Below are 115343 nucleotides of genomic sequence, written 5' to 3'. Positions count from 1 at the left end.
TGGATTAACAATATGATCGATTCCCTGGAAGGCATCATGCTGAAGGTGAAGCTGGCCGCGTCGGATGTATTATCCAGTCAGCATGTGATGAATGAATCGGCAGCCGTAACCGCGAAATCTACCGAACGCGTCAGCCGGAAGATTGGGGATATGATCGGAAGTATCCGTCATCAACTGAAGGATATTGATATGGCTAAACAGTCAGCGGATGAGATGCGGGATACCCTTCGTTTGCTGGAGCTGCAGGCCGCTGAGCAAATAGCAGTAGCTCAGTCCGAGGTAGACCGGATTGGTGATAAAATGCAGCATATCTCCACCAAAGTTGGCGATACGAACGATACGATCAGAAGGTTTATGCATACGGTTGATGAGATCCGCGGCGTGCTGCAGGTGATCGAGGAAATATCCGCACAGACGAATTTGCTGGCACTGAATGCATCAATTGAAGCAGCACGTGTAGGTGAACAAGGACGCGGCTTCGCCGTTGTTGCATCGGAGATCCGTAAACTTGCGGATATGACCCGCCGCTCAACAGAGGAAGTTCATCAAATTACTCATCAGATTTATGAAGAAGCCAAGCAGGCTTATACCTCGATGGACGAAGGGACACAGGTTGTCGAGGAAGGGACAAAGCTGGTAGCTGCAGCAGCCAGCACGCTGCAGACGGCACAAAGCGAGGACAGCCGGAAATCGCAGGTCGTAGACGAAGTCGTCAAGCTGATGGAGCGTATTGCACTCGTAAGTCTGGAGAACGGCAAAGTCTCCTCTGACGTTGAAGGCAAGGTGCAGGAGTTGATCGGGGAAATGGACAGCGTGCGCCAAACCTCGGAAGGTGTAGAGTCCATCACCAAGTTCCTGCAGCAGCTGGTTGGCCAGTTCAAGCTGACTGAATCCAGACTGAGATAGCTAGAGAATGGAAAGGAATGAATTGGAGAACGCCAAAAGGATGCTACTGCATCGTTTTGGCGTTTTTTTTGCTGTGCGGGGGAGGGGCAGGTGAAGGCAGGGGATGACTTAACGATACCGGACATCGTAAGGTTATTTCATAGAGCAGACGTGGCTACAAGCCGAGGATTGTGTTGTCCAATGCGAGGGAGATCACCTGTCGATTCGTCAAAAACCGCGCCATTACTGGCTTGTTCGGATTTTATGGTCATGGAATCGAACAACTCTGTCATAGACTACTGTGGAAGCATTTGTTATAATTGTGAAGAAAATTGACCAAGCGGCTGGTCCGCTTTGACGGAGGTTATGGTGTGGACAATTACGTCAACCAGTATGTCGTCGTGGCTATTTTTATTTTGCTGGGCATCTTACTCCCGGCTGTGGCACTGACCGTCGGAAGACTGCTCAGACCGCATAAACCGAATGATCCGAAGCGAACAACCTACGAGAGCGGCAATGAGCCGGTTGGCGAAGGTCAAGTGCGTTTTAACATTCGGTATTACATGTTTGCACTAATGTTTGTCATCTTTGATGTGGAAACCGTTTTCTTATATCCTTGGGCCGTTGCGTATAATAAGCTCGGCCTTTTTGTGCTAGTTGAGATGTTCATATTTGCGGCAATGCTGTTTATCGGACTCCTCTATGCCTGGAAAAAGAAGGTGCTGAAATGGAATTCAGTTTAGAGTCGATATCGCTGGAAGAGCGCAAGGAATTAGAACGTAATGTATTTATGGGAACACTGGAGCAATTGAAGGCTTGGGCACGGAGCAATTCCCTTTGGCCGCTGACCTTTGGTCTCGCCTGCTGTGCTATTGAAATGATGGGAACCGGAGCCTCCCATTACGATCTCGACCGGTTTGGAGTCATGTTCCGAACCTCTCCGCGCCAGTCCGATGTTATGATTGTAGCGGGTACCGTTACGAAAAAAATGGGTCCGCTGCTGCGTCGTTTATACGACCAGATGCCTGAGCCTAAATGGGTTATTGCGATGGGTTCCTGCGCAACCGCAGGTGGTCCTTACATCAAGTCTTATGCAGTCATGAAGGGTGTCGACCAGATCGTTCCCGTGGATGTGTACATACCAGGCTGTCCGCCTAATCCGGCGGCGTTGATCTACGGCATTAACAAGCTGCAAGAAAAAATCCGTTACGAGGCGAAAACCGGAAAGCGGGTGACGGAGCGATGAGTGAGGAGAAGGACGAAGAGAAGCAGGTTGAAGAGTCGGCGAAAGAGGCTTCAAGTTCAAAGGAAACGCCAGTAGAGTCGCCGACTTCAGAGGCGGATACCGTCGTCTCGGCGGGCAGCGCAACGCTAGAGAAGGCGTCTGCAGCAGCAGGCGACAGCGAGCCATCAGTAGCGAGCGTAGCGGAAGCGGCGACGGATATGGAGCGGGAAGCGAAGCTGAAGGCTGCAGCGGAAGCGCGGGCGGCAAGAGCGGCAGCGAAGGAAGCTGCGAATGCGGAGGGAGCACCGGAAGCGGCGACGGATCCAGAGCGGGAAGCGAAGCTGAAGGCCGCGGCGGAAGCGCGAGCGGCAAGAGCGGCAGCGAAGGAAGCTGCGAATGCAGGCGGCGCGCCAGCGGGAGAAGCGGCGGCGGATCCAGAGCGGGAAGCGAAGCTGAAGGCCGCAGCGGAAGCGCGGGCAGCAAGGGCGGCAGCGAAGGAAGCTGCGAATGCAGGCGGCGCGCCAGCGGGAGAGGCGGCTGAGCCACCTCCACCGCCGCCACCGTCCCCAAAGCAGCCGCAGCTTGATACGGCTGCCCGGTTGATTCGCAGCCTTGTGCATGAGGAAGCGCTGGAGGATGCTTACATCAATGAGATGAATGGGCATATGCCTACTTTCATAGTGAAGAATGAGCATTGGCTTGCTGCGGCTGTACAGCTGAAGCAGCATGAAGAGCTGCATTTTTCCTATCTGCGTAATGTCTCTGGTGTTGATTATGAAACGCATCTGGAGGTTGTCTATCATCTGGTTGATCTGGAAAGCAGGCGTGAGCTGGCTGTGAAGATAAAAGCTGACCGCAGCGCTCCCGTTGTCACTTCCGCGACGCCGGTCTGGGCGACGGCTAATTGGAATGAACGCGAAATTTATGATTTGCTCGGAGTAACTTTCCCGGGCCATCCCGATCTGCGCCGTATTATGATGTCTGACGACTGGGTCGGACACCCTCTGCGTAAAGATTATGAGCCGCTCGATTCGGAGGTGTAGCTGAAGCGTGATTCGTACCGAAGAACTGCTGTTGAATGTCGGTCCTCAACATCCCAGCACGCATGGCGTTTTCCGTATCGTAGTTAAACTGGATGGAGAAGTCATCACGGAAGCAACGCCAGTTATGGGTTATTTGCATCGTGGAACCGAGAAGCTTGCCGAGCAACTGAACTATACGCAGATTATCCCTTATACCGACCGAATGGATTATGTTTCTGCCATGACGAACAATTATGTACTCGTTCATGCCGTGGAGACGATGATGAATCTGGAGATTCCTGAGCGTGCGGAGTTTATGCGCCTCATTGTAATGGAGCTGCAACGAATAGCCAGCCACCTTGTCTGGTGGGGAACTTACCTGCTCGACATTGGTGCGATGAGTCCATTCCTGTATGCTTTCCGCGACCGTGAAATTATTATTAATCTCTTCAACGAGCTCAGCGGCGCAAGATTAACTTACAACTACATGCGTGTCGGCGGGGTAAAGTGGGATGCACCTCCGGGCTGGCTCGATAAAGTACGGGATTTCATCCCATACATGAAAGGCAAGCTGCGGGAGTACGACAAGCTGGTAAGCGGAAACGAGATTTTCCTCGCAAGGATCAAAGGAATTGGCACTTATGATGCGGCAACAGCCATTGATTATGGACTGTCCGGCGCGAACCTTCGTTGTACCGGTGTAGACTGGGATCTGCGTAAGGCGGAGCCGTACAGCTTATATAACCGTTTCGAATTTGATGTACCTCTCGGCAAGAATGGGGACTGCTATGATCGTTATGTTATTCGGCTGGAAGAGATCAGGCAAAGCCTGCGCATCTTAGAGCAAGCGCTTGAGCAAATGCCTTCAGGCGGAGAAACGATGGGGAAAGTACCACGCGCCATTCGTCCTCCGGCAGGAGAAGTGTATGTTCGGATTGAATCACCACGTGGTGAGATTGGCTGCCATATCGTCTCGAAAGGAAAAGCAGAGCCTTACCGTCTGAAATTCCGCAGGCCGTCATTCGTTAATCTGCAGATTCTGCCTAAGCTCCTGGTTGGTGAGACGATGACAAACCTGATTACGATACTCGGCGGCGTCGACATTGTGGTCGGGGAGGTCGATTGCTGATGGGAGCATGGCTGCATGATTCACTCACCTGGAGCGATGCGGTTATTATTTTTCTATGGGCTGTCGTATTCCTGTTCGTTGTACTTGGCTTCGTGACGTATGCCATTTATTTCGAACGGAAGGTTATCGGCTGGATGCAGCTTAGGATCGGCCCAAACCGGGTTGGTCCCTTGGGCATGCTTCAAACGGTAGCGGATATATTCAAACTGCTAATTAAGGAAGACACGATTCCGCGTAAAGCTGACCGCCTCCTATTCGTCCTAGCACCTATTCTCTGCTATGTTCCTGCATTTACGGTATTGGCTGTTATTCCTTATACAGAAAAGCTGTATTTTGCTGATCTGAATGTCGGCCTGCTGTATTATGCGGCACTATCTGGCATCTCGACACTAGCCATCGTTCTTGGCGGCTGGGCATCCAACAATAAGTATGCACTTCTTGGGGGCATGCGCTCTGCCGCACAGATGATCAGCTATGAAGTTCCGCTTGTGATCTCGGTAGTTGGCGTTATACTGCTTAGTGGAAGCCTGAACTTAAGGGATATCGTGGATGCGCAGGCTGGCGGCTGGTTCTGGGATTGGAACTTCCTTCCGCAGATTATTGGTTTTGTTGTCTTTCTCATTGCGGCTGTATCTGAGCTAAATCGTACACCGTTTGACCTGCCAGAGGCGGAGTCGGAGCTGGTTGCCGGTTATCATGTTGAGTACAGCGGTTTCCGCTTTGCGTTCTTCATGCTGTCGGAGTATGTATACGTGTACGCCATCGCAGCGTTAACGACAGTATTGTTCCTTGGAGGCTGGCATGCACCGGCGCCGTTCCTTGATTTTGTACCGGGCATTATCTGGTTCCTGCTCAAATTCGCCTTTATCGTGTTTTTCTTATTTTGGATCAGAGCGACCTTCCCGCGTATTCGCGTCGATCAGCTGATGGGGCTGGGGTGGAAGGTGCTGCTGCCTGTATCGTTATTAAACGTGTTTCTTACGGCGGGGTATCTGGAGCTGTTCGTAAAGTAAGCAATTCTTTAGGGTTATGCTTACGAAGCAAGAATTGCTTCGCAATTCTTTAAGCTAATGCTTACGAAGTAAGAATCATCACGAACAGCCTATTTCAGGCTATTTGTGTGATCATTCTTTAAGCTAATGCTTACGAAGCAAGAATTGCTTCGCAATTCTTTTTAGGAGGACTCGGCCATGAATGGACTTGTGCAAGGGCTTGGCGTGACGCTTAAATCAATGGTATCGAAAAAAGTGACGACTTCTTATCCCGACGAGCCAATTCTTATGCCGGACCGGTTCCGGGGCATTCAACATTTTATTCCCGACCTCTGTATCGTCTGCAACCAGTGCGCAAGAATTTGTCCAACGGACTGTATTACACTGACGGGCAAACCGAATCCCGATCCGACCAAAAAAGTAAAAGTGATTGACACGTTTGATATTAATTTTGAAATTTGCATCTTATGTGATTTATGCACCGAGGTATGTCCGACGGAAGCGATTGTGATGACCAATCATTTCGAGCTGTCAGCCTTCAGCCGGGATGATCTCTTCAAGGATGTACAGTGGCTGACCGATAATAACACGCTTGTACGTCAGGACAATAATAACATCGGAGCTCCTGCGAAAGGAGGCGCCAAATAATTTGTTCAATATTGATTTTAATGGCGAGTTTGCAGCCTTTTTTATCTTCTCGGCAATTATGATCATCGGAGCGGTTCTTATGGTGAGCCTGCAAAAGGTGGTGCATATGGTCATCTCCATGGCAGGGGTGTTCCTTGGCCTTGCTGGGATGTTCGTCCTCCTGGACGCGGAGTTCGTCGCTTTTGTCCAAGTGCTCATCTACGCAGGGGCGGTGTCCATTCTGATGATATTCGGCATTATGATGACGAATCATCAGGCAGTGAAGGCGGATCCAGTAAAGCCGCTCCATGAGACGCTTGCAGCGATTGCGGCGCTTTGTCTGTTCGGAATCTTGTTCTATGCGATCCGGACGACGACTTTCCCAGATATGCAGCCGCTGCAAGGGGTAGAAGATAATACATTTAGTATCGGTGAGTTGTTGTATACAGGTTATGTCGTACCGTTCGAGCTGTTGTCGGTACTGCTGACGGTCGCTTTTATCGGTGCTATCGCACTTGCGAAGAAGGGAGCTGATTAACGATGCTTCCATCCTATCTGACGATGGCAGCGATCCTGTTTTGTATCGGGCTTTATGGAGCGCTCGTGAAACGGAATGCCGTTATTGTCTTGTTATCGATTGAGCTTATGCTGAACGCAGTTAATCTGAATTTGGTCGCCTTTTCAAAATATGGCGTTGTTCCTTCGCTTACCGGCCAAGTGTTTGCTTTGTTTACGATTACGGTCGCCGCTGCGGAAGCCGCGGTTGGAGTAGCTGTGCTGATCGCTCTATTCCGCGCGAGGGGAACAGTCAATATCGATGAATTCGACGAGATGAGGAGGTAATGCACCCGTGGATCACTTTACACAAACGGCTTGGCTGATTCCACTCTTCCCGCTCGCGGCATTCCTCTTATTGACGGCTCTTGGCCGAAGTTATCGGAAAGCAGGCGTGCTGATCGGATCGATTGGCTCGCTTGCTGCGCTTGTGATGTCGCTTCTCGTGTTCTTCGAGAGGCTGGGCTCGGATGCCGTGGATTACAGCAACAGCTTCAAATGGATTGATTTTGGCGACGTGACGTTCCGAATTGGATTCGAAGTAACCAATCTGAACGCTCTAATGCTCGTCATCGTGACGGTTGTCAGTTTTCTGGTGAACGTGTATTCGGCAGGCTATATGAAAAAAGATGAGCGGATTACCGTCTTTTATGGTTATGTGGCGCTCTTTACCTTTGCAATGCTAGGTCTGGTGCTGTCCGATAATATGCTGATCTTCTATATTTTCTGGGAGCTTGTTGGTGTATGTTCCTTCTTACTAGTTGGCTTCTGGTATGCCAAACCTGCAGCCCGGGCAGCTGCGAAAAAAGCCTTTATCGTAACCAGAATTGGCGACGCCGGACTATTGCTAGGCATTATCGTGCTGTTCTGGTATATGCCCGGCCATGCGCTGGATTTCAGCAACATACATAACGTGTTTAATGAAGGGCAGTCTGGTGCGATTACGATGAGCATTACTACCTCGATTGCTCTGCTTCTCTTCATGGGTGTGATCGGCAAATCAGGTCAGTTTCCACTTCATTTGTGGCTGCCGGATGCGATGGAAGGGCCAACGCCTATCAGCGCCTTGATCCATGCAGCAACGATGGTAGCGGCTGGCGTGTTCCTGCTTGCTAGAACGTTTGATATTTTCGAGGCTTCGGCGGCAGCGATGCATACGGTGGCCTACTTCGGCGGATTTACAGCGATATTTGCTGCAACAATCGCTATCGCGCAGAAGGATATAAAGCGAATTCTAGCCTACTCCACAATCAGCCAATTAGGTTACATGGTTATGGCGATGGGACTTGGTTCGATGACAGGAGGCATCTTCCACCTATTCACGCACGCTTTCTTCAAGGCGCTTCTATTCCTTGCAGCAGGCAGCGTCATCCATACGGTTCATACGCAGAACATTCATGAGATGGGCGGCCTTAGCTCCAAGATGCGAGTGACTACATGGACGTTTGCGATAGGTGCCTTATCCTTATCGGGTATTCCACCATTCTCTGGCTTTTGGTCGAAGGATACGATTTTGGCGACTGCTTTGGATGAAAATCCATTCTTGTTCGCCGTTGGATTGGCGGCGGCCTTCTGCACGGCGCTTTATATGTCGAGGTTATTCTTTATCGTATTTACAGGCAAATCCCGCTTACCCCATTCGGTTGAGGTGCGGGAATCCTCTAAGGTCATGACGATTCCACTTCTTGTGCTTGCTGTATTATCGGTTGGTGCCGGGTTTGTCGAGACGCCGTGGAACGGATGGCTTGGCAAATGGCTGACCGGTGGAGCAGAAGAAGCTCATGCCAGCGGGGCAGCGATTGTAGCTTCTATAGCTGTCGGTGTGCTTGGTATTTATATCGGCTGGCTCATGTACGGGAAGAGCAGTATCGAACGCGGCGCGGCTTCGGCACGTATGCCTTGGCTGGCGAATGTGCTGGAGAAGCAGTATTACATTAATGAATTTTATACTGTCGCGATTGTGAAGCCGGTACGTGGTCTGGGCAAAGGGTTAAATGCCGTTGATGAATATGTCATTGGGGGAGCGGTAAGGTTTATTGGCCTTGCGGCAGGAGCGGGCAGTCGGGTGCTGAACAGACTGAATAACGGCCAGACGCAAACTTACGGCTTAACGGCCATGATCGGACTTGTTGTCATTATCGCGGCTATAGTTGGAAGGAGGTTTTGGTAAATGACTGACCTGACCGATCTTCCGATTTTATCGATTATACTGGTTACTCCGCTTATCGGTCTTCTAGTCGTCCTTCTGCTGCCAAAGCATCGTAACCGATGGCTGCAGACGGCTGCCATTATCGCAACACTTATACCACTTGTGCTGTCGTTATGGCTTTATGCCGATTATGACAAGCATCAGGGCGGAAGTGCTTACGAGGAACAGAATGCTTGGGTGGAGGTTCCGCTTAACAAGGAGACACAAGCCTCTAATGGAGTCACCAGCTATACGTTAACGTTCCAATATGATGTTGGCATTGATGGCCTGTCGCTTCCGCTAATTATACTAACAACGCTGATCACCGCAATGGCTGCATTTGCCTCCATTCATGTGAAAAAGCGATGGAAGGCATTTTACGCCTGGTTCCTCCTTCTTGAGACTGGTGTGCTTGGCGTATTTATGGCAAGAGATCTGTTCTTATTTTTTATTTTCTTCGAAATCACGCTTATTGCGATGTACTTCTTGATTGGGATATGGGGCTATTTTAATCGGGAGCGTGCAGCAAATCAGTTCGTCATTTATAACGGTCTTGGCTCCGCTATTATGCTTATTGCTTTTATTCTTCTTGTGAATACGGCAGGCTTCCATATCGACCAGGAAACCTCGTCCTTTGTATACAGCGGCAGTTATGCGGATATCTTCCGCAATCTGGCAGATCCGTCAGCTTGGGTGAATCTTGCTCCCGACCAGGTTGGAGGAATGAATCCATTCCATATGTCGGATACGATGCATACGGTCATTTTTCTGCTGCTTGTGGTGGCATTTGGGATCAAGCTTCCGATTCTGCCGTTCCACACCTGGATGCTGAAGGTCCACAATGAAGCGCATCCGGCGATTGTGATGATACACTCTGGCATCTTGCTGAAAATGGGGGCATACGGCTTGATCCGCTTCGGGATCGTCTTATTCCCTGAACAGGCCAAGGATTGGGCTATTGTATTGGCTTCACTAGGTTTAGCTAATCTGCTGTACGGGGCGCTGGTCGCTTTCCGCCAGACGGAGCTTAAGCTAGTACTCGCTTACTCGTCGATCAGTCATATGGGAATTGTGCTGCTGGGGCTTGCTGCATTTAACGAGATTGGCTTGCAGGGCGCCATTTTCCAGCTAGTATCGCATGGTTTGATCTCGGCATTGCTCTTCTTAATTGTTGGTAGTTTGTATGAGAGAACAAAGACAACGACGTTATCCGAGCTGGGTGGGCTTGCACGATCAATGCCTTTCATCTCGGGGATTCTGCTTGCAGGAGGTCTTGCTTCCTTAGGCTTGCCGGGGATGTCGGGCTTCGTAGGAGAATTTCTCTCTCTGCTGGGGTTGTTTGATACGCAGCCTTGGATTGCCGGATTCTCTGTGCTTGGTGTCATCCTGACAGCTGTTTATATGCTGCGGGCAGCCATGAAGACGACATTTGGCCCTATTGATGAGCGATATCTGGCGGTAAAAGATGCAAGGCTGATTGAAGCTTTACCGATGATCGTACTGCTGGCGTTTATCCTGCTTCTTGGCTGTTTCCCATCCGTACTAACGGATACGCTTCAATACAGCGTTGAAGGCATTTTCAAACCGTTATTTTCGAGTAGGATGGGGGGGTAAGCGATGAACGAATTTATACCGCTGACTTGGCATGATACGCTGTATCTCGCTCCGGAGCTTATCCTGGCCGCCGTGTTTCTTGTTCTGATTGTCACGGACTTACTACTGCCGCAGCGGGTGAACCGATCGATTATTGGCTGGTTGTCGCTGGGAGGCCTGCTGTTATCCTTAGGTTTTGTAATCTGGCGGATGATGGATATGAATCCTTCAGGAGTGTCTGCTGAGGAGGCTGCGCAGGCCGGTCAAGCGATCTCCCTGCTTGGTGCCAGTTATCGGGTAGATGATTACGGCAATCTATTAAAAATTATTTTCCTTATTGGTACGTCCTTGATTGTTCTGATGGCGCTTGGCTCGACGCAGAAGGATGAAGCGGTAACAGATAAAGCCGAGTTTTATTATTTGCTGCTGCCGGCAACGGCAGGTGCTATGATTATGGCTTCCTCCGGCAATTTGGTCACGCTGTATATTGGTCTGGAGCTGCTCAGTATTACAAGCTATGTGCTTGTTGGCTTACGGAAGGGGTCAACCTTGTCGGCAGAGGCGGCATTCAAATATGTCGTGACCGGCGGCATTGCTTCGGCCTTTGTCCTGTTCGGAATGTCTTATCTGTATGGCGTTACCGGCTCGGTCAGCTTGGCCGACTTCCCTTCGGCGCTTCCGCAGGCTTTTACGGATTACAAGGCGCTTGTATACGTCGGCTTCTTCTTCCTGATTGCAGGCTTCGGGATCAAAATCGCCGCTGCACCGTTTCACGCTTGGGCACCAGATGTGTATCAAGGTGCACCAACGCCAATCTCTGCTTTCCTTGCGGTCATCGCGAAAGGAGCTGCGCTGGCAGCGGTATTCCGCTTCTTGTACAGCAGCGCATTTTCCCTGTCAGGTGGCTCTAAGGATCAGGTGGGTGATGATGTCTTTTTCGCCTTACTTGTGATTGCGGCCGCAGCTATGCTGATCGGTACGGTCTCAGCCTTGCGGCAAAAGCAGGCGAAAAGATTGCTCGCATTATCAGGTGTAGCAAACGCAGGTTACTTGCTTGTACCGATTGCGATATCGGTCACGATTATACATAGCAATAACTTCTCGGAGTTTGCTTTCTACCTGGTTGCCTACCTGCTGATGAATGTAGGGGCGTTTGCTGTTGTTACGGTTATTGCACGATCATCGGGACATGAAGAGCTGAAAGGCTTCTCCGGCTTATACTACCGGGCGCCATGGACGGCAGCTGCGATGCTGATCTTCATACTGTCCCTGTCGGGACTGCCGATTACAGGAGGGTTCTTCGGCAAGCTGTTCATCTTGCTGGGAGCAGCAAGTGTGAAGGCTTACTGGTTGGTCGCCATCATGGCTGTCAGTACCGTGATCTCCTATTACTTCTACTTCGGCATCATCCGCCAGATGTTCATGCGGTCAAACGATGACGAAGAAGATGTCGTAACCGTGCCCGCCGTCACAGGAGTGGTTATCTGGATATGTGCTGCAGCAACGGTTGCCCTAGGCATAATGCCAGGGCCAATGATGAAGTGGATCGATACGGTCTTCTCGATCCAAGCCGATTTGTTCGTACGATAAGAGATGAGATAGAGGTTCAGCGGCCAGTGGCCGCTGGGCCTTTTTTGTTTGGCTGGATGGGGGCGGGAACGGGAAACGAGGGAGTATTGGGGAGCATAAGACCCTGAGAGGGTCTTATGAAGGGAAAGTTAGTGAGTGATTGGCGGAATAGAGGACTGGTAGGGTCTTATCAAAGTGAGAGAAGCGTGGAATGTGGGGGAAGCGAGGGAGTATTGGGGAGCATAAGACCCTGAGAGGGTCTTATGAAGGGAAAGTTAGTCGTAGTTCGGCGTGATAGAGGACTGGTAGGGTCTTATCTGGTGAGAGAAGCGTGGACTGAGGGGGAAGCGAGGGAGTATTGGGGAGCATAAGACCCTGAGAGGGTCTTATGAAGGGGAAGTTAGTCGTAGTTCGGCGTGATAGAGGACTGGTAGGGTCTTATCTGGTGAGAGAAGCGTGGACTGAGGGGGATTTGTTGAGGCATAGTGGGGAGGGCTGGTGGAGTAAAGGTCCCTGTAGGACCTTAGGAGAGCGGAAGCAGCTAGGAAGTAGATAGATTGAGAGTTGTTAAGGTTCCTGAGGGACCTTAAGTAGAGTGTGCGAGATGGGAAAGTGGCTGGAACGCGGGTCGTTGAGGGACAGATAAGCAGTACTAGTGATAGAGGTTAGTGCAGTTGATTGGCTGGAGGGAGTTTTGTAGAAAGGCGGGAAATAGCGCTAGTGAAATGGCAATTATCTTTTGGTAGAGACAGGAGAAAGAGGGCTGGAAATCGAATGGTATAAGTAGATAAAGAGAGGCTAGTAAACGGTCCAATAGAAACGTATGGCAAGAGCATACGTATAATTTGAGGCGGAGACAAATATATCGATAAAGGCAGAAACAGATGAGAAAAGTTCCGCTCAGCAGCAAGTTGTTCCCCGCGCTGTTCCTCGCGGGGATTCTCGCCTGCGGGGCGATTGTACCCGCCCCTGCAGGCGCTGCCCCGATGGGGGCCGAAGCGGCGAGCATAGCAGCCGCCACCGCCCCCGCCGGGGCAAACGAGGAGCCGCAAAGCTGGCTCCTCAAATGGCGCGAACCCGCGCAGGCACATGCCCTGCGCGGGACGCGTGTACTCCGCCGCCAGAGCGAGGCGGCGGAGATCTGGCTCGTCCAGCCCGCTGACCGCGGGGCGGACGTTGCCGCATGGGCAGCCCGGCTGCAAAGCGAGCCGGGCGTCGAATATGTGCACCCGAATGAACGGGTGCACATCCTATCATCATCCGCCGAGCCTTACGCGGCGGATGATCCAGAGCTTGCCAAGCAGCGCTACTTGAAGCAGATTGGCGCGCAGGAAGCATGGAAGACCGTGCGGAAGCAGACCGATCTGACGATTGCCATCGTTGATACAGGTATTGATCTCGACCATCCAGATCTGACGCGTAATCTAGTTCCAGGAACGAATCTTGTTCAGCCTAACCAGCCGCCTGACGATGATAACGGCCATGGAACCAGTGTGGCGGGTGTTATCGCGGCTTCCGGCAATAATGGGATAGGCGTAAGCGGCATCGTATGGGAAGCCAAGCTGATGCCGATCAAAGCACTTGATAGCCAAGGTGATGGGACCGAGCGTGATTTGGGCGAGGCGATACTGTATGCCGTCCGTAATGGTGCCCGGATTGTTGTCCTATCGGTGGGGCTTAATCGTTATTCCCCTTACATGCTGGACATTGTGAATTACGCCGAAAGCAAAGGTGTTCTGCTTATTGCTGCTGCGGGTAATGATGGGCTCATACAAGGGGATAAAGCAGCTGTTAAATATCCGGCGGCTTATCCAACTGTACTTGGGGTTGGCGGCGTGAAGGAAGATAATACACCGGATTCCAGGTCCAATCCTGGGCCGGAGGTTGATCTTGCAGCGCCGTGGCATGTGTATACAACCGCCATTGGAGGACGTTACAAGCAGGAAGATGGAACCTCGATGGCCGCTCCTCAGGTTGCGGCAGCGGCTGCTTTAATATGGGCACGGTATCCAAGGCTTGTTCCTTACCAGGTTCGAGAGCTGCTGCGGCAAAGTGCCAAAGACATCGGACCTGCCGGTTTTGATACGAGATCCGGCTACGGCCTGCTGCAAATAGACAAAGCGGTCACTATGACGGCCAAGTCCGATCGGTTCGAGCCAAATGGCTCCCGCACAAGCGCCAAACCGCTCCCGGCAGGCAAGCAGATTTCAGCTTTGCTTGCCGGTGGTAACGATGATGACTGGTACACGTTTGATGCTCCCTACGACGGGACGATAACGATTGATTTTGAGGAGTTATTGCCGGAAGGCTCGTCTGTTCCTCCTATCCGTTTATCGCATTATAGCGGCGACAAGCTGCAGGCATCGACGGAGATGAGGCTTGGCAGCCGGATGGTTGATTTTACAGTGAAAAAGGGTAAGCAAACGATCCTTATTCAATATATGAATAAGGAAAATGATCTAAAGCTTCCGTATCTGATGACGACAATGTTCCGAATGAACCCAGACAGCTACGAGTCGAATGACAAATCCTATGAAGCGTATACTCTTCAGCCGCGCAGCCAGACGATTACGGGCTCCTTTCATCAGTTGGGTGACCGGGATTGGTATACGGTGACGTTCACGCAAGGCGGCACGCTTAGTCTCCGCGTGACGACCAATACGGTGCGGATTGATCCTGAGCTTGCTATTCAACAGGCAGGCCAGGCGTTAATGTCGTATGACGAGGAGCGGGAAGGGACGCCTGAACAGTCGCCAGTTCTTACGGTATCACCGGGTAAGTATTACATTCGTATTCATAATGCGATATCATCAGAGGCTAGTCCCACCATTGGAACATACGCGCTTAAGATGGACTACATTCCGAAATACGTAGATCCGAATGAGCCGAATGATAAATATTACGAGGCACTATCGACAAGCTCAGGCACAGAATATGTGGGGGTAATCGGCAGTGCGAAAGATATGGATTGGTTCCAACTGCGACTAAACGTAACAAGTATCGTGGACATGAATTTGTTTAATGTGCCAACAGGCAAAATGATGAAGCTGGAAGCATACGATAAGAAGCAGAAGTTGATCTTTACTCAGCTGACCGGACAGACCGGGGCGCTGCTAGTGAAGAACAAAGTTTTGCAGCCCGGTGTATATTACATAAAGCTGACGGCTAACAGTGCTTTTGACAAGCAGTATTATCGGCTCAAAATCCAAGCTGACCCGCTAATTGCCGGCTTCCGAGATATTAGCAGCCATTGGTCGAAGGATGCCATTGTAGAGATGAGCAGACTCGGAATTGCGGACGGAACCGGAGATTACAGGTTCGAACCCAATCGTCCGATTACCCGTGCGGAAGCTGTAGCCATGGTGATTAAAGCCTACAAGCCGATTGTTTTTGGCATGCCTGTCGACATTCAATTTAAGGATTTGGATTACGATCACTGGGCGTATGGCGCAATAGCCAAGGCGGTACAGAAGGGGTGGATCAAAGGATTCCCAGATGGCAAGTTCCGTCCGGAACAGCCAGTGACAAGAGCGGAGATGGCGCTGATCGTCGGTAATGCCGACGGCGTGCAGCCGGTTCGGCCGCTAGTTAGTCCATTCCCAGATGTCGGGCGCACCCATTGGGCGGCTCCGATGCTGAATGCTCTTAAGCAGAAGGGATTAATCAGCGGTACGGGGGACAATGGCTTTGAACCAGGCAAAAAAGCGAGCCGCGCTGAGTTTACAACGATTTTATATCGGGTATATAGACAATAGTTACGGCGCGGCCATATTTATGTAGAAGGGAAAGTAAAAGAAGGATGGGTATCGATCAAATGGTGAGTGACGCTCAGAATGCTACCGGCACGTTAGCGTTATTCTCAATTGTAGTTAATTTATTCAGTATTGTGTTCGTCTGGTTTATCCTGCAGGAGATTAAGCTGGATATGTTCTTCAAATTTCCGCGTAGTCCGAAGGCAAGGATGTTTCAGGTTATACTTGCCGTTGTTATAGGACATGGCTTTGCCGGATTTATTCTGGATTATTGGAACTGGACGAAGCTCTTGCGGTATTTTGTCGAATAACATAATCCAAAAAAGTCAACAATGGATACTACAGGACGGTATGAAAATGACACGAGACTACGAATAACTATATACAAAGCCCCGAATTTCGAATTGGGAACATTGCTGGAAGTGCACCTTTCGACAGTGTTTCGGCTTGGGTTTAGAGGTTAAAGTAGTGCTTTATGACGATCTTTCTGGTAATAATTTACCGCTTGTCGATTTGTGTAAATAAATGATAAGATGAAGGTTGGATAAAGCATGAAATTTGTCATTTTCTTATACAAAAATTGGAATTAAAGCTCGGAGAAAATCAGTTCGCGGAGGGAACTATAAGATGACCAAAATTATCGTCCGCGGAGGCCAGCGTCTATCGGGAACGGTCCGTGTCAGCGGTGCAAAAAATGCAGTACTTCCCATTTTGGCGGCCTCATTATTAGCGGCGGAAGGAGACAGCGTCATCTGTGACGTTCCCCTCCTCGACGATGTAATGACCATTCAGAAAGTATTGGCTTCGTTAGGCGCAAAATTGACTTACAACAATGAAACGATGCAGATTTCTGCGGGGATGATTTCCTCCTTTGAGGCTCCTTATGAATTTGTCCGTAAAATGCGTGCATCTTTCCTGGTTATGGGGCCACTTCTCGCAAGAGTTGGCAAGGTCCGTATTTCGCTTCCAGGCGGGTGTGCAATTGGTACAAGACCAATTGATCAGCATTTGAAGGGCTTTGAGGCGATGGGGGCGGAAATTACGCTTGGACATGGCTTCATTGAGGCAAGTACAAAGACGCGTCTTAAAGGTGCGAAGATATATCTGGATGTTGCAAGCGTCGGGGCAACGGAAAATATTATGATGGCTGCCGCTTTGGCGGAAGGTACAACAACGATTGAGAACGCTGCGAAAGAGCCGGAGATTGTTGATTTGGCCAACTACTTAAACGCTATGGGTGCTAAGGTGCGCGGTGCAGGTACGGGCGAGATTCGTATCGAAGGCGTTGACCGTATGCATGGCGTAACGCATAACGTTATTCCTGACCGTGTGGAAGCAGGCACGTTTATGATTGCTGCGGCGATCACGGGCGGAGACGTATTCGTGGAAAATGCGATTGGGGATCATTTGACACCAGTTATTTCGAAGCTGCAAGAGATGGGTGTAGAGGTAATGGAGTCTGATAACGGCATTCGTGTTCGAGCTGCTAAAGCGCTCAAATCGGTGGATGTGAAGACATTGCCGCATCCGGGCTTCCCAACTGATATGCAATCCCAAATGATGGCACTCTTGCTTGTATCAGAAGGAACCTCGGTTGTGACGGAGACGGTATTCGAGAACCGTTTCATGCATGTTGAAGAGTTCCAGAAGATGAACGCTCAGATTAAAGTCGAAGGCCGTTCAGCATTCGTAACGGGCAGCGTACCTCTTGTTGGTGCTAAAGTATGCGCCACCGATCTTCGTGCTGGTGCTGCTCTGATCTGTGCAGGTCTTCGTGCGGATGGCGAAACAGAAGTGTCCGGTATTTACCACGTTGACCGTGGTTATGTGGATATCACGGGCAAGCTTGCTGCTCTTGGTGCGGATATTAGACGTGTTGAACCGGAAGCTCCGGTTGCAGTTGTAGTGGCTGCGGCAGCGCCTGCTGCAGAGCTTGAACCAGTTGGCAGCTTCAAACGTGAGGCTGCTGTATTGAAAGTTCAACCTACTTGGGCGTAACTTAAAGGATTTGATAAAAAGCTGTTTCTTCATTAGAGGAAACAGCTTTTTTGTGCATGTGTTCACTTTCACTAATGTGGGCGAGTTGGATCCATCCTCTCTCCTAAGCCTTTAGGCTTGTTCATGCTGTGTTCATTTTCCCATGATATATTCCTCGGTAGATATGACCGATGGAGGGTGGAGTACAGTCTTATGAAGAAGTGGACATTATGGCTTGGGATAATCATTATTCTTGCTGCCGCCGGTGCGGGCGCGTATTATTACTACTTCATGCGCGATGACAAAGCGACGGCGGAGTCGCCTATTGCTGTTACGGCTAGAGCGATCAAAGGCGATATTAAGACATCGATAAGCGGTACAGGCTCAGTTGAAGCGAATTCAAGGGAAACGGTAACAGCAGGTAAAAGTGGTACAATTGCAACCTTATCCTTCAAGGAAGGCGATAAGGTGAAGAAGGGGCAGGTACTTGCTACCTTTGAGGATAACGCTAATTATGATGATCAGATCGAGTCGATCAACAAAAATATCGAAAAAGTAAAAGGACAAATCGCAGACAAGCAAGAGGAATACAAAAATGCGATTGGCACAGAGAATGAAGAGCAATCCACGAAATCGATCAAAGATGAGATTGATGATCTGCAGTCGAGTATTGATGACTACAATGATCAGCTTCAAGGCATTTATGAGGATCAGGCTAAAGAAGTGAAGCAAGTGGTTGCTTCTATTGATGGCGAAGTGACTACAAGTGATGTGGCTGTAGGTGACGAGGTCCAATCGAATACAACGATTGCTGAGATTGTAGATTACACGCATCTTGAATTTGTTACGAGTATCGACGAGCTCGATATTCCAAATGTGAAGCTGAAGCAAACCGCACAAATTACGCTTAGCGCGATTACGGATCGAACCATTGAAGCAACTGTATCCGATATTGCGAAGGAAGGCACCTCTTCCAATGGCTCGGCGTCATACAGCGTAAGCCTGCTGCTCAATGATATTGACGGCGTAATGGTCGGAATGTCCGGTCAAGCGGATATTACAACACAATCGAGTACTGGTGTGGTTCTTGTACCAGTAAATGCGGTTGTTGAATTCGGCGGTAAGTCGTATGTTCGTGTGCCGGGATCAGGCAGCACAACTGGCGCAGCAAGCGGTACAACGGGTCAACGTAATCAAGGAACACAAGGAACACAAGGAACACAAGGAACACAAGGAACACAAGGGAAAACAGGCAATGAAACGGCTGCAGCTGGCGGCTGGCAAGGCGGAGGCGGCGGACGTTTCCAAGGCAGTGCTGGTGGAGGAACAACCACTGCTGCTGGTGGTCAAGGCGGCGGACGTAATATTGCAGCTGCAGACAGCACGAATCAAGGAGGAACTACACCAGGCGGAGGCGGAGCTGCAGGTACAGCTCCAAGTGGAACAAGCCAAGGCGGAGCAAAGGGCGGAACTGGTCAAGGAGCAGCATCAGGAAGCGCACCAGGCGGTAACGCTCAGGGCAGCAACGGAGCATCTAGCGGACAAAACGGCCAAGGCGGCAGAGGTGGAGCTGGAGCTCAAATGAGAGAAAGCATCACGCTTGGCGGCCAGCTTAAAGAAGTTACCGTTGGTATCAGCAACGAAACCTATGTAGAGATCAAATCGGGTCTTGCAGAAGGAGACTCGGTCCTAATTCCAGTAGCAACAGGTGCGCAGGGAATGGGCAGTTCAGCAACTCAGCAGCAGCAAACGCAGCAATTCGGCGGTTTCGGAGGCGGCGGCTTTGGCGGCAACTTCGGAGGCGGCGGCTTCGGAGCCACCGGTGGCGGTAACGTAAGAACAGGAGCAACTACACGTGCAACTGGCGGCGGTGGTACACGATGACCGGGCAATCCGCGCTGATTGAAATGAAGGATATCGTCAAGTTTTATAAGATGGCCGGGGAGAAAATGACCGTCCTGCATAATGTTTCGCTGACGGTCAACCATGGTGATTTTCTGGCCATCGTTGGTCCGTCCGGCTCCGGCAAATCAACGCTTATGAATATTATCGGCTGTCTCGACGTGCCGAACGAAGGCAGCTATCTGCTGGATGGCAAGGAGATTCGCGGGCAAAGCGATAACAGGCTGACGGAGATGCGCAATAAGAAAATCGGCTTTATTTTCCAAGGGTATCATCTGCTTCCGAGGCTGACTGCACTTGAGAATTGTGAGCTTCCGCTCATCTATCGCGGCCTGTCGGCGAAAGAGCGGCGTGCACGTGCGATGGATGCGTTAGAACGTGTCGGACTAGGTGAGAGAGTTGGTCATCGCCAGAATGAGCTGTCTGGCGGTCAGCAGCAACGTGTAGCGATTGCGCGGGCACTGGCGACAAATCCGCCGCTGCTGCTTGCGGATGAACCAACAGGTGCGCTTGATTCCAAGACCGGAATGGAAGTGCTCAATATGATGGAGGAGCTGAATCGTGCGGGACAGACGATTGTCTTGATTACGCATGATATGGAAGTTGCCCAGCGTGCGAGACGTACGGTTATTATTCGAGATGGGGTGTTAACGGAGCAGCAAAGGAGGGACAGCCATGAAGATTACGCAGGGCCTCATAATGGCGGTCAAGAGCGTCTTATCGAACAAGCTTAGAACCATCCTTTCGATGCTTGGCATTCTGATCGGAGTTGCGACCGTTATAGCACTGGTCTCAATGGGCAAAGCGTCATCTAATGAAGTAGCCAGCCAAGTGTCGACGCTTGGCAGCCCGGATTCGTTGTCCGTTACGATAACGGGGCGGGGGACGGTTACCTCCTTGTCTGTCGATGAAGCGCTGAAGCTTGGCGAGCTGGATAATGTAAGCGGAGTTGCTCCGATTACGAGTACTAGCGGTTATGCGAAGTACGGCCGGACTCAAGTATCCGTTACTGTTGAGGGCATTACGCCGGAGTATGAGGAAGTGAAGGACTTCAGCGTGCAGGATGGCCGCTATATCGCGGCCCCGGATATGAACAACAAGACGAAGGTAGCGCTCATTGGTACGCAGACAGCACAGGATTTGTTTGAGGATGAGAGAGTAGATCCATCGGATGCTGTCGGTCGCAAAATTACGATAAACGGCTATATTTTCACGATAGTAGGTTTGCTGGAATCCAAAGGTGACTCGCTGACGGGGTCAAATGATGAGAAGATTCTGATCCCAATCTCTACTGCGCAGAAAATCTTCCAGGTGAGCGGTGTGACGACAATTAATATGAAGGTAACGGATACGAAGCAAATGAGCTCGGTCGTTACCAATGTGGAAGCCAAGCTCTATGAGAAGTTCCGCGGCAACGAGAATGCCTACCGGGTATTGAATCAGGAAGAAGCGATGAAGACGCTCAATTCCGTGAATGAAACGATGAACAGGCAGTTAATCTATGTAGCAGCGATCTCACTTGTTGTCGGCGGGATCGGGATTATGAACATCATGCTGGTCTCTGTAACGGAGCGTACCCGTGAGATTGGTATACGTAAATCACTAGGAGCGAAGAAGAGAGATATTCTGTTCCAGTTCCTCGTAGAAGCAGTTGTAATCAGTGGTCTCGGTGGGATGCTTGGCATCATAATAGGCAACATAGCCTCCTATATCATAGGTGAGGTGATGAAAACGCCGACAGAGGTGCCTATGAATACGATGCTGCTATCCTTTGGTTTCTCTGCATTCGTAGGTGTCGTATTTGGTTATCTGCCTGCTAATAAAGCGGCAAGCCTGCGGCCGGTTGATGCTCTGCGTCATGACTAAAACAATCGAATATAAGCCGTGCTTTAACTGGGAGACTACGGTTCTATCCTATTAAACGGCCTCATAGAATAATTTCATCAAGGCGAGCTTTAAGAGAGTTCACTCTCTTCTAGCAGCTTATAGATGGAAAGGAGAACTATGAGGTACTTAATAGGCAGACCGAATCGAGCAGCCGGAAGGCTAAGAAGTGGATGGTTAGCCACCACTTGCTGGACAGCCTTCGGAATTGGAATCGTAATGAGTGTTTCCGTGATGCTGGTCACTTCGACGTATCGGAATGTCGGAACCCAGGGGAACGAATCCTATCCATTCCAAGAGGAGAGCAGCGGCGTTACGTCTACTAAAGAGGCGTCTGCCGATGGGTTCGGGCAGGCGCCTTTGCCGTCGCAAGCTGAGAAACCGGCAGCAGCAGGCAGCAAAGAGTCTAATAGTCCGTATATCAATGTTTATTTAACGAAGGAACAACGTACGGAACGGGTGAAGCTAGAAACTTATGTCAGGGGCGTAGTCGCAGGAGAAATGCCGGCTGATTTCGAGCTTGAGGCGTTAAAAGCGCAAGCGATTGCTGCACGGACTTATATAGTAAGGAGACTCGAGCTGGAGGACCATAGCGGCATGCCGGCAACGGCAGCAGCGGCTCAGGCCGATGTCACCGATACGATAGATCATCAAATCTACATTCCAATAGATAAACTTAATGAGCTCTGGCCAAAGGATGAGCGTCAGGCAAAGCTGGCTAAGCTTAATAAAGCAGTAAGCGAGACAAGCGGTGAGATCATCACTTATAGTGGTGAACCGATACAGGCGGTATTTTTCTCAACCAGCAACGGCTATACCGAGAACTCAGAACAATATTTTCAGGAGCAGCTTCCCTATCTGCGCAGCGTTGCAAGTCCATGGGACAAGTCGATCTCTCCCCGCTATCAGGAGACGGTGAAGCTGAAGCTCTCTGAATTTTATGCAAAGCTGGGTCTAAGCAGTAAAAAGAAGCCGGTCATCCGAATACTAGACAAGACCGATGGCAATCGGATCGCCGACATATTGATTGACGGTAAGACATATACCGGACGTGAAGTAAGAGAGAAGTTGGGGCTCGCCTCCTCTCAATTCTCGTGGAAGCTGGATGGTGACTCCATCTCTATCACTACCTTTGGTTATGGGCATGGGGTAGGCATGAGCCAGTGGGGAGCCAACGGGATGGCGGAGGAAGGCAAGAGCGCTGAGCAGATTGTAACCTACTATTATTCCGGTACGAAAGTGGAACAAGCTTCGAAGATTGCATTGAAATAGGTAGCGATAGAGTTTTTCTCAAAAAATAGTAATCCCTCACGTATAAAGCTAGAGGTTCTGGCAACAATGGCTAGTGAGGTGATGTCAAATGAATGAAAATCAAAACAAACCTAAGCAGGATTCTCCTAAAAACGTACTAGGAGAAGTATCTGCCGCCAAGTCTAGCAACGGCTTTAAAAGACTGTTGTCGCGGAAATGGGTAACCCCAGCACTGTTTATGACAGCGGCAGCAATCATCGTAGCCTTAATGTGGATCTATCAGGGTTCGGACGACACCAAAGAAACTTCAGCTACGACAACCGAGCAAACAGATTCCGCTGTAGGCAATGAAGCTGTTAAGCCGGATGATCAAGCGCTTGAAGAAGTAAGAAAAGGCGAGAAGCTGGAATGGCCGGTAGCAAACAAAGATATTCTGGATGAAGTGCTTCCGTACTATGATGCGAATGCAACAAGCGAGCAAAAAGCTCAAGCGGTCATTCAAATCGGCGAGAACACACTCGCACCACATCTTGGTGTAGACTTTGCAGACCCAAGCGACCAGCCATTTGATGTATTGGCTGCCCTTTCCGGTCAAGTAACACGTGTTGAGAAACATCCAACTAACGGTAACGTTGTTGAGATCAGCCATGGCAACGGTCTTGTGACCGTATACCAAAGCCTTAGCGACATCCAAGTAGCTGTAGGCGACGAAGTGAAGCAAGGAACCAAAATCGCAGTAGCAGGCCGTAACGACCTCGAGCGTGATCTTGGCGTCCACCTCCACTTCAGTGTGAAAGAAGACGGCAAGTCGGTTAACCCGGCTTCTATCGTAGGCCAATCGCTTACTGAAGAAAAATAGGACGAAAGTCGCACAGGCAGGGGATAAAACCCCTGCCTGTTTCAGTTTTTTATGAAATTTTTAGGCCAAACACGTAAGTGAGGCTTGACCATAAAGAATATATACCCAGCCCCCTCATATACTGTACCAAACTATCTCGAGTAGGGAGGCGGGAACGTGCATGATTACATCAAAGAACGAACCATTAAAATAGGTCGCTGCATCGTGGAGACAAAGCATACGGTGCGTACGATCGCTAAAGAGTTCGGCGTTTCCAAGAGTACGGTTCACAAGGATTTGACCGAACGATTGCCGGAAATTAACCCCGACCTGGCGGACCAGGTAAAGCACATTCTCGAGTACCACAAATCGATCCGGCACCTGAGGGGAGGAGAAGCGACCAAAATCAAATATAAGAAGACGAGTACGAAGAAGCGCGAGGTACTCGCAGCAGGCAAATCATAAACAATTTTCGAGGAATTCTGCACATAATCAAGAGGAATTTTGTGGTTTTTGGCGAATAATGTACATCAGGATGTCCTATGTCATGGGAACTATTTGTGGACGGGATGATTATATTATTCGTTGGAGGACTAAAGCCGTATGTTAAGCAAGGATATCGGTATCGATCTGGGTACAGCCAATGTATCCATTCATGTAAAAGGGAAGGGCGTCGTTCTTGACGAGCCTTCAGTAGTCGCAATTGAAAGCGATTCGAAACGAGTGCTAGCTGTAGGCGAAGAAGCGCATCGTATGGTCGGGCGTACGCCTGGCAATATCATTGCTATCCGTCCGCTTCGCGATGGTGTTATTGCTGATTTCGAGATTACAGAAATTATGCTTAAAGCTTTTATTGACCGTGTTGAAGGCCGTAAATGGTTCAGCCGTCCACGCATTCTGATCTGTGCTCCTACGAATATTACGTCAGTAGAGCAGAAGGCGATTCGCGAGGCGGCTGAACGGAGCGGTGCGAAGGAAGTATTTCTGGAAGATGAGCCGAAGGCTGCCGCTATTGGGGCTGGAATGGATATATTCCAGCCTAGCGGTAACATGGTTGTGGATATCGGCGGGGGTACGACAGACGTTGCCGTGCTGTCTATGGGCGATGTCGTGACCTCTTCTTCGATTAAAGTCGCGGGGGACAAGTTCGATGCGGCGATTATGAAATATATCAAGGATAAGTACCGCCTTTTGATTGGCGAGCGGACAAGCGAAGAGATTAAGATCAAGATCGGTACCGTATATGCGGAAGGACGGCATGAAGAGATTGATATTCGCGGCCGTGATATGGTGTCGGGCCTGCCGCTTACGCTTACGATCCGTTCCGAGGAAGTGCGTGAAGCGCTCTGGGATCCGGTGATGTCCATTGTTGCAGCTGCTAAGATGGTGCTCGAGCGCACACCGCCTGAATTATCATCTGATATTATCGATCGGGGTGTTATTCTGACTGGCGGAGGCGCACTGCTTGATGGACTGGATGCTCTTCTTGCTGATGAGCTGAAAGTACCTGTTCTTATTGCAGAAGATCCGATGCACTGTGTAGTTAAGGGAACAGGCATTTTGCTTGATAACTTGGACAAGCTCGGCAAAAAAAGCCGGGGTTAGCGATAAAACCTACCTCTAACCGAGGCACTTCATCTTCGGAAGGCTTCGATAGGGGTTTTCATGCGGGTAGGACGCTGTGGGGAGCGTGCCGAGGCATAAATTGGGTCGAAGGTCGCAGGAGGTATCTATAACGGTGGTTGCTGACGTTGCCGATATTATAATAAGAAGAAATTAATGAAACGGCTTCGTAAGCGTACCAGCCGAGGAGGCGCCACATGTTAAGAGGTCTTTATACGGCTGCAGCGGGCTTAACAGCACAGCAGCGCAGACATGATACGATAACGAATAATATTACTAATATTAATACTCCGGGTTATAAACAGACTTATGCGGTCACCCGTTCATTTCCGGAAATGCTGTTGTCCCTGACCGGTGTAGATGAAAAGCAGCAGAAAGAGATCGGGAAGATCAGCACCGGTGTATTCGCCGAAGAAAGCCTTGCGATCCATCTGCAGGGCGACTTGATGCAGACAGGCAAATCATCGGACTTTGCTCTTGTATCGAATATTGAAGTGCCGGGGATGGCCTTTGATGCCTCCGGCAAATCCGTATCGCCAGATGGAGTGGTAACCTTCCAGCCGCAGGCGTTTTTCACTTTGCAGGATGCAGACGGTGAAGTCCGTTATACACGGGGTGGTTCATTCACATTGACATCAGACGGTTTCCTAGTGTCGGGGGATGGCTCGAATGTGCTTGGTACAGATGGTAATCCGATTCAATTCCCGGCAGGTGTGAGCCTTGATGGTTTAACGCTGACGGCTGATCAACGTTTTGTTGATGCGAACACAGGTGCAGATACAGGCAAACAGCTGATGCTTACTCGAATCGATAATCCGAATGAACTGGCTCGCGAAGGAGACGGTAAATTCCGCCTGAATGGTGACGCAACGGGTGCCCAGCAAGTAGTAGCAGGTGATCGTGTAGAGGTGCGCCAAGGTTATGTCGAGCGTTCGAATGTTGACGCCGCACAATCATCGGTAGATTTGATGGCTGCGCTGCGTGCTTATGAAGCGAATCAGAAGGTTATTCAGTTCTACGATGAAAGCTTGGACAAAGCCGTTAACCAAGTAGGCCGTGTATAAAAGCAGGAGGCGCACACTATGAACAGTTCGATGATTAATGCCAGTGTATCGATGAACGCTCTTCAGCAAAAATTGGACATGCTGGCTGATAATATTGCGAATGTGAATACGGTAGGCTATAAACGTAAAGAGGCTACTTTCGAGGATTTGCTGAATAACACGAGTAAGCAGCCCGAAGCGTTCAATCAGCCGGGAAGACTGACTTCACTTAATTTCAACCAGGGCTGGGGCTCAAGGCTGTCAATGATTCAACCGAATCTGCAGCAAGGGACGATTAAGACGACAGACAAGGATACGGATCTTGCAATCGAAGGCGATGCCTTATTAGAAGTAACGGTTAACGCCAATGGCGACCGTGCCTATACGCGCAGCGGTGCGCTGCAGTTGACGGTAGATGCAAACGGTGATACGATTTTGGCAACAGCGGAAGGCTATCCGGTAACGGCGAGCACCGCAGCAGGTGAAGGTCCGCTTGTATTGCCGAATGGTTACAAGCTTCGGGTTAATCCTGACGGTACCGCGCAAGGCGTAGCGAAAGACGGCAGCACCATTGAACTTGGCTCGATTAAGCTGGTTCAAGCGACTCGTCCTTCTGGACTAACACTTGTGGCGGATAATTTATATGAGATTGCCGACGGCATTAATGTAGCAGATGTCCTGCAGAACGTTACGCCAAACGGCGTCAATGGCATTGCGCTTCGTCAAGGCGCCTTGGAGCAGTCAAATGTAAACCTGGGCGATGAAATGACGGATCTGATTAATGTGCAGCGTGCTTACCAGCTGGCAGCAAGAGCATTAACGTCCAGTGATACAATGATGGGGTTAGCCAACAGCCTGCGCAAATAGATAGGGTGAGAGTATGTCGGATGAACGGGCGGTTCTATCGCGGAGCGCGCCAAAAAGTCAGGAAAAACCGCTTGCGGAGGAAAATAGCAAGACCAGCAGCGACAATTCCGAGAAGCAGCAGCGTTCCAAGGGTACGCGAATTACATTGTGGATCCTGCGCAAGAGTATTGTACCGGTCATTATGGTCATCATGCTCATCACCGGCTTATATGTCGGATATGTTGTTGTAGGCAAGCAGCCAGGCAGTGAAGTGTTCCATTGGTCGACCTGGCAGCACATGTACGATCTTGTATTCTCTGATACGTAGAACAAATAATGAAGGGCTGTCTCCAAGTCATCACGGTATAGTGACTATTGGGGCAGCCCTTTTGCCATGTAACGGGTGCTGTTTTCATTTTCATATGGTAGTTGTATAATGATTGGGAACCTTGTGTAGAAGAAATGGATAAAGGTAGAGGGGCGTGCGCGTTTGAATCTGCCGAATTTTTTAACCTCGCTGCGTTTTGCGATGATACCTGTCTACGTCTCGATATTCGCGCAGGGACATATGATTTATGCTTTTTTGGTAGTCGTGACAGCAGGCCTCACAGATATACTCGACGGGTATATTGCCCGGCGCACCGGGCAAGTGACGACGGTTGGCCAGATGCTTGATCCGCTTGCGGATAAGCTGATGTTCATTACCGTTATATTATCGCTTCTTCTGGCGGGCCATATCTCATGGGTCGCAGCGGCAGCGATCTTTTTGCGCGATTTGGGATTGATAGCCGGAGGCATGATTTTTCACTTTAAAGGAAAAAAGACCGTGCCGGCGAATTGGATGGGCAAGCTGACAACTGTGCTGTTTTACGTAGGTATCATGTTTGTGTTTCTTGAAGCACCGTTTGCTGCGAATTATTTGTGGGCTGTAATTGCCTTTTCGTTCCTTACAGCAATTGTGTACATCATCCTGTTCCAGGCACTGAACAAGTCAGGCCCTGGACAGAACAAGACGATCGGACCGGGACAGTAGGCACACAAAGAGGCTTGGCCTGCGGATTTATCGTAATCCGCAGTCAAGCCCCCTTATCTTAACCTTCACAACCTGCAGTTTGCTGAAGGATAATATTAGTTTCAGTAAAGTGAAGCTTTTTTATACCTGCTAACCATCGAAAGGAGATAATAAACATGCTAGATATTAATCAAATTCAAGAAATTATTCCACATCGCCCGCCATTTCTGCTCGTTGACCGCATTACGGAGGTTGAGCCAGGCGTCCGCGCAGTGGGCATCAAAAACGTAACGATGAACGAACCCTATTTTGTTGGACATTTTCCAGGGTATCCGGTTATGCCGGGTGTGCTTATTGTTGAGGCGCTCGCGCAAGTTGGCTCCGTTGCCATGCTAATGGTTGAGGCTAACCGCGGCAAGCTTGGATTTTTTGCAGGGATTGACGGGTTCCGTTTCCGTGGTCAAGTGAAGCCTGGCGACACACTCACGCTTGAAGTGGAAATTACACGTCTGAAAGGGCCAATCGGCAAAGGGAAAGCAACAGCTACAGTGGATGGCAAAGTCGTTGCAGAAGGCGAGCTTATGTTTGCGTTGTCCGAGCGATCTTAATACTGCCTTAATTATCTAATGTAAGAATAGAGAAACACCTAAGCGTAAACGGCTGCGCCGTCCTTAGGAGGAGCAGCATACGTTTCGCGGTGAAATTAAGCACTGTATAGAGAAACCTTATACTTGCTTTAATTTAATAAAAAGGAGTGAAGCTACTTGAATCAAAATGAAAAGGCAATTGAACGTTACCAAGCATGGCTCAATGATCAACTGATTGATGAGGCTACGAAGGAAGAACTTCGCGGTATTGTTGGACAAGAGAAAGAAATTACGGACCGCTTCTATCGCGATCTTGAATTTGGGACAGGTGGTCTCCGTGGTGTTATGGGTGCAGGTACAAACCGTCTTAATGCATATACCGTTGGTAAAGCAACACAAGGGCTCGCGAACTGGCTGCTCACTCGTACGGAAGGTCAGTCATCAGCTGTTATTGCTCATGACTCTCGGAATAACTCCCCTGAGTTTGCTCTTGATTCCGCGCTTGTACTTGCAGCCAATGGGGTGAAGACTTACCTATTCTCGTCGCTCAGACCAACACCACAGCTGTCCTATGCTGTACGTTCGCTTGGCTGCGCTACAGGTATCGTGATTACAGCAAGTCATAACCCGCCGGAGTACAACGGCTATAAGGCTTATGGCTCGGATGGCTGTCAGCTGATTCCAGAGGATGCTGAGCAGGTTATTGCTTCGATTAGCGAAGTGACTGGTTTCGATCAAATTAAGAGAATGAGCCGTGAAGATGCAGAAGCGAAGGGCCTTCTTGTATGGCTTGGAGCAGAGGCAGATGAGCAATACACAGATACGGTAGTTGCACAAAGCCTGAATAAGGAACTGCTGCAAGGTGGGCTTGGAGAAAAGTTTAAAGTTGTCTTTACACCGCTGCATGGCTCTGGTAATTTGCCAGTCCGTGAAGTGCTGCGCAAAGCAGGCTTCAGCAATGTTCATATAGTTTCCGAGCAGGAGGCGCCTGACGGTTATTTCAGCACGGTCAAATCGCCTAACCCGGAAGAACGGGAAGCTTTCACCCTTGCAATTAAGCTTGCGCAAGAGATTGATGCCGACATTATTATGGGTACAGATCCTGACGCAGACCGTATGGGTGCGGTTGTGAAAAACAACAATGGCGAATATGTCGTACTGACAGGCAACCAATCGGGTGCCCTGATGATCGAATACGTGCTTAGTCAATTGAAAGAGCGCGGCCAGCTGCCGGCTAACGGAATCGTGATCAAGACGATCGTTACCAGCGAGATGGGTGCCGATATCGCTCGTTCTTACGGCGTAGCCGTTGAGAATACGTTGACAGGCTTCAAATATATTGGTGAGAAAATGACGGCTTATGAGCAAACAGGCGAGCATACCTTCCTGTTTGGTTATGAAGAGAGCTACGGCTACTTGACCGGTGATTACGCACGTGACAAAGATGCGGTAGTCGCATCGTTATTGATTTGTGAAGCAGCGGCATACTATAGCAGTCAAGGAAAAACGTTGTACGATGTATTGCTTGAGCTATATGCGAAGCATGGCTTCTACTTGGAAGGGCTCGAGTCTCGTACGCTGAAAGGCCTCGACGGCGTACAGCAGATTGCTGGCATTATGAACGACTGGCGCGATAACCCGCCTGTACAATTCAACGGTGTGAAGGTAGAGCGTGTTCTTGACTACCTTGGCGGCCTTGATGGTCTTCGTCCTGAAAATGTATTGAAATATATGCTCGCTGACGGATCATGGTTCTGTCTTCGCCCATCAGGCACAGAACCAAAGATTAAAGTGTATTTCGCTGTTCGCGGACAATCAACAGAAGATGCCGCTGATTCCCTGAACAAGCTGCGTGGAGCAGTTATGGAGCGGGTTGACAGCAAAGCGTAAGTCGGGAGTAAAATCGCAAAAGAGTTGAACGGAGGATTATTGTGCTTCAACGTTGGCAGCAATGGAACCGCAAAGCAAAGCTCTTAGTGTGGATTATTGCAATTATTGGTGTAATCGCCGCACTGCCGCTTGGTATGAATCGAATGGACATGGAAGCGTCCTCCAAGTCGGTAGAGTATATTTTTGACTATCGTGACTTGGTTGACATTTCGGAATATCAAGCCCGTCCGGCGCAGTTTATTGATGAGCAGCTGGACAAAATGAAGGATGTTGGCATTACGACGATGTCGCTGTATGAGAGCTCGCTCAAAGAGCTCTCCGCGTCCGGTCGTCTGAAATATTACAATTCGAAGGATGTAGCGCTTCTTCAAAGCAAGCTGGAGCCTGTGGGACAGAACTTTACCTACATTCTCTTCAGTGGTACGCAAGAGGAAGAGCAGATCGGACCAATTGTCCGCCAGGCACTGGATCGTGCAGGTGCGGTATATCGTCCATGGTCCTTCGATGGCCGCAACGGTCTGGTTGTTGAAATGCCTCTGCAGGAAGTGCTGCTGCAGCCAATGGATTTTGATCCGATGACGCTGAAAGCCTTGCATGACAAAGGGTTTCATATTTTAGCACGCTTCTCTGACCGTGCACTGCCTTATGATGAGGCTTCGGTAGATGCGCAGCTTGCCCGCCTGAAGGAGGTTGGCGTTACCCGCGTATTGTTCGATGGTGGACAAGTGAAGGGTTACAAAGATCAATTTGAGCTCAGAAGCTTGAATTCATTCGCGGAGCTTCTGAATAAATACGGTATGGGGATCGCAACCATTGAGAATTTGAAAAAACCTCAGCTTGGCATAAATAAATTAGCATTTATTACAAACTATAATATTGTACGCCTCTATTCTTTGTCGGCTGATGATGCGATTGCTAAATCGCCAGAGGTGCTGACTGACCGCTTCCTGCTTGCAGCGAAGGACCGTAATATTCGGATGTTCTTCCTGAATGCCAGCGTGCAGACAAGCCAGGAGAAATCCGCTGTTGTCAGCGGCCTCGACAACTTGTACCTGACGATGAAGGGGAAAGACGGCGCCGTGCAAAGACTGACTGATGCCGGCTTTGCGCCAAATTTGGCACAGCCGTTTGATGTGAAGCATCCTTCTTACGCGAAGCCGCTGAAGATGGTTGTAGCTGCAGGTGCGGTTGCTCTGATTGCTTTGCTTATCAATGTATTTATCCCAAGCACGCTGATTCCGGTATTCCTTATCGGATTGATCGGCGGAGCGGGGCTGTTCCAGCTTAATGGTGCCCTAGCCGAGCAGGCGCTGGCGCTTGGTGCTGCAATTAGTGCACCAACTCTAGCCCTTGTCTGGGTAATGAACCGCGTGTACTCACGAACGGATGGCAGCCGCCGAACGGTTGGCGGATCCGACTGGAATGGACGAGCTTCTGCTCCAGGTGAAGGCAAATGGGTATTCGAAGGTCTGACGGTGGGACGCCGCTTTGGTCTTGCTATTACTTGGTTTATTGTTACAGCGCTTATCTCGCTGATGGCCGTACCGTTTGTGTTCGGTCTGCTCAACAATATTACGTACAGCATGGTGCTGCAGCAATTCCGTGGTGTCAGCATGCTGCATTTGGCGCCAATTGGCCTGACAGCTATTTATGTCTTGCTGTACACGGGCAACACGCCGGTTCGCAGATTGCGTAAAGTGGCTAATATGCCGATTACGGTTCTAATGGTTGTGGCGCTTGTGGTTATCGCGGTAGTAGGCATGTACTATCTATCTCGTACAGGCAATGAGGGATCAGCTTCTTCCCTGGAGCTGACATTCCGAAATTGGCTGGAGCAAACGTTTGGTGTTCGTCCGCGGAGCAAGGAATTTATGCTGTCGCATCCGCTGTTATTACTTGGATTATTTCTCGCGCTTCGATATCGTGCAGCGTGGGTACTCATTATAGTTGGATCAATTGGGCAGCTGTCGATGGTCGATACATTCGCCCATATTCATACGCCGCTCTACATTTCGATTATCCGCGTATTCCTTGGTCTTGGCCTTGGCGCGATTATCGGCATCATTTTGATTGGAGTGTGGCTGGTACTGGAAGGGGTATGGCGGAAATGGTCACCGGGACTGATAAAAAAAATCGCCGAATAGTGATCTCCGGTTATTACGGATTTCGCAACAGCGGCGATGAAGCGGTGCTTCGTTCGATCTTGCTCGCATTAGCTGAGCAAGGCGAGGCTGCTGGTGTTACTATTCAGCCGGTTGTATTGTCGGCTGACCCTGCTTGGACAAGCCAGATGTACGGCGTAGAAGCGGTCCGGAGGATGCATCCAAAGGACGTGTGGAACGCGCTCCGTACAAGTGATGGGCTGATCAGCGGCGGCGGAAGCCTGCTGCAGGACGCAACAAGCGCGAAGACGATCCCCTATTACACGGGAGTCATCAAGCTTGCCCAGCTGCTTGGCAAGCCGACGTTTATTTATTCGCAAGGGATCGGCCCAGTGCACCGCCGCTGGATGGATCCGCTCATCCGCGGTGTGATGCGGAAGAGCGCGTATGTGTCCGTGCGGGACGCCGAATCCGCTGAGCTGCTCAAGCGGATTGGTGTACCGCACAGCCGGATCGAGGTAGTACCCGATCCGGTGATGGGGTTGCCGCTGCCGGCTGGCTCGGCAGCAGTGGAGCGGGCGGAAGCCGCCGGTGATGCGGCGGCTTTGCCCGTGGTAGGCGTGTCCTTGCGGCATTGGCGCAAGGACGGGGCCGATCTTGGCCGCGCGGCAGACGCGCTGGCCGAGCTTGCCAGCCGCCGCCCTGTGCGGCTGCGGTTCCTTCCGTTCCATACGCCAGACGATGCGGAAACATCGAAGCTGGTGATGGAACGGCTCGCTGGCAGACTGGCTGGCGGAAGCACAGCCGAGCTGGCTGCTCCAGGCGATGACCCCCAGCAAATGCTGCTGGAGGTAAGCCGCTGTGACGCGTTGTTCGGCATGCGCCTGCACGCGCTGATCTATGCGGCGAACCAGATGGTCCCGATGCTTGGCTTATCGTACGATCCGAAGATCGATCAATTTCTTCACCGGCTTGGGCTCGATGCAATTGGCACAACCGAGGAGCTCGATCCGGCTGCATTCGCGGACAGCGCGGAAGTATTGCTTGATAATCCGGAGGCTTGGAAAAAGAAGCATCGTGAAGCGATCGAACGATTAAGACAACAATCGCAGCAGCCAGCGCAACAAATTGCGCAGTTATTGCGTCAAACCATATCGAGGTGATTTTCACTTGTCGAAACAAGTTCCAACGGTGCCGATTTACGGAATTCCATTCTCCAAGATGAGCATGGACGAAACGGTCAACTACCTAACAGAAGCAATTGAGCATAAGCGCCAGACGCATGTCATTACGGCTAATCCAATTATGATAATGTCGGCGGTAGAGAGCCAAGATTATTACAAGATGATGAGAAAAGCCGAGCTTATCGTACCGGACGGTGCGGGAGTCGTATGGGCGGCCAATTATGTTGGTACGCCGGTGACAGAACGCGTAACGGGCTTTGACCTGTTGCATCGTCTTATGCAAGAGGGCGAAAAACGGAAATGGACAGCTTATTTGCTTGGTACGTCGCAGGAAGTGATTGAAGCGGCGGCAGAGAAATTACAGCTGCAATATCCGCAGGTTCGCATCGTAGGCTACCGCGATGGATATTTTGGCGCTGATCAAGACGCTGAAGTAATCGAAGAAATTCGGCAAGCAGCACCTGATTTACTGTTCGTGGCAAGGGGCGCGGAGACACAGGAGCCTTGGATTGCTAAATATAAGAAGCAGCTCGGCGTACCCTTTATTATGGGAGTTGGAGGAAGCTTCGATATTGTTGCTGGCAAGTTGAAGAGAGCGCCAATGTTGTTCCAGAAGCTGCGTTTGGAGTGGTTTTACCGGTTATTACAGGAGCCGAAACGGCTGCCAAGAATGTTGGTTTTGCCGAAATTCGTCGTGAAAGTGGTTCGTGATAAAGAAAACGTCAAGAAACCACGCTCTACTACGTAATAACCTCCCAAAACCGTTGAAAATACGTGAAAACGGGATTTGGAGTTTCTTCTACTGTCGGAGTATAATTCACTTCGGTAGATAGAAAAAGGGGAGCTGCACAATATGCCAGCAGGCTTACTTTACACATTAGGATTTATCATATCTCTAATAATAGCTTTGGTTATGACACCGCTTGTTAAAAAATTCGCTTTCAAGGTCGGAGCGATCGATAAACCGAACCATCGCAAAGTGCATACACGGATTATGCCACGGATGGGCGGTCTCGGAATTTATCTTGCTTTTGCAATTGGATTCCTGATCCTCATGCCATTCATTCCAGATGGATTGCTGAACCATGAGGGAACCAACCTGATCCGCGCTGTACTGGTTGGCGGTACTATTATTATTCTGATCGGCGCTTTCGATGATCGCTTCGAGCTGTCAGCGAAAGTGAAGCTGGTTGCCCAGATCGCAGCAGCTTGCGTTGTCGTATTCGGCTTCGGGATCAAGATCGACCTGCTGAATGTACCGTTTGGTGCAACAATGCAGCCGATTGAAGCTTGGGTATCCATACCGCTTACGATTTTCTGGATCGTTGGTGTTACGAATGCAATTAACCTGATCGATGGTCTGGACGGACTGGCAGGCGGCGTATCCGCTATCGCGATTGGTACCATTCTTGTGATGGCGATCATCATGGGCAATGTACCGATTATCCTGCTCAGCGTTCTGCTGCTTGGCGGTATTGTTGGATTCTTGTACTTCAACTTCCATCCAGCCAAAATCTTTATGGGTGATTCCGGCTCCTTGTTCTTAGGCTTCTGCCTGGCGATGCTCTCGATGACTAGCTTTAAGCAGATTACGATCGTATCGTTCGTAACACCGCTGCTTATCATTGGTGTGCCGCTGTCGGATACCTTCTTCGCAATCATCCGCCGTTTGGTGAACAAGCGTCCGATCTTTGCACCGGACAAAGGACATTTGCATCATTGCTTGCAAGAGCTTGGCTTCAGCCACCGTCGTACGGTGCTGATTATCTGGGGAGTGGCAGCAGTGTTCGGCGGCTTTGCAATCCTGCAATCCACGGTCGTTCAATCAACCGCTGCAAACTGGATTACTTTCATCGTCATCTGCCTGGTGATCTTCAGCCTGCAGATCGGCGCGGAACTTATCGGTATCGTAGACAAGTCCCGCCGCCCGGTTATTAACTTCTTGAACCGTGTGCTTCGCTCGAAGGTAGACGCGAGAAGCTCGAAATAATAAATCTTATATTAGATCATTAAAAAAGGTTGTTCCGATAGGCAAACGAAAGTTTGCTTTTGGGACAACCTTTTTTTGTTTGATTTCTTAGAAAACGTTCCAATGGACTGCCTTCGGGTTAAATTGGATTTCATCCAACAAAATCGCAGTCTTCGGCGTTACTGACCCGCCTAAGTTGGATTCGATGCAATAAAATGAGCGCTACAGCTCCTAGTAACCTTATTTCAGTAAGATAACGCTGGATGAACTCCAGCCTAGTGGATTTGAAGTCGCATCAAAGGGCGAATTACTGGAGTAAATCCAATGTACGGAGGGAGCTTAATAGCATCATTAATTAAAATTTCTTTATAATTCCAATATGCCGAATATCCTAACATTTTAGGCTTTTCGGACCGATAACAACAATACAGAACTATTCTCATGTCAGGCTATGAATATCCATCATATCCTTGGATCCGAGAACAGCAAGGGAGGAAGCAATAGCGACTCAATTAATCGACCTCTAATTGCAATGTCACCCAGTTGGACTAGTCGATTGTTACTCATTTCAATCATGCAAATTGCCATTACATAAAGGAGGATCATCGTTTTGAAAAAGCTAATATCACTCGTGCTATCACTGGCGCTTCTAATTACGCTGCTGCCGCCATTTAGTGCACCGCACAAAGCTTCTGCTGCAGGTACATACTTTATGTTCAATAAAGAGATGTACACAAGTAAAGACGCACGCATGACTACTGATAAATTCGTAACACTGACAGGTACGATTAATAATGTTGTTGGCAATTCGATAAGCTATAGTGTCTACAATATCAAGAGGAATGACCCGCTTGAGGAACCAGTCAAAAGTATTGAAAACCAGACAGCTAACCTCAGACTGACGGGCAATAATCTCACTGTTACTAACTTGGAGCTGTATCCGGGTTTGAACAAGATTACTTTTAAAGGGATATACGGGACATCTACCATCACTGAATCCATTTATATCGAATATCGCGATAATCCGCTGTTATATGATTTGACTGCGAATATCCGCGGCATTCAATATAGCATTCTGGAGGACGCAACAACGATTCTTCAATCCCCAATGTCGGAAGGTAAAGATAGTGAAGATATCTCGATCAGTGGTGTAGCGCCGAATGCAACGAAGGTTGTTGTTATAATGAATGGCAAGAGCTACGAATATCGGGTTTCCGATTCGGGAGATTACAAGTTTATTGCATCACCACTTAATATCAAGGCGGGTAAGAACATTGTCACGATTCGAGTCTCGAATGACAGTCAGACCATTGAAACTACAAGAGAGCTCGCGTTTTATAACGGCAGTGTTACCTTCTATGATGTGAGTCTGACGGATGGGACAAGCTCTGCTGATCTCGCACAAGGCCCGGACCTCTCCGTTGATACTGATAGTACCGGCCCTCTAACAGTTACAGGCAAAGCAATAGTTCCCGTGCAGCAGGTTTCGGATATTGCTGATATTACATCAAGATTCATATTCACACCTGACGCTCAATTTACGATTACTCCGACGATTACGGTTATCCGAACGACGCCAGATGCTGGAACATATAAATCATCGGACAAATTTATTACAGTTGAGTTCTCGGCGAATCTTGGAATGATCAATTCCTATACTGCAGAGAAAAACTATACGTTTAACTTGAAGGGTTATAACGTCGTAAAGAAGCAGACCGAGCAGTCTGATACGATGTCGTTCAAGCTTCATAATAGTACCAAGCCTTATATTTATGACGTCAATTATTTGAATGGATATACGTCCGATATGAGTACGAAGCCAACGCAGCTTCAGTCTTTGGAAGGCACGGATATCGAGAACGCTAATATTTTTGCGCTGCCTATGGGTGTTGAAGTTCTGATTGGTAACTATTCGAAGTTAAGCAGCCCTTATACCAATATTATGAGCCTCGCGAACTCTGCGGGCACTAGTTTATCGGATGGTTTCCGACAGCTTGGATATGAACAAGTCGTTTACCGCAACGTTAACGGAGTATCTCGCCCGTTCCTTCGTATATTTATGGAGATCTCCAAGATGCCGGCTGCTGGTACGCAGAATCTGTATTTTAAGTTGCAGAACGATAAGGATGGTATGAAACAAGTAGCGGTGAAGCTGCTGTATGGTCCTTTTGCGAAGTACGACAGCATTTATGATGGTTTAATTGTTAAGTATGATACAACTTTGGGCGATGATGCAGGGAGAACCTTTTTACTTAGTCAATTAGGTCAATTTGCAGGTCAGTTTTCCAATGTAGCTAATGAGAGTGACATCGTATTTTCGAAACAGGCCACATCGGCCAAACCTCAAACCGTATATTTCTACTTGAACAATGTTGCAATCGGCTTGACTCAGAATTCATCTTTGTCTCAGTTTAAGATAGATCCAGTCGATGAGGAGCTTGCTTTTAATATTTTGAACAAGACAGGCGAGAATACGATTCGAATCGTATTCAGCACGGCGAAGAACAATTATGAGAATGCGATCAAGTTTAATATCGTACCGACTAATTTACCTGAAATACCTGCACCGAATACGGACGGGATTTATCCGTACAGCATCAGTAGGAATACACCTTTAGCAAATGACCCGAACTTCACCAAGGTATCAAGCTTCTTCTCCACGAAGGAAGCTCAGATGAGAGTGTATGGCACATTTGCCTTTCTTGACCTGGGCGAAAGAGCGGATCTAATCCAATCTAAAATAACCGCTTTGGGTGGGTCGAAGACAAATTACATTTTGCAGATCAGTTCCCCGAATTTCAAGAGCGATATAGAGTGGGATTTGTCCAAGGAATTCACGGTGGTATCTAGCAGCGGGCGAACCGTCGTGAATCCAAGCGCGCTAGGACAAGATAATAAAATACCAAATCTGGATGTATTCTATGATGTGGACGGCAAGTATTTTTACTTCATCTTAGATAATCAGGAAGTTCCGGATGACGGCAGTTCGCAGATTTATTTAATGACCGTATTTAACACCGGCAAGACCGGTCCTCGCGCAACGTATCGTTTGCAGGTGGACCCAATCGCAATTCCTTATACGGTACTTTCGCCAGTGCTGGAAGAGCGGAATCTGAATCAAAATTATGTAGATGTCATTATTACATCGCCTGGCGCGGAAACGATGACTATAAACAAGATCGCCGCTAAGAAAGTAAATTACCTGGATTATTCTAATGATCCGACTAATCCAACACCTATTGAATCTTTCAAGGTGCGTGTAACGGGGTTGAAAGAGAATAAGGAAACAGCTATACCGATTATTATTACGCGAGGTAAGGACAAGATTACCGATACGCTTAAAGTAAACTATCAGCCGGCTAATATTCCAGGGGCTCAGTACACAGAAACGATGGCGACTTCTCACAAAGCTTTTAATGGTAGCCTGTCGCTTACTTTTCCGAAGAATACAAAGTTGATCCGTCCTTCCTATAATTCGACGGCTAGCAATTCTAGTCAGATTTACAGTGGTAATCAGTTGCTGTTCGGTATTGCCAATCCGACTGATGGTATTGTCAATCGTTATGAATATCGGAAACAACCGGCTGATTTCTGGCTCGAGAACCAAACCGGTAGTTACGTTATGAGTAAATATTTCTCGGATCGGTTTATTAAGGTTAGCCCACTGTTCTGGATAGATGGTGGGCAGGCTGATGATGACAGAACGTCTGGTTATGACCCGATTACGACGGGATTAGATCCCTATCCGTATCCATTAGTGCAGGGAGATCCGGACAAGCAATTCTTTTTAAGACGCAATAATAACAAAGAAGTGGTTCCTTCTCAGATTGGCTCGCTTACGTTATCGTATGATCCAAGTGTTGCACAGGGAGCAGGCACGGTTGTTACCGTTTTCCGGTACGATCCTGTAGAAGACTTGTGGGAAAATATTGGCGGAGTAGTCGATGAGAAGAAACATACGATTAAAGTTCCATTCAATAAATTTGGTTATTACGTGGTAAGCAAGCTTACTTACGGTTATAACGATATTAATGATCATCCTTATGCTCGTGAAGCGATGGAAGCGATCTTCTCTAAAGGGGTTATGAACGCTTTCGATCCAACTGGCATTTTTGGAGCTGATCAATATGTAACCCGCGGTGAATTTTCGCGAATGATTGTAAAGGCGCTCAACATTCCTCTTAATTATGCGGGGACGCAGCATTTTAGTGATGTAACCGTGGACACGAATATTAATCCCAAAGCACTCTATGACTATCGCTTCATTGAAACGGCAGCAAGAGCCGGGATCGTCAGAGGCACGCAGCCAAAAAGCTTCCAGCCGGAGTCGAGCTTGACACGTCAGGATGCCACGGTTATTTTGGCTAAGGCACTGAACCTGAAGCTCGAGACGAATGCGGCTAAAGCGAAGGCTGCTCTGGATAAGGCTTTCAAGGACTCCGGAAATACGGATTACTATGCTGTTCCTTCAATTCTAGCGATTCAGAAGAAAGGCTTCATTCAAGGCTCAATGATCGATCCATCGGATAAGAAGGCAGGGTATGTATTCGAGCCTAGAGCGAGACTGTTAAGAAGCGATGCAGCGATCATTATGGCTAAAGTAATGGCAAGCAACAAGACATTACCGGCAATATACGCGAATTAAGGGATAGAGCAGCTTGGCTCTTGGCCGAACTGCTCTATTTTTCTTTCTATTAATATCCAAAGTAAGTTTATCCATGGAAAATCTTTAGCATCGACGAGATTAATAGGCCAAGCTATACTGATTACATACTCCTAGAGAAGGGTAGTAATACATAAACAACCGAATCGAAAAAAAATTCAGATCTTTTTCTGGTCTGAGCGCAACTTTTTGAACTGCTCTGCGTTTAATTACATGACATTGCAAACAGCGAGGCATGTAGTACCTTGGGACTACTATTCTTTCCCGAAGTGGAATGAATTCTCAACTTCCTCTTTACGCTAGGGATAGCCCATTGTATAATGTTAAAGTGGTAGGTCTTCTCTAGTAATATATTTATATGGTTTTTTCGTAGGTTTACGAGTTTCTGCGACATGTTCTTACATAGGGTTGAAGCATGGAAGCAGACATCATTTATATTAAATTATTATTTTAATGCTCTTAACTCGGGGAAGGGGGTGAATCGGCTATGAGAAAAACGAGCAATTCATTATCTACACAAAACTCTCAACAACCGAAGGTATTTAGAGGAGGAGAAAAAAAGGTTATGAAAAAAAGTTTAGTTTCGCTGGCATTGGCCGGCTCCATGCTTTCCGCTTTGGCAGTTCCTGCATTTGCAGCTACTCCATCTGATGTAGTAGGCAAACCTGTTCAAACTGCAGTAGAAGAGCTTACAGCTCTGGGTATTATCAATGGTTATGCTGATGGTACATTCAAACCAGACAACACGATTACTCGTGCTGAATTGGCTAAAGTCGTTATCGTTGCTACTGGCAATCAGAGCGCTGCAAACCTGATGGCTAACACAGCTCCTTCGTTTAAAGACGTTAAAAAAGGTGCTTGGTACACAGGTTACATCAACGCTGCTGCTGCTAAAGGCTTCATCCAAGGTTACAATGGTAACTTCCGTCCAAACGACACAATCAAGTTCGAAGAAGTAACTGCGATCTTGGTTCGTGCATTGGGATACAAAGATAAATACTTGTCCGGTTCGTGGCCGTACAACGTGTTGCTACAAGGCGACGAAGTTGGTTTGTTCGACGGTGTTGAAATGGCAAACGGGACTAACGCTACTCGTGGCGTAGTTGCAGAACTGACTGAGAATTCCCTGGGTGCAAACCTCGTTCAATACAATGCTGACGGTGATCTTTCCAACGTTAAAGTTAAAGACGCTGAACAATTGCTGATCAACAAACTTGGCACAAGCACATCGGAAATTCTTGATGTAACTGCTGTAACCGATGGAAAAATTTCCTTCGTTAGCGGCGATGCGGCTGTTGCTGATAACTTCTTCATCACTGGCGGCAAAAAATTGACTGATCTGATCGGTCATTCCGTAACTGTTCTGAAGAACAAAGACGGTAAGGTTCTTGCTGTAACTGATAATCAAGCATCTACAAAAATTGTTTCCACAACACTTAAAGGCGATCAACTGCTTAATGATGGTACTTTGACTACTAAGGCTTCTACTACAGACTATAAAGTTGCTGATAAAGCACTTCTGTTTGTAAATACAGACCCAACAGACTTCGATACAAAAACTTATACTGATGGTACTGATGTACAACTGCTTCTGAATGCAGCTGGCGATGTTCAAGCAATCCTTGTGACTAAGTGGATTCCTGACGCTCAAATTAGTGACATTGTAGCTTACACTAACTACAGTGTAATTAATAGCTCCGGTGGCTCGTTCAAAGTTGATGCTACTACTTCGGTTACTTTGGATGGCAAAGCTGCTACGCTTGCTGATCTGAAAGCTGACGATATCATTGACGTTATTAAGAATAAAGCTGGCCTGGCTACTAAAGTAGTTGCTACACGTAGTGTTGTAACTGGTAAAGTAGAAGCAACAGGTAAAGTTGGTACTGACTTCACAGTTAAAGTTGGCGGTAAAACTTATGTAGCAGCATTTGATACTGTGACTAAGTTATCGCTTGACTCAGAGTACACACTCTATTTGAACAAAGATAGCAAAGCTATTGCGTACAAAGCGGCTACTGCTGCTGCTGCTACTGACTACTATGTAGTTTACACTGTTGCTACAAAAGGTGCACCAATTCTTATTGACAACCAATTGTCTACAGATGACTACTACAAAATCGTGTACTACTCTTTGAAAGATTCGGCTAAAAAAGTTGCTTACACGAAAGAAACTGCAGTTGTTGGCGCATTGACAGACAACTCGATCGCACAACTTACATTCAAAGATGGTTACGTCACTGAAGTTAAAAACCCTAAACAACTGGCTGATGTTAAGTTGGCAAAAGTAGACTCCATTTCTGGAACTAGAATTACTCTGAAAGATAATGCTGATGCTACAACGACTTACGTGTTGGACGGCAATACAGTATACCTCAAAGTAACTGATAAAGATGCTGATTCCACTGTAGCTACTTTGGCAGCTTCTGATGTTAAAGTTGGTGACTATGTAACAGTTAGCAACGAAGGTGCTACAGCTAAGTTTGTAGTTGTAACTACTCAAGGTTCAGTAGCTGAACTGCCACAAGTTCAAGGCCTGTTTGTAAACCAATCTTCGGTTAATTCTGCTAGTGGTACAGCTTACTATGTTACCCTTAACGTTAACAATGAAGAGAAAACTTTTGAAGTTCAAGCACCAATTGCTGCTGTGAACAAGTACGATGTTGTAACACTTGTTGATAAAGACAGCAAAAATGCATACTATGAGACTACTGGTGTGAGCGTTGCAAACCACAAAACTCTGATTGCAAATGCTCCTACTGTAGATGCATCAGCGAAAACAATTACACTGGCTGGTGTTGGTGGTACTACTTATGTAGTAACTGAAAATACTAAGTTCTACAACATCAATGCTGATGACACTGGTTTGGCAGTTGGCTACTTCAACGATGTACGTGTTGCAGCTGATACAGTATCGGGTAACTACGGTACTGGTAAAGGTCAATACCAATTGGTTATCGTTGATGGTAAGGACACTTATGGAAACAACTTCAAAGAAGCTGGTGTGGTTGTAGTTGTTTATCACAACTAATATTACCCATCAATTCAAGAAAGCTGAGAGCGTGCTCTCAGCTTTCTTTTTTTATATTTTCTAATGACATGTTCACATGTAGTTCATATACATTAGATATAGTTACGAGTATAGGCGGAGCAAACATTTTTAAGATGAGCCGAAACTTATAGGATTCCATTCTCGTCTATTTAAGTAAATCTAATTATACGGAGTGAATGTGACAATGCGGAAAAGCTTTAAACGATCGACTATGCTTGTATCCCTCTTCGTTGCTTTTGTTATGCTACTCAGTGCGATACCAGTGTCTTTCGCTGCATCAACAACGACTTCTTCTGTTAACAAGAAGGTCTATGTAACGAAAGCCTCGTATGTACAACTGACGGATGCTAGTCTAGTCCCGAGTGCAAACGGTGCAACAGCGAGCTTCACCTTTGAATTCTATAATGGTGATAGTTCAGCAATTAATCTCGTAGATTACTGGGCACGCTTGAAGTCTAAAAGTGGATCGAAATACACACTGACTTTGCTAGACAAGGCTAATAAGAAAACGATCAGCCCGAAATCTAGTACAACTCTTACTTTTTATAGTGCAGTAGGTTCTAAAGTTACACTTGATCAGCTCATTCTTAATTTTGTGAAATTCGATTTCTCGGTTTCTGGTTATGAGAAAACAATTGGCTCATTTACTTTCCCATCTGGCTATTCCAATGATATTAAACTGGGTGGCTACAAAACAGTAAAAGTAAGCAGCTCAAATGTTAACATGCGCATTGATCAAAACACGGTATCGAAGACATCGGACTACTACAATGTGAACTTGTCTTTTGTAGCTCGAAATACCAGCCAGTTCGGGGTAGCGATCCCTGAATATAACTACTACTTAAAAACATCTAGCGGCTTGTATAAGTTGAAACTGAAGAACACTTCGGATTCAAACTTGACACTTGAGCCTGCTGTACTTAATTCCATCAGACTAACAGGATCAATTCCAAATACAGTCTCTACATCTGGATGGAAACTCGTTATTACTCAAAAAGTAGGCTCTGCTGATAGCACCCAAGTAGAACTTCCAGTGGCTTCATTCATGGTACCATTCACTCTGGATACGACTCCAGGAACTGCGAAACAAACCTTCACAGATGAGAAAGGTACTTATGAGGTAGAATTGCAATCTGTACAACGCATGCCTTGGGGCAATGACGATAACGTGCTTGCAAAACTATCGATTAAAAATAAAGAGTCTGTCTATCTACCGCTGCCAGAATTAATAGGCACAATTTTGTTAGACGAGAACATTACGATTAATGGTCAGGCCGTTAAGAATACTGGCGATATTGGTTTAGCACCAGGCGCATCAACAACAGTAACCTTTATTGGGAAACTGCCTTACGCGTATAACTGGAAGAAGTTTGAGCTTCAACTGAACGAGAAATCCGGTACAGAAGATCTTCAAGTAGCTGAAGTGACAAAATCGGCTATTACGGCAATTTACTCCGTTGCGTCTGGTAATGTATATACGCAAAAATCAATTGGTTCTGAGATGAGTGTCAAAGTGACGGATACTCGTACTTACCAAGGTGATACAACAGATACCTATGCTGTATTTATGGATGTAACAAATAACCAGACACGTAGTAAAGTAATGCCACAGTGGACTGGATATTTCAAATCAGCTGCAGGTAACTACTATGATGCTACGATTTTGAAAACTGCATCATCTGTAACACCAGGCAATAAGGAACAAATTATTGTCTACACCCAGCTTCCTAGTAATGTGAGCCGTGATGGATTACAACTTCTAATCGGCGAAGCCATTGACGCAAATGGCCTCATTAAAGGTATAACAGGTATCCCAACAGGCTATATCCGCGGTGTATTGTTCGGTATACCTGCAGAGAAGACAGATCTGACGAATAATCGTGAGATTAAGGTAGGTCCTTATAGCATCGATTTCAACTACTTTAATGTATTTGCAGACGGCGATACTTTAGAATTTGACCTTGGAAGTAAGGTTCAGCGTGATTACAGCTATGATGGCTTTACACAATCGAAGCTGACTATGGAGCTAGAATACGAACCTGCGAGTGATGTTCTCTGGTCCCAAGAGATCAATCTCGAAGGTAAATCCGAGAATAGCCTAATATGGAAAGTTGGCGACAACTATAGCTCGTTCAGCAAGAAAATGGAAGATAACTTGTATTGGAGCACTTACACTCTTAACGTCTACGAAACTGTAAACGGCAGCAAGAAAAAGCTATTCTCTAAAGATATTAAATTCTCTTCCCTCATTAACTGGCTTGACGGCGAGCACTAAATAGTACAGAAATAACTGGTTAATCCCATCCAAATCTAGTATCTTATTAAGAGATACTAGATTTGTTTGCGTAAGGTGAAACGGTTATTGCCATCTTCGGTGGCGTGGCGCGTTTCATTCCGAAAAATTCTAAGCGATTATATAAGTTGAAACTTATAAATTCTTAGAATTTAAGAAAGGAGTTAGTCGAAATTGAAGAAGTATGCACTACGGATTGTGTTGGCAGTTGTTCTAGTAGGAGCAGGCCTTATTGCTGGGGTGAACTGGCCGACAACCCTTGAGGCGGAATCAAATGCAACGGTACCCGGCTCTGTAGACGACCCGGTGGTAACGAAGAGCTATGTAGATGAACAAATTGCGAAAGCAGGTTCTGGCACAGGTGGAGGAACAACACAGCCTGAGACAGGTGGTACAAGCGCCAAGTTGGAAGTTGTGGCCGTACCTGCTGGTAAAGTCCTCATTGCTAATGAAGGCACAGAGGTCGTTGTACGTGCAGGCAAAGCCGTTGTCTATAGTACGGATGCGAATGGCATTGCCGATCTGACTGATGGTAAAGACTTAACGAATGGCAAAGCGATCATTGCCAACCATCATATGTTATTCCCGCGTGCGGGACGTGGAGTTACAACAGCTCCAGGCTATACGAAGTCCTTAACCCTGCTTGTTCGAGGCAGCTACGTTATTCAATAAACGAAGGCAATGGATGTTATAGAACATTTTGCCCGGACTGACAATAGGTTATACGCTTCAAACTGCTCGGAAGGACACACAATAAAATCACGTTCCTAATTTATACGGAGGTGTTCTTATTATGAGTCGTTCCAATAAAGTGATTGTCCCAGATTGTAAAGCTGCGCTGAACCAAATGAAGTATGAGATTGCTGCTGAGCTGGGCTTGTTCGCTTCACACGGAGTGAGCACAGGTGCAGACACGGAATTTGGCGATGAGCTAGGCGGGGTAAGCGGCGGAACTCATATTCAATGGAGAGAAGTCACAAGCCGTGATGTTGGTTCGATCGGCGGCAGCATTACACAACGTCTAGTTGCTCAAGCGGAAAAAGTACTAAACGGTTATACGTAAGCTTAAGCCTTTATTAGAAGGCGAAGCATACGTTTTCCGGATGAAATTTAGGCTGAGTAAAGAGCAAAAATATACTCCCTTAAATTTTATCAAATATTGGTAATCGTTGACACCAAGCGACATTTTCGGTATTATACTGTTTTAGAGAGTTGTCTAACAACCTTTTCCTTCGGGGAAAGGTTCATTTTTTGTGTAGAATGTCTGCACTTATTTCATACTAGCTGTAGGAGGTTGATACGGATGTCTGTTAAAGGTCGTCACTTGTTTACATCGGAATCAGTAACAGAAGGCCACCCGGATAAGATTTGTGACCAAATCTCGGATGCTGTTCTGGATGCGTTTCTGGAAGCGGACCCTTACGCTCGCGTAGCTTGCGAAGTTTCGGTTGCAACTGGTCTTGTACTTGTTATTGGAGAAATCAGCTCCCGTGCTGATTATGTCGATATTTCCGCAATTGCTCGTCGTACAATTAAAGAAATTGGTTATACGCGTGCAAAATACGGTTTTGACTCCAGCACTTGTGCTGTGCTTACATCGCTTAATGAACAATCCGCGGATATCGCGCAAGGGGTTAACGCTGCGCTTGAAAGCCGCGATGGAAAAGACGTTCAAAAAGAAAACGAAGACATCGGTGCTGGTGACCAAGGTCTGATGTTTGGTTTTGCAACGAACGAAACTCCTGAGCTGATGCCTTTGCCAATCGCATTGTCGCATCGTATTGCTCGCCGCCTGTCCGAAGTTCGTAAGAACGACACGTTGGGCTACCTGCGTCCGGACGGTAAAACGCAAGTTACAATCGAGTACGTGGATGGCAAACCAGTTCGCGTAGACACGATTGTCGTATCGACTCAACACGCAGAAGAAATTTCCCTGGAGCAAATCCAAGCGGACATTCTTGAGCATGTTATCAAACCAGTTGTTCCTGTTGAGTGGCTGGATGAGCAAACGAAATACTTCATCAACCCTACTGGCCGTTTCGTAATCGGCGGTCCTCAAGGTGACGCTGGTCTTACTGGCCGCAAAATCATCGTTGATACTTACGGCGGTTATGCTCGTCATGGCGGCGGCGCATTCTCCGGTAAAGATCCAACGAAGGTTGACCGTTCCGCAGCTTATGCAGCTCGCTATGTAGCGAAAAACATCGTAGCTGCAGGTCTGGCTGACAAATGTGAAATCCAATTGGCTTACGCGATTGGTGTAGCACAGCCTGTATCGATCAACGTTGACACTTATGGCACTGGCAAAGTATCGGAAGAAGTTCTGGTTGAAGTCGTTAAAAACAACTTTGATCTTCGTCCTGCTGGCATTATCAAAATGCTGGACCTTCGCCGTCCAATCTACGCTCAAACAGCTGCTTATGGTCACTTCGGCCGTACAGATGTGGATCTTCCTTGGGAGCGCGTAGACAAAGCAGAGAAGCTTAAAGCAGACGCACTTGCTTAATTTATAAACAAGATATAGAAAGCCCTGAATTTTTAATTCGGGGCTTTTTTGTTGTTTTCTTCTGCAACCTTTTGGCATCGAACTTCGACTAATACCTAGTTAGCCTAAATTTTTCAAGTCGATTTGCCGACAAATAGGGTACGAGTGTATTTAGCTGGGGAGTGATTGTGAGGAATGAAGGTACATAGCCGAATTAGTTTTATGATCGCTGTATTATTGATGCTTCAAATAGGCTTCTCTGGATGGGCGGGGGATACGACTACCGTTCATGCTGCCTCAAGTGGACCTGTCGTTGTAGGCATGAGCCCAGCGGATAACGCAACAGGGATAACGCCTACGAGCGATTTGACACTAACGTTCGATGAAGCTGTGACAAGGGGGGCTGATTCAGCCACCATTACGATTTATAACTATAACACGAGTGATATTGTCGAAAGTATTCCAATGAACTCCGGCAAAATCAGACTCGATGCGACAAGCAGAATGGTTACCATTAATCCGGATGCCAATCTGAATGTAAATACGGATTATTATGTGCTGATTGATTACGGTGCTTTCGCCAATGTGTCTAACGGTGCTTATTACGCGGGAATATCCAGTGCAGCTGCCTGGAATTTTAGGACTGCAGCGGTTGTGGATACAACAGCTCCTTCTATTACGGTGAAGTCACCGGATTCAGGTGCGACACAAGTGCCTGTAAACAGTAAGGTTATTCTTCAATTCAGCGAGCCGGTCTACGCGGTAAGCGGTAATGTGACGTTAAGCAGTATCGCGGATACCAAAAATATTCCCGTAACCTCAAGCATGGTGCAAGGCAGCGGTACGAATACGATTACGATCACGCCAGCTGCTCCGCTTGATTCGAATGTCGATTACACAGTTACGATTCCTCGAACAGCTTTTCAGGATGGTGCCGGCAATGCGCTAGAGACGGGAGGAGCATCCTACGTAAGCTGGAGCTTCCATACGGATGTGGCCCCACTTAATATCGTTTCCATTACACCGGCTGATAACGCCACTTCTGTAGCTGTGTTGACGGATAAGTTGACCATGACCTTCGACCATAATGTGATGGCAGGTAACGAGAAATATATTGAGATTAAAGAGTTCAAGACCAATACGACTTTTGCCAAAATCAAAACAAGCTCCTCTCAAGTCGTGCTTACAGGAGCTACGGCAACAATTACGCTGCCTTCCAGCCCGAGATTTAGTGCCAATACCTCTTACTATGTCTTAGTAGACGCTGGAGCGTTCATTGAGACGGATTCCGGTAATAATTATTTGTTCCCAGGTATTTCGAATGCTTCGGCATGGAGTTTTACAACCGGGTATGGCAATGATACGACAAAACCTGCACTTAAGACTCTTTCGCCATTAGCAGGCGGAATTCTGACGGCAACAACGGGCAAGCTTGTATTAACGTTCACAGAACCTGTATTCCAAGACAGCGGAACGATTGAGATTCGCACCGTTACAAGCGGCACCTTGTTCCGTTCCATACCCGTTACATCAGGCCGGGTGTCCGGCGGTGGGACAGATACGATTACGATTGATGCGACAAGCAGCTATGGCGGTGAATCCGCTAAAGCTTTTGTTAATAATACGGCTTATTATGTGACAGTCGGCAGCCGTGCTTTTAAAGACGGGGTAGGATTGTATTTTGACGGATTAACAAGCTCATCAAGCTGGAGATACACAGTTACGCAGGATAATGTGAAGCCGACCTTGGCCGCAACTTCTCCTGCTAATAATGCTATTTCGGTTGATCCGAATGCGACGTTATCGGCTACCTTCAGTGAAGCTGTTCAGCCTGGCAGCGGGCAGATTACCCTTCAATGTGTGAGCAGCACAAGTGGTGCTTGCAGTCCTCAGCAGATTGGAACATCGGTTAGTGTTGATCCGCTAAATAATAAGAAGCTGATCATCTCGCCGAACCAAGCGCTGCAGGCAAATGTTGTGTATTATACGGTTATCGATCCGGATGCTGTAATTGATCTGGCGGGTAACGCTTTTAACGGGATTCAGAACGAGTATCAATGGACATTCAAGACGCTTGGCGGCGATACAGCTGCTCCGACGATTTCGAAGCTTGAAGCCAATGGAACTACCATTGTCATGACCTATAATGAAGCCCTTATGGAGAATTCGATTCCTACGGCAGGAAGCTTTTATATTACAGTAGATGGGGCTTACCGCTCAGTTAATGGGATATCGGTATCTGGCTCTAAGGTTACGTTAACCGTGTCCAGCACCATTGTTGACGGCCAGCAGGTGAAGCTGTCCTACACGAAGCCATCGTTAGCGACTCTAGGCATTCGTGACCTCTCAGGCAATCAGGCTTTGAGTCTATCTTCGCAGACGGTTACAACCGCAGTGGATGCAACTAAGCCTTATTTGACCGGTGGTACGGCTGCAGGTGGTATTGTAACCCTGATCTTTTCGGAAAATCTGGCTACGCTTAGCAGCTACGCCTATTCGCAGTTCAGTGTCTACGTTGGGGGCAGTTATTACACACCAACTTCTGTATACAGTTCAGGTAACAAAGTGATTATCGCTGTTAATGCATCGATTGACTCGAGTTCTAATGTGAGAGTATCTTATACGGCCGGTTCTTATCCGGTGCAGGATGCAGCAGGGAATAAAGTAGACAACTTCAGCAGCTATTCACTGACTAGTACGGTTGATACAGCTGCTCCAACTTTTCAGTCTATTGAAGCTTATGGATCTTCCATCATTATTACTTACAATAAAACGTTGGATTCCTACAGAAAGCCATCAACAGGTCAGTATAGTGTTATTGTGAATAACTCACAGCGTAACGTGACGCAGGTTTCAATAACCGGTGCTCAGGTACTCCTGACCGTAAGTCCGGAAATTCCATCGGGGTCTACGGTTAAAGTATCCTATTCGAAGTTGTACACAGCTTTAGCTGACTTAGCAGGTAATGAGGCGGCAGCTTTCAGCAATGTAACGGCGTCTGTTGGAACCGGGTCATCTACGGATAACGGTTTATACGGAGCGGTTGCGAAAGGAACCAAGCTAACTCTGTCCTTCTGGAAAACGCTCAGTTCCTCTTATGTACCTTCATCAGCCTACTTCTCGGTAAAGGTAAATAACGGAGCGGATCCTGCTACAAACGTTACGGTTAGCGGCAATACGGTTGTCCTGACCCTTGCCAAAGCTCCAAGTGTTGGCGATGCGGTTACGATTACGTATTATGCGACTTCTTCGAGCAGCCTGCGTACGTCTGACGGAACGATTATCAACAGCTTTACGAATGTGACAGTTGCTAATCAAACGACACTTATCGACTCCATGCCAGGCGGTTATGAAGAAGCTGACGGCGGCGGTATTGGACTGACAACATCAATGGCGACACAGACCTCGGATATCTCACCTGCCGGCTATTCAACAACCCGGTATACGATTCAGTCCGATAAGCTGTCGACAGCTTATACTGCGGCCAAAGGAGCGGGAATTAACAATGCTCGCGTTGTTTTTGAAGTTCCAAGCTCAGAGCGGGCAGCAATTGTTGCTGTCCCATTGACTGCACTAGAAAGTGCATACCGGTCCAGTACCGGAGCATCCTTTGTTGTACAGTATGGAACAAGCTCGTACGAGATTCCGCTGAGCGCTCTTGCTTTTAAGAGCATGGCTTCACTCATTGGATCGAGTTATACAACAGGCAATCTTTTGATCAAGATTGAAAAAGGCAGTAACTCTAATACCAGCGGTTTGACTTCAGCAATCAGCAAAGCAGGAGCATCCTTGCTCTCGACGCCGATTACGTTCGAGACATCCGTTGTGAACGGTACGACGGAGAAGGCGTTGTCGGAATTTGGGGGATATGTAAAACGGAGCTTTGAGGCACTTACTTCCGTGAATGCAACAAACAGCGCGGTAGTATGGCTTGATCCGCAGACCGGCAAGCTGTCTTACGTGCCTACAACCTTCTCGACGGAAAATGGTACGAATAAGGTGTCGTTCAAACGGAAAGGCAATAGCTCGTACGCTCTGGTGAGCGGGGCATCGAAGTTTACCGATATCGGCTCGCATTGGGCCGGTTCCACCATTAAAATGATGGCGAACAAATTCATTATCGAAGGCAGATCAGGATCAACAACAAAGTTTGATCCGCAAAGCTCGATTACTCGGGCGGAGTTCGCTTCTTACATCGTGCGTGGACTAGGACTGTCCGGCAGCCGGAGCGACGCGGCGAAGTATAAGGACGTAACAGCAGGGACGGTGACGGCTGCTTACATCGGCGCAGCGTCCAAGGCGGGAATCGTAACCGGTAATACCGATGGTACCTTTAAGCCAAACAGCCCAATTACCCGTCAAGAGATGGCGGTAATGATGTCCCGTGCGGCAAAAGCAGCAGCGGTGACCATTTCTCTGCCGTCGTCCGAATCGTCGTATTTGTCGAAATTCAGCGACCGCACCAAGGTTGCATCCTGGGCAAAAACCGATCTGGCCAAAGCCGTATACATCGGCGTTATCACCGGCCAGACCGCAACCACCTTCGGCCCAACCAAAAACGCGACTCGCGCCGAAGCGGTCGTGATGATCAAACGCTTGCTCGAGTACGTAGATCTGTTAGACTAACTCTTACTAAAAAGCCCCGGCTTAGCGATAATTCGCTAAGCCGGGGCTTTTTGTTTAGTCTCTGTAAGTCATAAGTAGGCGGTAGTAGGACTACCTGTTACAAAATAATCCAGATTTGGCTTTAAGGTCCCTTAGGGACCTTAAAGCTGCAGTACTATGGATCTGGATCATCAGTGGGCATGAGCCCACGCGATGACCTACTTCTTTCTGTCCACCCACAAGTGCTGGCGGATGGGGGTGCGGGGGTAAGAAGGGGCGGAGAGTAAAGGTCACTCTGGAGAAGCGAAGCGTTCGCCTTTGCGGACGAATTCTAACGATAACATCGTTAAAAAATTCAAAGAATTCGTCTGCAACAGCGATCGGAAGAATGACCTTTCCTCGCAGCCCTGCCTTTCCCCCTCTACCATTCATCCGCCCAGCACTACTTCCCCCAATTATTAAGAATTTTTTATAGACGGAACTTTTCCGACTCTCGAGTAGTCTATAATGAGTAGATTAATAGATTAGGAGAGTTGCTATACAATGAGTAAGGTACGTAACAACAATGTCCGGCAGACGGGAAGCTTGGGTAAAAAAATTGCGGTTGTAGTTATCGGTGGTACACTGCTCGCACAGCCAGTCTCGTCAGCACTTTCTTTTGAATGGAACCCATTGCAGATCGGAACTGTGGCAGCTGCCACTGCCGAACCATCCCTTAAGCTTCTTCAGCAGTCGTATATTACGGCAGGCGCACAACGTTTGGACTATTTGTGGAAAACGACACGCAGCGGTAAAGCAGCACAAGCGAATGTCCATGTCATCGAAGTAGATCTATCTAATCCTTATGTGAATGTGAACGTCATGAGCGGCAAAAATAATACCGTAGGCAAACTGAATACGGTTATGAATATGACCAAAGAAAACGGCGCTGTCGCAGGCATTAACGCCGATGTTTTCGTAACAACGACTGAAGGTTCACCAATGGGCGCGCAGGTGACCAGCGGAACGCTGATGACAAGCCCGATGCAAATCAAGGGCATGTATGCTTTTGCGGTGACCAAGGATCGTAAGCCTGTCATCGACAGCTATACCTTTGATGGCAAGGTTACGTCTGGAGACGGCTCTAGCTTTGTTTTAGCAGGACTTAACCAGTCTGCTTATATGCCAGAAGGCGGAACCTCGAACTACAGTCACTATAATGCCTTGTACATCTACAATAGCGCCTGGGGCGGAGCAGAGCGGCCGAAGAACTCTTCTGCAACGCCAACGGAAGCATTGGTCGTTAACGGGGTCGTTCAGGAAATTTCGGACGGTAAGCCGCTGACAACGGCAATTCCAGCAGACGGATATATCCTTCGTGGCCACGGTACTGCTGCGAAATACATCATGGAGCATCTGCAAGTCGGCCAGGCCATAACGTCAGATTATTCACTCGTGTCTCAGACAACTGGTCAAAAGGTTGATCCTACAAGCTTTGAAATGCTGGTAGGCGGACATACGATACTCGTCAATAACGGGGCGGCTGCGACTTTCTCACGTGATATTACAGGTGTCAGCGGCTCTTCCTACGTATCTCGTTCGGCTGTAGGCTACTCGAAGGACGGCACGAAGGTCTACCTGATTACAAGTGAATACTACGGTGACAGCACAGGTCTGAACCTGAAAGAACTGCAGCAGGTCATGGTGAAGCTTGGTGTCTATAAAGGGATTAACCTTGATGGCGGCGGTTCAACAACGATGATTGAGCGCCCGCTTGGGGAAACATCACTTCGCCTTGCGCATTCCACGCAATATGATACAACGCAGCGCAGCATTTCCAATTCGATTGGGGTGTTCACGACTGCACCAAAAGGCAATCTGAAGGGGATTACGGTCAGCGGCTCCAACGTGCTCTTTATTGGACAAAGCACCAGCTTCTCTGTAAAAGGCTATGACAGCTACTACAACCCTTATACAGTAGACGGGGCGAATGCGACTTGGAGCAGCTCTACGGCTGGCGTAGGCGCGTTTAACGGCAGTACGTTCACAGCTGCAAAGGCGGGTTCAACGAATATTACCGTCAAATCTGGGGCAGTTACAGCGAGTTACCCGGTTGAGGTAATCGGTCAGGATCAAATTGCTGAGCTGAAGCTCGACACGGCAGCTGGCTTATTGTCGAAAGGCGCAACGGTATCGATCCCGGTCAAAATAACGCTGAAAAACGGCAAAACCTATAAATTGTCCGGAGATTCACTGAAATGGGAATTCATCGGCTTTACGGCAGCGACTAGTGGAGATACTCTGACCGTTGGCTCTGTAAGCTCTGGAACTAAGACAGGCTATGCTATTGGACGCTACGATGGTTTCCCAACGATGCTTCCGTTTACGCAAGGCGGCTCAGAGAAGTCATTTGAGACTTTCGAGAACGTCAGCTACGCTATTAATCCGCAAGTGACTCCTGCTGCTACAACAACGGGAAGTGTGAAGCTTGTGACGGATCTACCAGGCCAAACGTCTGGGAAAGCATTGAGCATTTCTTATGACTTTAGTGCTGGAACTGGTACCAAAGCGGTGTATGCACAGTTCAATGGCAGCTCCGGAAAAGCGGTCGACGGCTCCCCTATTTCTATGACAATGGATGTATATGGCGATAAAAGCTTGAACTGGTTGCGTGCCGAGTTCATCGATGCGAATGGCGCCGTCCATTTGGTTGATCTTGCAAAACAGCTGGATTGGTCTGGATGGAAATCGGTCAAAGCCGACTTATCGGCAAAAGGTATGGCTTATCCAGTCAAGCTGAAGCGCATTTATGTGGTAACCACACCGGATGGGCAGGACGAACGGGCAGCTACGGGAACAGTAGGCATTGATAACATTAAGCTTCAGTATGCTGCGTCAGCAACGACTCCAACAGCTCGTCATATTGAAATGACTATCGGTAAGAAAGCCGCAGTGTCTAACGGCAAATCTATCGCTATGGAAGTTGCACCGTTCGAGACAAGTGGTACGACTTATGTACCTATTCGTTTTGTAACCGATGCGATGGGCGCTACCTTAAAATGGGACAATAAGCTCAATCGCGTAACGGTAATTAATGGATCGAAGATGCTTGAGATGGTAATCGGGAAAAAGGAAATGAATATCAATGGCGCGCTTTTCGAGACGGAAGTGGCTCCTATAATCAAGAATGGACGCACCCTTATTCCAATCCGATTATTCTCTGAAAAGCTGGGTCTAAAGGTCACCTACGATAGCAAGACCAAAAAGATTGCCATCGATTAAGTGTGGACGAGCGGCTGTAAATGTGTGTTATGATAGGGGGGAATAGCCTTCTACAAGGTGAAACTGCTTGTCGTACTTTGGTAGCGGGAGCATTTCATCCGGAGAATTCTAAGCGCTATTTATAAGATGAAACTTATATATTCTTAGAATTTGAGAAAGGTTGCCGATTGTTTTGGACCAGCACATTGTCGATATTAATAAAGTAATTACTAATGCGATCTCCGTAATGGAGGACAGTAAACTTCAAATTTACGAAATATGCGAATCAGCGCGCCAGGAGCTTGAATCACTTGGCCAGGAGCTTGAGATTGTGTTAGCGGAAACGATAACGACGATTGAGAGAGTTGACCAGCTTGAACAGGACTATCGGCGTGCCCGTATCCGGCTGACTGAAGTCAGCCGGGATTTTGTTCGATATAAAGAAGAGGACATCAAAACCGCCTATGAGAAAGCAACACAAATCCAGCTCGACCTGATGGTCTATCGCGAGAAAGAAGCGTATTTGAAAACGCGGCGCGACGATCTGCAGAAGCGGGTCCGGAATGTGGAGAAGTCTATTGAACGGGCGGAGACGATTGCCTCTCAGATTAATGTTGTCCTTCAATACTTGTCTGGTGATTTGAACCAGGTAACACGTATTCTGGAGACAGCGAAGACAAGACAGATGATGGGACTTAAGATCATCGTCGCGCAAGAGGAAGAACGGAAACGGATTTCGCGAGAAATTCATGATGGACCGGCTCAATCCCTTGCCAATATTGTTCTTCGCACGGAAATTGCAGAAAGAATGCTGCTGAAGAAGGAATTTCAGTTGGTGCAGGACGAATTAGTAGATTTGAAAGGGCAGGTTCGTTCCGGGTTGGAAGAAATTCGTAAAATTATTTTCAATCTGCGTCCGATGGCCCTGGATGATCTGGGTCTTGTACCTGCACTTCGTAAGTTCGCTCATGATTTCGAAGATAAGACGAAGATTCGTACGATCTTCGAGCTTAACGGCAAAGAAGTCAGAATGCCGTCAGCCATGGAAGCTGCGGTATACCGGCTCGTTCAGGAAGCGTTTACCAATGCACACAAGCATGCTAGAGCATCCTTTGTAACGCTGGAGGTTGCTTTTTCGACAGAGACGGTCACGGTTATTATCGTGGATAACGGTATTGGATTCCAGAGCGAACAAACGGAAAACCATGCGCAGGATAACTCCCATTTTGGCTTGATAGGCATGCGTGAGCGTGTAGATCTTCTTGAAGGGAGGATGGAAATCGACTCAAAAATAGGACACGGGACGAAGATTATAGTTCATATCCCAATTTCAGTAGAGAGTAGAAAGGAGTAAGATGACGTATGAACCAGGCAGCGCCGGGAACAAAGCAAAAAATTAAAGTATTGCTGGCCGACGATCACCAACTTTTCCGCGAGGGGCTTAAACGGATCTTAAATATGGAAGACGATCTAGAGGTAATTGGGGAATGCGGGGACGGCATTCAAGTGCTCGAATTCTGCAATCACACCATTCCAGAGATTGTACTCATGGATATCAACATGCCTATCGAGAACGGTGTAGTAACGACAGAGCGTTTGAAGACGATTTTTCCTGATGTGAAGGTTATTATCTTATCCATTCATGATGATGAAAGCTATGTATTCGAGACACTCCGCAAAGGGRCTACCGGCTACTTGCTGAAGGATATGGAAGCAGAGTCTCTTATTAACGCGATTCGTTCCGTAGTGAACGGTCATGCATATATCCATCCTAAGGTGACAGGCAAGCTGATTAATCAACTGCGCCGTATGACGTACTTAGACGACATGGGCGTTATTTCCGGAGCTGCAGCAGGCATGGAACCAGGCGTAAAATTTGTAGCAGGTGAAGATAATCCACTGACTCGCCGGGAGGCAGAAGTACTACGTCTCATGGCTGAGGGCAAAAGTAACAAGATGATCGGTGAGTATTTGTTCATTAGTGAAAAAACAGTTAAAAACCATGTAAGCAGTATTTTGCAAAAGATGGAGGTTGACGACCGTACGCAAGCGGTTATTCAATCTATCAAGTATGGCTGGGTAACGCTGTAGCCGGGCATAAGGTGCGCGGCTCTAGCGCGCAGGAGGCGAGGGGCTCGATCGAGGGCAGACCAAAGCTGCATGCGAGAGGCAGAAACAGGGTGGAGAGTGGCCCGCCATCAGGCGGCCCAAAGTCATAGCAGGTCTGGTTACAGGTACATAATAGAGTCCCGTGTCGTAGACGCGGGATTTTTTGTGTTTTTTTGGGGCGTTGCATGGGAAGTACGAGGGTGCATGCAAGGTGACATAAGACCCTGCGAGGGTCTTAAGTGGAAGTAGAGTAGCTAGTTTGTGGGTGATAAGACCCTGGTAGGGTCTTATCGGCTGGAAAATGGTGGTTAGATGCGGGGGAATGGTGAGTGCGAGGTGAGATAAGACCCTGCGAGGGTCTTAAGTGGCAGTAGACTAGCTAGTTTGTGGGTGATAAGACCCTGGCAGGGTCTTATCGGTTGGAAAATGGTGGTTAGATGCGGGGGAACTGTGAGTGTGAGGTGAGATAAGACCCTGCGAGGGTCTTAAGTGGAAGTAGAGTAGCTAGTTTAAATGGGGTTAGTTCGAGATGGATGTAATGGTAGGTAGTTTATAAGCTCGGACGCGGTGATCAGTGACATTTGCAGGTTGCAGAAGACGTTGTTCTACCATTTCTATGAGAAGTTTACGGGCATACTTTGTGCTAACGTCCAACAGTAAGCTGATATCTTTAGGAGCAGCCGGCTTCCGGAGGAGGTTCATGTATCGCAGGATCTCCTTCTGTTCTAGGGTAAGGTCGGTGTCTGGCTTTAGGCTGTAGAGCTTGCCGAAGAGCTGTTGGATGAATTGTTGGCATTGGCGTGGTTTGCTTTTCACATCGTCGTAGGAGAAACGAATTACGATCCAGCCGTCCAGGATGAGATGGTTTTGCCTCATGAGGCTGTCGGCGAATTGCCTCCGGTCGGCATCGCGGCAATGAGGGCCGTAGCCGTCGATCTCGATACAGAGTTTGTAGGGCTCACGTATGTAGGCATAATCCAGAAACCGCTGCCCATCGTTGTAATCACTCGCCTCGTATTCACCGTGTAAATGCTCGAATTGTCCAACTGCCGGCCACCAAACATTTTTGAGGAATAGATCCTCGGCATGGCGTTCTTCTTCGAGCCTCCTTTTACGTTCAACACTGCTTGCTGCGACTTGAGTTAGTAACCAATTCTCGTATTGAGCTTCGAACATAGCTAATTCACTCCTTATATAGAAAATAAAAAAAGCACACGGCTCTCCCGTTAGAAATGGGATTAGAGCGGTGTGCTTCACACGCGTTTTTGTATGGTATTTATTTTACAACAGGGGGTGAAGACCTGTCGATCGCACATTTTGTCCTCCTTGTCCAAATGGCCGGAACCACTGGGCGCATAACGGCATATATTGTCACAAAGAGGAGGTGGCCGACCTGATTGCGATTTTACTTCTTGTGATTGGCTGTTATGCTTTGGCCGCCGCATCGGTGCATGTGGCTTATAGGCTTCGGCGAGGCAAGACGCGTGAAAGCAAGCATTATGTTCTTGTCGCTCATGATCAGCATATGAGGATGGAAATGTATCTTCGACAGTTTTCTTCTTATTCGCGCCGAATGGGGACGGATGTTCATTTAACCGTTGTAGATGGTCACTCTGCGGATCAAACTACACAAATCGTCGAACGGCTCAGTGAAGGCAATAAGAATATTAAGGTGTTTGCGGATGAAGGTTTAGAGAAGCGGATGCGCTCTCAATCCGAGAACCCTTCAGCAGATCTGATGTGGACGTTACGGAGCGAAGGGGTTGTAAGCAAGCCTGACCAAGCTATTCTCGTAGATTTGCAGAATCCTTCAGATTTGTCGAAAATGCCATTTTGAGCTATAATGGAAACCAATTGGAAGCACGGAGTGAAGCACACCCCGATGATGCGATAAGCGTCATTGAGGTGTGCTTTTTTGCGTGCGGGAGAGGCGGGAACCGGTGAAGGCTAATGTGTATCTCATCCATATTGCAGGGCAATGGCTAGCTCAGCTGACTATTAATCCGGAAGTTGATAGGGAGTTTTGGATGGAGGAGGGACTGGCAGAAGCGGCTTTGCGCGCTGATAGAGAGCTTGGTATAAAGAAAGATCAGAGAGAACGGAGTAAAGCGGTAGAGCTTAGATTAGGAGGGGAAAAAGCGGAGGCTGGTTTGTTATGGAATGAAGCTATACCTTTAGGGGATGCCATTCGTAGTGTGCAGCTATGGGAGGAAGCTGGAGCTGCCTGGGATGAGTCAGGCAGCATGGGGGATGGGCCGCTCGCTTTGCTTGCGGCCTGCATTGAGCAGGCGCGCCGCGAAGCGGCCGGCGCGCCACTAGGGCGCCCGGGCAAGCAGGCTGCTGGCGATGCCAGCCTGCTTGCCCGGCGCTGGGCGCGAGCCGCCGCTGACGCGGGCGGCTCTAGCCCTGGCCCCGCGCGCGCAGCTGCTCGCGCGCGGGAGGCCTTGGCGGCAGCTGCGCTGCTGGCCGCCAAGGCCTTACAGGGCCGTGCGCTGCTTCGCAGCGAAGCGCACGCCCTGCTTGATGGCGCCGCCGCTGACATCGGCGGCGCACTGCAGTTGGCGCAGCTGCTAAGCTGGCTGCGCCTCACAGGCGCCGTCGCCGCCGAGAGCGGCCGGCGGCGACGGCGCGAGTGCCGCTGCATGCGATGCGGCAGCGGCGAAGCGCACATGCACCGCACGGCTTGCGCAGCATGCGGGCGCATGTGCGCCTATTGCTCGGCATGCCTCACGATGGGGCGCAGCCGCGAATGCGAGCTGCTCGTGCTGGGCATGCCAGCCCCACAACTGCCGGCCGGCTCCACTCCGGCCGACCTATCCAAATGGCAGCTCAGCCCCGCGCAAGCGGCCGCCACTGAATCAGCGCTTCATTTCATCGAAGCGCCGCAACAGCATCAAAGGGAATTTCTCCTGTGGGCGGTCACCGGAGCAGGCAAGACCGAGATGATTTTTCCACTTGTTGAATCCGTCCTCGTACGCGGCGGCAAAGCTTTAATTGCAACTCCGCGCCGGGATGTCGTAATCGAGCTTGACCCGCGTATAAGACGAGCCTTTCCCAAGGCCAGGGTAGTCACCTTATATGGCGGCAGCGAGCAGCGCTGGGAAGCGGGAGAGATTACGCTTGCAACGACGCATCAGCTGATGCGATTCTATCAGTCTTTTGACTTGGTCATTATAGATGAACTGGATGCCTTCCCTTACCACGGTGATCCGATGCTGCATTATGCAGCTGATAAAAGCTGTGCACCTCACGGACCAAAGCTGCTGCTCTCTGCCACACCGCCAGTGGAGCTTCAACGCAGAGCGAGAAGAGGTGAACTGCCTCATGCGAGGGTTCCTGTCCGTTATCATCGCCATCCTCTGCCGGTGCCAGGACTGCTCCGGACACCATCAGTCGCCAAACTTCTGCAGGCTAAGTCTTTGCCTAGAGTACTGCTTGCAGCTCTACATCATTCTTTGGAACGTGGTGCCCAATTGTTTATTTTTGTACAGCGTATCGTACAGGTTGAACCGATGGCTAAACTGCTGCGCGCTGTATTGAAGATCACGGCGATCGAAGGAACTTCATCACAAGATCCTCATCGAGCAGATAAGGTAAGCCGGTTCCGAACAAGTGAAATCCGAATACTCGTAACAACGACCATCCTGGAACGAGGGGTAACGATACCACGCAGTGATGTATATATCCTGGATGCAGACGGTCGTTTGTTCGACGAGGCTTCCCTTGTCCAGATGGCCGGCAGAGCGGGGAGATCTGGGGATGACCCTAATGGTCATGTTTTCTTTTGCGGCAGGGAGCGTACTCGTTCCCAAATAGCAGCAGTCCGCCATATTCGTGGAATGAACCGTATCGCAGGCAAACGAGGTTATTTGATTCACACCGAGAATTCCCGATCATGGTGCTGGCGCTGGCTTAAGCAGCGAAACACTACCGTCTAAGGGTGATGTACATACCTCACATTAGCACTGTATCTCTAATTACATATCTCTCATGCCCATATCACAAGCAGTTTTCATATCACACATAGTCACTCAACGGTCTGACACTAACTCAACAGCAACGATCTAAACCATTCATAACGGAAGGAGGCATCCCATGCGACAGTTCTTTAAACATCTCTTTCAGCGCTCGTCCCAGGATCTTCATAAAACCATTCGCCTGCTCAGCAGCAGCGCCTCCTCATGCCCTTTCTGCGGGAAAGAGGCAGGGGCAGCGCCTCTTTCGATACGATCAGCGAATCATAGTCAGCTTCAAACCTATCTGTCCTATCTGCCATCCTCTTTTGCAAAATCAATCTGTTCCTCCTGTCAAGCGGCCATACCATGGCTTACTCCAATCAATTGCCGGATATGCGGCCGAGGGATTACTTGCACGGACTGTATCCGTCGTACGGATGCCCAGTTTATAGCGAATCGCAGTGCTGTGGCATACAGCAGTGAAATGCGAGAGTGGCTGGCCCAGTACAAGTACCGCGGAAATGAGAAGCTGGAGCAGCTGCTAGCCCAAATGCTGTTCCCTGCATTTGCCGCGCTGACAAAGGAAGCCCTATCGCGAAGCGGGGGCTCCCAAGCGGCCAATCAATCTTTTGGATGGGATGCTGTAACCTTTGTTCCGGTAAGTATGGAGCGGGCAGAGGAGAGGGGGTTCAATCAGGCGGAGCGGTTTGCAGCTATTTTAGCAGGTCAATATCACATTCCCCTCCACGATATGCTGATCCGAGAAAGGCATACCGAGAAGCAAAGCTTTAAAACCCGCTCAGAGCGTATGAAGGATACCCGGCACTTATTTCAGGCAAAACCCGAGGTGATCGCTGGTTTGAGCGCCGCTTCGACTGCACCCTACGAGTCTAGTACTAGTAAGCCGCATGCCCTTCCACAACCAGCACGATCCATCCGTCTTCTCCTTATCGACGACATCTACACGACGGGCAGCACCATTCAGGCTTGCGCAACAGCGCTGCATCAAAAAACACAGATTCCACTCGATATCTATGCCCTAACCTGGGCCAGATCCTAGTCCTAATCCTCTTTTACAAGATTACTAGTGAAAAAAATCCCTTAATCCGTTAGAATAACCCTATCTACTTTCAACGCTAGAATTGGGGGATCGATGATGAATCTGGATAATTGTCCTCGGTGTGGCAAGCTGTTTGCCAAAAATTTTCGTGATGTCTGTCCTGCTTGTATCCGGGATATCGATAAAGAATACGAGCTGTGCTCTACTTTTTTGCGTAAAGAAAAGGGTGCCATTATAACGGAGCTGTCCGATGCAACAGGCGTCTCAATCAAACAGATTACGAAGTTTATTAAAGAGGGCCGGATTTCGCTGTATAATGCCCCGAATCTCATGTATCCTTGCGAAGTATGTGGTACCCTGATTCGTGAGAATAATATTTGCAGCCCTTGCCGTTCCCGCCTCATCAAAGATACTCAGAAAATGAATGAGGACGAGGCTAGGGAAGCTTCCAAGAGTGCATCGGAGAAGGTCTATTATAAAGGGATTGACCAGTATAAAAACCGGTAAAATTAATCTTTTAGCCCATAAGTTGGCCTATTCATTTTCAAACTTGCTAAACCGATAATACTGTTAAAGGTTATCGGTTTTTTTCTATTGTTTAACTAAAGAGGTGATTATCCATGAAGATAAATGAGACGAATCGGATCGGCGCATATAACAACTACCAGAAGCAAATGGATCAACGGGTTGATAGCGCGAATAAGAAGAAGCAGAAGGATATAGTAGAGATCTCCGCGGAGGCGAAGGAAATGCTCTCCACCAGCCAAACGAATAGTCCTGAACGGCAAAAGCGTATCGAAGAACTTAAACAATCCGTATCTGCAGGCACATACAAGGTTGATGCCGGCAAAATCGCTGACAAGCTGCTTCCATACCTGAAGGGATGATGAGTAAATGAACGAACATGTACGGCAGATTTTGCTCACCCTGCAGGAATTGCTTAATGCCCACCAAGAGCTCATCCAGCACGCTAATGAGAAGGCACAGGCTATCCGAACAGAGAATGTAGAGATGGTATCACTCATTACGGGCCGGGAGAAAAAATGCGTGCAGCGTATTGTGGAGCTTGAACAAACGCGTCTTCTCCAGGTTGGGCGGTACACCGTGGAGCAAGGGCTGCGCAATATGCGCTCCTTGAAGATGGAGAAGCTCATCCAGATGGTTTACCATGCCGAGCAGAAGCTGGAGCTTCAGCATATGTGGCGGGAGCTGTCAGCAGCCATCAAGACGCTTCAGGATATTAACACGTTTAATCAGCAGCTCGTTCGGATGAATCTGGACTATTTGCAGTTCACACAGGACCTGCTTCTTGGTGCACCGGAGGACGAGGTTACCTATCATCGCGCCGTACAAGGAATGAATGTGCAGCGTGCTAGTCGCTACAATCTCAAGACTTAAGCAGAGAGAGGACAAGATACGATGACATCTACATTCCATGGTCTGGAGACCGCGAAGCGAAGCATATTCACGACACAGACGGCGCTGAACACAACTGGCCATAATATCTCCAATGCCAACACGGTCGGCTATTCCCGTCAACGGGTTAACTTTTCTGCAGCTCGTCCAATCGAAGCCTACGGCTATTCACATTCTACAGCGGCAGGCCAGCTTGGTACCGGCGTAGAAGCAACATCAATCACACGGGTAAGAGATAAGTTCTTGGACAGCCAGTACTACAGTGAGTACAAATGGCTGGGTAATTACACGGTTCAGACGGACACGCTGGAGAAGCTGGAGACGATCGTGAACGAGCCAAGTGACACCGGCTTGCAGACCGTTATCTCGAACTTCTGGAACAGCTGGTCGGACTTAAGTAAAACGCCGGAAAGCTCAGATGGCCGTGCCGTATTGGTTGAACAGACGAAAGCCATGATGGATGCCTTTAACTATACATCCAAGCAGCTTAATGATTTGAAGTCTGATTTGACGGAAAATGCGCAAATCAACCTGGATAACCTCAAGTCGATCTCCAGCACAATTGCTAACTTGAACGGGCAGATCCAGCGAATTGAAGGTATTGGCGATGATGCAAATGACCTGCGGGACCAACGTGATGCGCTGGTTGACGAATTATCCGGTCTTGCGAATATCAAGGTGTCGGACTTATCTGACGGCTATACAATCACGATGGGCAGTATGACTCTGGTTGCAGGCAAATCCGCCGAGGCGTCACAAGGATTGACCTTGGATGACATGACCGCTGCAATTACCAGTGGTGACTTGGATAACGGTGCCATCTACGGAACCGTTCAATCCCGTGATAAATATGTCCAAGGCTATGTGGATCAATTGAACCAAATGGCGAATACCATTGCTAACGGAGATATTGAAGTTACAATTCCTAAAGGCTCTGTACTGCCAGAAGGAACGGTACTGAATGGCGTTACATACAGCACCGCCAATGGCAACCGTGAGATAACGGAAGCTTTGAAAGTAACCGTACAAGGACTCAACGGCCTGCATCAGCTTGGTTATACGATGAATGGTGAGCAAGGTGAGCCTCTGTTCACAGATGCTGATGGCAATACAGATAATTTGACAGCGGCTAATATTCAGCTCAATCCGAAGATTGTGGCAGACCCTACTCTGCTAGCAACTTCCATGAAAGTGACTTTTAACTCTGATGGTACCGAGTCAGTTGTAGCGGGCAATAACTCGATGGCTGTCCTTATGTCGCAAGCACGCGATACGAAATTTGCTTTTGATGGGACGAATAGCAACTCGATCAGCGGTTTCTTCCGCTCGATTGTTGGTCAACTTGGTGTCCAATCTCAGGAAATGCAACGTCTACAGTCGAATCAGAAAACCATCGTTGAACAGGTGGATTCTCGCCGGATGTCCGTCAGCGGGGTATCGCTGGACGAAGAGATGTCCGATCTCGTGAAGTTCCAGCATGCCTATAACGCATCGGCACGTGTGATGACCGTTATCGACGAGACGCTTGATCGCATTATTAACAGCATGGGCCGCGTCGGCCTATAATCTACTAGATAAAGCCGGAGGTGCAGCCACATGGCATTGCGCGTAACGCAAACAATGATGTCTTCCCAGATGCTTAGTAATATCAATTACAACATGAATAATATGAGCAAACTGCAAGACCAGATCTCGACAGGTAAAGTAATTAATAAACCTTCCGACGATCCAGTAGGTATAACTTTTGCCCTGCGCTATCGGGGTGAGATTTCATCTAATGATCAATATACGGACAATGCGGATGCAGCATTGTCTTCCCTAGACTATATGGATACTACAATTGGACAAGCAACTGACATCGTCCAACGTTTCAGAGAATTAATTATTAAAGGCGCGAATGGCACACTTGAAGAGACAAGCCGGACCGCTATTCAGACTGAGGTCTCTCAGTTATACAATCAAATGGTAGAGATCGGGAATAGTCAATTTAATGGCAAACAAATGTTTAATGGTGAGCAGACAGGTGCTAAGCCCTACTCGACAATTGGTTTAGATCAAGCGGTTGATCCTACGGCTATTCCGCCCCAAACAAAAGCATTTAACAACCAGACTGATACCGGAAATATAAAATACGAACTGTCGCCAGGTATGACGATGGAGGTTAATATTACTGGTAATGAAGTGTTTGGTGAACCTGTTACAGATGCAGCAGATGAGACTAGTGATAACCTATTCCAACTTATGCATCGCGCTTATGATATGCTAGGCAGCGGGGACCAAGCAGGGCTTAGTAATTTGCTAGGCCAAATTGATACCCGAATGAACACGATGCTTACGGCAAGAGCTCAAATTGGAGCGCGAGTTAATCGTGTAGAGATTGTACAAAGTCGTTTATCTGATGTAGATACGAACCTTCAGAAGATGCAGAGAAACGTTGAAGACGTTGATATGGCTGAGGCCATCACGAATATGACAACACTGGAAAATGTCTATCAAGCTTCTTTGTCTGCAGGGGCAAAAATTATCCAACCAAGTCTTGTTGATTTCCTAAGATAGGACTGATTCAATGTCTATAGGACAAATTCAAATTCAACAGCAGCCGGCTCTTATTGGTATTCAAATAAGGCCGGCGGAGCAGCATATTGAGCAGCCACAGGCTACAATGGATATGCGTCAAATTCCATCGAAGCTATCTATTGAGCAACCTATGGGTGTTCTTGAAATTAATCAAGACAGAGCTTGGGATGGGCTGGGTTTAGCAAACAATTTGGAAGTGTCGAGCAGAATCTACTCCCAGGCTAAAGAAATCGCCTTGCAAGGTATTGCAAGGCGTATGGAGGAAGGACGGCAACTTGCTGATCTTGCACATGTGAAAAGCAATCCGATACCGGATATAGCGAAAGACTGGCGGAAAGAAGGTCTGGTTCTTCCTGTTGCAGGACCGGCTTCCATAGATAACGTGGATCTAAGTTATACGCCGGGCAAGGTGCAGATCTCTGTGGAAGAAGGCGGCGTTGATTTGCAGGTTACACCTAACCGTGCGATTCATGAATACACACCTGGCAAAGCTGAGATCTATATGCGGCAATATGCATCCGTACAGATTACACCACCTAGTATTGATACCGTTTTATAGCAGACGTTTTACAAGTTTCATAGAATTAGGTTTAATAACTATAGGCCGTATACGTATAAGTCGTACGTGGCCTGTAGTTTTCTTTTTTTTATTTTCGAGCAGAAGAGGGGATTAGATTGATTACATATCAATTCGATAATGGGATACCAGGCTTTGAGCACTTGCGTCAATTTGTGTTGTCTGAAATAGAAGGTGAATTGCCGATTAGGCTGATGCAATCTGCAGAAGATGAGAATATTACATTTGTTATCGCGAGCCCCTTTTTCTTTTATACGGATTATGAATGGGATTTGCCAGAATCGGTCATGCAAGAATTGGAGCTTACCGAGGAGAAAGATATAGAGATATGGTCGGTTATTACCTTAAAAACAGATCCTGCGAAATCAACCATTAATCTGCTGGCACCGATCGTCCTGAATACGGCTACGAATCGTGGCAAGCAGTATATCATACATGACCATGCCTTTAGTTCAAGAACACCTTTATATCAACCCTAAGGAGGAGCGACATGCTCGTATTATCTCGAAAGACAGATGAATCGATTATGATCGGCGGCAATATTGAAGTCGTTGTGCTTGGTGTTGAGGGTGACCATGTGAAGCTGGGTATTCGTGCTCCTAAGGAAATTGAGATTTTCCGTAAAGAACTGTATGTCAGCATTCAGGCATCCAATCGGGAAGCGGTAAGCAGCCTGCAATCATTAAATGAGGTTATACAATTGTTCAAACAAAATCAAATTGATAAATAAAAATAGAAATTTTTGTTTTTCCTCTATAAAATCTCTCGAATGCTGTCGATATATATAATAAGCGCGGGGGAGGGGCGGCCGACCCTTTCACCGTAAGCTTCCGCAAGGATGCGGAACTAACAGACATTCAGGGAGGAAATAACAATGCGTATTAATCACAACATTGCAGCACTTAACACTCTGAGCTCGCTGAACAACGCTTCCAGCGCTCAAAGCAAGTCCATGGAGAAACTGTCTTCCGGTCTTCGTATCAACCGTGCAGGTGACGATGCAGCTGGTCTGGCAATTTCCGAAAAAATGCGTGGCCAAATCCGTGGTTTGGACATGGCTTCAAAAAACGGTCAAGATGGTATTTCGATGATTCAAACAGCTGAGGGTGCAATGAACGAAACTCACAGCATTCTGCAACGTATGCGTGAGCTGGCGGTTCAATCCTCCAATGATACAAACACAGATACTGACCGTAAAGAGCTTCAAAAAGAAGTTTCGCAGCTGAAAGACGAAATCAACCGTATCTCCAACACAACTGAGTTCAATACGAAGAAATTGTTGGATGGTAGCGTAGGTAACACTGCGAATATCAAAACAAACGGTCATGTTCTTCAACCAGTACAAGTAGTTGATTCCAATCTGGCATCTGATACTTACACAGTGACAACAGCTGCTGCTGCTACTGTAGGGGCTGACGTTAAAACAAATACAACAGGTATCGACGCTGCGACTGATTTTGATTTAACTTCCGGTAACGTAGCAGGGCTTGAACTCGGTGATTATAAGCTGACTACTAAAGACGTTGGCGGTGGTAAGTTTGACTTCTCACTCCAAGACAAAAATGGTGTTGAAGTAGCTACCGTTGCTGGTGTTGACATTACTGCAGGAGATGCAGTTCTGACAAACAATGCTGGTACGGTCAAGTTTACTGTTTCGTCGAATACTAATACTCAAGCTGGCGAAATGTCCTTCAACTTGAATGCTACTTATGGAACAGCTGATGACTTTGCAATCACTAACTCCGCTGGCACTACTACTTACACAAGCGCAGCTGCCTTGAAAATCACTGACAGCGACTTCCAGGCTGGCGGCCTGGGCTTCAAGATGACTGTTGACACTGCACTTGCAGGAGCAGGCACTTCCGACATCGTAACTAACAACAGCGCTCTGACTATGCATATTGGTGCTAACCAAAACCAAACAATGAAAGTTGACATTAACAAAATCGATTCCAGCAGCCTAGGTATCGCTAGTGTTGATATCACAACTCAAGCTGGTGCTGAGACTGCAATCACTTCGATCAACGATGCTCTTTCCAAAGTTTCTTCCGAGCGTTCGAAATTGGGTGCATTCCAAAACCGTCTTGAACACACAATCAACAACCTGAACACTTCTTCCGAGAACCTGACAGCTGCTGAATCCCGTATCCGTGACGTTGATATGGCGAAAGAAATGATGGAGCAAACGAAGAACTCGATTCTTGCACAAGCTGCACAAGCTATGCTTGCACAAGCTAACCAACAGCCGCAAGGCGTGCTTCAACTTCTCCGTTAATTTTCAAGCTGCTTAGCGGACATAAGAGAGACCTTAGGCCATCTAAGGTCTCTTTTTTTATACGGTTTACCGGATCATATCTATAATAATTGCAAATTATTATTCCGATATAGTAGGTAACATCACACTGCCAGGAGGGGAATTCGGATGAGCTCTAATATGTCTATCTCAGGATCGAATTTTCCATCAGAACGAATTTCCGCATCGGACACCGTGAAAACAACACCAAGCAAAGAAGCATATGCAGAAACTTCGTTGCAGATGGATACAAATGTACAAGGAACACGTACTTATACCTCCTTTGAGGAAATGAAGACAGCAGAAGTGCATGGCGAGAAGGTTAGCATTGGAGAACAACAATTATTTAAGAACATTGAACAGGCAGTGAAAGCTATGCGCGGAAGACCAACTGAACTTCAATTTGATGTGCACAAGCAGACTCATCTGGTAGCAGTGAAGGTCAAGGATAAAGAAACAGGTGAAGTATTGCGGGAAATCCCACCTGAGAAATCCTTGGACTTTATCGCGAAACTTTGGGAGATGGCAGGTCTGATAGTTGACGAAAAACGGTAACTAATAGGAGGGACAACCATTGAGTACTTTACGAGTAACCGGATTGGCATCGGGTATCGACTACGAGAGCATGATTACAAAACTGATGGATGCCCAGCGCGTGCCGCTGGATAAACTCAACCAGAAGAAACAGATAAACCAGTGGGTGCAGGATGATTATCGGACGCTAAACAACAAGATTCTAGATTTTAAGAACGCAGCATTCGATATGAAACTGCAGTCCGGTTATCTGGCAAAGTCGGCTACGTCCTCAAATGATAGTATTGCAACGGTTAGTGGTACAGCTAATGCAATTGAAGGGCAGTATACTCTAAAAGTTCAACAGTTGGCAGGGGCTGCGTCCCTTACTAGCGGCAAATTAACAGGAACAAAATTATCGGATATGGGAATTGCGACGGCTTCCAAGATTACCATAAAGGGAGCGAAAGGCTCTGTAGACCTTGATATTAATCCTAACGATTCTTTTGAGCAATTTGCTGCTAATTTTAACAGTCAGTCGGCAGCTACGGGGGTTAAGGTCTCTTATGATTCAACACTGAAGACGATGTTCTTCTCCTCTACAAAAACTGGTGCAGATGCGAACATTGACTTGAAAGGCGCGAATCTTAACCAGCTCTTTAATCTGACGGGCGTATCGGCACAGACCATCACAGGATCAGTAGATTCTCTAACAGCTGGAACTCAATTGAGTGGAGTGACGGGTACTCAGACACTTACGGTTAATGTTGGTGGTGTAGTTCATACTTTTGATGTTACATCTGCAACTAAGGTTGGTGATTTAATTGATAGTATGAATAGCGACCTTCAAAGCTCAGAAATTAAAGTATCTCTAGATAAAGACGGCAAGCTAAGCTTCGCTAATGCTGACAGCAGTAAAGCGATTACGTTTGCAGAATCAGATAGCGGGCTGCTTGATTCCTTAGGTCTCGATTCTCCAATGGTTGTAACTGGAAACCCTGCCATCCATGCAGATGGAAAAAATGCTATAATATCATTTAACGGTGTACAGGGTGAATATGATTCTAATACGTTTACGGTAGCGGGATTAAGTGTTACGGCAAAGCAAGAAAGCAGCACTGCAACAACAATTGGAGTTACCCAGGACGTTGACAGTGTATACAATAAGATTAAGACGTTCGTCGATAAGTATAATGATCTAATCAGCACTATTAATTCTGAGTTATCCGAAGATCGGTACCGTGACTACACTCCGCTTACGGATGCTCAGCGCAAAGAAATGAGCGATACTCAGATCGAGCAGTGGGAATCAAAGGCTAAGAGCGGGCTGCTAGCGAGTGATTCTTTGCTTACTAACAGCTTATATACAATGAGACAATCGTTATCTTCATCTGTTAGTGGATTAGCTTCTGGTCAAATGAAATACTTATCTGATATTGGCATTTCCAGCTCATTAATTAGCGGCTCTTCGGTTAGCGGAAACTATCAGGATAACGGAAAGCTGTATATTGATGAAACGAAACTCAAGCAGATGATTGCGGATAATCCAGATGAAGTGACGGCTTTATTTACATCCGATGATGGCAATAGCAAATCTTCATCTGGCGATGGTATTGCTACACGCTTATACAATCAAGCTAGTTCGGTTTTTAGTCAAATTGTTGACAAAGCAGGTGCAAGTACTTCTGTTAGAAGTACATATGTACTTGGTAAAGAATCATTAGAACTAGATGATCAAATCTCCAGACTTCAGACTCGTCTTGATGACATGGAAACCAGATATTACAATCAATTCACCGCAATGGAAACCTACATCAGTCAGATGAACTCACGGAGCTCGAGCCTGGCATCTTTGCTCAATTCAGGAGGTTAACCTATTATGCAATACCAACCGCGCAACCCATACATGCAGACTTCGATCCAAACCGCTAACCCTGCTACTTTGCTCATCATGCTCTATGACGGCGCGATTCGCTTCTGCCGTCAAGGCATTGAGGCGATTAGAGAGCAGCGGAATGCGGATGCCCATACGAGTCTCATGAAGACACAGGATATTATTAGTGAGTTCATTATTACGCTGGATCGCTCGAACCCGGTATCGGAAAGCCTGCTGCTGCTTTACGATTACTTCAAAGAACGGCTTATCGAAGCGAATACTAAGAAGTCTGCCGAACCAGCCGAAGAGGTGCTTGGCCACCTGCTTGATCTAAAGGCAACATGGGTGGAAGCGGCCAAACAAGTCAATCAGATGGCGGGACATGCTAATGGAAGCTCTTTTACAGCGACTCATTCAACTGTCGTCTAATTTGGTTGAGCGGTTGGACAATGCCGATCTGGAACAGTTCGACGAATATATGCGGCAGCGAGAAGAACTGTTCAAGGAACTGGAACATATGGAAGCCCCTGTGGAGCAATTGGCCGTTCTCCGTCTGGAAGCAGACAAGATTATTTCCAGTGAGTCCGTCATCATTGCTAGAATGATTTCACTCCGCGATGAAGCGAAGCAACAGTGGGAAAAAATCCAGCAAGGACGCCGTTCTCAGGCGAAATATGACTCAGCATACGGCGGCGGAGACAGTCTATTTTTTGATGCAAAAAGGTAGTTTATATAAGATAGTATAGGAGAAATAAACTATACTTTCTTGTATTTTAAAAATTATGAATTCGCTTACATGGAAATATTGACAATAGTGTGTCAATGATGGTATATTCGATTTGTGGGCCATAACATATCTTAGACGCCTCACAGCATTTGAAGATGAAGGGACTGTTTATGTATGCAAGGTAAAGTTAAATGGTTTAACGCAGAGAAGGGTTATGGATTTATCGAGACTGAACAAGGCGGCGACGTATTCGTTCATTTCTCCGCAATCCAAGCTGAAGGCTTCAAAACGCTCGAAGAAGGCCAAGCGGTCGAATTCGACATCGTAGAAGGCGCTCGCGGTCCACAAGCTGCAAACGTAGTCAAACTGTAATCATTCAGGCTGGTTCATCAGCCACATTATATGGTTCGATTGACAAGTGCCTATTTTAAGCTCCGGGAAACCGGGGCTTTTCATTTTTTTATACGGTCATTTGTTTTGCGTTATCTTTGAGTCATGTTATACAGCTTATTCACATATTAATGAAGTAACTTGTTAATGGCCTTCCTTCGAAAATATTATCTGAAAATTCACAATAAACTAAAAACTATTTTGAAATAGGCGATTGCATATGTTATAATAAGAATACGTAAAGGAGGAATGCCCCATGAAATACATCATTCGAGGTCATCGTTTTCAAGTGACGGAAGCTTTACGAGAGTATGCTGAGAAGAAGATCAGTCGATTGGAAAGGTATTTTGAAGAAGCACCTGCCTCCGAAACAACAGTTACCCTTTCCGTAACCAAAGGAAAACATGCAGTTGAAGTGACCATCCCGCTGGTTGGCGTTATGCTGAGGGCGGAAGATAAGAGTGAGGATATGTATTCCTCCATTGATGTCGTGGTGGACAAACTCGAACGTCAAATTCGCAAACATAAGACGAAGATCAATCGCAAGTTCCGATATGAGGGCGGCGTTAAGTCGCTGTTCAAGGAAGGTGCAGGCGGAACGGCCCTATCCGTATTGGATGAGGAAGATGAACTCGAGCTCGTTAGGACGAAGCGATTTATGCTGAAGCCGATGGACGTAGAGGAAGCGATCTTGCAAATGAACATGGTTGGACATAACTTCTTCGTATTTTCCAATATTGATAACAAGGAAGTGAACGTTGTTTATAAACGCAGCGACGGGAAGTATGGCCTAATCGAGCAAGAATAATCTGAAGCCAGCAATTATTCCTTCATTAATACTTACAATAATGCCAATCACGGCCTTTTCTCCGAATGGGGGAAGAGGCCTTTTATATGAGTGTATACCTGCTTATTGCTGGAAATGAACGTGATGCGTTGCGGCGCTCACTACAAACTGTTACAATTTAAGGCAAACAGGCGTATTTACGAAAGGGGAAGACCATGCTCGGACTAGTGAAAAAAATATTTGGTGATGCAAACGAGCGCGAGGTCAAGCGTCTCACGCGAACGGTAGAAGAAATTAACGGACTCGAGTCCACGATCACTCCGCTGTCGGACGAAGAGTTGCGTAACAAGACGGAAGAATTCAAGGCACGTATTGAAAAAGGCGAAAGCATTGATGAGATTTTGCCAGAGGCTTTCGCGGTAGTACGTGAAGCATCGAAGCGTACACTTGGCATGCGTCATTTTGACGTACAGCTGATGGGCGGTATGGTTCTGCATGAAGGCAAGATTGCTGAGATGAGAACGGGTGAAGGTAAAACACTCGTTGCTACCCTTCCGACTTACTTGAACGCTTTGCAAGGCAAAGGCGTACACGTTATTACGGTCAATGATTATCTTGCATCACGTGACAGCCAGATCATGGCTGAACTGTACAATTTCCTCGGGCTGACAGTCGGCTGTAACCTGCACGGCTTGACGCATGAGGAGAAGCAGGAAGCGTATGCCTGCGACATTACTTATGGTACCAATAATGAGTTTGGCTTTGACTATTTGCGTGACAACATGGTGCTCTACAAAGAGCAAATGGTTCAACGTCCGCTTTATTATGCCATTATAGACGAAGTGGACTCCATCCTGGTCGACGAAGCGCGTACACCGCTTATTATTTCCGGACAAGCACAAAAGTCGACGGAGCTGTATTTCGCAGCTGATCGTTTCGTTACCCGCTTGAAGCAAGAAGAGGACTATACAGTCGACATTAAGCTTCGTAACGTAACACTGACGGAAGCAGGCGTTGATAAGGCAGAGAAAGCGTTCAACATCGAGAACTTATTTGATCATGCCAACGTAACGCTTAACCACCACGTGCAACAAGCGCTGAAAGCTCATGTGATCATGAAGCGTGACGTTGATTACGTTGTTAATGAGGAAGAAGTCGTTATCGTTGACGAATTCACAGGCCGTCTTATGGCTGGCCGTCGTTACAGCGATGGATTGCACCAAGCGATCGAAGCAAAAGAGCAGCTGAAGGTTCAGAACGAGAGCATGACGCTTGCAACGATTACATTCCAGAACTACTTCCGTATGTACCGTAAGCTGTCCGGTATGACTGGTACGGCGAAGACAGAGGAAGAAGAGTTCAAACGGATCTACGGTCTTGAAGTTATTCAAATCCCGACGAACCGTTCGCTTATTCGTAAAGACTTGCAGGACGTTGTCTACAAATCGGAGAACGGCAAGTTCAAAGCTGTTGTCGAAGAAATTGTGGAACGTCATCGTAACAATCAACCGGTGCTTGTGGGTACGATCTCGATCGAGAACTCGGAGAGATTGGCTGATATGCTGAAAAAACGCGGCGTAGCGCATAAAGTATTGAATGCGAAATTCCATGCGGAAGAAGCAGAAATCATCTCTCACGCAGGTCAAGCGGGTGGAGTTACGATCGCTACGAATATGGCGGGACGTGGTACGGATATCTTGCTCGGCGAAGGTGTAGCGGATCTGGGTGGTCTGCACATTATCGGTACAGAGCGCCATGAGAGCCGTCGTATCGACAACCAGCTTCGTGGTCGTGCTGGTCGTCAAGGTGACCCGGGTTCCTCGCAGTTCTATCTCTCCTTGGAGGATGAGCTGATGCGCCGCTTTGGTGCAGAGAACATTATGGGCATGATGGATCGTCTTGGTCTGGAAGAGGATCAACCGATTGAGAGCCGCCTTATTACACGTGCGGTAGAATCCGCTCAGAAACGCGTAGAGGGCAGCAACTTTGATACTCGTAAAGTCGTCCTGCAATATGACGATGTAATGAACCAACAGCGTGAGGTTATTTATAAGCAGCGCCGTGATGTGTTGTACTCGGAAAATATCCGGGAGATTGTCATGGAGATGATCGTTCCGGTTATCGAGCATGTGGTTGCCGCGCATACGGAAGGCGATATTCCGGAAGAATGGGAACTGCAAGAAATCGCTGATTATGCCAATTCGAATCTCGTGCAGGAAGATACCTTCACGAAAGAAGATCTGTGGGGCAAAGAGAAGGAAGACATTATCGAGCTTATTAAGGGCAAGGTTGTCGCTTATTATGATGAGCGTGAAGCCGAGCTTGGCGCCGAGACGATGCGTGAATTCGAGAAGGTTGTTGTACTGCGTGCGGTAGACAGCAAATGGATGGATCACATCGATGCGATGGATCAGCTTCGTCAAGGTATCCACCTTCGTGCATACGGCGGTACAGATCCACTTCGTGAGTATCAATTCGAGGGCTTCGAGATGTTCAAGGAAATGATCTACAGCATCCAAGAAGAAGTAGCGAGATACATCATGAAGGCACGCGTGGAGAGCAACCTGGAGCGTCAAGAGGTCGCACAAGGCCAAACGACGACGAACAGTCCTGCTGAAGCAGAGAAACGCCCTACGAAGCGTGAAGAACGTACAGGACGTAACGATCTGTGCCCATGCGGCAGCGGTAAAAAGTATAAAATGTGCCATGGCATGGGTAAGTGACATTAGCCCTGCGATTCGCATAATGTAACATAACGGTTGAACGCGCCGGACTGCCCTACACGGCAGGACGGCGCGTTTTATGCGGTCTATGCGGATTTACTGTGGATTGGCCGCACATACTTAATTTTGAGGTGAAGCTAAAGCTATGTTAGAACCAAATGTGAAGCAAGATTTGCGTGAAGTAGCTAAGCGGCTCCAAGAACTCAGGGGGTCTCTTTGACTTAGATCTGAAGCTGGAGCATATCGCGAACTTTGAGGAGAAAATGACTGCACCTGATTTCTGGGACGATAATACGAAGGCGCAGGGCGTGATCGCGGAGCTGAATGCGATTAAGTCGGTCGTTGAGCAGTATGATCGACTGTATGTGGACTCGGAAGATCTGCAGACGATGTTGGAGCTGGCAGAGGAAGAAAGCGATGAATCGCTTGAAGCCGAGCTGATTCAAGGAATTGCTGTACTGGTGGAGAAGGTTAACGGCTTCGAGCTGCAGCTCCTGCTCAACCAGCCATATGATAAGCTGAACGCTATTCTCGAGCTGCATCCGGGTGCAGGCGGTACCGAGTCGCAGGACTGGGCACAAATGCTGTACCGGATGTATACGCGTTGGGCGGAGAAGCGGGGCTTCAAGGTTGAGGTGCTCGATTATCTGGATGGCGACGAAGCAGGTATCAAGAGCGTAACGATTGCGGTTAAAGGCTACAATGCTTACGGCTATCTAAAAGCGGAGAAAGGCGTTCACCGTCTTGTTCGTATCTCGCCGTTTGATTCGTCCGGCCGCAGACATACGTCGTTCGTATCCTGCGATGTTGTGCCGGAGATTACCGAAGATATTGAAGTGGAGATCCGTAGTGAGGATCTGAAGGTTGATACGTACCGCGCAAGCGGCGCCGGCGGCCAGCACGTCAATAAGACGGAATCGGCGATCCGGATTACACATATTCCATCCGGAATTGTCGTAGCGTGCCAACAGGAGCGCTCACAGATTCAGAACCGTGAGCGTGCGATGAATATGCTCCGTTCGAAGCTCTATGAGCGCAAGATCGAAGAGCAGCAAAAGCATCTGGCGGAGATTCGCGGCGAACAGTCGGATATCGCATGGGGCAGTCAGATCCGTTCGTATGTTTTCCATCCGTACAGCATGGTGAAGGATCACCGGACATCGGTGGAGACAGGGAACACTGGTGCCGTGATGGACGGCGACCTGGATGCCTTTATCGACGGCTATCTGCGTAACCAGATTCGACACGACTAAAGTTCATATGCATAGCTTTGGGGAAGAGCTCCAACACTTATAAAGGTTGGAGCTCTTCTTTTTGTTTATTTTAGAGGTTACATAAGATGAGAGGCGGCATGGTGATCCATGAACAGCACGAATAACAACAAGAAGAGTACAAAGCGCAGCAGGCGCCCTGTAGGCAGAAAAGCAACGCCAGTTGCGGTAGTATGGAGCTTTTTGCAGATCATCATTGGTTCGTTTGTTGTAGCGTTAAGTTTCAATCTATTTCTGGCTCCGAATGGTATCGCTTCCGGCGGAGTATCCGGTATTTCTATACTTGTACACAAATCGCTTGGCATTACGCCTGCTTATACCCAATGGGCACTAAATATTCCACTGTTCTTCGCAGGGTTGTTCCTGCTAGGCAAACGGTTCGCGTTGAAAACATTACTCGGCACGGTTGTGCTTCCTTTGTTCGTGCTGCTGACCGCAGATTGGAAGCCCCCAACCGATAACATGCTGCTTGCGGCGATCTATGGCGGTATTGGCGTAGGCATCGGACTTGGCATTGTGTTCCGGGGGCGTGGCTCAACGGGCGGGCTTGATCTGGCAGCACAGATTTTACATCGTTACACGGGTATTCCGCTGGGGCTAGCGGTTGCCTGCTTTGACGGCTGCGTGATCGCAGCGTCTGGCATCTTAATTTCACCGGAAGCGGCTTTGTATGCGCTTATTGGTTTGTTTGCGACGAGCAAGACGATTGATATTATTCAAAGCGGTATTCCACTGTCGAAGGTTGCTTTTATCATAAGCGATCATGCGGACCTGCTCGTAGAAGCTATTTTGTATGACCTGGATAGAGGGGTTACTAGACTGGATGCACATGGCGGATATACGAATGAGAAGCGTCAGGTGCTGATGGTGGTCGTTGGACAGATGGAGGCGGCTAAGCTGAAGCAGCTGGTAAGAGCAGTGGATCCGGGAGCATTTGTCATCATCAGCAATACGGCTGAGGTTGTTGGGCAGGGGTTCAAATCGGAATAATTTGTTACGCAAAATGACATCAATTTAGCGTTGTATTAATATAAATACGACTGTATAATAATACGGAACGACGTAATATTTCCATGTGAACTTGATTCATGTAAAATATAGATTTAGATGATCTACATAAGTTGAATGACTTATCGGTTCAACTTATCCAAGGGAGAGAACGGATATGAGTGAGAAACTGAAGGTTGCGATAATCGGCTCTACCGGCTATGGCGGTATTGAGCTTATTCGTTTGTTGGCTACCCACCCATTGGTGGAGATTACATCGGTTATTTCCTCGTCCAGCGCAGGTATGCCGATTGCAGAATGGTTCCCGCATTTGACGAACATTCAGACGGCATTGCTCGACGATGTTAAACCAGAAGCGATCAAAGCAAAGGCTGATCTCGTCTTTACGGCGACTCCGGCTGGGGTTGCAGCCAAGCTTGCTCCACAGCTAATTGACGCTGGTCTGAAAGTAATCGATTTGTCTGGTGACTTCCGTCTGCAGGATACAGCTGTATACGAGAAATGGTATAAAAAAACACCAGCGGATGAGCAATATCTGAAGCAAGCTCTATACGCTCTCCCTGAGATTAACGGTGATAAAGCGCGTGACGCTTCGTTTATCTCGAATCCGGGCTGTTTTGTAACCTCCGCGCTGCTTGGTCTTGTTCCTGCCGTGAAGGCGGGCTGGATTGATCCTTCAACGATTATTATCGATTCGAAATCAGGTGTATCCGGCGCAGGACGTGGTGCAAGCCTTGGCACACACTACTCCGAGCTGAATGAGAACTTCAAAGCTTATAAAGTGAACCAGCACCAGCATGTTCCTGAAATAGAGATGGTGCTCTCGGAAGCGGCTGGCCATGAGGTTGTGACGACGTTCACCCCACATCTGGTGCCGATGACAAGAGGCATTATGTCGACGATGTATGCAAAGGTGAAGGGCGAGCATAACACCGCTGATTTTATTGAACGATATAAGCAATTCTATGAAGGCCGCCAATTCGTCCGCGTCCGCAAGGAAGGCGTTTTGCCGATGACGAAGGAAGTTTGGGGCTCGAACTACTGTGATCTTGGCTTCAACTATGATGCTAGAACAGGTCGTATTACGATTGTTTCGGTTATCGACAACCTGGTTAAAGGAGCTTCGGGACAAGCGATCCAGAATCTCAATCTAATGATGGGCTGGGATGAAGGTCTTGGACTGCAGCTCATACCGGTGTATCCATAGAGATTATAAAGTTTTGTCATTATACTTATTCATTTTTGACTAAAGCAATTATTCGTACAGGTGAAGGAGATACGAGGAGAAATGGGACAGGTGCAAGCTGCTACGCTGTATTCGGTCGTCTCGGACGGGTCGATTACAACTCCTAAAGGATTTAAAGCCGGTGGACTCCACTGCGGCCTGAAAAAGACAACACGCCATGACCTTGGCGCAATCGTGTGTGAAGTTCCTGCGGCAGCCGCAGGCGTATATACAACGAATGTGTTCCAAGCGGCACCAATCAAAGTAACACGCGACAGCATTGAATCCGATGGTTATCTGCGTGCGGTTATCGTAAACAGCGGTAATGCGAATGCAGTTACCGGTAAGCAAGGGGAAGCGGATGCTTTTGAGATGCGTTCACGCTTTGCTGATTCTATTGGTGTGTCTGCCGACCAAGTAGCGGTAGCCTCGACTGGAGTTATCGGTGAGAACCTTAAGATGGATAAGGTACGTGCCGGTATTGATGCGCTGCCAGCGCAGCTGCAAGCTGACCGTCATGCAGCGGACGGCTTCTGCCAAGCGATCCTGACGACTGACCTTGTACAAAAGATGGTATGCGTAGCGGTTGAAATCGATGGCCGGACGGTACATATTGCTGGTGCGGCAAAAGGCTCCGGTATGATTCATCCGAATATGGCGACTATGCTTGGCTTTGTTACCACAGATGCGGCAATCGGCAGCGAATCGCTGCAGACTTTGCTCCGTGAAGCGACAAACTATACATTCAACATGATAACGGTTGATGGCGATACAAGCACAAATGATATGCTCGTTGCGATGGCAAGTGGTCTTGCAGGCAACAATGAGCTGACACCGGCACATGAAGGTTGGGCAGCCTTCTCGGCAGGTCTTCGTTATGTATGCGAAGTACTGGCGAAAGCAATAGCCCGTGACGGCGAAGGCGCAACGAAGCTCGTTGAGGTGCAAGTGCACGGCGCAGTCAATGATGAAGCAGCTAATGCCATCGCGAAGACGGTTATTGGTTCTTCCCTTGTGAAATCCGCGGTGTTTGGAGCAGATGCGAACTGGGGGCGGATTATTGCAGCCGTTGGCCGTGCAGGTCAGCCTGTTAACCCGGATACAGTAGACGTACGAATCGGTGATATCGTGACGCTGGAAGAGTCCCGTCCGGTCGCGTTCGATGAAGACGCAGCGCTTGAATATTTGAAGGGCGACACGGTTGTGATTCGCGTCGACCTGCATATGGATAACGGCACGGCAACGGCATGGGGCTGTGACCTCACTTATGATTATGTCCGCATTAATGCGGCATATCGTACGTAACGCTAGGGCAGAGGGGAACGGTTCAACGATGGCACAACGGTTTGTAATGAAATGTGGCGGCAGCACGCTGGCGGCGCTTCCTGATTCTTTCTTCGGCGAGCTGCGCGAGCTGCAGCAGTCCGACGTTCATCCGGTTATCGTCCATGGCGGCGGTCCGGCGATCTCTGAGACGCTGACGAAGCTTGGGATTGAGACAGCATTCGTAAACGGTCTGCGCAAGACGAATGAAGATGTTCTCGACGTGGTTGAGATGGTGCTTGCAGGCCGAATTAATAAAGAGATTGTTCGTAAAATCCAGACAAACGGTGCCAAGGCACTCGGCTTATCCGGTGTGGACGGCTTACTGATTCAAGCGAAGCCGGTAGCAAACAGCGCGGAAATCGGCTTTGTTGGTGATGTAACGGACGTGAATGCAGAAGTGATCGAAGGGGTTATGGCGATGGGGTATATGCCGGTTATCGCCCCGATCGGTATTGATGCCAGCGGACAGCGCTACAACATCAACGCTGATACGGCTGCTGGCGCAGTCGCTTCTCATCTTGGCGTTGAGCAGATGATTGTTGTAACCGATGTACCAGGCATTATGCGTACGGTTGATGGCGAGAAGCGAGTTCTTCCATCAGTGACTGTAGCAGAGATTGAAGAGATGATTGCAAGCGGTGAAATTTACGGCGGCATGATCCCGAAAGTACGCGCAGCGGTGCAATGCATTCAAGGACGCGTGCGTGAGGTCGTTATTGTCAGCGGCGAAGTGCCAGGTGTACTGAGTAAAGCGGTGCGTGAAGGCGGCGTCGGAACACGGATCGTACAAGAGTAGAGAAGGGCGGTATGCACGATGAGCGACACGAAAGTAACGGCAGCACCTGAGCAATCCTTGCTGCCAACGTATGCGAGATATCCGATCGCACTTGTGAAGGGCGAAGGAAGCAGGCTGTGGGATGACAAAGGCAATAAATATCTTGATTTCATGAGCGGCATTGCCGTTACGAACCTCGGTCATGCGCCGAAGCAAGTGAAAGAAGCGCTCATCAAGCAGCTTGATGAGCTGTGGCATGTCTCAAACCTATACCGTATTCCGAATCAGGAAGAGGCAGCTCACCTGATCACCTCGAACAGCAGCGGAGATGCCGTCTTCTTCTGTAACTCCGGTGCTGAAGCGAATGAAGCGGCAATTAAGATGGCGCGCCGTTACCAGCAGAAGGTGCGAAGCAACGGACGTTATGAGATTATTACGTTTGAACAATCGTTCCACGGCCGGACGCTGGCAACCCTGACAGCGACAGGACAAGAGAAGGTGAAGGAAGGCTTTTCGCCTTTGCCGGAAGGATTTAAATATATTCCTTATAACGATATCGAAGCGCTGAAGGCTGCGATCTCGGATAAAACAGCAGCTGTCATGCTTGAGATGATCCAAGCTGAAGGCGGCATTTTCCCAGCTGACCCGGCGTTTGTGCATGCCATGGTGAAGCTCTGCGAAGAGAACGGCATTCTGGTTATCGTTGATGAGATTCAGACGGGTATGGGCCGTACGGGTAAGCTGTTCGCCTATGAGCATTACGGTATTGAACCGGATATTTTCACCCTGGCAAAAGGTCTTGGAAGCGGGTTCCCGGTAGGCGCGGCTGTTGCGAAGGATAAGCTTCGTGAAGCATTTGGCCCTGGCAGTCATGGCTCAACCTTTGGTGGTACGCCAATTGCAACTGCAGCGGTGAAAGCAACGGTCGAGACGATCGTTGGCGAACAGCTTCCGGAGCGGGCGGCTGAGATGGGCGCTTACTTGATGGATCAGCTAAAAGAGAATCTGGCTGGTAACTCGTTCGTGAAGGAAGTACGTGGCCAAGGTCTTATCGTTGGTATCGAGTGTGTAGAGCCGATTGGTTCCGTCCTGACGGCAGCACAGGAACAAGGCCTGCTCGTCATTTCGGCTGGACCTAATGTTGTACGCCTCTTGCCTAATCTTTTGGTGACAAAAGAAGAAATAGACCAGGCGGTAGCGATTTTGAAATCATTGTTAGCTAATGCGGTTAAAGCTTAACGGCTTGAAATAGTTTGTGGTGATAATTCATTGTAGGAGGTTTTACGATGCAAGAGACAGTTAAGGAAGATTTGGCGGCTAGCTTGAAAGGCCGGGACTTTCTCATGCTGGTTGATTACACGCCGGAAGAAATTCGGTATTTGATCGACCTTGCGATTGATTTGAAGAAGAAGCAAAAGGCCGGTGATGTTTATCAGCCGCTGAAAGGCAAGACGCTGGGGATGATCTTCGAAAAGTCTTCCACACGTACCCGTGTATCGTTTGAAGTTGGTATCTACCAATTGGGCGGCCAAGGGCTGTTCCTGAGCGGCAATGACCTGCAAATCGGACGCGGTGAACCGATCCTTGATACAGCACAAGTCTTGTCCCGTTACCTCGACGGCATCATGATCCGTACCTTCGCTCACCGTACGGTTGTGGAGCTGGCACGCGGAGCAACGATTCCGGTTATTAATGGCCTTACAGATCTGTCCCACCCATGCCAAGCGCTGGCGGACTACCAAACGATTCTTGAGCACAAAGGACGCCTGCAAGGGCTGAAGCTCGCTTACATCGGTGATGGCAACAACGTGGTGCACTCGCTTATGATGGGCGCTGCGAAGCTTGGTGTTGATATTTCCATTGCGACGCCGGAAGGCTATGAGCCGGATCCAGATTTGGTACAGCAATCAATCGATCATGCGAAGGAAACTGGCGCACGTATTCATCTGTGCCATGATCCGAAGGAAGCAGTCGATAATGCTGACGTTATTTACTCCGACGTATGGGCGAGCATGGGGCAAGAAGCGGAGCAGAAGGAACGTGAGCTTGCTTTTGCAGGCTACCAAGTGAACGAAGCTTTAGCGAAATATGCGAAGAAAGATTACCTGTTCATGCACTGCTTGCCCGCTCACCGCGGTGAGGAAGTAAGCGAAGGGGTTATCGACGGCCCGAACTCGATTATTTTCGATCAGGCGGAAAACCGTCTGCACGCGCAAAAAGCAATTATGGCAGCAATCATGTAGCATTTAATATGCTTAAATAAATCAAAGGGGTGCTAGGAGAAATTATGGCGAAGGAAAAAATTGTACTGGCCTATTCCGGCGGACTGGATACGTCCATCATCTTGAAATGGTTGAAAGAAACTTACGACGCAGAAATCATCGCATTTACAGCCGATATCGGTCAAAAAGAAGAGCTTGACGGCCTCGAGGCAAAAGCTCTGGCAACTGGCGCATCGAAAGTATACATCGATGACCTGCGCGCTGAATTCGCAAGTGATTTTATTTTCCCAATGTTCCAAGCGGCTGCGCTGTATGAAGGCCAATACCTGCTTGGTACATCGATTGCACGTCCACTGATTGCAAAACGTATGGTTGAGATCGCTCGCGCTGAAGGCGCTACGATGATCGCACACGGTGCAACGGGCAAAGGTAATGACCAAGTTCGTTTCGAGCTTGGCGTAGCTGCTCTGGCTCCAGACATTAAAGTGATCGCGCCTTGGCGTGAAGAGCGCTTCCGGGAAGAGTTCCCAGGCCGCGCTGAAATGATCGCTTTTGCTGAGAAGCATGGCATTCCGGTTACGGCTTCGGCTTCTAAGCCTTACTCGACAGACCGCAACCTGCTGCACATCAGCTTCGAGTCCGGCATGCTTGAGGATCCTTGGTTTGATCCAAGTGCAGAGTCGAACGAAGAAATGTATGTCCTGAGCGTGTCCCCGGAGAATGCTCCGGATCAAGCGGAATACGTTGAGCTGACGTTTGAAGCTGGCGACTGTATCGCAATTAACGGCGATAAGCTGAGCCCGCTTGGCGTTATGGATAAATTGAATGAGCTGGGCGGAAAACATGGTATCGGCCGTGTAGACATGGTAGAGAACCGCTTTGTTGGCATGAAGAGCCGCGGCGTGTACGAGACACCAGGTGGTACAATCCTGTTCACTGCACACCGTAAAATGGAATCGCTCACGATGGACCGCGAAGTCATGAACCTTCGTGATTCCCTGATCTCGAAATATGCACAACTTGTATACAACGGCTTCTGGTTCGCACCTGAGCGTCTTGCTCTACAAACCCTTGTAATGGAGTCTCAAAAGAACGTAACAGGCGTTGTTCGTCTGAAACTATATAAAGGTAATGTAATCGGTGCTGGCGTGAAGAGCCCAGTAAGCCTGTACAACCCGGATATTGCAACGATGGAAGCAGATCCTTCGCAAGCATATGATCAAGGCGATGCAACTGGCTTCATCCGCCTGAATGCCCTTCGTCTGAAAGTATCTTCCGGCGTAGAACAAAGCAAGAAATAATATAAACCGAATAATCATTTAGGCCGTTAAATGTTCCTATCACATCTAGCGGCCTTATGACCATTCGGGAGGGAGTGTAACGAGTGAGCAAATTATGGGGCGGCCGGTTCACGAAGAAAACCGACCAATTGGTAGAAGAATATACAGCATCCATTATGTTTGATAAAGAGCTTGCTGAAGAGGATATTCAAGGCAGCTTGGCTCACGTAACAATGCTCGGCAAGCAGGGCATTCTGCCTGCAGATGACGTAGAGGCGATCAAGGACGGTTTGCATCGTGTACTGCAGCGCATCAAACGTAATGATATCGAATTCTCCATTTCGGATGAAGACATTCATATGAATATCGAAAAAACACTGATCGACGATGTTGGTCCAGTAGGCGGTAAGCTTCATACTGGCCGCAGCCGTAATGACCAAGTCGCAACGGACATGCACTTGTACCTGCGCAAGCGTGTTGTTGAATTCGTGGACATGCTGCATAAGCTGCAGTCGTCTCTGATCGAGCAAGCGAAAGCGAACATCGACACGATCGTGCCGGGCTATACGCATTTGCAGCGTGCGCAGCCGATCCTGTTCGCTCATCATCTGATGGCTTACGTATCGATGTTTGGCCGTGACTTGGAGCGTCTGCAAGACAGCTATAAGCGTATCAACATGCTGCCGCTTGGCGCAGGCGCTTTGGCAGGAACAACGTTCCCGATCGATCGTCATTTTGTCGCTAGCCAGTTGAAGTTTGATCGTGTGTATGAGAACAGTCTGGATGCGGTGAGTGACCGTGACTTTATTCTGGAGTTCCTGTCTCATGCCTCGATCATCATGATGCACTTGTCACGCCTCAGCGAAGAGCTGATCTTGTGGTCGAGCACAGAGTTCCGTTTTGTTGAGCTGGATGACGCTTTCTGCACAGGCAGCAGCATTATGCCGCAGAAGAAGAACCCGGACGTACCAGAACTTGTACGCGGTAAAACAGGCCGTGTCTACGGCAACCTTATTGGCCTTTTGACAGTGCTGAAATCTCTGCCGCTTGCTTATAACAAGGACATGCAGGAAGACAAAGAAGGTATGTTTGATACTGTTAAAACGATGCAGGGCGCGCTTCAACTGTTCGCACCAATGATCGCAACGATGAAGGTGAACAAAGAGCAGATGCGTCAAGCCGTTAACCAAGACTTCTCGAATGCAACGGACATTGCTGACTTCCTCGTTGGCAAAGGTCTGCCGTTCCGTCAAGCGCATGAAGTCATCGGTAAGACGGTATTGTACTGCATCGAGCAGAACAAATATCTGCTTGATCTGACACTGGAAGAGTTCAAGCAGTTCTCGCAGCTGTTCGACGACCGCATCTACAATGTGCTCCAGCCGGAGCAAGTCGTAAACGCCCGCAACGTGTATGGCGGTACGGCAAAAGTACAAGTTGAAGCAGCTATTGCCCGTGCCGAGCAAGTGCTCGAGCAAACAGCCGCTTGGGTAACCGAATTCGCGGAGAAAAGCCGTTAATTCGTATATTTGACTAAACAAAAGACCATCAACCCCGCTTTAATGGCGGAGTAGATGGTCTTTTGTTATTTTCGTCTATTCATATGAAGTACCTTTGCTATCAACTATAAAGCTGCCACGTTGGAATTCCTCCAACAAGAATGAGGCCAGAAAGCTGTCTGCCAAAGCTGCGTTGGAGTTTCTCCAATCTATTTCAGCAACAATGAGTCATAATTGACCGAAAGAGCTGATTTGACTGTACGTTATCCAACATAGGAAAGGTTACCGTGTCAGGGATCGTCATTATGTTGTACGAAATCCAGCCTGCGATGGGAAGCAAGGCAGGTGGGGGGGGATTAGGAATCAATTACGCATCATTATTAGATTCCATCCTCAACCACTCCACCCGAGTTTTGCGTGCCTGACGAGCCGCCGGAGCCTGGTGCAACATGGATGATCGTTGGCTGTGCTCTGTACGTATCATGCGATACTTTCTCGCGTGAGACAGCTTTGCCATCCTTCACAAGTGTACGGTACGTATCCACAATGTATCCGACAGAGCCGTTTTGTACAACAACCTGCTTGCCGGCGGCCAGCGACTTGTCGGTTACCTTTTGCACGGCAGGCTGCACGGTTTTCACGATATTTGATTCAATGTCGTAGCGGATATTTTCAGGCATCGTGCCAAACAGCTTCACTGTCAGCTTCCGGTCTTCAACAACGGTTCGGATGATCAGCTTTTTGCCGGTCGAATTGCGGAAGCGGAAGTCGATGGCGCCGGAAGCGAAGGTGGCATCCTGCCCTTTAGGCAGATAAGCAACCGGCAGGGAGTGATTACGCCGTTCGACGATATCTATTCCTGAGATGCGGAGAATGGCATTGTATAGGGTGCTCGATACCTGACAGATCCCGCCTCCAATGCCGGGAACCAGCTTACCGTTCGAAATAACTGGCGCTTCTTTGTAGCCGAATTCCTTTTCGGTTTTGGCCACTACATCGCCATAGGAGAATACATCGCCAGGTTCGAGCACCCAATCATTTAACACCTTCGCCGTTGATGTTACGTTAAAAGCACGGCCTTCAGCGCTGGTGGCGAAGCTTGTTGTGAACTCGATGATTTTACGGTCAATACCTTCATCCTTCAGTTTTTCTAATGTGATGTCGGGATGGACGGTTTTCACTTCAAGCTTGGCCGTTAGGGTCTGTTCCGGCTGTCCACCAAGCTGACTATCTGGGACAACAATCCATGAGGCAACCTTGTCTTTTAACGGTTCAACGTCTATCCGATAAGCATCGGTATGAGGCGTATAGACGACTTTGTCATTACTGGCAATCGTACGTGTTGCATTCACAGGTTCATTCGAGTCGATCCAGTCCCACTCCGCACGAACAAGCTTATCGAAGACGGCAGGATCATAGCTTTGTTTCAGTTCAAAAGTACTTGGAAAATGATAGCGGAACTTCGAGCGCGTCCAGACGTTCCCCGACCGGAGCTTTTTGAGCTCCTCACGAACCCCGATAAATTCCGCCTTATAGCCGATCTCGGCAGCGGTCCATTGCTTGCTGCCTTCCGCGTCCGCTGCAGCGTTGCCATCGACGGTAATCGTTCGACTCTCCAGCATTTGTTCATATTGATCCAGCTTTTTCAGCGCGTCATCAATCGGCAGCCCACTAATATCCACACCACCGGCTGTAACCTGCTCAGGAACGGTGTCCTGTCCGGAGTAATAGGACAGGGCGCCATAGCCGACAGATGCGACTAACAGCAGCGCAAAAATAATAATGATCCATAAGTGCAGTTTCTTCCACATATTCAAGACCACCCTTTCCGTTAAAAATGACAGTGTTTCATGTATATGCAAGGGATTAAACCTACTTGTCATTTGCTTTGCAGACAGGTCTTTCGTCATGAGGCGACAAAGCCTGTTTGTCGAATAAAAGACTAGAAAACGCGGTAAATCAACCTTTACAACTATAATGAGAATTGTGAAAAATGAGGAAATAAGACCCAATGTGAAGGATTTCGTATATCCCTGTCGAATACGTAAGGCTGAGGTGAAATGGCTACCACCGTCCTTTGTTGGCGGGGAGCGGTTCATTTCGGAGAATTCTAAGCCCTATTTATAAGACAACAACTTATAAATGCTTAGAGTTTGATAAAAAACAGGATGTGATAATGTTGATTGAGATGCAAGACATTTGGAAGACGTACACTGATGGTACTCACGCACTGCGTGGCGTTTCCGTCCGCATAGATCGCAACGAATTTGTATACCTCGTCGGCCCATCCGGCGCCGGTAAATCTACCTTCATGAAACTGATCTACCGTGAGGAAGTTCCAACGAAAGGCCAAATCTCCGTCAACGGCTTCAATATAGGTAAATTAAAGCCACGTAAAATCCCATACGTTAGACGTAATATCGGCGTTATTTTCCAAGACTTCAGACTGCTTCCGAAGCTTACCGTGTATGAAAATGTAGCCTTCGCGATGGAAGTAATCGAAGCGCCTCGCCGCCTGATTAAGAAAAGAACGATGGAAGTGCTCGATCTTGTAGGTCTTAAACATAAACATTCCAGCCTGCCGGCCCAGCTGTCCGGTGGTGAACAGCAGCGTGTTGCCATTGCGCGTGCGATCGTGAACAACCCTACGGTTATCGTAGCGGATGAGCCAACCGGTAACCTTGATCCCGAGACTTCCTGGGGCATTATGAATCTTCTTGAGGAGATTAACTTCCGCGGCGCAACCATTGTTATGGCTACGCACAACAAAGAGATCGTGAACACGATGCGTAAGCGTGTTATCGCCATCGAGAACGGCAACATTGCCCGCGATGAAGCAAGAGGGGAGTACGGGTATGAAGCTTAGTACGCTGCTCCGTCATTTCCGCGAGGGCTTCAAGAACATCATCCGGAACGGATGGATGTCCTTCGCCTCGATCAGCTCGATCTTTTTCTCACTATTCTTGCTGGGTGTATTCGTGCTTCTGGCTCTGAACATCAACAGTATGGCTTCCAATATCGAAAGCCAGGTTCAAATCCGTGTTTACTTGCAGACGGATATTGATCAGCAGAAGGCTAATCAGCTGGAGAACAAAATCCGTAAGCTGGCAGATGTCAGCAAAGTTGAGTTTGTATCGAAGGAAGAAGGGCTTGAGCTGCTCCGCAAAAATCTCGGCCAAGACGGCGATGAGCTGCTGGATGGTTACGACCAGGAAAGCAACCCGCTGCCGGATTCCTTCACGGTCGAAGTATTTGATCCACAGAACATTAATGTGACGGCGAATCAGATTACCGCACTCAACAATGGTGATGAGACAAAGCCGATTACGAGTGTGAAATACGGACAAGGCACCGTCGAGAAAATGTTCAAAATTACGAATGCGATCCGTAACATCGGCCTTATTGTCGTCATTGGCCTTGGCGTAACAGCCATGTTCCTGATTTCCACGACTATCAAGATGACGATTCTGGCTCGACGCCGTGAGATTGGCATTATGAAGCTGGTAGGCGCGACTAATGCATTCATCCGCTGGCCGTTTTTTGTCGAAGGTGCTTTAATCGGTATCGTCGCTTCGGGCATTACAACGGCAGTGGTACTGTTCGCTTATTCGGAGCTTGTGCATCTGAATGAAGCGGAATTGGGACTGCTCATGATTAAGCTGGTTCCTGTTGCGGAATGTGGTTGGAAAATCGCAGCACTGCTTATTGGCCTTGGCACCTTGCTTGGGGTGTGGGGAAGTGTTATCTCGGTACGTAAATATTTGAAAGTGTAGGTGACCGCGCAGGTGAAAGTGAAAAAACTATTTATCGTCATAACGATGTTGACTGTATTTATGTTGCAGCCTGTTGGCGGAAATGCCGCATCATCCTTAGATAAAATTAATAAAGATCTTGCTTCGGCCAAGAAGCAAATCGAGCAGGCCCAGCAAAGCGCTAAAAATGCAGAAGCAAAAAAGAATGACATTTCCGTCAAAAAGGAAGACGCTCAGCAAGAGATTCTCAAGCTGAATGATCAGCTCGATAACGTTGCCGATAACCTGAACTATGTACAAGATCAGGTGGATACAAAGGAAGCGGAGCTCCAGAAGGCCGGCAAAGAGCTGGATAAGGCAGAAGAGCAGGTGAAAGACCGGGACGAGCTTCTGCAATCCCGAATGAAGCTGATGTATGAGAACGGCGCGGTATCTTATCTGGAAGTGCTGTTCAGCGCAACAAGCTTCTCTGATTTCATTGACAGGTTTGATTCCTTACATTCTATCTTAAGCCAGGATCGGAGTATCCTAGAGCAGCATAAAAAAGATAAAGAGTTGGTCGCCGAGAAAAAGGCAAACGTCGCATCTGCCTTGGGTGAAGTGAAGACGATGTACACGAAGCTTCAACAGTATAAGTCGGAGCTGGACCAGAAGGAAGAAGAGAAGGAAGTATTAATTGCAAACTACACCAAAGAGATGCAAGAACTTGAGGACATTAGCGAAGAGCAGGAAAAGCAGCTGATTGCGCTCGCCAAGAAAGTCGCGGATCTGAACAAGAAGAAAAATTCGATCAGAAATCCGTATACTGGCGGCAAGCTAGGCATGCCAATCCGCGGTACATATCGGATCAGCTCGAACTTCGGCTATCGGATCCATCCGATTACAGGTGTTAGGAAGCTTCATGCCGGCATCGACTTTGCAGCGAAGCAGGGGACAGATATTTTCGCAGCTGAGTCTGGTGTTGTTCTCGTAGCAAGAGTGACGAGCGGCTATGGCAATACGGTCATTATTGATCACGGTAACGGATTATGGACCTTGTATGGTCATATTCGAAACGGTGGTATTAAGGTGAAAGAAGGCCAGTCGGTGAAGAAAGGCCAGAAAATCGCGGAAGTCGGCAGTACCGGCGATTCTACGGGGCCGCATCTTCACTTCGAGGTTCGGAAAAATCAAACGGCGGTTAATCCGTCGAGCTATTTGAAATAGCAGCAATTGAAGGCATACCGAGGGATGCGGGATCTTTTCCGCTATTTCACGCGTATGCCTTCTCCTGCATTAGGAAGAAGTTGCAAATAAATATGGACAACTTATCATATACTAGTGAGGTTAACGCAAAATCGGATGGGTCAAGGTGGTGTCGAACGTGTATTTTAAAGGAAGAACCGTATTTGTCCTTCTACTGATGACGATGGTTGCTTCAGTGCTCGTAACGTTGACCATAGGTGATCAGATTTTTTGGCCGGCAAATGGGAAGCAAACTTCGGTATCTGCGGCTGCCTCAAGTGATCGCAACGGACTGAGTGCGAAGGAAGAGTCGAAAATCAATGCGGTTCTAGGGTTAATTGAAACCAAATATTTCAAAGATATTGATCGGAACGAGCTGGTAGACGGTGCAGTCAGAGGTATGATGGAATCTCTCGACGATCCTTACTCTGTTTATATGGAAAAGGATGTGGCCAAACAGTTCTCCCAATCCATTGAAGGCTCTTTCTCCGGCATCGGTGCAGAGGTAACGCTTGAGAAAGGCAAGGTCGTTGTTGTTGCGCCGATTAAAGGCTCTCCAGCAGAAAAAGCTGGCCTTTTGGCAAAAGACATCGTGTTGTCGGTAAACGGCGAGAAATTAGATGGTCTTACCTTGAATGATGCAGTTGGCAAAATTCGTGGTCCTAAAGGAACAAAAGCGAAGCTCCAAATCGAGCGTTCGGGTAATACGCAGCCTATCGACCTCATTCTCGTAAGAGACGATATTGATGTTGAGACGGTCTTTGCCAATCTTCGTAATGATGGTACTGGCGTCATCGAGATTCGTCAGTTCTCTTTGAATACGGCTGATCGCTTCAAAGAGGAGCTTGCCCGTCTCGAGAAGCAGGGGATGAAAGGGCTTGTCATTGACGTTCGGAATGATCCGGGTGGTATCCTGCCGGTCGTTGTCGAGATTGCGCAGCAGTTTATCAAGAAGGGCGAGACCATTGTACAAGTTGAAGATCGTGAAGGTGATCGGGATAAGACCACTTCGCAAGGCGGAGGGAAGGATTATCCGATTGCAGTTGTGATGAATAAAGGAAGTGCGAGCGCGTCCGAGATATTGGCAGGTGCGCTGCAGGAGCGGGCAGGAGCGACTCTGGTCGGCGAAACTTCTTATGGGAAAGGTACGGTGCAGGTTAGCTACAACAAGACGCTGGGTGACGGCAGTCTGGTGAAAATGACGATTGCAAAATGGCTCACGCCTGATGGCAATTGGATTCATCAGAAGGGCATCAAGCCAACGATTGAGGTACTGCCGCCGAAGCTGTATACCGTGGCTAGACTTACTTTGACGGAAACGCTGAAGAAGGACATGATTGGTGAGCAGATTCGCAATGCACAGGTTATGCTGTCGGGCCTTGGTTATTCCACACAGCGGGAGGACGGCTACTTCAATGCTTCAACGGAGCTTGCCGTGAAAGACTTCCAGCAAAGTGCCGGATTGCCGACTACAGGACAGATTGATACTAAGACAGCAAGCAGTCTGGAGCAAGCTGTCGTGAAGTGGATCAAAGACGAGAATAACGATAAACAGCTGTTGGAAGCAATCCAAGCAGTGAGCAGGAAATAAAGAGGAAATGTCGAATCATTATAAGGTTGACTCTAAACAGAGTCAGCCTTTTATTTTAGTCGAATGGGAGTGTGGCGATTGGATGAAGCTAATGCATTACTAGAACAGTTTGGCCAAGCGTTTGTACATTTGCTAGCACAGCCTTTTTACTATATTGCGGTATTATTTATAATCCTACAATACACACGGCAAGTGAGTCTTGAACGGCGGATGTTCGCTGTGCGTTTACATATCTGGCCCCGATTATTAGTAAAGGCCATGCTGGCAGGGCTTGTTGCAGGTGTACTCGCCTCGATTGCTGCAGCCTTTATCGGCATAAGCTTAACTGGAGATGCTGTATTATGGCTGTGGGGAACAGCGGTCGTGCTGCTTCTGTTCCGGATTCGTTATTTATGCTTTGCTTATGCGGCTGGCGTGATGGCTCTATTGCAGTGGGTGATTGGCTTTACTCCGCTTGAGGATAACGGTGGCTGGATCGGCGATGCTGCGCGTTCGCTGGGAAGTCTGGATATGCCCGGTATTCTCGTGCTCGTAGCTTTGCTGCATTTGGTCGAAGCGTTCCTTGTTCGCAGGCAAGGTGATCAACTTGCGACTCCGCTGTTCCTCGAAGGGAAACGCGGCAAGCTTGTTGGCGGATATATGCTGCAGGGCTTCTGGCCGGTTCCTATGCTGCTGCTTGTGCCGGCCACAGGTGGAGCATCAGTTGTTGACCTGCCATGGACGCCTTTATTTGGCGGAGATTGGACGCAGGGCTGGAGCGTTGTGGCGCTGCCGATGATTATCGGCTTCAGCGAAATGACGCGTACGATGCTGCCACGTGCCAAGGCACGCCATGCCTCGAAAGGTCTGATGGGATATAGCCTGCTGTTAATGGTGGCAGCGCTGCTTGCATGGTGGCAGCCGGCGCTTCTGCCGATTGCAGCCTTATGCGCATTACTGATGCATGAAGCGATTATTTGGCGCAGTCGATTCGTAGAAGCTGCGCAAAGTCCGTTATTTGTGAATGATCAGCGCGGCTTACGTATTCTTGGCATCGTGCCAGGAACACCAGCCGATGAGATGAAGCTGAATGTGGGCGAGATTATTGCGAAGGTGAATGGTACTCGCGTCTATTCGAAAGAGGATCTGCATGAATCGCTGCAGAATAGCTCGGCGATGTATAAGCTTGAAGTGTTAAATGCTGATGGCGAGATCAAATTTGCCCAGCGGGCACGTTATGAAGGCGAGCATCATCAACTTGGCGTTATTCTGTCGCCTGATGAGAAAGCGACCTATTATGCATCTGCTGAACCTGCCACACTGCTTGATCTGCTGCGCCGGGCGCGGACGGCGAACCGTCGAGGCAGAGCTTATGCGGAGGATGAGAAACGTTCCGGTACTCTGGATGTTTAAATGATGATAAGGGGCTTTTCCTAAGCGAGTGCTTAGGGAAAGCCCTTCGATTTTATGCAATTCTAAGAATTTATAAGTTTCATCTTATAAATAGAGCATAGAATTCTCCGGAATGAAACGCGCCTCGCCATCGAATGACGGCGAAGCCGTTTCACCTTGTTGCAACGGCTGTTATAGATGTCTATAATAGAGGGGAACACACATTCGGATATGCTATATTCTTTTATATAAGAATTTTGACTATAATGATTGATGAGTAAGGGAAACGGGGTGGATGGCGCAAGTGAGTGAGATTTCAGAGCAATTATTTCAATTAAAGTCCGACTACACGCCGCAGGGCGATCAACCGGGAGCGATCAGAAAACTTGTTGAAGGTGTGAAGAACGGTGAAGCCAAGCAGACCTTGCTTGGTGCGACAGGTACGGGCAAGACCTACACGATTGCGAATATGATTGCGGAGCTTAACCGGCCGACGCTGGTCATTGCACACAACAAGACGCTCGCGGCACAGCTGTGCAGCGAGTTTAAGCAGTTTTTCCCGGACAATGCGGTAAGTTACTTTGTCAGCTATTATGATTATTTTCAGCCTGAGGCTTATATCCCGTCTACAGATACCTATATCGAGAAGGATTCCAGCATTAATGATGAGATCGACAAGCTGCGCCACTCCGCGACCAGTTCTTTGTTCGAACGCAGGGACGTCATTATTGTAGCGAGTGTATCCTGTATTTATGGTCTCGGTTCGCCTTCCGAATACGGCAGTTTAGTTCTGTCGCTGCGGGTAGGTATGGAGAAGCCTAGGGATACAATTCTTCATAAGCTGGTTGATATTCAGTACCAGCGCAATGATATTAACTTTATCCGCGGTACGTTCCGCGTACGTGGTGATATAGTAGAGATTTTCCCGGTTGCCAATAATGAACGGGCGATTCGGGTCGAGCTGTTTGGCGATGAGATTGAACGGATTACGGAGATCGACGTGCTTACTGGCGAGATCGTAAGCGAACGCGAACATGTGGCCATATTCCCGGCTTCTCACTTCGTTACCCATGAAGAGACAATGAAGGTTGCGCTTGGCAATATCGAGCGTGAGCTGGAGGAGCGTCTTGCAGAGCTGCGGGAGAATGGAAAATTGCTCGAAGCGCAGCGTTTGGAGCAGCGAACCCGTTATGATCTTGAGATGATGGCGGAGATGGGCTTCTGCTCTGGCATCGAGAACTATTCTGGACCTCTGACATTCCGGGAACGTGGAGCTACGCCGTATACGCTGATGGATTATTTTCCGGAAGATATGCTGATCGTTATTGACGAATCCCACGTAACCCTGCCGCAGATCCGGGCGATGTACAATGGTGACCGAGCGCGGAAGGAAATGCTTGTGAATCACGGCTTCCGCTTGCCGTCGGCGCTGGATAACCGGCCGCTGCGCTTCGAGGAATTCGAGGAGAAATCCAAACAACAAATTTATGTATCGGCTACACCGGGACCTTATGAGCTGGAGCAATGCCCGACGATGATTGAACAGATTATACGTCCGACAGGTTTGCTTGATCCGATAATTGAGGTACGCCCGACGAAAGGGCAAATCGATGATTTGTTAGTCGAGATCCGCGACAGAATCGCCAAAGATGAACGTGTTCTTGTCACAACGCTGACGAAGAAGATGGCTGAGGATCTAACGGATTATTTCAAAGAGATTGGCATTAAAGTGCGTTATCTGCACTCTGATATCAAGACACTGGAACGGATTGCGATTCTGCGTGATTTGCGCCTTGGTACGTTCCATGTGCTGGTGGGTATTAACTTGCTGAGGGAAGGTCTCGATTTACCAGAAGTATCGCTTGTCTCGATCCTGGATGCTGATAAAGAAGGCTTCCTTCGCTCTGAACGCTCGCTGATCCAGACGATTGGGCGTGCTGCGCGTAACAGTGAAGGCCGAGTTATCATGTACGGAGATAAGATTACGGATTCCATGGATAAGGCACTTAAGGAGACGGAGCGCCGCCGGACGATCCAGATTGCATATAACGAGAAGCATGGCATAACGCCGCAGACGATTCGTAAGAAGGTTCATGATGATATTAAGGCGACGAAAGTAGCCGAGGAGAAGTCGGAATACTTGACGGGCGTAGGCTCAGCGAAGATGTCGAAGAAGGATCGCCAAGCTTTGCTGCAAAGGCTGGAAGCAGAGATGAAGGATGCGGCGAAGAACCTGCAGTTCGAGAGAGCAGCAGAGCTGCGTGATGCGGTGCTTGAGCTTCGTGCGGAGCTTGGATAGAGATAAGGAATGGGAGGAACGAAGAAGTGGCTAGTGACAAGATTGTAATCAAAGGGGCAAGAGCCCATAACTTGAAAAATATCGACGTTACAATTCCCCGTGACAAGTTTGTCGTACTGACAGGACTAAGCGGCTCGGGGAAATCCTCGCTTGCTTTCGATACGATTTACGCGGAAGGCCAGCGCAGATATGTCGAGTCTTTATCGGCTTATGCAAGACAGTTTCTAGGTCAAATGGAGAAGCCGGATGTCGATTCCATTGAAGGACTCTCGCCGGCGATCTCCATCGATCAGAAGACGACAAGCCGTAACCCGCGTTCCACGGTTGGTACTGTAACGGAGATTTACGATTATTTGCGTTTGCTGTATGCCCGCATCGGTAAACCTCATTGTCCTGAACACGGCATTGAGATTACATCGCAGACGGTAGAGCAAATGGTCGATCGGATTATGGAGTATCCGGAGCGGACCAAGCTGCAAATTCTGGCCCCACTTATTTCCGGACGTAAGGGCGAGCATACGAAGCTGCTTGCTGATACTCAGAAGCAAGGCTATGTGCGGGTTCGGGTAAATGGCGAACTTCGTGAGCTTAGTGAGAAGATTGAACTGGAAAAGAACAAGAAGCATAACATTGAGGTTGTCATCGACCGGATCGTTGTGAAGCCGGATATTCAAGGCCGCTTGGCGGATTCTCTCGAGACGGCTCTCAAATTGGCTGATGGCCGGGTTATTGTTGATATTATAGATCAGGAAGAATTACTGTTCAGCTCTAACCTAGCATGTCCCGAATGCGGCTTTAGTGTCGAGGAGCTTGCACCACGTATGTTCTCATTCAACAGCCCTTACGGTGCATGTCCGGAATGTGACGGGTTAGGTGTGAAGATGATCGTTGACCCTGAACTGCTTGTACCGGATACAAGCAAAGCGATTAATGAAGGGGCATTCGAAGCGTGGGCAGGAAGTACGTCGAACTATTACCCGCAATTCCTAAGCGCGGTATGCAAGCATTACGATATTCCGCAGGATGTTCCGGTATCGGCTCTGACTGCGGATCAAATGAAAAAGCTAATGTACGGTACAGGCGGGGAGCGGGTGAAGTTCCTTTATGAGAATGACTTTGGTCATCGGAAGGAAGCTTACGTTCCGTTCGAAGGCATCGTGCATAACCTGGAGCGTCGTTATCGTGAAACGGCCTCAGAGGGCATACGGGAATATATCCAAGCTTATATGAGCGCGAAGCCATGCGGTACCTGTAAAGGTCATCGCTTGAAGAAAGAAAGCCTGGCCGTTACGATTAACGCGAAGAACATCTCGTTTGTCACTTCCTTATCGATTGGTGAAGCGCAGCGTTTCTTCGATTCGCTTGAACTAAGCGAGAAAGAAAAGAAGATTGGACATCTGATTTTGAAAGAAATCAATAGCCGTCTCGGCTTCCTCGTTAACGTTGGTTTAGAATACTTGTCGATGAGCCGTGCAGCGGGAACCTTGTCTGGCGGCGAAGCGCAGCGTATTCGCCTGGCAACGCAGATTGGCTCCAGTCTAATGGGAGTCTTATATATTTTGGACGAGCCAAGCATTGGTCTCCATCAGCGTGATAATGACCGTCTAATTGAGACGCTTGAACATATGCGCAACCTTGGCAATACGCTTATCGTTGTTGAACATGACGAAGATACAATGCTGGCAGCAGACTATATCATCGATATTGGTCCAGGCGCAGGTATTCACGGCGGAACGGTAATGGCTGAGGGGACGCCGGAAGAAATTATGAAGGACGATAATTCACTAACCGGCCAGTATTTGAGCGGGAAGAAATTTATCGATGTTCCGCTTGAGCGCCGCAGTACCGGCGACAAGTGGCTGGAGATTCGTGGGGCCAAAGAAAATAACCTGCGTGGTGTCAACGTGAAGATTCCACTTGGTATCTTTACAGCAGTAACCGGCGTATCTGGTTCTGGTAAGTCTACACTCGTGAATGAGATCCTGTATAAGACGCTGGCACGCGACTTGAACAAAGCAAAGGTTCGTCCTGGCGATTATAAGGAATTGCGTGGTATCGAACACTTGGAGAAGGTTATAGATATTGATCAATCGCCAATTGGCCGTACACCTCGTTCCAACCCGGCTACTTATACCGGCGTATTTGATGATGTGCGTGATCTGTATGCGACAACAAATGAAGCGAAAGTACGTGGTTATAAGAAAGGCCGCTTCAGCTTTAACGTGAAAGGTGGCCGCTGTGAAGCCTGCAGAGGCGACGGCATCATTAAGATCGAGATGCACTTCCTGCCGGATGTGTATGTGCCTTGTGAGATTTGCAAAGGGAAACGTTATAACCGCGAGACGCTTGAAGTGAAATACAAAGGTAAAAATATCGCCGAAGTGCTGGAAATGACCATTGAAGATGGCACAAAGTTCTTCGAGAACATTCCTCGTATTTATCGGAAGCTGCAGACGCTGCTTGATGTTGGTCTTGGTTACATGACTTTAGGCCAGCCGGCTACAACTTTGTCGGGTGGTGAAGCGCAGCGTGTGAAGCTGGCTTCTGAGTTATATCGCCGCAGCACGGGCAAGACGCTCTACATTCTGGATGAGCCAACGACAGGGCTTCATGTTGATGATATTGATCGTCTGTTAACCGTTCTGCATCGTTTGGTCGATTCAGGAGAATCGGTGCTAGTTATTGAACATAATCTGGATGTCATCAAGACAGCGGATTATTTGATTGATCTCGGGCCAGAAGGCGGTAACGGCGGCGGAACGATTGTTGCAACAGGTGCACCAGAGGATGTTGTGAAGGTTACAGGTTCCTATACCGGCAAGTACTTGAAGCCGGTTATGGAGCGGGACCGCGAACGTACCGTTAAGAAGTACCGTGCCGCAGAAGAAAGTGTAGTGGCCGGAGTAGTGGAATAAGTTAGAACTTACAGAGGGACTTTCCTTTATGTACCTTAAAGGAGAGCCCCTTTATGTTATTTTCAACAAGAAAGTAGTTATAAATGATGGAAGAGATGGACATTTTATATTTGCAGGGCAGAATGGAGAAGCTACGTTCTGATATATTGGTTCAAAATGTGGGAAATGGTGACAAAGTTGTTACGAAAGCTGAATCGGACTTGCATCATTTGCCACTTGAAGATAACATAGAGGTAATATAGGCTACGTGCGAATAAAAGGGGGTCCACTCGATGTTTTTGGCAGCAGAAGAGGCAGCACAATCGACTAGCAATATCAACACATTCGACTGGTTCATGCTTGCATTTACCATTTTGATCTTGATTGGTTTTGTACGTTTATTGAGAGCTGGTTCTAAGAAAAATGTATTCGCGATCGGATTTACATTCGTATCGCTTGCCTTGTTTGCTTACATTGATTACATCATGATCTTTAAAGTTTGGATGGCTTAAATAGGAAGGCCTGCCGATTTTACGGCAGGCTTTATTATTTTATAGTGAGCGCTGGTCCGATGATCCGAAAGGGGTCATAATGGGCTGGCGTTTTTATTTTGTGAGAATTGACTTTTGTGATGTAATCCATTACTATCTATTTTAATAATTATCTAATTTGATGAATGCTAAATATACTAATTAACGAGGAGTGAAAACCTGTGCAATTAGATAAAGTCGTCAATTATCATAAAGCGCTGGCTGACCCGACACGAATTCGGCTATTGATTCTGCTTGCAGAAGGCGAGCTTAATGGTCAGGTACTTGCGGAGAAGCTGGGAGTAACACCAGCAACTGTAACTCATCATGCGGCTAAGCTGCGTGAGGCGAGTCTGATTAATGAGCGAAGAGATAAGAACACCATTTATTTCTCACTCAATGATTACTTTATTAAGAACGGTTCGAATGCAACGGCAAACTTGATCTATAGGCAAACAAGTCGGAAAGGAGAGGCAGAAGAGTTGAACGAGGATTTAGAGCGTATGAAGCAGTCCGTGATCAAAAACTTCTTCACGGCCGCCGGCAAGCTGAAGTCTATCCCAGCGCAGCTCAAGAAAAAGCTCATTGTCTTGGAGCATATCGTCTCCAAGCTCGAGAAGGAACGTAAATACACCGAAAAAGAGCTTAACGAATTCATCAAAGGCTACCACGAAGATTTCGCAACACTCCGCAGAGAATTTATTATGCACCAATTTATGTTCCGCCAAAACGAAATCTACGAGCTCAACCCACAGGAGATGTGGGCGAGGTGGGAGACCCTATCATAAGTGTCTTCAAAATAAGAAGAGCCTGCCCGGCGTAATGCCAGGCAGGCTCTTTTACTACTCACTTCATTAATTCTTTTTGGTTGGTTGAGTGAGCGGAGCGAGAACATGTTTCTGGAGAAGCGTAGCGTTCGCTTTTGTCCGTGGATTTCAACCGCTGGGCGGTTAATTGAGGAAATCCACGGACAATGGCGATCGGAAGAAACATGCTCTTGCGCAGCGAATACTCTTCCCACCACTAAAGAATTATACCCACCACATATCGCCAACAGGCTCTTTAATCAAAACTTGCTGCAAGTTTTGAACAGCTTTCGAGAAGCCTTCTTCAACGGACATCAGGCCGTCTTCATGCTCGATGCTGACAACATAGTCGTAACCAACAAGGCGCAGTGTGCTGATAATATCTGCCCAAGTTTTCAGGTCATGACCAAAGCCAACGGAACGGAACTGCCAAGCACGATCCAGCATCATTGTGTACGATTGCATATCTGTCAGACCATGTTTGTTTACGTTGTTAACGTCAATCGTTGTATCTTTAGCATGGAAGTGATGGATCGCATTTTCGCGGCCCAGAATCTTGATCGCTTCCACAGGGTCAATTCCTTGCCACCACATATGGGATGGGTCAAGGTTAGCGCCGATTGCTTTACCAGCAGCTTCACGAAGGCGAAGCAGGGTAGCAGGTGTATGAACGGAGAATCCACCATGAAGCTCGAGGCCGATTTTGATACCGCTTTGTTCAGCGATTCCGCCAACTTCAGACCAATATGGAATAACTTTTTCTTCCCATTGCCATTTCAAGATATCTTGGAAATCGTTTGGCCATGGAGCAACCGGCCAGTTCGGATATTTTGCATCCTCGTGGTCACCAGGGCAGCCGGAGAATGTATTTACCACTGGAACTTCCAGGCGGTTTGCAAGCTCAATTGTTTTACGGATAATAGCATCATCTGCGTTGGAGATTGCTTTTTGCGGATGAAGTGGATTAGCATGACAGCTAAGTGCGCTAATGATCAGGCCACGCGATTCTACTGCTTGTTTAAACGCTTTCAATTTACCTGCATCAGCAAGCAGAACATCTGGATCGCAGTGTGCATTACCAGGGTAACCACCAGTTCCAAGTTCAACCGCTTCAAGACCTTTGGAAGCGATATAATCGAGTGCTTCTTCAAAAGGTTTTTGTGAGAAAAGTACAGCAAATACGCCTAATTTCATTATAATTCCCTCCTATGGTTTGCTTGTCCTCATTATAACATCCTCCTTCACGGGATACCTCATAATTACAAAAGAAAAACCAAAATCGCATATAAACAAAGCAATTCAAATGAAAGCGCAGTATCCATGCTACAACTTTTTATCCTTACAGGGACAAGAAATGTCAGAAGGAAGTTTTTCATGAGTAAATAAACGATGCTATTGAATCTAGCCGAATTAAATCGCAATAAGGAATGGGAATTATTTTAATAGGCTATATTCACGATTTTTACCAAATCCATTACAAATTCTTCTTGTTGTGCACTATCTTAGCGTGATACATTTAGGAAAGTGTTTCCTATATATGGGATTCTCTTTTTTGTTGGATCTGGGAGAGTGATAGAGTGAAGCGTAGTATGATTCGAGCAGGCGTTATTGTCCTTACGGGAGGACTATTGGTGACTAGTTCTGCGTTTGCAGCGGGAACGGCAGCAAGTCCCGGAACAATGAAATTGAGTGCGACCAAAATTAATGGAGAAGTGTATGTAAAAGCTTCATCTCTCACAGGTACGTTGGGAGGTGCAGGGACTTATGATGCATCATCCAAGACCTACTCGTACACACCGCCTGCCGATATTCCAACTATTATCAGCAAGGTGTCGCCTTCTGTTGTCGGAATCATTGGCAAGCCTGTAGACGGGGGGAATCAGCGGTATGCTTTAGCACATGGGACAGGCGTCATTATGAAATCGGATGGATGGATTTTGACAAACGCCCATGTCGTGAAAGACATGACCAATATTACTGTCGTCACAGCGGATGGTAAGCAGTATAGCGGGAAGACAAGCAATGTTGACGAGGTAAGCGATCTAGCGCTTGTCAAAATTAATGCGACCAAGCTGCCAGTTGCGAAGTTTGCTGCTTCACCACTACAAGCGAAAGTTGGAGAGACGGTTATTGCAATCGGAACGCCAGTATCTTTCTCGCTTCGCAACACGGCTACTACAGGCATTCTTAGCGGTATGAACCGTTCGGTCTCGTCGTTCTACAGGCTGCTGCAAACCGATGCAGCTATTAATCCTGGTAACAGCGGCGGTCCACTCGTGAATATGAAGGGCGAAGTGATCGGGATCAATTCCATGAAGTTTGTGGATGAAGGCATCGATAACATGGGCTTTTCAATTCCGATTGATACCGTTTCCTATGTAACCGGACAATTCTTTAAGTACGGTTATGTCAAACGTGCATCCTTGGGAGTTGGATTGGAAGAAAGCTATGCAGCTATTGTTGGTCTGCCGACTGATGATGGCCTGACGGTGACTTCTGTTAAATCGGAATCTGCCAAGAAACTAGGAATTCAAATTGGAGATATTTTATACTCCGTTGCAGGTCATCAGATTTCGTCTATTGTAGAGCTGAATGAGCTCTTGAAATCGTATTTACCTGGGCAGCAGATTGAAATTATGATGATGATTGAAGGCGATTTGGTTACCCGTAAACTAACGCTGACTACGGCTTAATAATTCTATTTATTTATAATAGGGAGAGTAGAGAGAATGAGAGCATTTAGAATGAAACGTTTTGTATTTATGCTTTTGGCTGTCTTTCTTGTTGCAACGATCGTACCAGCAGCAGCTTTTGCAGCTTATTCAACAAGTGGTGCAGTAGAAGTCCGCCTGAAAACAAACAGCACGAGCGTTACAATTAATGGCAAACAATCGACCGTATTAACAGCTCCATTTGAGAAAAGCGGAACAACGATGGTACCGCTTAGTGTAATTACAAAAGCTTTTGGTGCCAAGCTGAAGCTGCAGGACAACAAGATTATTACGCTTACTTACAATGATAAAACGGTTGTAGTAACAATCGGCAGCAAGACCGTGAAAGTAAATGGCAAAGACCAAACGGTTGCCGTTGCGCCAGTCATTATCAAGAGTACTACAATGGTCCCGGTTCGGGTTATTGTTGAGGCGTTTGGAGCGAAGATCGGCAGAGATAAGAAAACCAATGAAATTGTTGTTACAGGTGCTCTTGCACAGTCAGGCAGCGGTAACTCTGGTGGCAGCACGAATATCGACCCTGACTACGGCAAGACAAAAGTAGGAGACAGCTATCTGGGTTGGACAATGAACTACCCTCCGGGTCTTGTTCTGGCTAATCAAAGCGACGACGGAACGTTTGTTATTTGGGGGAATACCACAAGTCAATCCAGTGTAATCGTATCGACGGAGAAAGTGACCGATGTCCTGAGCAGCGATGAGATCCGTGACAAAATTACGACGAGCTGGCTAGGCGACGACGAAGTTGTCATCGACAAACGTACGATTACGGTTAATGGTCTTAACTTTGAGAAAATGGTAACTAGAACGACGAAACGCGGTATGCTGTTTGAATATCGTGCAGTTCAAAAAGGCGAGACCCTTTATTATGTAATGGGTGGTGTAGCCGGGTCTGAGAAAACAGCTCTTGATCCATACCAATCGTTACTCGATAGTTTCGTGCCATCTTTTGATAAAGCAAATAAAGCCGTAAAAGATATTACAAAAGTAGTTGATGGATTAATGTCGATCAACGATAAGGATTTCGGGCTATCCCTTAAGCTTCCTGCAGGCTGGTACCGTGATTCGGACAGCACCAATCCTTCCTTCGTAAGTGAGAACGGCTACTTCTCCTTCAGCATTTCTTCGGTACAGGGACAGGATACTGCTGAACAATGGCTTGCCCGCAGACAACAACTCGTTCATGAAGATTTCCTTTCGAATTATATCCGGAATGAGAAAACTTCTTCTATTACATTGAAAGATGGTAATGCACTTGTATTATCCTATGATTTCAGCTATGACCAAAAAACTTGGTACACGGCAAATGAAGTGCTTCTAATTGTAGGCAACTATCGTTACGCTATCGATTTCAACTATGATTCCAAGACGGGTGCGCAAGGTGAAGCGTTATTTAAGTCCACAATGGCAACGATTGATATCGATACAGCCTATGTACAAGCGAATTATGGTCAAATCGAAGATGATATGGATAATGTAGATCGCACAAACCTTATTACCAAAACTAGCAGCAAATACGGTTATTCGATCAACCTTCCTGCGTATTGGCTTGGGGTCGACACTGATTTTAATCAGGAATCCGTTACGTATGTAGATAATTTCGGCCATATGATTATTCAAGCCATTGAAGATACTGATGCTGCAACTGTATCCAGAGCGGTACAGCAATCTTTGCAAAAAGAAGGTCTTACTGTCTCAGGAAACACTTCATTTTATGTAGGTAATGCGACTGTCATCAAATACTCGGTTGAGGATGTTTCTTCTGAGGGACTGCCGACTACAGAGATTTTCTACTTTGTTCAAAGCAAAGGAAATACTCTGATGTTCATGTTTGGTGTCAATGAAGCAAACGCTACACCTAGCGCTTTGGATCGTATTGATTCCGTAGTGAAATCGATCAAATTCTCCTAATTTTAATAAAGAGCTAGAGAGAGCCGGTTCTCGCATTTGTGAGAACCGGCTTCTTTTCTCTGCCCTGCCAGTATTGGGTGGTGGCATCTAGTGCTGTGGTTTGTTAAACTAGCAATAGCAGGTTTACAATTGGAGGAATGAATGTCGAATGACGATTAATATAAAGCGAGAGGATATCGAGCTGCTGGCTCCGGCCGGCGACTGGGAATGCATGCGCGCAGCAGTAGCTAACGGCGCGGATGCCATTTTTTTTGGTGTAGAAAAGTTTAATGCCCGGGCTCGTGCGAACAATTTCCGAAGCGAGGAACTGCCTGAGATTATGGCTTTTCTTCATACGTATGGGGTAAAAGGCTTTCTGACCTTTAACATTCTCGTATTCGAGGATGAACTTCGCGATGCAAAGCAATTAATTGAGATGTGTATTAATGCCGGTGTCGATGCGGTTATCGTTCAGGATCTGGGTCTTGTGAAGATGATTCGTGAATTGTCTCCGGATTTCCCGATTCATGGCTCGACTCAAATGACGATTACTTCGCCAGAAGCAGTGGAATTCACGAAGCCATTTGGTATGGAGCGTGTCGTGCTTGGCCGCGAAAATAACTTGAAGCAAATTCAAAAGATTGGCGAGCAAGCGAAGCTTCCGATGGAAGTATTCGTACATGGTGCGCTTTGCGTATCTTACTCAGGCCAATGTTTAACATCAGAAATGTGGGGCGGACGTTCTGCGAACCGCGGTGAATGCGCGCAGGCATGCCGACTCCCGTACGATCTTATGGTAGATGGCGAGCATAAGCCGATGGGCGATGTCGCTTATTTATTATCTCCCAAGGATCTAGCGGCTATTGATCTGATTCCTGAATTGATTCAAGCGGGCGTTACCTCCTTCAAAATTGAAGGCCGCCTGAAAAGCCCGGAATATGTGGCGAACGTAGTAAGTAAATACCGCAAAGCGATCGACAGCTATTTTGCTGGTGACCTTACTGGCCCTTCTAAGGAAGAAATTCGTGAGCTGCAGCAAAGCTTCTCCCGCGGCTTTACACATGGCTTCCTGACAGGAACGAACAATAAGCAACTGGTAGACGGTACCTTCCCGAAAAGCCGCGGCGTGTATCTGGGCCGTGTTGAACGTATTCTTCGTGATGCAGTAACGATCCGCCTTGAAGCTCCGCTCAAGCGCGGCGACGGTATCGTATTTGACGCTGGGGATCCAACGAAGAAGGAAGAAGGCGGACGTGTCTATGATCTTCGCCGTCATGGCCAGAAGATTGAAGGCGAAGCACAGGAAGGGACTCTTCTTGAGCTTGTCGCCGGACGTAATGACGTAGACCTTCGCAAAGTACATGTTGGAGATAAGATTTGGAAGACCAATGACCCTGCACTGGATAGACGTCTACGTACAACTTTCGAGACTGAGAAGCCGTACCGTGTATTCCCGCTGCATTTGAAGGTATCCGGTGCAGCAGGTGAGCCGCTTCGTACTTGGTGGACGGATGTTCAGAAGGGTGTTACGGTTGCGGTTGAATCTGAGCTTATGCTTGAGCAAGCGAATAAGCGTCCGATGGATGCAGCATTGCTTGAAGATCAGCTTGGTCGTCTTGGTGGTACCTTGTATCAGCTGGACCAGATTGAAGTTGCACTCGAGGGTGAACTTATCGTACCGGTTCGTGAACTGAACCGGATGCGTCGTGAAGCTGTTGAGAACCTGACGGGTGAGCGTCCGAAGCCGCCGATCTATGTGAAGCATATGATTGATCCTTTGGATGATGCTCCTAACACGGCAGCAGCACAACAAGCCAAACAACAGGTGGCGGAACCGCAATTGACGGCTCTTTGCCGTAATTTGGAGCAGGTCGAGGCGGCCGTTCAAATGAACGTAGAGATGATCTATGCCGACTTTGAATTCATTAAGCAGTTCCCTGCAGCTATTGAAGTAGCAAGAAGCGCTGGAAAACCAATTGCACTTGCTACACCTCGCATTCATATGCCTGGAGAGAACGGCTACCATGCGAATATTTTGAAGCTTCAACCGGATGCGGTGCTTGTCCGCAATACAGGTGCATTGTATTACTACCTTCGTGCGCGTGCAGAGAATCCCGATAAGCCGTTCCCGAGATTGATCGGTGACTTCTCGCTTAACGTGGCGAATCATAAAGCAGTTGAAGTATTTGCTGATGCAGGTCTTGATCTCATTACGCCGTCGTATGACCTGAACATTCAGCAGATGGTCGATATGCTGGAGCAATCGGATACTTCCCGTCTGGAAGTTGTTATCCAGCAGCACATGCCGATGTTCCATACAGAGCATTGCGTTTATTGTACCTTCATGAGCGAAGGAACGGACTATACGAACTGTGGCCGTCCTTGTGAAGATCATCGCGCATCCCTTCAGGACCGTATTGGTATGTCGCATCCCGTACGTGTAGACGAAGGCTGCCGTAATACGGTGTACAATGCAATTGAGCAATCCGGCTCCGAATATATCCGCAACTTCCTTGAGCTTGGCGTACCATCCTTCCGCGTTGAATTCCTGGAAGAAACGCCAGACAAAGTACGTGAAGTGCTTGGATTATATCGCGATGCACTGGATGGCCGTATTAGCGGTACGAAAGTATGGAAAACGCTAAAAGCTACGAACCAGCTCGGTGTAACACGCGGGCAGCTCGTGAAATAAGGAGAACCATCGCATGAATGGAGCATGGTACAGCAACTGGAGACATGTGTTCAAAATAGATCCGGAGAAGGATATTTCAGATGATGCACTAGATGCGATCTGTATGTCCGGGACGGATGCTATTATTGTTGGCGGCTCCAGTGGCGTAACGTTTGAAAATACAGTTGATCTCATGGCGCGCATCCGCCGCTATGAGGTAGACTGTGCCCTCGAGGTGTCTACACTTGATGGTGCGGTACCCGGTTTTGACGGCTACTTTGTCCCGATTGTCCTCAATACCGATAAGGCGGAATGGATCATCGGCCGCCAAGTTGAAGGGCTGAAGGAATATGGTTCCTTTGTGCCATGGGAAGAAACGGCCTCGCAGGGTTATATTATCCTTAACAACGAAGCGACAGCGGCAACTGTCACCGGCGCTAGAACAGAGCTGGATGAAGCGGCACTTGTTGCTCATGTTCGTATGGGGGCTAGACTCATGCGTCTGCCGGTCATTTATATCGAGTACAGCGGGCGTTTTGGCGATATGGCACTTGTTCGTGCAGCGAAGGAAGCTGCTCATGAAACGCAGTTATTTTATGGCGGGGGCATTCATAATGCGGACACGGCCCGTCTTGCTGCGGAACATGCAGATACCATTGTTGTTGGAAATATCATCTACACCGATTTGAAGGCAGCGTTGTCGACGGTCGAGGCTGTTCGTGCAGTTGCCAGATAACAAGGTGAGTGCTTGATGAAGCAAGCTTAAAATTAAGGTTATACTACGTAATATGAAGCAGCACAGAGCTATTCCGAGAGCGTTTTTGAAAGCTTTAGGAATAGCTTTTTATTTGTAAATTGACACTTTAGAGGCCGTTGTCTACACTAACAATAAAGAGCGAACAAATGCGAACAGTTCTATACTTAAATTAAAAATTTATACCAAAGATTAAGGAGTACATTCATGTTTAATCCGATTAATATCGATCAAGCCGTACAGAAGCTGAACCCTCCGCAGCGAGATGCCGTTCAGGCAACGGATGGACCTTTACTTATTATGGCGGGAGCAGGCAGCGGCAAGACGCGCGTGCTTACCCATCGTATCGCTTATTTAATTGAGAAGAAGCGGGTTGCTCCTTGGAGCATATTAGCCATTACCTTTACGAATAAAGCAGCAAGAGAGATGCAGGCAAGGGTTGCCGCGCTGATTGGGCCGTCCGGCCAAGATATATGGGTATCGACTTTCCACTCCATGTGTGTACGGATTCTCAGAAAAGATATCAGCCGAATTGGCTTTACCTCTAATTTCTCGATTCTTGATTCCGCAGATCAGTTATCGGTTATCCGCAATTGTATGAAAGAACTCAATATCGATGTGAAAAAGATAGAGCCCAAATCTGTGCAGGCTGCGATGAGCGGAGCTAAGAATGAACTGCTCTCGCCGGAACGTTACGAGCAGAAGACAGGTGACTATTTCACCGATATTGTGGCGAAGGTATATAAGATGTACCAGAAGCGGCTGAAGAGCAATAACTCGCTTGATTTCGATGATCTGATCATGACGACGATTGAGCTATTTAAGGAAATGCCGGAAGTGCTGGAATTCTATCAGAACAAATTCCGTTTTATCCACGTGGATGAGTATCAAGATACGAACCGTGCCCAGTATATGCTCTGCCGTATGCTGGCTGACAAACATCATAATATTTGCGTTGTCGGTGACAGCGACCAGTCGATCTATCGCTGGCGTGGAGCAGACATTTCGAACATCCTGAACTTTGAAGATGACTATCCAGAAGCTCGGACAATCATGCTGGAGCAGAACTATCGTTCAACCTCGAACATTCTCGATGCAGCGAATGCTGTTATTAAGTTGAATACGGGACGCAAGGCGAAGAAGCTGTGGACCGATGCAGGGGAAGGCGATCTGATTACGTTGTACCAGGCAGATTCCGAACATGATGAAGGCTATTTCGTAACCGGCACAATCAGTAAGAATGTGAAAAACGGACGTAAATACGAGGATCATGCGATTTTGTACCGGACGAACGCCCAGTCTCGTGTCATAGAGGAAATTCTCATCAAGTCCGATATTCCTTATCAGATTGTAGGCGGCATTAAGTTCTATGATCGGAAAGAGATTAAGGACTTGCTTGCTTACCTTAGACTAATCTCGAATCCAGATGATGATATCAGCTTGCAGCGGATCATTAACGTTCCGAAGCGGGGGATTGGGGATACAACAGTTGCAAAGCTTGCTGAAGAAGCTGTACGCCAAGGTGCATCCATCTATAACGTACTCGGCAACTTGCAGGGGATCGATCTGAATGCACGTGCGCAAGGGCTGCTTCATGAGTTCCGAGATATGATCGATAACTTGACGCAAATGGTTGATTACTTGTCAGTGACTGAGTTAACCGAAAAGGTGCTGGAAATGTCGCAGTACCGCATTGAGCTGCAGCGTGAGAAGACACTTGAATCGACGGCTCGCCTCGAGAACATTGACGAGTTCCTCTCCGTTACGCAGGATTTCGAGAAACGAAACGATGACAAGACGTTAGTAGCGTTCTTGACCGATCTGGCTCTTATTGCTGATATTGATTCGATGGATAAAGACGAGGAAGGCCAAGCGGTGGACAATAATGCGGTCGTTCTAATGACGATGCATAGCGCCAAAGGTCTCGAGTTCCCGGTTGTATTCATTATTGGGATGGAGGAAAGTATCTTCCCGCACAGCCGTGCGCTTAATGACAACGAGGAGTTAGAAGAAGAGCGACGCCTTGCTTATGTAGGGATCACTCGTGCAGAGAAGCAGCTGTACATGACCAGTGCGCGCATGCGTACCTTATTCGGACGTACCAGCTCCAATATGCCTTCTCGTTTCCTGCAGGAATTGCCGGACCATGTCAAGACACTGGCTTCACCTGGAGGTACCATTGGCCGTTCTGGAAGCAGCTTTAGCGGAGGCAGTCGCCCGAGCTTTGGCTCAAGCAGCAGCACCGCTGGCTTTGGAGCAGGACGCACGCCATCCTTCGGCGGTGCGTCTAGCGCGGGAGCACGTACCTCTGGTCCATCGGGAGCGGGAGTACGCGTAAGTACACCGCTTGACGCAGCAGCGAAAGCCGTACAAGGCGGTGCTGCCGCTAGCGGCAGTGCTGAACGACAGTTTACTGCTGGTGACAGAGTCGCACATGGCAAGTGGGGCGAAGGTGTAATTGTTTCCGTCAAAGGAACGGGCAATGACATGGAACTCCAAATCGCTTTCCCGGCGCCAGTAGGTGTCAAACGGCTATTGGCCGGTTTTGCACCAATAACGAAAGTTTAATGAATGGAAGGATGGGACCCTCCCATGGACAATCAGACGGCTACGCCTGAGCAAGTGACCCGTATGCAAGAGCTTGCAGCGGAAATTTCCGCCCATAACTATCAATACTACACGCTTGATCGGCCTTCTATTAATGATGCTGACTACGATAAACTGTACGATGAGCTGGTAGCACTTGAGACAGCAACCGGTGTAGTGCTGCCGGATTCTCCGACACAACGGGTAGGCGGAGAGCTGCTAAAAGGCTTTGAGCCTCACCGTCATCGGGCTCGTTTATGGAGCCTTGATAAGGCGCAAGACACAGAGGATCTGCTCGCTTGGAATCAGCGGGTACTTAAAGGCATTAATGATTATAATGCAAAGCATCCAGAGGAAGAGCCGCTTCCACAACCGAGTTATGTCATTGAGCTGAAGTTCGACGGTCTTACCCTAAACCTGACTTATGAGAATGGACAGCTCATCCAAGCTTCTACACGGGGGAATGGCACAGTAGGCGAGGGGATATTGGCGCAGGTGCGCACGATCCGTTCTGTTCCGTTAACTATTCCTTTCCGAGATGGGATCATTGAAGTGCAAGGCGAGGGCATTATGAACCTGTCAGTCTTGGAGAGCTATAATAGGGCGGCAGTGGATCCGCTTAAGAATGCACGTAATGCCGCAGCAGGTGCACTTCGCAACCTGAATCCGAAAGTAACGGCAGAGAGAAAGCTGAATGCTTTCTTCTATAATGTTGGACACGCGGAAGGAATCTCATTTACGAATCATCGTGAAATGCAGCAATTCCTGAAAGATAACTTATTTAAAGTAAATCCGTATGCTTCCTATTTCGATACGATTGAAGAAGTACAGGCGGAGTTAGTGCATATCACTGAAATGCGTACCAGTCTCGACTTTTTAATCGATGGTGCCGTCGTGAAGCTTGTAGATATGCGTACCAGGGAAGCGCTTGGCTATACGGACAAATTCCCGCGGTGGGCTGTCGCCTTTAAGTTTGAGGCGGAAGAAGCGGCCACGGTGCTCGAGTCTGTATCTTGGGAGGTTGGCCGTACAGGTAAGATTACACCGGTAGCACGAGTTGAAGCCGTGGAACTTGCAGGCGTAACCGTTCAGAACTGTACGCTTAATAATATTGGAGACATTGAGCGGAAGAACTTGAAGTATGCTTTGGGCACGCTTGTATCTATCCGCAGGTCCAATGATGTTATTCCAGAAATACTAGGAAAAGTAGATGACGAGCCAGGGCAAGAGATCGTGTTCCCAACCGAATGTCCTTCATGCGGAACTGAGCTTGAGCAGCGCGGCGCCCATCTATTCTGTAACAATAAACTCGGCTGCCGTCCGCAGATTATTGGACGTATTACTCATTTTGCATCCCGCGACGCGATGGATATCGAGGCTTTCAGCATCATGACAGCGGAACAGCTGTATGCGGATTGTAATGTTCATGATCCGGCAGATCTCTATGCCCTTGGCTATGATGATTTGATCAAGCTGGATCGTTTCGGTGACAAAAAAGCACGTAAGCTGCTGGATGCGCTTGAAAAATCCAAAGATCGAGATTTGGCCGCTTTCTTATTCGCACTTGGCATTCCGAACACCGGTAAGGCTACGACTAAAATGCTGGCTGATCATTATGGAAGCCTAGATGGTGTGATGTCAGCAACAGCAGATGAGCTTGTTGGTCTTCAGGATGTAGGTGCTATCGTAGCAGACAGCATAGTCAACTATTTTGCTGATCCCATTATTGCGGCAAGTATAGCTCGTATGCGAGAGCTTGGTGTAAAAGCGGAAGCTGATCAGCCTGCCGTTGTACGCCAAGACAGCATCTTCAGCGGCAAGACTGTTGTTCTGACCGGCACATTGTCGAAGATGTCGAGAGATGAAGCGGCTAAGAAGCTCGAGGCATGTGGTGCGAAAGTAAGCGGCAGCGTCTCGAAGAAGACGGACTTCGTCATTGCTGGCGAGAGTGCAGGCAGTAAACTGACTAAAGCACGGGATCTTGGGATTACCGTTATTGAAGACGAGGATGAACTAATTCGCTTGTTAGGCGAAGACTAGAATTGATAAGCGCTGTATGCCTTTAAGGCATACAGCGCTTTTTTAATGCAACTAAATATAAATGTCATTTATTACAAGTTGTAATTCAAAATCGGACATGGTATATTATTTCTTGTCGCTTCGGAAGACACGGCGCATACAACTGAAACACACGAGTTGAAAAACAAATGTGAAACAAGCTGTTGACAACGAGTTGAGAAGCTGATAATATAACATCTTGTCACCGACAAAATGTGACAAACAAACAAGTTCTTTGAAAACTGAACAAATGAATCACGTCGATTCAAACAAGTTATAAAATAGCTAGTCAAGTTTGAGCAAGTCAAACAACCAAGGAGTTTTCGTCGTTCGGTTTCGGTCGAGCGATGAAAACACCATTTCATGGAGAGTTTGATCCTGGCTCAGGACGAACGCTGGCGGCGTGCCTAATACATGCAAGTCGAGCGGATCTTTTCCTTCGGGGAAAGRTTAGCGGCGGACGGGTGAGTAACACGTGGGTAACCTGCCCATAAGACTGGGATAACATTCGGAAACGAATGCTAATACCGGATACGCGAATTGGTCGCATGGCCGAATCGGGAAAGGCGGAGCAATCTGCCACTTATGGATGGAC

The 115343-nt window shown here is 48.0% G+C and carries 88 protein-coding genes and 1 rRNA gene (1 of these 89 running past the window's edge); 86 read left to right on the top strand and 3 right to left on the bottom strand.

Going from position 1 to position 115343, the window contains the following annotated elements; translation table 11 throughout:
• From AB4Y93_RS23660 to AB4Y93_RS23455, 42 genes are all read left to right on the top strand, one after another.
• Positions 1–906 carry the 3' portion of a methyl-accepting chemotaxis protein gene (locus AB4Y93_RS23660; RefSeq protein WP_441895645.1) on the top strand. Its footprint begins 1326 nt before the window's first position, so 906 of the gene's 2232 nt are visible here — the last part of the coding sequence; its start codon lies off the left edge, out of view; its stop codon occupies positions 904–906.
• Between the two features lie 350 nt (positions 907–1256).
• Positions 1257–1628 (top strand): NADH-quinone oxidoreductase subunit A, encoded by a 372-nt coding sequence (locus AB4Y93_RS23655; protein WP_167280987.1) that lies wholly within the window; start codon positions 1257–1259, stop codon positions 1626–1628.
• Complete coding sequence (locus AB4Y93_RS23650; protein WP_091189934.1) at positions 1613–2131, top strand: NuoB/complex I 20 kDa subunit family protein; 519 nt, start codon at positions 1613–1615, stop codon at positions 2129–2131. The genes AB4Y93_RS23655 and AB4Y93_RS23650 overlap by 16 nt, the downstream gene beginning before the upstream one ends.
• Positions 2128–3153, top strand: a complete 1026-nt coding sequence (locus tag AB4Y93_RS23645; RefSeq protein WP_441895642.1) for an NADH-quinone oxidoreductase subunit C — start codon at positions 2128–2130, stop codon at positions 3151–3153. Before AB4Y93_RS23650 ends, AB4Y93_RS23645 begins: the two co-directional genes overlap by 4 nt.
• 7 nt (positions 3154–3160) lie before the next feature.
• On the top strand, positions 3161–4261 hold the full coding sequence (locus tag AB4Y93_RS23640) for an NADH-quinone oxidoreductase subunit D (RefSeq protein ID WP_441895640.1): 1101 nt from the start codon (positions 3161–3163) through the stop codon (positions 4259–4261).
• A complete protein-coding gene (gene nuoH / locus AB4Y93_RS23635) occupies positions 4261–5274 on the top strand; it encodes an NADH-quinone oxidoreductase subunit NuoH (RefSeq protein ID WP_441895638.1) in 1014 nt (337 codons plus the stop codon). Before AB4Y93_RS23640 ends, nuoH begins: the two co-directional genes overlap by 1 nt.
• A 177-nt stretch (positions 5275–5451) precedes the next feature.
• Positions 5452–5901 carry an NADH-quinone oxidoreductase subunit NuoI gene (gene nuoI, locus AB4Y93_RS23630; RefSeq protein WP_167280983.1) on the top strand — a complete coding sequence of 150 codons (450 nt, stop codon included), beginning with the start codon at positions 5452–5454 and terminating at the stop codon, positions 5899–5901.
• Between the two features lies 1 nt (position 5902).
• A complete protein-coding gene (locus AB4Y93_RS23625; protein WP_441895637.1) occupies positions 5903–6418 on the top strand; it encodes an NADH-quinone oxidoreductase subunit J in 516 nt (171 codons plus the stop codon).
• A gap of 2 nt (positions 6419–6420) precedes the next feature.
• A complete protein-coding gene (gene nuoK / locus AB4Y93_RS23620) occupies positions 6421–6723 on the top strand; it encodes an NADH-quinone oxidoreductase subunit NuoK (protein WP_441895635.1) in 303 nt (100 codons plus the stop codon).
• A gap of 7 nt (positions 6724–6730) precedes the next feature.
• Complete coding sequence (nuoL, locus tag AB4Y93_RS23615; RefSeq protein WP_441895633.1) at positions 6731–8605, top strand: NADH-quinone oxidoreductase subunit L; 1875 nt, start codon at positions 6731–6733, stop codon at positions 8603–8605.
• Positions 8606–10237, top strand: a complete 1632-nt coding sequence (locus AB4Y93_RS23610; protein WP_441895631.1) for a complex I subunit 4 family protein — start codon at positions 8606–8608, stop codon at positions 10235–10237.
• Positions 10238–10240: 3 nt separating this feature from the next.
• A complete protein-coding gene (locus tag AB4Y93_RS23605; protein ID WP_441895630.1) occupies positions 10241–11806 on the top strand; it encodes an NADH-quinone oxidoreductase subunit N in 1566 nt (521 codons plus the stop codon).
• Between the two features lie 863 nt (positions 11807–12669).
• On the top strand, positions 12670–15540 hold the full coding sequence (locus AB4Y93_RS23600; protein ID WP_441895628.1) for a S8 family serine peptidase: 2871 nt from the start codon (positions 12670–12672) through the stop codon (positions 15538–15540).
• Positions 15541–15584: 44 nt separating this feature from the next.
• Positions 15585–15848, top strand: a complete 264-nt coding sequence (locus AB4Y93_RS23595) for a DUF1146 family protein (RefSeq protein ID WP_441895626.1) — start codon at positions 15585–15587, stop codon at positions 15846–15848.
• Positions 15849–16164: 316 nt separating this feature from the next.
• A complete protein-coding gene (gene murA / locus AB4Y93_RS23590; RefSeq protein ID WP_441895624.1) occupies positions 16165–17535 on the top strand; it encodes a UDP-N-acetylglucosamine 1-carboxyvinyltransferase in 1371 nt (456 codons plus the stop codon).
• Positions 17536–17727: 192 nt separating this feature from the next.
• Positions 17728–19398 carry an efflux RND transporter periplasmic adaptor subunit gene (locus AB4Y93_RS23585; protein WP_441895622.1) on the top strand — a complete coding sequence of 557 codons (1671 nt, stop codon included), beginning with the start codon at positions 17728–17730 and terminating at the stop codon, positions 19396–19398.
• Positions 19395–20150 carry an ABC transporter ATP-binding protein gene (locus tag AB4Y93_RS23580; RefSeq protein WP_441895620.1) on the top strand — a complete coding sequence of 252 codons (756 nt, stop codon included), beginning with the start codon at positions 19395–19397 and terminating at the stop codon, positions 20148–20150. The genes AB4Y93_RS23585 and AB4Y93_RS23580 overlap by 4 nt, the downstream gene beginning before the upstream one ends.
• On the top strand, positions 20092–21282 hold the full coding sequence (locus AB4Y93_RS23575) for an ABC transporter permease (RefSeq protein ID WP_441895619.1): 1191 nt from the start codon (positions 20092–20094) through the stop codon (positions 21280–21282). The genes AB4Y93_RS23580 and AB4Y93_RS23575 overlap by 59 nt, the downstream gene beginning before the upstream one ends.
• A 237-nt stretch (positions 21283–21519) precedes the next feature.
• Complete coding sequence (gene spoIID, locus AB4Y93_RS23570) at positions 21520–22572, top strand: stage II sporulation protein D (protein WP_441895617.1); 1053 nt, start codon at positions 21520–21522, stop codon at positions 22570–22572.
• Between the two features lie 88 nt (positions 22573–22660).
• The gene (locus tag AB4Y93_RS23565) at positions 22661–23410 is read left to right on the top strand and encodes a peptidoglycan DD-metalloendopeptidase family protein (protein WP_441895615.1); all 750 of its coding nucleotides are present in this window, start codon (positions 22661–22663) and stop codon (positions 23408–23410) included.
• A gap of 156 nt (positions 23411–23566) precedes the next feature.
• Positions 23567–23854, top strand: coding sequence for a sporulation transcriptional regulator SpoIIID (gene spoIIID, locus AB4Y93_RS23560; protein WP_042170162.1), 288 nt, complete (start codon positions 23567–23569; stop codon positions 23852–23854).
• Between the two features lie 138 nt (positions 23855–23992).
• The gene (mreB, locus tag AB4Y93_RS23555; RefSeq protein WP_441895614.1) at positions 23993–24994 is read left to right on the top strand and encodes a rod shape-determining protein MreB; all 1002 of its coding nucleotides are present in this window, start codon (positions 23993–23995) and stop codon (positions 24992–24994) included.
• 215 nt (positions 24995–25209) lie between these two features.
• Complete coding sequence (locus tag AB4Y93_RS23550; protein ID WP_441895613.1) at positions 25210–26076, top strand: flagellar hook-basal body protein; 867 nt, start codon at positions 25210–25212, stop codon at positions 26074–26076.
• An 18-nt stretch (positions 26077–26094) separates the two neighbouring features.
• Positions 26095–26922 carry a flagellar hook-basal body protein gene (locus AB4Y93_RS23545; RefSeq protein ID WP_441895612.1) on the top strand — a complete coding sequence of 276 codons (828 nt, stop codon included), beginning with the start codon at positions 26095–26097 and terminating at the stop codon, positions 26920–26922.
• A 13-nt stretch (positions 26923–26935) separates the two neighbouring features.
• On the top strand, positions 26936–27229 hold the full coding sequence (locus tag AB4Y93_RS23540; RefSeq protein WP_441895610.1) for a DNA-directed RNA polymerase subunit beta: 294 nt from the start codon (positions 26936–26938) through the stop codon (positions 27227–27229).
• 162 nt (positions 27230–27391) lie between these two features.
• Positions 27392–27934 (top strand): CDP-alcohol phosphatidyltransferase family protein, encoded by a 543-nt coding sequence (locus tag AB4Y93_RS23535; protein ID WP_441895608.1) that lies wholly within the window; start codon positions 27392–27394, stop codon positions 27932–27934.
• A 155-nt stretch (positions 27935–28089) separates the two neighbouring features.
• Complete coding sequence (gene fabZ, locus AB4Y93_RS23530; RefSeq protein ID WP_441895606.1) at positions 28090–28521, top strand: 3-hydroxyacyl-ACP dehydratase FabZ; 432 nt, start codon at positions 28090–28092, stop codon at positions 28519–28521.
• Positions 28522–28677: 156 nt separating this feature from the next.
• Positions 28678–30390 (top strand): phospho-sugar mutase, encoded by a 1713-nt coding sequence (locus tag AB4Y93_RS23525; RefSeq protein ID WP_441895603.1) that lies wholly within the window; start codon positions 28678–28680, stop codon positions 30388–30390.
• Between the two features lie 41 nt (positions 30391–30431).
• Positions 30432–32534, top strand: coding sequence for a DUF5693 family protein (locus tag AB4Y93_RS23520; RefSeq protein ID WP_441895602.1), 2103 nt, complete (start codon positions 30432–30434; stop codon positions 32532–32534).
• Entirely contained in the window at positions 32498–33655 is a 1158-nt protein-coding gene (gene csaB, locus AB4Y93_RS23515; RefSeq protein ID WP_441895601.1) for a polysaccharide pyruvyl transferase CsaB, read from the top strand. The genes AB4Y93_RS23520 and csaB overlap by 37 nt, the downstream gene beginning before the upstream one ends.
• Before the next feature lie 7 nt (positions 33656–33662).
• Positions 33663–34424, top strand: a complete 762-nt coding sequence (locus tag AB4Y93_RS23510) for a WecB/TagA/CpsF family glycosyltransferase (protein WP_441895599.1) — start codon at positions 33663–33665, stop codon at positions 34422–34424.
• 105 nt (positions 34425–34529) lie between these two features.
• The gene (locus AB4Y93_RS23505) at positions 34530–35666 is read left to right on the top strand and encodes a glycosyltransferase family 4 protein (protein WP_441895598.1); all 1137 of its coding nucleotides are present in this window, start codon (positions 34530–34532) and stop codon (positions 35664–35666) included.
• 589 nt (positions 35667–36255) lie between these two features.
• Positions 36256–40290 (top strand): S-layer homology domain-containing protein, encoded by a 4035-nt coding sequence (locus AB4Y93_RS23500; protein ID WP_441895596.1) that lies wholly within the window; start codon positions 36256–36258, stop codon positions 40288–40290.
• 505 nt (positions 40291–40795) lie between these two features.
• Positions 40796–43336, top strand: coding sequence for an S-layer homology domain-containing protein (locus AB4Y93_RS23495; RefSeq protein ID WP_441895595.1), 2541 nt, complete (start codon positions 40796–40798; stop codon positions 43334–43336).
• Between the two features lie 262 nt (positions 43337–43598).
• Positions 43599–45632, top strand: coding sequence for a hypothetical protein (locus AB4Y93_RS23490; RefSeq protein WP_441895593.1), 2034 nt, complete (start codon positions 43599–43601; stop codon positions 45630–45632).
• A gap of 192 nt (positions 45633–45824) precedes the next feature.
• Complete coding sequence (locus tag AB4Y93_RS23485) at positions 45825–46322, top strand: hypothetical protein (RefSeq protein ID WP_167280956.1); 498 nt, start codon at positions 45825–45827, stop codon at positions 46320–46322.
• A 121-nt stretch (positions 46323–46443) separates the two neighbouring features.
• Positions 46444–46713 (top strand): small, acid-soluble spore protein, alpha/beta type, encoded by a 270-nt coding sequence (locus AB4Y93_RS23480; protein WP_441895592.1) that lies wholly within the window; start codon positions 46444–46446, stop codon positions 46711–46713.
• A gap of 240 nt (positions 46714–46953) precedes the next feature.
• The gene (gene metK, locus AB4Y93_RS23475) at positions 46954–48156 is read left to right on the top strand and encodes a methionine adenosyltransferase (protein ID WP_441895590.1); all 1203 of its coding nucleotides are present in this window, start codon (positions 46954–46956) and stop codon (positions 48154–48156) included.
• 174 nt (positions 48157–48330) lie between these two features.
• A complete protein-coding gene (locus AB4Y93_RS23470; protein WP_441895588.1) occupies positions 48331–52761 on the top strand; it encodes an Ig-like domain-containing protein in 4431 nt (1476 codons plus the stop codon).
• Positions 52762–53283: 522 nt separating this feature from the next.
• Positions 53284–56001 carry a stalk domain-containing protein gene (locus AB4Y93_RS23465; protein WP_441895587.1) on the top strand — a complete coding sequence of 906 codons (2718 nt, stop codon included), beginning with the start codon at positions 53284–53286 and terminating at the stop codon, positions 55999–56001.
• A 172-nt stretch (positions 56002–56173) separates the two neighbouring features.
• Positions 56174–57334: a sensor histidine kinase gene (locus tag AB4Y93_RS23460; protein ID WP_441895585.1), complete on the top strand. Its 1161-nt coding sequence runs from the start codon at positions 56174–56176 to the stop codon at positions 57332–57334.
• A gap of 8 nt (positions 57335–57342) precedes the next feature.
• The gene (locus AB4Y93_RS23455; protein WP_441895583.1) at positions 57343–58071 is read left to right on the top strand and encodes a response regulator; all 729 of its coding nucleotides are present in this window, start codon (positions 57343–57345) and stop codon (positions 58069–58071) included.
• Positions 58072–58608: 537 nt separating this feature from the next.
• Here AB4Y93_RS23455 and AB4Y93_RS23450 read toward each other — a convergent pair.
• The gene (locus AB4Y93_RS23450; protein WP_441895582.1) at positions 58609–59265 is read right to left on the bottom strand and encodes a DNA-binding response regulator; all 657 of its coding nucleotides are present in this window, start codon (positions 59263–59265) and stop codon (positions 58609–58611) included.
• A gap of 208 nt (positions 59266–59473) precedes the next feature.
• Here AB4Y93_RS23450 and AB4Y93_RS23445 point away from each other — a divergent pair, with 208 nt between their 5' ends.
• The 28 genes from AB4Y93_RS23445 to argH all read left to right on the top strand — a co-directional run bounded on the left by AB4Y93_RS23445 (position 59474) and on the right by argH (position 87611).
• Positions 59474–59926, top strand: a complete 453-nt coding sequence (locus AB4Y93_RS23445; RefSeq protein ID WP_441895580.1) for a hypothetical protein — start codon at positions 59474–59476, stop codon at positions 59924–59926.
• Positions 59927–60029: 103 nt separating this feature from the next.
• Positions 60030–62027: a DEAD/DEAH box helicase gene (locus AB4Y93_RS23440; protein WP_441895578.1), complete on the top strand. Its 1998-nt coding sequence runs from the start codon at positions 60030–60032 to the stop codon at positions 62025–62027.
• Between the two features lie 157 nt (positions 62028–62184).
• The gene (locus AB4Y93_RS23435) at positions 62185–63105 is read left to right on the top strand and encodes a ComF family protein (protein ID WP_441895576.1); all 921 of its coding nucleotides are present in this window, start codon (positions 62185–62187) and stop codon (positions 63103–63105) included.
• A 96-nt stretch (positions 63106–63201) separates the two neighbouring features.
• Complete coding sequence (locus AB4Y93_RS23430; protein WP_441895851.1) at positions 63202–63612, top strand: TIGR03826 family flagellar region protein; 411 nt, start codon at positions 63202–63204, stop codon at positions 63610–63612.
• Positions 63613–63725: 113 nt separating this feature from the next.
• Positions 63726–63992, top strand: a complete 267-nt coding sequence (flgM, locus tag AB4Y93_RS23425) for a flagellar biosynthesis anti-sigma factor FlgM (protein WP_167280945.1) — start codon at positions 63726–63728, stop codon at positions 63990–63992.
• Positions 63993–63999: 7 nt separating this feature from the next.
• Positions 64000–64503, top strand: coding sequence for a flagellar protein FlgN (locus AB4Y93_RS23420; RefSeq protein ID WP_441895574.1), 504 nt, complete (start codon positions 64000–64002; stop codon positions 64501–64503).
• A gap of 21 nt (positions 64504–64524) precedes the next feature.
• On the top strand, positions 64525–66087 hold the full coding sequence (gene flgK / locus AB4Y93_RS23415; RefSeq protein ID WP_441895572.1) for a flagellar hook-associated protein FlgK: 1563 nt from the start codon (positions 64525–64527) through the stop codon (positions 66085–66087).
• A gap of 30 nt (positions 66088–66117) precedes the next feature.
• Positions 66118–67077, top strand: a complete 960-nt coding sequence (flgL, locus tag AB4Y93_RS23410; protein ID WP_441895571.1) for a flagellar hook-associated protein FlgL — start codon at positions 66118–66120, stop codon at positions 67075–67077.
• A gap of 10 nt (positions 67078–67087) precedes the next feature.
• Positions 67088–67657, top strand: coding sequence for a DUF6470 family protein (locus tag AB4Y93_RS23405; protein WP_441895569.1), 570 nt, complete (start codon positions 67088–67090; stop codon positions 67655–67657).
• Positions 67658–67773: 116 nt separating this feature from the next.
• A complete protein-coding gene (gene fliW, locus AB4Y93_RS23400) occupies positions 67774–68154 on the top strand; it encodes a flagellar assembly protein FliW (protein ID WP_441895567.1) in 381 nt (126 codons plus the stop codon).
• 11 nt (positions 68155–68165) lie between these two features.
• Positions 68166–68405 (top strand): carbon storage regulator CsrA, encoded by a 240-nt coding sequence (gene csrA / locus AB4Y93_RS23395; protein ID WP_441895565.1) that lies wholly within the window; start codon positions 68166–68168, stop codon positions 68403–68405.
• Between the two features lie 144 nt (positions 68406–68549).
• Complete coding sequence (locus AB4Y93_RS23390) at positions 68550–69950, top strand: flagellin N-terminal helical domain-containing protein (RefSeq protein ID WP_441895563.1); 1401 nt, start codon at positions 68550–68552, stop codon at positions 69948–69950.
• Between the two features lie 147 nt (positions 69951–70097).
• Complete coding sequence (locus AB4Y93_RS23385; RefSeq protein WP_441895562.1) at positions 70098–70523, top strand: flagellar protein FlaG; 426 nt, start codon at positions 70098–70100, stop codon at positions 70521–70523.
• 19 nt (positions 70524–70542) lie between these two features.
• A complete protein-coding gene (gene fliD, locus AB4Y93_RS23380) occupies positions 70543–72354 on the top strand; it encodes a flagellar filament capping protein FliD (RefSeq protein ID WP_441895561.1) in 1812 nt (603 codons plus the stop codon).
• A 6-nt stretch (positions 72355–72360) separates the two neighbouring features.
• Positions 72361–72786, top strand: a complete 426-nt coding sequence (gene fliS, locus AB4Y93_RS23375; protein ID WP_441895560.1) for a flagellar export chaperone FliS — start codon at positions 72361–72363, stop codon at positions 72784–72786.
• On the top strand, positions 72746–73084 hold the full coding sequence (locus AB4Y93_RS23370) for a hypothetical protein (protein WP_441895559.1): 339 nt from the start codon (positions 72746–72748) through the stop codon (positions 73082–73084). The genes fliS and AB4Y93_RS23370 overlap by 41 nt, the downstream gene beginning before the upstream one ends.
• A gap of 174 nt (positions 73085–73258) precedes the next feature.
• Positions 73259–73456, top strand: a complete 198-nt coding sequence (locus AB4Y93_RS23365) for a cold-shock protein (RefSeq protein ID WP_015847290.1) — start codon at positions 73259–73261, stop codon at positions 73454–73456.
• Positions 73457–73730: 274 nt separating this feature from the next.
• Positions 73731–74282, top strand: coding sequence for a ribosome hibernation-promoting factor, HPF/YfiA family (gene hpf / locus AB4Y93_RS23360; RefSeq protein ID WP_441895558.1), 552 nt, complete (start codon positions 73731–73733; stop codon positions 74280–74282).
• A gap of 194 nt (positions 74283–74476) precedes the next feature.
• Positions 74477–76984 carry a preprotein translocase subunit SecA gene (gene secA, locus AB4Y93_RS23355; protein WP_441895556.1) on the top strand — a complete coding sequence of 836 codons (2508 nt, stop codon included), beginning with the start codon at positions 74477–74479 and terminating at the stop codon, positions 76982–76984.
• Positions 76985–77129: 145 nt separating this feature from the next.
• Positions 77130–78237, top strand: a protein-coding gene (prfB, locus tag AB4Y93_RS23350; protein WP_441895555.1) for a peptide chain release factor 2 whose coding sequence is annotated in 2 segments (ribosomal slippage) — positions 77130–77201 and positions 77203–78237 — 1107 coding nt in all. Because the reading frame shifts where the segments join, the coding sequence is not laid out codon by codon here.
• A gap of 108 nt (positions 78238–78345) precedes the next feature.
• On the top strand, positions 78346–79245 hold the full coding sequence (locus AB4Y93_RS23345; RefSeq protein WP_441895554.1) for a YitT family protein: 900 nt from the start codon (positions 78346–78348) through the stop codon (positions 79243–79245).
• Between the two features lie 175 nt (positions 79246–79420).
• Positions 79421–80470, top strand: coding sequence for an N-acetyl-gamma-glutamyl-phosphate reductase (argC, locus tag AB4Y93_RS23340; protein ID WP_441895552.1), 1050 nt, complete (start codon positions 79421–79423; stop codon positions 80468–80470).
• Between the two features lie 81 nt (positions 80471–80551).
• On the top strand, positions 80552–81793 hold the full coding sequence (gene argJ, locus AB4Y93_RS23335) for a bifunctional ornithine acetyltransferase/N-acetylglutamate synthase (RefSeq protein WP_441895550.1): 1242 nt from the start codon (positions 80552–80554) through the stop codon (positions 81791–81793).
• Positions 81794–81821: 28 nt separating this feature from the next.
• Positions 81822–82610, top strand: coding sequence for an acetylglutamate kinase (gene argB / locus AB4Y93_RS23330; RefSeq protein ID WP_441895548.1), 789 nt, complete (start codon positions 81822–81824; stop codon positions 82608–82610).
• Positions 82611–82628: 18 nt separating this feature from the next.
• Positions 82629–83828, top strand: a complete 1200-nt coding sequence (locus AB4Y93_RS23325; protein WP_441895547.1) for an acetylornithine transaminase — start codon at positions 82629–82631, stop codon at positions 83826–83828.
• A 47-nt stretch (positions 83829–83875) separates the two neighbouring features.
• Positions 83876–84832 (top strand): ornithine carbamoyltransferase, encoded by a 957-nt coding sequence (gene argF / locus AB4Y93_RS23320; RefSeq protein WP_441895545.1) that lies wholly within the window; start codon positions 83876–83878, stop codon positions 84830–84832.
• Positions 84833–84876: 44 nt separating this feature from the next.
• Positions 84877–86112 (top strand): argininosuccinate synthase, encoded by a 1236-nt coding sequence (locus AB4Y93_RS23315; RefSeq protein WP_441895544.1) that lies wholly within the window; start codon positions 84877–84879, stop codon positions 86110–86112.
• Between the two features lie 83 nt (positions 86113–86195).
• Positions 86196–87611, top strand: coding sequence for an argininosuccinate lyase (gene argH / locus AB4Y93_RS23310; protein WP_441895542.1), 1416 nt, complete (start codon positions 86196–86198; stop codon positions 87609–87611).
• A 359-nt stretch (positions 87612–87970) separates the two neighbouring features.
• On the opposite strand, the gene AB4Y93_RS23305 is transcribed toward argH, so the two are convergent.
• A complete protein-coding gene (locus tag AB4Y93_RS23305) occupies positions 87971–89401 on the bottom strand; it encodes a VanW family protein (RefSeq protein ID WP_441895540.1) in 1431 nt (476 codons plus the stop codon).
• A gap of 368 nt (positions 89402–89769) precedes the next feature.
• On the opposite strand from AB4Y93_RS23305, the gene ftsE reads away from it, so the two are divergent.
• The 9 genes from ftsE (at position 89770) to AB4Y93_RS23260 (ending at position 102039) form a co-directional block, all read left to right on the top strand.
• Positions 89770–90456: a cell division ATP-binding protein FtsE gene (gene ftsE, locus AB4Y93_RS23300; RefSeq protein ID WP_251654260.1), complete on the top strand. Its 687-nt coding sequence runs from the start codon at positions 89770–89772 to the stop codon at positions 90454–90456.
• Entirely contained in the window at positions 90446–91363 is a 918-nt protein-coding gene (gene ftsX, locus AB4Y93_RS23295) for a permease-like cell division protein FtsX (RefSeq protein ID WP_441895538.1), read from the top strand. Before ftsE ends, ftsX begins: the two co-directional genes overlap by 11 nt.
• Before the next feature lie 12 nt (positions 91364–91375).
• The gene (locus tag AB4Y93_RS23290) at positions 91376–92548 is read left to right on the top strand and encodes a murein hydrolase activator EnvC family protein (protein ID WP_441895537.1); all 1173 of its coding nucleotides are present in this window, start codon (positions 91376–91378) and stop codon (positions 92546–92548) included.
• 157 nt (positions 92549–92705) lie between these two features.
• Entirely contained in the window at positions 92706–94157 is a 1452-nt protein-coding gene (locus tag AB4Y93_RS23285) for a S41 family peptidase (protein WP_441895536.1), read from the top strand.
• Between the two features lie 78 nt (positions 94158–94235).
• A complete protein-coding gene (locus tag AB4Y93_RS23280) occupies positions 94236–95549 on the top strand; it encodes a PDZ domain-containing protein (protein WP_441895534.1) in 1314 nt (437 codons plus the stop codon).
• Positions 95550–95823: 274 nt separating this feature from the next.
• Complete coding sequence (gene uvrB, locus AB4Y93_RS23275; RefSeq protein WP_441895532.1) at positions 95824–97827, top strand: excinuclease ABC subunit UvrB; 2004 nt, start codon at positions 95824–95826, stop codon at positions 97825–97827.
• Between the two features lie 26 nt (positions 97828–97853).
• A complete protein-coding gene (gene uvrA / locus AB4Y93_RS23270; protein ID WP_441895531.1) occupies positions 97854–100742 on the top strand; it encodes an excinuclease ABC subunit UvrA in 2889 nt (962 codons plus the stop codon).
• A 272-nt stretch (positions 100743–101014) separates the two neighbouring features.
• On the top strand, positions 101015–101233 hold the full coding sequence (locus AB4Y93_RS23265; RefSeq protein ID WP_167280915.1) for a hypothetical protein: 219 nt from the start codon (positions 101015–101017) through the stop codon (positions 101231–101233).
• Between the two features lie 200 nt (positions 101234–101433).
• Positions 101434–102039, top strand: coding sequence for a metalloregulator ArsR/SmtB family transcription factor (locus AB4Y93_RS23260; protein ID WP_441895529.1), 606 nt, complete (start codon positions 101434–101436; stop codon positions 102037–102039).
• A gap of 243 nt (positions 102040–102282) precedes the next feature.
• Here the strand turns inward: AB4Y93_RS23260 and AB4Y93_RS23255 are convergent, their stop codons facing one another.
• The gene (locus AB4Y93_RS23255) at positions 102283–103251 is read right to left on the bottom strand and encodes a sugar phosphate isomerase/epimerase family protein (protein ID WP_441895527.1); all 969 of its coding nucleotides are present in this window, start codon (positions 103249–103251) and stop codon (positions 102283–102285) included.
• A gap of 383 nt (positions 103252–103634) precedes the next feature.
• On the opposite strand from AB4Y93_RS23255, the gene AB4Y93_RS23250 reads away from it, so the two are divergent.
• From AB4Y93_RS23250 to AB4Y93_RS23220, 7 genes are all read left to right on the top strand, one after another.
• Complete coding sequence (locus AB4Y93_RS23250; RefSeq protein WP_441895525.1) at positions 103635–104750, top strand: S1C family serine protease; 1116 nt, start codon at positions 103635–103637, stop codon at positions 104748–104750.
• Between the two features lie 36 nt (positions 104751–104786).
• A complete protein-coding gene (locus tag AB4Y93_RS23245) occupies positions 104787–106700 on the top strand; it encodes a copper amine oxidase N-terminal domain-containing protein (protein WP_441895524.1) in 1914 nt (637 codons plus the stop codon).
• Positions 106701–106848: 148 nt separating this feature from the next.
• On the top strand, positions 106849–109371 hold the full coding sequence (locus AB4Y93_RS23240) for a DUF3656 domain-containing U32 family peptidase (protein WP_441895523.1): 2523 nt from the start codon (positions 106849–106851) through the stop codon (positions 109369–109371).
• A gap of 13 nt (positions 109372–109384) precedes the next feature.
• The gene (locus AB4Y93_RS23235; protein ID WP_441895521.1) at positions 109385–110086 is read left to right on the top strand and encodes a heptaprenylglyceryl phosphate synthase; all 702 of its coding nucleotides are present in this window, start codon (positions 109385–109387) and stop codon (positions 110084–110086) included.
• A gap of 225 nt (positions 110087–110311) precedes the next feature.
• Positions 110312–112672 (top strand): DNA helicase PcrA, encoded by a 2361-nt coding sequence (pcrA, locus tag AB4Y93_RS23230; RefSeq protein WP_441895520.1) that lies wholly within the window; start codon positions 110312–110314, stop codon positions 112670–112672.
• 24 nt (positions 112673–112696) lie between these two features.
• A complete protein-coding gene (ligA, locus tag AB4Y93_RS23225; protein ID WP_441895518.1) occupies positions 112697–114730 on the top strand; it encodes an NAD-dependent DNA ligase LigA in 2034 nt (677 codons plus the stop codon).
• Positions 114731–115108: 378 nt separating this feature from the next.
• Positions 115109–115343 (top strand): 16S ribosomal RNA (locus AB4Y93_RS23220); the annotation flags it as partial.

The sequence above is a fragment of the Paenibacillus sp. YAF4_2 genome (assembly GCF_052113225.1).
In the GTDB taxonomy this organism is placed as follows: domain Bacteria; phylum Bacillota; class Bacilli; order Paenibacillales; family Paenibacillaceae; genus Pristimantibacillus.
This window is presented reverse-complemented; position numbering and strand designations above follow the sequence as displayed.

Excerpts from the sequence above, each read along its gene's own strand:
- AB4Y93_RS23390 (WP_441895563.1), top strand. The coding sequence starts at position 68,550 with ATGCGTATTAATCACAACATTGCAGCACTTAACACTCTGAGCTCGCTG.
- secA (WP_441895556.1), top strand. The coding sequence starts at position 74,477 with ATGCTCGGACTAGTGAAAAAAATATTTGGTGATGCAAACGAGCGCGAG.
- argC (WP_441895552.1), top strand. The coding sequence starts at position 79,421 with ATGAGTGAGAAACTGAAGGTTGCGATAATCGGCTCTACCGGCTATGGC.
- AB4Y93_RS23650 (WP_091189934.1), top strand. The coding sequence starts at position 1,613 with ATGGAATTCAGTTTAGAGTCGATATCGCTGGAAGAGCGCAAGGAATTA.
- flgM (WP_167280945.1), top strand. The coding sequence starts at position 63,726 with ATGAAGATAAATGAGACGAATCGGATCGGCGCATATAACAACTACCAG.
- AB4Y93_RS23315 (WP_441895544.1), top strand. The coding sequence starts at position 84,877 with ATGGCGAAGGAAAAAATTGTACTGGCCTATTCCGGCGGACTGGATACG.
- AB4Y93_RS23545 (WP_441895612.1), top strand. The coding sequence starts at position 26,095 with ATGAACAGTTCGATGATTAATGCCAGTGTATCGATGAACGCTCTTCAG.
- uvrB (WP_441895532.1), top strand. The coding sequence starts at position 95,824 with ATGGCGCAAGTGAGTGAGATTTCAGAGCAATTATTTCAATTAAAGTCC.
- argF (WP_441895545.1), top strand. The coding sequence starts at position 83,876 with ATGCAAGAGACAGTTAAGGAAGATTTGGCGGCTAGCTTGAAAGGCCGG.
- AB4Y93_RS23565 (WP_441895615.1), top strand. The coding sequence starts at position 22,661 with ATGAATGAAAATCAAAACAAACCTAAGCAGGATTCTCCTAAAAACGTA.
- nuoI (WP_167280983.1), top strand. The coding sequence starts at position 5,452 with ATGAATGGACTTGTGCAAGGGCTTGGCGTGACGCTTAAATCAATGGTA.
- mreB (WP_441895614.1), top strand. The coding sequence starts at position 23,993 with ATGTTAAGCAAGGATATCGGTATCGATCTGGGTACAGCCAATGTATCC.
- AB4Y93_RS23255 (WP_441895527.1), bottom strand. The coding sequence starts at position 103,251 with ATGAAATTAGGCGTATTTGCTGTACTTTTCTCACAAAAACCTTTTGAA.
- fliS (WP_441895560.1), top strand. The coding sequence starts at position 72,361 with ATGCAATACCAACCGCGCAACCCATACATGCAGACTTCGATCCAAACC.
- AB4Y93_RS23405 (WP_441895569.1), top strand. The coding sequence starts at position 67,088 with ATGTCTATAGGACAAATTCAAATTCAACAGCAGCCGGCTCTTATTGGT.
- argJ (WP_441895550.1), top strand. The coding sequence starts at position 80,552 with ATGGGACAGGTGCAAGCTGCTACGCTGTATTCGGTCGTCTCGGACGGG.
- fabZ (WP_441895606.1), top strand. The coding sequence starts at position 28,090 with ATGCTAGATATTAATCAAATTCAAGAAATTATTCCACATCGCCCGCCA.
- AB4Y93_RS23235 (WP_441895521.1), top strand. The coding sequence starts at position 109,385 with ATGAATGGAGCATGGTACAGCAACTGGAGACATGTGTTCAAAATAGAT.
- pcrA (WP_441895520.1), top strand. The coding sequence starts at position 110,312 with ATGTTTAATCCGATTAATATCGATCAAGCCGTACAGAAGCTGAACCCT.
- AB4Y93_RS23505 (WP_441895598.1), top strand. The coding sequence starts at position 34,530 with ATGCCAGCAGGCTTACTTTACACATTAGGATTTATCATATCTCTAATA.
- AB4Y93_RS23365 (WP_015847290.1), top strand. The coding sequence starts at position 73,259 with ATGCAAGGTAAAGTTAAATGGTTTAACGCAGAGAAGGGTTATGGATTT.
- ligA (WP_441895518.1), top strand. The coding sequence starts at position 112,697 with ATGGACAATCAGACGGCTACGCCTGAGCAAGTGACCCGTATGCAAGAG.
- csaB (WP_441895601.1), top strand. The coding sequence starts at position 32,498 with ATGGTCACCGGGACTGATAAAAAAAATCGCCGAATAGTGATCTCCGGT.
- murA (WP_441895624.1), top strand. The coding sequence starts at position 16,165 with ATGACCAAAATTATCGTCCGCGGAGGCCAGCGTCTATCGGGAACGGTC.
- AB4Y93_RS23580 (WP_441895620.1), top strand. The coding sequence starts at position 19,395 with ATGACCGGGCAATCCGCGCTGATTGAAATGAAGGATATCGTCAAGTTT.
- flgK (WP_441895572.1), top strand. The coding sequence starts at position 64,525 with ATGACATCTACATTCCATGGTCTGGAGACCGCGAAGCGAAGCATATTC.
- AB4Y93_RS23305 (WP_441895540.1), bottom strand. The coding sequence starts at position 89,401 with ATGTGGAAGAAACTGCACTTATGGATCATTATTATTTTTGCGCTGCTG.
- AB4Y93_RS23575 (WP_441895619.1), top strand. The coding sequence starts at position 20,092 with ATGAAGATTACGCAGGGCCTCATAATGGCGGTCAAGAGCGTCTTATCG.
- AB4Y93_RS23480 (WP_441895592.1), top strand. The coding sequence starts at position 46,444 with ATGAGTCGTTCCAATAAAGTGATTGTCCCAGATTGTAAAGCTGCGCTG.
- flgL (WP_441895571.1), top strand. The coding sequence starts at position 66,118 with ATGGCATTGCGCGTAACGCAAACAATGATGTCTTCCCAGATGCTTAGT.
- AB4Y93_RS23585 (WP_441895622.1), top strand. The coding sequence starts at position 17,728 with ATGAAGAAGTGGACATTATGGCTTGGGATAATCATTATTCTTGCTGCC.
- spoIID (WP_441895617.1), top strand. The coding sequence starts at position 21,520 with ATGAGTGTTTCCGTGATGCTGGTCACTTCGACGTATCGGAATGTCGGA.
- AB4Y93_RS23550 (WP_441895613.1), top strand. The coding sequence starts at position 25,210 with ATGTTAAGAGGTCTTTATACGGCTGCAGCGGGCTTAACAGCACAGCAG.
- AB4Y93_RS23240 (WP_441895523.1), top strand. The coding sequence starts at position 106,849 with ATGACGATTAATATAAAGCGAGAGGATATCGAGCTGCTGGCTCCGGCC.
- AB4Y93_RS23610 (WP_441895631.1), top strand. The coding sequence starts at position 8,606 with ATGACTGACCTGACCGATCTTCCGATTTTATCGATTATACTGGTTACT.
- AB4Y93_RS23435 (WP_441895576.1), top strand. The coding sequence starts at position 62,185 with ATGCGACAGTTCTTTAAACATCTCTTTCAGCGCTCGTCCCAGGATCTT.
- ftsX (WP_441895538.1), top strand. The coding sequence starts at position 90,446 with ATGAAGCTTAGTACGCTGCTCCGTCATTTCCGCGAGGGCTTCAAGAAC.
- AB4Y93_RS23540 (WP_441895610.1), top strand. The coding sequence starts at position 26,936 with ATGTCGGATGAACGGGCGGTTCTATCGCGGAGCGCGCCAAAAAGTCAG.
- AB4Y93_RS23370 (WP_441895559.1), top strand. The coding sequence starts at position 72,746 with ATGGAAGCTCTTTTACAGCGACTCATTCAACTGTCGTCTAATTTGGTT.
- AB4Y93_RS23495 (WP_441895595.1), top strand. The coding sequence starts at position 40,796 with ATGAGAAAAACGAGCAATTCATTATCTACACAAAACTCTCAACAACCG.
- AB4Y93_RS23265 (WP_167280915.1), top strand. The coding sequence starts at position 101,015 with ATGTTTTTGGCAGCAGAAGAGGCAGCACAATCGACTAGCAATATCAAC.
- AB4Y93_RS23345 (WP_441895554.1), top strand. The coding sequence starts at position 78,346 with ATGAACAGCACGAATAACAACAAGAAGAGTACAAAGCGCAGCAGGCGC.
- AB4Y93_RS23245 (WP_441895524.1), top strand. The coding sequence starts at position 104,787 with ATGAGAGCATTTAGAATGAAACGTTTTGTATTTATGCTTTTGGCTGTC.
- AB4Y93_RS23420 (WP_441895574.1), top strand. The coding sequence starts at position 64,000 with ATGAACGAACATGTACGGCAGATTTTGCTCACCCTGCAGGAATTGCTT.
- AB4Y93_RS23490 (WP_441895593.1), top strand. The coding sequence starts at position 43,599 with ATGCTACTCAGTGCGATACCAGTGTCTTTCGCTGCATCAACAACGACT.
- metK (WP_441895590.1), top strand. The coding sequence starts at position 46,954 with ATGTCTGTTAAAGGTCGTCACTTGTTTACATCGGAATCAGTAACAGAA.
- nuoK (WP_441895635.1), top strand. The coding sequence starts at position 6,421 with ATGCTTCCATCCTATCTGACGATGGCAGCGATCCTGTTTTGTATCGGG.
- AB4Y93_RS23470 (WP_441895588.1), top strand. The coding sequence starts at position 48,331 with ATGAAGGTACATAGCCGAATTAGTTTTATGATCGCTGTATTATTGATG.
- AB4Y93_RS23600 (WP_441895628.1), top strand. The coding sequence starts at position 12,670 with ATGAGAAAAGTTCCGCTCAGCAGCAAGTTGTTCCCCGCGCTGTTCCTC.
- AB4Y93_RS23605 (WP_441895630.1), top strand. The coding sequence starts at position 10,241 with ATGAACGAATTTATACCGCTGACTTGGCATGATACGCTGTATCTCGCT.
- AB4Y93_RS23430 (WP_441895851.1), top strand. The coding sequence starts at position 63,202 with ATGAATCTGGATAATTGTCCTCGGTGTGGCAAGCTGTTTGCCAAAAAT.
- AB4Y93_RS23645 (WP_441895642.1), top strand. The coding sequence starts at position 2,128 with ATGAGTGAGGAGAAGGACGAAGAGAAGCAGGTTGAAGAGTCGGCGAAA.
- csrA (WP_441895565.1), top strand. The coding sequence starts at position 68,166 with ATGCTCGTATTATCTCGAAAGACAGATGAATCGATTATGATCGGCGGC.
- hpf (WP_441895558.1), top strand. The coding sequence starts at position 73,731 with ATGAAATACATCATTCGAGGTCATCGTTTTCAAGTGACGGAAGCTTTA.
- AB4Y93_RS23595 (WP_441895626.1), top strand. The coding sequence starts at position 15,585 with ATGGGTATCGATCAAATGGTGAGTGACGCTCAGAATGCTACCGGCACG.
- argB (WP_441895548.1), top strand. The coding sequence starts at position 81,822 with ATGGCACAACGGTTTGTAATGAAATGTGGCGGCAGCACGCTGGCGGCG.
- AB4Y93_RS23325 (WP_441895547.1), top strand. The coding sequence starts at position 82,629 with ATGAGCGACACGAAAGTAACGGCAGCACCTGAGCAATCCTTGCTGCCA.
- nuoH (WP_441895638.1), top strand. The coding sequence starts at position 4,261 with ATGGGAGCATGGCTGCATGATTCACTCACCTGGAGCGATGCGGTTATT.
- AB4Y93_RS23385 (WP_441895562.1), top strand. The coding sequence starts at position 70,098 with ATGAGCTCTAATATGTCTATCTCAGGATCGAATTTTCCATCAGAACGA.
- AB4Y93_RS23450 (WP_441895582.1), bottom strand. The coding sequence starts at position 59,265 with ATGTTCGAAGCTCAATACGAGAATTGGTTACTAACTCAAGTCGCAGCA.
- AB4Y93_RS23465 (WP_441895587.1), top strand. The coding sequence starts at position 53,284 with ATGAGTAAGGTACGTAACAACAATGTCCGGCAGACGGGAAGCTTGGGT.